This is a genomic window from Paenarthrobacter sp. Y-19, assembly GCF_029223985.1.
Classification (GTDB): Bacteria; Actinomycetota; Actinomycetes; order Actinomycetales; family Micrococcaceae; genus Arthrobacter; species Arthrobacter nicotinovorans.
Map to the genome: position 1 here is coordinate 1 of NZ_CP119414.1, position 112,309 is coordinate 112,309.

The window sequence follows — 112,309 nt, forward strand, 5'->3', positions numbered from 1 at the left end:
GCTTTTCAGGCGTGCTGGTGCGATTCGTGCTCGGAATGGCTGACGGGCTCCAGTTGGAACGTGCAGTGCTCGGTGTCGAAGTGCCGGCCAAGGCAGGAGCCCAGCTGGTCCAGGATGCTGTCCGCGCCAGTGGCATTGAGCACCTCGTCCTGCACCACCACGTGGGCGGAGAACACCGGTACGCCGGAAGTGATGGTCCAGATGTGGATGTCGTGTGCTTCCACCACACCGTCCACGGCCATGATGTGCTCGCGGATCATGTTCACGTCCACGCCCTTGGGGGTGGCTTCAAGAAGTACGTCCACCACGTCGCGGAGCAGATGCCATGCACGGGGAATGATCATCAGGGCGATGAGGACCGAGGCGATGGGGTCGGCAGCCGAGAATCCGGTGGTCATGATCACGATTGCTGCCACGATGACCGCGATGGAGCCCAGGAGGTCGCCCAGCACCTCAAGGTAGGCGCCGCGGACGTTGAGGCTTTCCTTTTGCGCTCCCTGCAGGATGAGGAGGGAAACCAGGTTGGCGACGGCGCCCAGGACTGCAGCCCACAGCATTACGCCGGTCTGGATTTCGGTGGCTTCGCCGAACCGACGGATCGCTTCGATCATGATCACTACGGCGATCACAATGAGGATCAGAGCGTTGGCCAAGGCAGCCAAAACCTCTGCGCGCTGGTATCCGTAGGTCCGCAGATCGCTGGCCGGGCGGGTGGCGATCCATGCGGCCATGAGCGCAATGAAGACACCTGCAGCGTCGGAGAGCATGTGCCCGGCATCCGCCAGCAGCGCCAGGGAACCGGAAACGACGGCGCCGACCACTTGGATGCCCACGACGCCCAAGGTGATGCCCAGGACGGCGATCAGGCGTTTGCGGTGCTTTCCGGTTGCGGTAACGCCGTGCGAGTGGTTGTGATCATGCCCCATGCATACAAGGCTAGCCCCAGCCGAGCTCGTGCAAGCGATCGTCATCTATCCCGAAGTGGTGTGCGATCTCGTGAACCACGGTGATGGCAACCTCATCGATGACTTCCTGGCGGCTGCCGCAGATATCCAGGATGGGCTGGCGGAAGATTGTGATGCGGTCCGGTAGGGAGCCCGCATCCCACCAGGAATCCCGTTCCGTCAGCGGCACGCCCTCGTACAGTCCCAACAACACTGTGTCCGGGTTTTCCCCCGGCTGCGGGGTGTAGTCGTCCTCAATGAAAATTGCCACGTTGTCCATGGCACGGGCGGCTTTGGCCGGAATCAGCTGCAGGGCGTCGCTGACGGCTTCTTCAAACTCCTCGGGGGACATTTGGAAGGGCGGCCTGTGCGGCGCGTTCCGCTCCGGCAGCGGCGAAGAGGGACGCTCGCCGTCGGGAACGATGGGAAGTCCGGGAGGAAGATTCGCGGGCATGACTCGACTTTAGTCCGCCACGGCTGTATTGGCGCCCCATGTCATGAGGGATACTGATCTCAGTCCCTTTCCGATAGACACAGGAACCGCATGACTTCCACCGCTTCCCCCATGTCTGAACCCCTCGACGTCGTCGTTGTGGGCGAGGCGCTGATCGACATCGTGCAGTCGCCCGACGGCCAGGCCGAATACCCCGGCGGTTCGCCGACCAACGTTGCTTACGGGTTGGGCCGGCTGGATGTGAAAGCCGGTCTTTTGACGGCGATCGGCCGGGACCCCCGGGGTGACGCCATCGCAGCGCACCTCCAGAGCGCGGGGTGGTGCTGCTGCCCGGGTCCCAGTCCATGGGAAAGACCGCGACGGCGACAGCCAGGATCGCTGCCGACGGTTCGGCCGCTTACACCTTCGACATTGAGTGGGCGCTGGCCCCTTTGGCACTGCCGTATGCGCCGCGCATCCTGCACACCGGTTCCATTGCTACGTTCCTTGAGCCCGGCGCCGGAGTGGTCCGGAGCTTGTTGGAGCAGGCGCAGGGAGGCTGCATGGTCACCTACGATCCCAACATCCGCACCGATCTCCTGGGCAGCCATCACGAAGCACTTGCCCTCTTTGAGGAAATTGTGCCGCTGACGGATGTCGTGAGGATGAGTGCCTCGGACGCCCACTGGCTCTACCCGGGCAAGGCACTGGAGGATATCGCGAGCCATCTTCTGACGCTGGGTACCACCCTGGCGGTCATGACTGAGGGTGCGAAGGGCTCGTTGATGGCCACGCGCCACTTTCAGCTCGGGTCCGCGCCGTGCCGTCCACCGTGGCGGACACCATTGGCGCGGGCGATTCCTACATGTCGGCGCTCATCATGGGCCTTTTGTTGCGTGGCAGCGACGGGCTGGCGCCAACCGTGCTGGAGCGGATCGGCAGCATCGCGTCGATGGCAGCCGCCATCACTGTCGGGCGTCCGGGGGCCAACCCGCCCACGCACCGTGAACTCCTGGCAGAGATGGCCCGCTAGCGGCAGGTTCAGCTGGTCCGACGCCGTGTGAGCCCAACGCCCACCAGGCACACCACTCCACCGATCAAACCCCAGATGGTTGGTACTTCCTGAAGGACGGCCCAAGAGATCAGGATCGTTGTTCCCGGCACCAGGTATGTCGTGGCAGCGAGTTTGCCGGCCGAGATCAGCGAGAGGGCGTACGCCCACGTGGTGAAGGCGATGGCGGTGGGGAAGATGCCCAAGTACACCAGGCCGAGCGTGGCCGGAAGAGGCGCTGCCTGGACTTCGGTCACCAACTGACCTGCCCACGGCAGGCAGCAAAGCGCTCCGACCATGATGCCGAACCACGTTGCCTGGCCTGCTGAGAATTTCCGGAGCACGGGCTTTTGCAGGATTGCGCTCACTGAGGCGAGCACAGCGGCGAGGAGGCACAACAGCACTCCGGCGACATCCGCCGTCGAACGTTGCCCCGAACCCAAGGCGATCATCGCCACACCGCAGAAAGCCACCCCGCTGCCGATCAGCAGCCACCGCGGGAAGCCCTCCTTGAGGAAGATTCCCGCCAGGATGGCGATGAGGATGGGCGAGACGTTGATCAGCATGGCGCTGGTGCCGGCGTCGAGCATGTGTTCCGCGGCGTTCAGGGCGACGTTGTAGCCGCCGAACCACATCACCCCGTAGGCCACGATCGGAAGCCACTCCCGGCCTTTCGGCCAGACCTTCAGCGTCGGCAGCACCACAATGCCAAGAACGACGGCGGCGACCGCCAAACGCCCGAGCGTCAACGACCCGGGGGAGAAGCTGGGGCCGACCGCCCGGATGCCCACGAACGCGGATGCCCACAGGACAACGGTAACGATGACCGCAGCGATGCCCAGTTTGCTGATGGCCGCTCCCGGCGCGGGGGTGGTGCGCGGGGGCAGGCTCGGGGATGGCTGGCCGGGTTCGGCCGGGGAAGTGGTTGTCATGTGCCAAATCTATCGGGGCATCGGCCGGGACGGCTGGCGGTTTTTGGACGCGTCAGGGCAAGATCCTGCCAATGTTCGCGGGCTTCCGTTCTCGGGTCCCGCGAGGGGTGACCTTTCGACTCTTAGGAAGCCCCCAAAGGGGTGGGATCCAACCCGTCGGCGCGCTCGCGAGCGGGGGCCCGGGATGGTCCTCCAACCTCGATTTGGGAATATCGGCATCTATGCTCTAAAGTTTTAGAGTCCAGTTCGGACGAGCGAGACACGGAAAGAACGCGTAAAGCGTCCCTTTTCTTTGCAAAATCCGAATTGAGTTCAGGCCCCCATCGTCTAGCGGCCTAGGACACCGCCCTTTCACGGCGGCGGCACGGGTTCGAATCCCGTTGGGGGTACGCAAGGAAGTGGTAAATCGGACTGAAAAAGTCTGGTAAGCTAGAAGCCTTGAAAAAAACGCGGTAGAGATACTGCAAACGCAAGGCCCTGTAGCGCAGTTGGTTAGCGCGCCGCCCTGTCACGGCGGAGGTCGCGGGTTCAAGTCCCGTCAGGGTCGCTCTGAGCGCCGAAGAAATTCGGTTCTCAAGGTGACATGTCACCTAGGCTCTGTAGCTCAGTTGGTAGAGCGTTCGACTGAAAATCGAAAGGTCACCGGATCGACGCCGGTCGGAGCCACCACTGGGAAGCATCAGTTCTTTGGAACTGGTGCTTTTCTTCTTTTAAGGCCCAGGATCTCCGTTGAAGACGCGGCTTCTCCGTCCCCGCGTACCGCCGCCACCCACTTTGACACTGTGAGGGATCCAATACACCGTGTTGGATGTGTTGCCGGGCTGTCCGCCCTCGAATTGGATGGTGGGGGTACAGGGGTTTCCGCAAGATTCGACGTCGGCACCTGGGTGGTGTGGCTTTGTGACCTTGTTTGAGGCCGTTGAGTGCGCTTTTCCCGCGGTTTCGAGCTGTTTCGGGTTCAAAACGGGTCAGGAAGCTACTGTTCCGAGGCCTTAATGCGTTGGTTCGGTGGTGGGGCAGCCCCAGGAGTTGGGGTTTTGTTGGCAGGTGTCGGCGACGAGTGCTCTTTGTGTTTTCCAGACGTGGATGGTTGTGGCTGGTGTGGTCAGGTCCAGGGTTCCGTTGATGGGTAGTGGTGGGCCGTTGTTGACGGAGTAGGTGCCGGTGAAGCTGGTGGTGATGGTGGCGGGGTAGTTGCCGGTTTGGGTGTAGCTGTGGCTGGTGCGGGTTTCGGTGGTGAGCCATTCGGCTTCGGGGATGGGGTAGCCGGCGGCGGGGGTGGGGCCCAGGGTGGTGCCGTCGCCGAAGGTGTAGGTGTGGTTGGCGGGGGTGGCGGTGAGGTGGATGGCTTGGCCGAGGATGGTGACGTCGAAGGTTTGTTCGGTGGCGGTGGTGTAGAAGTTGGTGGGTCCGCCTTTGAGGGTGTGGGGGAAGGGTTGGGCTTGTAGGTTTCCTGGGTTGATGGGGAGTTGGCGGAAGTCGTTGAGGATGCGGGCGGCGATGTCGGCCAGGACGTTTTTCGGCTCTGCGTCATAGAGGCAGGTGGGGCCGGTGATGGGGATCCAGTTGGTCCAGCCGGGGTTGGTGATGGCTTTGGGGGCTTCTTTCCAGATGACGGGGGTGCCTTCTGGGCCACCGGGTGTGGTGGCGGGGCAGTCGAGGGCGTCGCAGCCGGGGTCTTTGGTGTCGGGTCCGTCGGCACGGCAGTGGGTATCGGCCATGTACTGGTTGGGGTCCTCGGCGGTGGAGGAACTGGCGGGGCCGACATAAGGAATGAACTGGCCGGTAATCGGGTCTCGCGACCATTGAGTTCCCGTCAACTTCAAGCCGTTGTCAACATAGCCGATGTCAATTCTCGGGTCCTTCGCTACGGCTGATTGGCACGGGACGGCAAACAGGATGCAGCATGTTCCGGCGAGAAGTAGCGATATTCTCCCTAGCTTCGCCATGGGTTACCGGATCAAACCGAGATCGATCATGCTCCAGTGATTCTCCTCGAACCGAAGACTTGCCCGACTCGCTGAGTTCGTTGCCGCAGTAGGTTCTTGGTAGAGCGAACCGTCCGGCGTTCTTATCTCAATCGATTCTTGAATGACTTGAACTGCGGCTACCTGCGTGGACGCGGTTGAATTGAAGTCCGTTTCAACCGTTGCGGATCGGAGTGTTCCGCCTTTGATCCAGCGACCTTCTTGCCAACCTGCTTCGATGCCCTTCTCAAGAGAAGCGCAGAGAGTACACGCCGGGCTACTAAGGGACAGCAGTTGCTTAGTTTCGCCCGTCTCGTAGGCATAGCTCATCTGCGCGTACCAGTACCGAATAAACGCTTCCAGCCCCGCCTTGGAGTTCTCCTTCGCCAACTCGGGCATCACAGGCACCGGCACGTTCTGCGCCTTCCCGCTAGCATCCGCCGGCTTGTACGCACCCGACGAAGGCGGAGCAGCCGAAGCAACAGGCGACGAAACACTTGAGGTGGCGACGCCGTCGTCGTGTGTGTTTCCGAGTTGCCCGCAGTGGGTGACCCGCCCTGGCAGCCGCTGAGAAGCACCGCTGCGACAACGACGATTGCCGCCGTTCGCGCACGGAGAGGCAACAAAGCGGCATACGTAAGGCGTGGCATGGCGAAGCTCCCCAGCAGCTGTTTCAGGTGATGTGTCGGCCAGTCTAGGCAGGGTTTCCAGTCGCCTCCCAGTCTGGAAACGGGCCTTGTGGATAACTCGTCTCTGGCCTCGGGGCGATGGCCGAAGTATTCTTGGCCTGCCAGCTTGTCATCGCACGCATCTTTTTGGGGGAATTCATGGTCGCCATCGAACGTTCACGCCTGTCCTTTTCCGGCCGCCTGGCAGCTGCCGGTCTCGTCGCAATGCTGACGCTCAGCGCCTGCTCCTCACCATCGCCGGCAGCTCAAAACACCCCGGCGGCGGCGTCCGAAACCCCCGCCGCGGAAGTGGGTTCAAGCTCCGCTTCCGCCAGCGCGCCCAGCCCGGACGGCTCGGCAGGAACCGACGGTGTATACGGCCAATTCACCTCAATGTCAGAGGCTTGCCTGTCTGTCAGCGCCACCATGCTGAGCGTCACCATTCTCCCCCTGGCAGCCATGACCGGCGGAAATGCTGAGGACATCCAGAAGGCCAAGGATGAGTTGTCGAAAATGCAGGGCAAGGTGCCGGAAGAGCTGAAGCCGTCGTTCGAGAAACTGCGGGCCTTCACTGAGTCCGCGGGGTCGGATTTCAGCAAGTACGGCGATGGCCAGTTCGAGGAACTCATGAAGCCCATCCAGACGTGGACAGAGAAGAACTGCTCCTAGGGCACCGCCGCGCGCACCCCTTGTCTCCAAAGCGTCGTAGCTAGACGCTAGGGTGGTACTCAAGAGAAGGGGAGTGCTCCATGGAAGTCCAGAACGTGCAGCCGGATCCTGTGCCTGGGGGCGAGATTCCCGGTACCGGACGCACCATCATCTCCGAGGCCGCGGTGGCGAAGGTGGCAGGTATCGCTGCCCGCACAGTGCCCGGTGTCTACTCTCTTGGTTCAGGTCCTTCCCGCGCTCTTGGCGCGATCCGTGACGCTGTCGGCAGTTCAGACCACGCAGCGGGCGTCCGCGCCGAGGTGGGCGAAACCCAAGTGGCAGTGGACATCACCTTGGTTGCCCTCTACGGCCATCCTTTGCATGGCGTCGCCAATCAGGTCCGGGCGGCGGTGTACCGCGCTGTCGAAGAACTGGTTGGCCTTCAGGTAATCGAAGTAAACATAGAGATTACCGACGTTTTCATCGCGCCGCCGGCAAAACAGCCCGGGGCCAAGACCGTCGTGGTGGAAAGGGAGGCACTCCAGTGAGCATGACCGTAGTGGGAATCGCGATCGGAGCCTTCGTGGCGTTCATGTCGTTCTCGTTCGGGCTGTGGGGTTTCCTCATCTCACTGCTTTTCATGGGAATCGGAGCGTTGTTGGGGCGGGCCGCCGAAGGGAAACTGGATCTTAGAAGTGTCCTTGACGCCATTACGGGCCGGCGCTCTTCGTCATGAGCGTGGCTGAGGCTGTGGAGTACACCACCACCAGCCTGGCCGGCCATAACCGGATCAGTACCCAGGCTTTGACTTCCCTGGCCCGCGCCGCTGCCGCCGAGGCGCTCGGCGTTGAGGCCAGCGACATCCGCGCGGATTGGGCGGACGACGACGGCCTGCTGGCTTTGTCGATTGTCGCACCCATCAGCGTTCCGGCTTTGACGGAAGTACTCCGGGATCCCAGGCGTGTCCAGGGTTTCGGGGGCTCCATCTGGGATCGCACCGTAGCTGCCAAATCCAGAGTCCTCGAGACGGTGACCCGGCTCAGTGGTTCCCAGCTGAGCAGGGTGGATATCAGGATCAGTGGGGCCCAGGTCAGGGAGGGAGGCCGCGTTCAATGACACAGGACCAGGAAACCGGGAAGTTCATGGCCGTGGGCCTGGACAACGACGCCGCGCCGGTGGCGGGGGAGGACCCCGCGATGAGCCGTATCCTCCGTCGCGAGACCCATTCATCACGGGCCGGCGCCGCCGTCATTGCTGCGGTGCTCGTCATTATTCTCTGCGTATACGCGTTGCTGGAAGCCGGAGTCCGTGCGGTCGGCCAGCCTCCTTGGCTGGTTGATCCCACCACTGCTGCCGAACGCATCATCGCCCTACCTGAGGGCATTTCACCCCTCCTGCTGGGAGCGAGCGGTGCCGTGGTCGCCATGGTAGGGCTGTTCTTCCTGCTCCACGCAGTGCTGCCTGGCAGGCGGGCCCGCCATCTGCTCCGGGACCCGCGGACCGCCGTCGTGGTTGACGACGAAGTCCTGGCCTCCGCACTTGCCCGTCGTGCCCGGATGGCAGCGAATGTTACCCAGGAGCAGGTGATGGTGGTGGTTTCCAGACAGACAGTGGTGGTCAATGTGCGGCCAACATCCGGGAGCCGCGTGAGCCACGACGCCGTGCTCGCGGCTGTGCAGGCTGAACTTGAGGAGATGTCGCCGGTTCCCATGCCCACGGTCCGGGTCAACCTGGCGTCGTCGGGGGTGATTGGGGCGTGAACGGAACACCCCGGGCACTCAACCGCGTCTTGCTCTTCATCATCGGGATCAAACTCCTGGCGGTGGGTCTTCTGCTCCTGCTGCTGGCGACTGTCCCTGCAGTGGCCGCCTGGTGGCATGGATGGGCTGCCGGCGTCTGGGCCGGAGCTGAGAATGCCTTCCGGCAGACGCGGTTTCCCGGACGCGAAGAGAGCTGGCTGTGGATTGTGGCGGGTGTGGTCCTGGTGGCCCTCATCGTCGCCATGATTGCGTGGCTGTCACAGCAGGGCAAAGGACGGGCCAACCTCCTGGTCGCCAGTGATGATGACAGCAATGTCGACGGCGAAGTCAGGATTGGCGGTGGCGTCGCCGAACAGGCACTGAGGGCTGCGTTGACGGAAAGAACCGACCTTGCCGGGGTGTCAGTGGCAACCTATGAGTTCAAGGGTCAACCGGGTCTGCGGATACGCATCCAACCGCGCCAGGGCGTGGCACCCCACCTCCTGGCTGCGGAGGTCTCACAACTGGTCGAAGCACTGGACCTCGTCATCGGACAGAAGACACCGGTGCTGGTGCACATGGTTTCGGGGGCGCGCTCAAGATTCACGAAAGCCGAACGGGTGCGCTGACGTTGCGTAATTCCGCTGCTGCAAATAGTTTGAAGCCAGAGGGGGAAACCTCCTTTGATGCGCAAAGCCACAACCCGACAGAGGAGTTCGTCATGACTGAGGAAAACACTGGAGCCGACGCCGTGAATGACGGGGCATCGAACGCGAAGAACGCTACAGGCGACGCACTTGAAAATGCCAAGGAATTTGCTGGTGACGCTGTGGAGAATGTCAAGGAATTCGCTGGTGAAGCCGCAGAGAACGTGAAGGAGTTCTTCTCCGGTGACGTTGGAGAGAATGCCAAGGAATTGGCCGGTGACGTCGCGGAGAAGTCAAAGGAAATTGCCGGGGACGTAGCCGAAAACGTGAAGGACCTCGGCGCTAAGATTGCCGGACTGTTCAAGGACGGCACGCAGCAGTAGTTTCTGCCATCGGAGGACAGGAGACAGCAGTGGCAGGATCAATGGCGCCCGAATCTTCCCTGGACGCGGTCCTGGCGGAGCTTGCCGCCTTGGAGGATCCCCGGGCCCGCGAGGTCAATGAGAAGCACGGCGACGATCACGGGGTGAATCTCAGCAAGCTTCGTGCTGTAGCCAAGAGGCTCAAAATCCAGCAGGATCTGTCCCGCGAACTGTGGTCCACGGGCGACACCGCTGCGCGTCTTCTGTCACTTCTGATCTGCCGTCCCAGGGACTTCGGAAAGAACGAACTCGACGCCATGCTCCGGGAAGCCAAGCGACCCAAAGTACATGACTGGTTCGTCAATTACGTCATCAAGAAAAGCCCGTTTGCTGAGGATTTGAGGGTGGCATGGTTTGCCGACCCTGATCCTGTGGTGTCCAGTGCTGGCTGGGCACTGACCGCCGAACGTGTGGTCAAACGCCCCGAAGGCCTGGACCTCGGAAAACTGCTGGACATTATCGAAGCAGAAATGAAGGACGCCCCGGACCGCCTGCAGTGGGCAATGAATAACTGTCTGGCGCAAATTGGGATTGAACACCCGGAGTACCGTCCGCGTGCCCTGTACATCGGCGAGCGGTTGGAAGTGCTGAAGGACTATCCAACGCCACCCAACTGCACTTCTCCGTTCGCCCCGGCCTGGATCAATGAAATGGTCAGGCGCCAAGCCGGAAACTAATGCCCGGGCAGCTTCGGGTGCCTATGCCGCGGATGTCTTGTCCCTGCGCTTTTGGGCGATGTAGAGGACAAGGGCGGCGACAACCAGGATCGCGGCAGCAATGCCTACGGCCAGGGGAGCGTTGTCATCGTTGGGTTTGACCTGTTCCGGTGTGGTTTCAGTCGCCGGGGCAGGGGTGCTGGACGGCGAAGTCGCTTCGGGCGTCGGCGATGGTGTCGCGGTGCGGGCTTGGGCAGGGTTTTGGACGGTGGTGGTCTCCTTGGCCGGAAACATCGCTTCCGCGGCGGCGTGTGCCTGCGCCGGAGCTGCGGCGACCGCAGGGGAAAGGACGACGGCGGCAATCACCAAGCGGATGCGCAGGAGTCGCGTTGTAAAGAGTTTCATCGAAGTGTTCTGCAATTCTGCTGGTTGGCCAGGGACAGGTAGGCGCCTAAGCCGCTCCCGGGCGTCTGCCCGGGGCAGTCCGGGGCAATGATAACGGGCCGCTTGGCGGGTGGTCAGCTATTTCACGGCATCGGCTACGAGCTGACGGAATTGTGCCTCGGTGTCCAGGGTGAGCATCTCACCGTTGAGGAAGAACGTCGGTGTTCCTTTCACTCCCAGGGTTGTACCGTCCGCGATGTCCTTCTTGATCCGTTCCTTGGTCTTGTCGTCCGCCACAGCAGCGTCGTAGGCACTCAGATCGAGGCCCAGTTCCCCGGCGAATGTGCGGAACAGGGGTGCTTGGGACTCCGTCTTCTCGCCCCACTGCGCCTGGGTTTCGAACATTTTTGCGTACATTTGCTCATATTTGCCCTGCTGGGCGGCTGCTTCTACAGCGAGGGCTGCCGTGGCCGAATTGCGGTGTGCCGGCAATGGGAAGTAGCGGTGGACGAAGGTGACGCGGTCTCCGAATTCCTTCTTCAGTTCCTCGACCACCGACTGCGCGGCGAGGCAGGCTTCGCACTCGAAGTCCAGGAACTCCACCAGTTGTGCCTTTTCGACAGCCGGGGAGGTGACTCGATGGCTGTCGTCACGGACCACTTGGGCTTCAGCAGCAGGCGTAGGTTCTGTCGGAGCGGGTTTGTTCAGCGTAAATACGGTGTACCAGATCACTCCAACGGCGACGAGGACAGCCAGCAGGACCCAGATGAATACCCGGACCTTCTTTGCCTTGTCCATGGGCTGGGGCAGTGTTTTGCTGTGCGTCATCAGTGGTGGATGCTTTCCTGGTCGCGGTGGGATGCTGGTTCGATCTGGAAGGTGGAATGTTCGACGCTGATGTCGAAGTCCTGGGCGAGGCATGCCTGCAGCTGAGCGAGGATGCCGGCCGCGTGGCCGTCGGTCATGCAGCTGTCTTCCACTGCAACGTGCGCCGAGAGCACCGGAGTTCCGGAGGCCACAAGCGAAGCATGAAGGTCGTGAACATCGATGACGTGCGGGAGAGCCAGGATGTGGTCGCGCACCTTGGCCAGGTCCAGTCCTTCGGGAGTGGATTCCATCAGCACGTTCACGGTGTCGCGGAGCAGCTTCAGGGTCCGCGGGATGATCAGGACGCCGATGATCAAGGACACGACGGCGTCGGCCTGAAGCCAGCCGGTGACGGCTATGACGATGGCCGCCGTGATGACCGCTACCGATCCGAGGGCGTCGTTGAGGACCTCAAGAAAGGCGGCCTTCATGTTGAAGTTGTGGTTCCGGCCGGAGGCCAGAATTACCAGGCCTACGGCGTTGCCGGCCAGGCCAATGATGCCGAACCAGAGCATCGTGGACCCGCCGATTTCAGGTGGTTCGAAGAGCCTGCGGACGCCCTCGACGATGACGAAGCCGCCGACGGCGAGCAGCAATGCCGCCTGTCCGGCCGCGGCGATGATCTCGGCGCGCTTATAGCCCCAGGTCCGTTTCAGCGTGGCGGGCTTCATGGCCAGCGACGCGGCGACGAGCGCTATCAACAGCCCGGCGGAATCGGTGAACATGTGCCCGGCATCGGCCAACAGCGCCAGGCTCCCGGTAAGTGCGGAGCCGATGATTTCGGCAATCATCACGGTGAAGGTGATGGCGAAGACCGTGATGAGTTTGCTGCGCCGAACCGATGCTTCGGAAGCGTGATCGTGCCCGCTCATGCGCGGGCCTGCCGGATGGCGGGCAGGACAGCAGCACCGTCCGCCATCACAGCCGTCACGCCCGACGCGATCAGGAACGGCAGTCCCGGGGAAATGGCCGGGCTGCCTCCTGCAAGTGCGGCTTTCAAAGTCACGATGGCTCCTAGGTGCTGATCCCCGGCCCGGCTCCCTCAGCCCTTGGCCGGGAGGTGCCAGGCATTCCGGCACCACTCCAGAATATATGTAGAGTTGTTCAGACGTTAATTCGTGGCCACGCCAAGCACGGCCGGACTCTGTGTCCGTCATCCTTTCGACGGCCGCCTTAGGGCAAGACAAATGCGACGCATTCGCAGGTAGGGGTAGTCTTGATGGATGACTGGAACAGCACGGGCACGGCAGGCGACGCCCCGTCGGGCCGGCAGCGATTGCGCAGTCCGTGTGGTCGACGCCGACCGGGTCGAGGAGGTCAGGGCGCGGATGCCTGCCGAGTCGGACGTGAACGATCTGGCCGTGATCTTCGGGCTGCTTTCGGACCCGGGCCGGGTGCGGATCCTCATTGCCCTCCTCGATGGGGAAATGTGCGTGTGCGATCTTGCTGCCACCACCGGGCTGAGCGAATCAGGAGTCTCCCATGCGCTGCGGCTGCTGCGCGGACCGCGTGTAGTGCAGGTCCGTCGGGCCGGCCGGATGGCGTATTACTCCCTGGCGGATTCGCATGTGCGGATGTTGCTCGACCTCGGGCTCACGCACGTCGGACACGCGGGCCAGGACAGGCTCCAAGCGGTCAGCAACGGCTAGACAGCACCCCGGTACACGGCGCGTTCACCAAGTGGGCGTGCTGAGATGGGCGAGCCTGGAATCGAGGGCCCCGTCTGGCTTCCCTCGCTGCCACCCTCGCTGGGTGAGTACCTCGCGCCGAACCTTCAGCCGGTTCCGCTGATTCCAGCCATGACACTGCTGGCGGCGGTGTTCTACCTCGCCGGTGCCATCAGCCTCTGGCGCAAGGGCCGGCACTGGTCGCCGGTCAGGACGGCGTCGTTCCTGCTCGGCTGCGTGGCCATTATGGTTGTGATGGGCGCCGGGATCGAGGGCTACGGACTGCGGATGTTCTCCGTCTTCATGTTCCAACAGCTGACCCTGATGATGGCCGTGCCTCCGCTGCTGGTCATCGGCTCTCCGGGCACCTTGCTGTTGCGGGCAACCCCTCATGGCCGCTTCGGCCGGCCCGTCTTGAGGATGGCCATGTGGGGGCTGCGTTCACGCTGGGGCAGATTGGCCATCCACCCGGCTTTCATGGTGCCCCTGTTCCTGCTGAGCTTCTACGGCGTCTATTTTTCCGGCCTCGCGGACCTGCTGCTGCCGAATTGGTACGGGCACGTGGGGCTGGAACTGCTGTTCCTCGCTGCGGGCGTCCTGTTCACCGTGCCGCTGATCTCGGCAGACCCGCTGCCCACGCGGCAGACGCACTTCGGTCGTATGCTCGACATCTTTGCCGAGATGCCGCTGCACGCCTTTTTCGGCGTGGTCATCATGATGGCAACGGCTCCGATGGTCAAATTCTTCGCCACCCCACCGGCAAGTTGGAGCCTCGACCCCATGGCGGACCAGGGCATGGCCGGAGGCTTGGCCTGGTCATACGGGGAACTGCCGGGAGTGCTGCTGCTCATGTTCATTCTGGTGCGCTGGCAGCGGGACGAGGCCCGGGGATGGGCTGCGGCCGCCCATAAGTCCGCCGTGGCCGGCGACCCTGAGCTGGACGCCTACAACGAATATCTGCAGCAACTGGCCAACCGTCCGATGCGCCGGAACTGAAGGAGCGCCGGCGAAGAACAGGGCATTCAGCCCCTGTTGCGGTGCATCATCCGGTAGGTGAGCTCTGCGAGGAGTTCCTCGTCGGAAAGATGTGAGGCCCGGGCGACGGGTGCCGCGGGAACGGCAATGCGGGGTGGTCCTTGCCGTGAGTCGTCCCCGGAGCGCATGTCGTCCGGCGTGATCATGTCCGGTGCGAAGTTCGATTTGCCCTTGAGGACTTCGGACACCGATCCTGCACGCCAACCCAGGGCATGCTCGAGTTTGCGTTGGTTGATTTCCTGCGTGCGTCGCGTGCCCGACTCCAGTGTCCGCACTGTCTTGATGGCGGTTCCTGCTTGTTTGGCCAGCTGCACCTGACTGAGACCTTGCGCGAGACGCTCTTCCTTGATGAGCCGTCCAATGGTCTGCAGTGCTTCGAGTTCATCCACGCTTCCCACTGTTCCATAGGCAATAGTGGGCAATCAAATCGACTCAAGGCCGCGACCATCCCAAAACGCATCCATGTCGGCAGAAAGAGTCCCCGCTTCCAGGGTGGTGGGCGTGAATAATCAGGCTACTTTGTATCGTTGTGGTCACGACGCGTGTAAGCGCTTGCATTTTGCTTCCTCCCGTGACTATTGTGAGCCTCACCACATCAACCGCACCGCGGAAAAACCTGGTCCACTCACCGAGGAGTTCCCAGCATGAAATCCAAAAGTTCCTGCTTCCGGCAGCTGTAGCCGGAGTCCTGGCTCTGTCCCTGACCGCCTGTGGTGGCGGCGGGGGTGGCGGCGGCACCAGTTCCGGAGGTGCCAGCGGCGACGCAGCCAACAACCTTGACGGCCGCGGGCCGATCACCTACGTCCAGGGCAAGGACAACAGCAACGTTGTCCGGCCCCTCATCGAAAAGTGGAACGCCGCCCATCCGGACGAGAAAGTAACGTTCAAGGAGCAGTCGGACCAGGCCGACCAGCAGCACGATGACCTGGTCCAGAACTTCCAGGCCAAGAACGCCAACTACGACGTCATGAGCGTCGACCTCATCTGGGTTGCTGAGTTCGCTGCCAAGGGCTGGCTGCAGCCGCTCAAGGACAAGACCGCAATCTCCACGGACGGGATGCTCGAGTCCACCGTCAAGAGCGCCACCTACAACAACACCCTGTATGCAGCCCCCCAGAGCTCGGATGGCGGCATCCTCTACTACCGTGGTGACCTTGTTCCCAACCCGCCCAAGACCTGGGACGAGATGATGGGAATGTGCGAGATCGCCAAGCAGAACAACATCGGCTGCTACGCAGGCCAGTTCCAGAAGTATGAGGGCCTGACGGTCAACGCTGCTGAAGCCATCAACTCGGCAGGCGGCAAGATCGTTGATGATTCCGGCAAGGCTGCCGTGAACTCCAGCGAAGCCAAGGCCGGCCTCACCAACCTGGTGAACGCCTACAAGGATGGCAACATCCCCACCGAAGCAATCACCTTCCAGGAAGAGCAGGGACGTCAGGCCTTCGAAGCCGGCAAGCTGCTGTTCCACCGCAATTGGCCGTACGTGTACAACCTGGCCAAGACCGACGGTTCCTCCACTGTGAAGGACACGTTCAAGATGGCACCCCTCCCGGGCAAGGACGGCCCCGGCGCCTCCTCGCTTGGTGGCCACAACATCGCCATGAGCGTCTACTCCAAGAACAAGGCAACTGTTGCGGACTTCATCAAGTACATCACCAGCGAGGAAACCCAGCGCTTCTACGCTACCCAGGGTTCGCTGGCCCCGGTCCTGACCAAGCTGTATGACGATCAGGAACTCGTGACCAAGCTGCCGTACCTCCCTGTGCTGAAGACGTCCATCGAGAACGCGGTTCCGCGTCCCGTGACGCCGTTCTACCCCGCCGTCACCAAGGCTGTGCAGGACAATGCCTACGCTGCCCTCAAGGGAGAGAAGACCGTGGATGCGGCAATCTCCGACATGCAAGCGGCTATTGAGTCGGCCGGAGCTAAGTAACCACCCGGGCTACAGTCCGGCTGCCTGTCCCTGAGGGGCGGGCAGCCGGACTGCCGGCCACGGCCTTCTCCCTGACAGGAGTCTTGACATGTCAACAGAACTACAAAAACCAGACGCGACGGCGGCTTCCGGACACACGATGCCCAGTCGCGAAAGCGCCGACCGGAAGCAGCTTACGCAGGGCCGTTGGGCATACACCCTCCTGGCGCCGTCGCTCATCCTGCTGGCGATCGTCATCATCTACCCGGTGCTCAACGCCATCATCATGTCCTTCCAGAAGGACTCCGGCCTCGACCCGGCCACGGGGTTCTTCTCCGAGGGCGGCCCGGCCGGCTTTGAAAACTACACGCACTGGCTGCTGCAGCAATGCACGGCCCCCGGCGGCGGCTCGCTGGCCTGCCCTCCGGGCACACTCGGAGCCCAGTTCTGGGACTCCATGGGCACTACCTTCTTCTTCACGGTGGTTACCGTGGCCTTCGAGACCGTTCTTGGCTTCTGGATGGCAATCATCATGGCCCGCGCCTTCCGCGGACGCAGCCTGATCCGCGCAGCCGTCCTGGTTCCGTGGGCCATCCCAACGGCCGTTACCGCCAAGCTCTGGTTCTTCATCTTCGCCTTCGAAGGCATCGCCAACAAGCTGTTCGGTACCCAGATCCTGTGGACCGGCTCGGAATGGCCGGCCAAGTGGGCAATCATCATTGCCGACGTCTGGAAGACCACGCCGTTCATGGCCCTCCTGATCCTGGCGGGCCTGCAGCTGATTCCGGACGAAGTCTACGAAGCCGCCAAGGTTGACGGCGCGTCCACCTGGCAGCGGTTCCGCCTGATCACCCTGCCGCTGGTGAAGCCGGCGCTGATGGTGGCCATCCTGTTCCGTGTCCTCGACGCACTGCGCATGTACGATCTCCCCGCCATCATGACCCAGGGCGCGAACGGCACCACCACGCTGTCCATCCTTGTTGTCCAACAAATCAGGCAAGGGTTCAATACAGCGGCGGCGCTATCGACCATTACATTCCTGGTGATCTTCCTCGTGGCGTTTATCTTCGTCCGCTTCCTCGGGGCGAATGCCGTGGACGCGGCCACATCTTCCGGAAAGGCCAAGTGAGATGAGCACAGCCACAGCTTCGAAGACCTCCGCCGACTCCGTGGAACGGCCCAAACGGCCCTTCAACTGGGGGTCGCTGCGCACCTACATCAGCGCCGCCATCATCCTCGTCTGGTGCATGGCACCCTTCTACTGGATGCTGGTCACGGCCTTCCGCGACGTCGGATACACGTTCGACACCACGCCGTTCTTCACCCACTTCACGTGGGACAACTTCGCGACGGTGTTCGATGAGAGCCTTGGCAACCACTTCGGCCGCAACCTGTTGAACAGCCTGATCGTTGGCGCCGTGACGACAGTCGTAGCGTTGCTGGTCGGTGTGTTTGCGGCCTACGCCCTGGCCCGGTTGAATTTCCGGTTCAAGTTCGTGGTCCTCGGCTTCATCCTGGGCGCATCGATGTTCCCCGGCGTTGCCTTGGTTACCCCGCTGTTCCAGTTGTTCACCAACATCGGCTGGTTCGGCACCTACCAGGCGCTGATCATTCCGAACATTTCCTTCGTTCTCCCGCTCACGGTCTACACGCTGACCTCCTTCTTCCGCGAGATGCCGTGGGAGCTCGAAGAAGCCGCAAGGATCGATGGCTGCACGCAGGGACAGGCGTTCCGGAAAGTGATCCTTCCGCTGGCAGCCCCGGCAACGTTCACCACGGCGATCCTGGCGTTCATTGCCTCCTGGAACGAATTCCTCATCGCCAGCCAGTTGTCGAATGACGCCACCAAGACCGTCACGGTAGCCATCGCGTACTTTGCCGGTGCGCAGCCGCACCAGGAACCGTACACAGCCGTTATGGCCGCAGGTACCGTGGTGACCATTCCGCTGGTTGTCCTTGTGCTGATCTTCCAGCGCAAGATCGTGGCCGGCCTTACGGCAGGCGCTGTCAAGTGACAAGTTACGGAAATCGACGTCGGGAGTCCCCCGCAGCGAAGCCTGACCCGGGCACCAAACGGGTACGGTCCGCGGAGGACTTCGACATCATCATCGGGTTCCTCGCCTTCTGGGGCCTGGTGCTCCTGGTGGCCACCATCTCGATGGAGGTCACCGGCCAGCCCGCCCTCGGCTGGGCGTTGGGGCTCCTGGCCGTTGTCCTCGCCCTCTGGGGAATGCTCCGCTTGCGGCGCAAGCTACCGCGCCGGACGACACGGCGGATTGGTTGAGGCGGCCCATGGAGAACACCAGTACCTGACCGGCGTCGCAATAACTTGTGCGAAATCGGCGAACAGCAGGCAGGCGGAATAGGCTGGAAGGTGCCGTCCGGGAACGAGCCCTCGGCTTTCGGCATGCACCAAAAAAGGGGGCTTGAGTGGCAAAGACGAACGAGCGGTCCCAACGCGGCGGCCACACCGGCGTCAGCATCGAGGACGTTGCCGCAGCAGCGGGAGTCTCGACGGCGACCGTCTCCCGTGCAGTGCGGGGACTGCCGCGGGTGTCTCCCGCAACCCGCGAGAAGATCCTCGAAGTAGCAAGTTCATTGGGATATGTGGCGTCGTCGTCGGCCTCCGGGCTGGCGACGGGCCGCACCCGGACCATAGGCGTCCTGGCTCCTTTCGTCAGCCGGTGGTTCTTCTCGAAAGCCATCGAAGGCGCCGACCGTGAGCTGCACTCAAGGAAATACAACCTCTCCTTGTTCAACCTAGGCGGCCACGGCAGTAACCGTGAACGCCTCTTCAGTTCCACCATGGTGTACAAGCAGATCGACGCCCTGCTGGTGCTCTGCATGTCCTTGACTGAGGACGAACTGGAGCATCTTCACAAGATCGACATTCCGTTGGTGGTGGTGGGTGGCCACGTTGAGGACTGCCCCTACATCGGCATCAATGACTACGACGCCGCATCCACCGCCGTGAAGCACCTGCTGGATCTGGGACACAAGGACATTGCCCTGCTGCACGGCGATGACGAAACGGATCTGAACTTCGACGTCCCCCGGGTGCGGATCCAGGCGTTCCAGGAAGTCATGTCCGACGCCGGGCTGGAAGTCCGCCCTGAGTGGGACCAGTGGGGTGACTTCACCGTCGCCAGCGGGCAGCAGGCCTTCAACCGGCTGTGGAGCCAGCCCGGCCGGAAACCGACCGCGATCTTCTGTTCCTCCGATGAGATGGCGATGGGCGTGATTTTTGAAGCCGGCCGCCACGGGGTGCGGGTCCCGGAGGACCTCTCCGTGATCGGTATCGATGACCACGATTTCTCGTCCTCGCTGGGCCTGACCACTGTCGGCCAGCGCCCGGACAACCAAGCCGAACTTGCGACCAAGATGCTGTTGGACGAACTCGACGGCAACGTCGGAGCGGTGCACTCCGCCGTGGCTCCCCACCAGTTGATTGTCCGCGAGACTACAGCGCCGCCGAACGGGAAATTCACCAACAGCCCCAACTAAGGACGCAGGAGCCCGCACAAGCGGGAACCTGGAAACCGTGAAGCTACGAAGCGCGCGCCAACTGCCGGATGGGAATCCAGCGGGAAGCCAGGCGCCGGTACGCGGCCGCGGCGCCTGTCATGTCGCCTTCGGCCAGGCACTCGATGCCCAAGCGGACATCCATGGGGGAGTCGTCCGGGTACACCTTGTCTGCAACGGCGCCGTAATCGAGCTCCACCATCGACTGGACGTGGAACAGCTCAAGCCACTCAGTGAGCTGCGTCAGGTCATCCAGCATGTCCAGGTCCGGAGCGGCCAGCGCCAGATGGGCCACGGAAAACCGGGCCCTTTCCAAGGCTTCAGTCAGTGGGGTCCATACCCGCACCGTCAGGATGCGGCCGTCGGACTCGACGACGTCTTTGCGGTCCGATTCGGCAAACAGCGAGAACCAGCTGAACGGGATACCCCAGGTTGAGGCCCGGGTGTGGACGCGTTTGGCGTCTTCGCGGGCGTTGATCCGGTCGATCCGCATCTGGTGTTTGTCCCTTTGCGAAACCGGAATGAGCAGGTCGGCCAGCGGACTGTGGACTCCGTCCATGAGCGCGTTGGCCGCCAAGCCGGCCCGAATCACCAGTTGGCTGGGGCAGTAAAGCAGCCGTCCGGCGTCGTCCTCATCATTGCCGGGAGCGGCGTGCCGTCCCATGGGGACCCGCGTCATGCGGACCAGATCGGTGCGGCCGGTGGGGAACGGATCGCCGCCGGAGCGGGTGATGCGTCCCAGCGAGGCCTGGAGCTCCGCATTTTCGACGGCGGCCCGGGAACCTGCCTTGCTGCCCTCCGCCACAAGCTGGCGCTGCTGCTCGGGAGGGAACGCCTCAAGCGGCTCGTAAATGCGCAGCGACGAAGAGAACGGCAGTCCCGCCTGGCCCCGGTACAGACTACCCGCCATGTCCAGCCACCCCTTTCGTCAATGAGTCATCAGGTGCAGTGCTCAGTCGGTGAGCTCCACGATCACGGGAGCGTGATCCGAGGCGCCCTTCCCCTTGCGTTCCTCGCGGTCGATGGACGCACCCGTGACGCGGGAAGCCAGTGCCGGGGAGGCCAGACAGAAGTCGATCCGCATGCCCTCCTTCTTGGGGAACCGCAGCTGCGTGTAGTCCCAGTACGTGTAGACCCCCGGCCCCGGCGTATAGGGACGTGCGACGTCGGTAAATCCGGCGGTTTCGAACGCGTGGAACGCTGCGCGCTCGGGTTCGCTGACGTGCGTGTAGTTGTTGTCGCGGAAAAGCTGGATGTCCCAGACGTCGTCGTCGAACGGGGCGATGTTCCAGTCACCCATGAGGGCGATCTGCGCGTTGGGGTCGGCCTTGACCCATTCGGCGGCCTGGTCCCGCAGGACTTCGAGCCACTTGATCTTGTAGGGCATGTGTTCGTCGTCCAGGGAGCGGCCGTTCGGAACGTAGAGGCTCCAAACGCGGATTCCGCCGCAGGTGGCAGCGATCGCGCGGGCTTCCTGGGCGGGGTCCTTGCCGGCTTTGCCGAAGGCAGGCTGGTCCACGAAGGTGCGCTCAACGTCTTCCAGGCCCACGCGGGAGGCAATGGCCACGCCGTTCCACTGGTTCACGCCGAAGTGCGCTACCTCGTATCCCATGCGTTCAAAGAGTTCCCCAGGGAAGTTCTCGTCCTTGCACTTGGTCTCCTGGATGGCCAGGACATCGCAGTCGCTGCGCTCAAGCCACGCTTCAACACGGTCGGCTCGGGCACGGAGGGAGTTCACATTCCAGGTAGCTATCTTCACAGCCACTAACTTACCGAACTTGGGGCTGAGCGCATCCCCCTACGGCTTTTTACCGCGCCGAAGCTAGTGGCCATACAGCGGCTGGGTGTTGGCCAGCTTGCGGAGACCGATGCCCGAAGCGATCAGGAGCAGGCCGGTCACAATGGCGAAAGCTGCGAGCATTCCCATCAGGCCGAGGAGCCCGATGCCCGGATTGACCAGGACCACTATTCCGAACACCGTGGTGATGAGGCCGGTGAGCAGCCATAGTCCCCAGCTGCGGATGAAGCTGCGGGCGGCAAGGGCCAGGATGATCTGCGAGATCCCCAGTACCAGGGCCCACAAGCCGATGATCACGCCAATGACGGCAGCGGTAATGCCGGGCCAGGCGATGGCCAGTATGCCGGCGGCGATGGAGATGAATCCACCCACAACGCTCCAGCGTGAGCGGCCGGCGGGGTCGTAGAAGTAGTGGGCCACACTGGTGATGCCGTCGATGATGGCGAAGAAGCCGAACACCACCACCACTGCAAACGCCGTGGCGCTGGGCAAGACCAGGACCAGCAGTCCGAAAACGATGGCGAGGGCTCCCCGGACCAACAAAGCTGTCCCTGGAGTTGTGAACATTCTGCGACCCGTTGTGTCCGACATATGGTCAGCGTAACCAACCGTGTGCCTTTACCGCATCCCCTCGCGCCGGATGGCTGTTGCGATGGCTGCTGCACGCGTCTCGACACCGAGTTTGGCGTAGATGTGTGCCAGGTGTGTTTTGACCGTGGCCTCGGAGATGAAGAGGCGTTTTCCGAGGTCCCGGTTGCTGAGTCCCTCGGTCAGCAGGCTGAGCAGCTCGGCTTCCCTCGGAGTAAGGATGTCGTCCGGATTCCGCATTTGCTGGAACAGCCGTGAGGCGACCGGTGCGCTCATCACGCTCTTGCCCTGCACAGCACCACGGACGGCTGCGAAGATTTCCTCCGGCGCGGCATCCTTGAGCAGGTACCCCATGGCTCCGGCGTCCACGGCGCGGACGATGTCGGCGTCGGAGTCGTAGGTGGTGAACACGATCACCGCTTGCTGCGGGTTGCGTTGCCGGAGCTGCTTGATGGCTTCGATGCCGTCCATCCCGGCTCCCATGGCCAGATCCATCAGCACAACCGCCGGCGAGTGCACCCGGGCCGCTTCCAGAGCGTCTTCGCCGGAGGAGGCTTCACCGACGACGGCGAAGTCCGCCTGGGTGCCCAACAGCGCCTTGAGTCCGCTCCGGACCACGGTGTGGTCGTCAACGAGCAGAACGGAAATGGCGGTCACAGGCCCTCCTTGGACGACCGGGCAGGCTGGCTGAGCGGCAGCTGCGCCGCGATGATGGTGCCTTCACCCGGCGAGCTCTCCACTGACAATTCTCCACCCAGCTGCTCAACCCGTTGCCGCATGGCCCGCAGGCCGTACCCTCCGGTTTCCGACGGCGCAGGTACCGCTGCGGGATCAAAGCCGCGTCCGTCGTCGTACACGTCCAAGGTGACCGACTCCGGGAGGTACCCAAGCGTCACGCTGGAGTGGTCCGCGTGCGCGTGGAGCTTGATGTTGGCCGCTGCGCTTTGGGTCACCCGGATCAGGGCATGGCGGACCTCTGCGGGGAGCGGCCGTTCATCGCCGGTGACGTGGACCTGGATGGTATCCACATATTGGCTCGCGGCGTGCTGCAGGGCTTCCGGAAGCGGGCCTGATTCGAGACCCGGCGCGGAAAGTTCGTGCACCAGGCTGCGGGTGTCGGCGAGGTTCCGCCTCAACAGGCCGGACGCCTTGGCAACGTCCCGCTGGGCCGAACCATCCGGCCAGGAGCGCTGCGCCGCCTCCAGCAGAAGCAGGCTGCTTGCCAGGCCTTGGGTCACGGTGTCGTGGATTTCCCGGGAGACGCGCTCGCGTTCGGTGGCGATCCCGGCCTGCCGTTCGGTTGCGGCCAACTGCTCCTGGTCGCGTTCGATCTTGTCGTAGATCAAGGTCAGGAGGGCACCCGCGGCGAGCGGGCCAAGCAGCATGGCAACGTCCGTCCAGCCGCTCATCCGGAAGAGCCCGACGGCGGTGGCCGCTGCGGTCACGCTGCTGGCCGCGTATCCGGCCCAGCCGCGGAAAGCCCTGCGCGCAAGGAAGAAGATGGCGAACGAGCACCACGCAAAGCTCGGAGCCACGATCACCAGGGCGGCCCACGCTGCCACAAGGGCGATCATCCACGGGATCCAGTGGCTGCCCCGGGCCGGGCGTCGATGTGCCAGGAGGGCGGTGATGGCGTAGAGCCCGCACACTGCCGCCGCCAAAGCCACCGTCCACAGGTTGTCCGCGGGGGAGTGCCGCATGACGTACCGGACCCCGGAGGCCACCATCAGCACGGCGAAGCCCACATGCACCACGGCATCGATGCGGCCGTCGAAGCGGCTGCTTGGCCCTGGCTGTGGAGGAGCAGTTGGCATGGATGGTTCCCGGTTCCGTTCCTGGCTGTGGCGGCTTCTTGCTGTGGTGGGCGATCTTTCCATGCTAGGTCCCGGGCGGTTATTGGTCTCTCCACCTTTTGGCTGATACAGCGTGCGGAAAGGATGAGCCCGGGGCCTGCTTCGGGCCGATGTGGCAACGGGGCCGTCCGGGAAGCATGGATGTGTACTCGGAATGTCCATGCAGTCCCGAAGGAGAACCCCCCGTGAAGAAGTCCAACAAGATGATTGCCGCCGCTGCTGCCGGAGCGCTGTTGCTCACCGGCGGAATCACGGCTGTGGCCAACGCCGTGGCACCTGTCGCGGCACCTGAGGCCGCGCCTGCAAAGGTTGCCGCGGATGTGCAGCCCGCCCCCGAGAACGTCGTGGCGCAGAACCGCATCACCGTGGGCGCTTCCAGCAAAGCCGTGAATGCCGCACTGGCCAAGTGCCAGGCGGACAAGCTGCCATTCGTTACCGTCGCTTTGGTGGACCGCTTCGGCACCGTCCAGGCAGTCCTCCGCGGTGACAACGCCGCCGAACACACCATCGAAGCTGCCAAGCAGAAGGCCTACACGGCTGCCGCGTTCGGTGCTCCCACCAGCGAGCTGGCCAAGCGCATCAACGGCAACGGTCCCTCGATCGCCGACCTCCCCGGCACACTGTTCCTGGCCGGTGGAGTTCCGCTGAAGGTCAACGGCGTTTCTGTTGCCGGCATCGGTGTTGGCGGCGCTCCCGACGGTGCCCTCGACGAGGCCTGCGCCACCGCCGGCGCAGAAGCCTTGGCCGCAGCGGCGAAGTAGCCTCGACCCATGACCACCCGCGCCCGAGTTTTTGTACACGTGATGCCCTTATGGGAGCCCCTTAAGGGCGATATCTGGACAAAAACTCGGGTGGTGGGGGCGGGGTTGGTGCTGGTCGGGCTCGTGGCCGGGTGCGCGCCGTCGTCGCCCGGGCCGTCAACTACACAGAGCTCGACGGCGGCCGCCTCACCTTCCGCCGCCTCACCTTCCGACCAAACGCCGACACAGGCAGCCCCCACTTCAGCCGAACCATCGGGCGCGGGTCCCGGCCCGACGTCGTCGGCTGCCGTGCCGCCCACCCTGACACCGGAGGCCCAAATGGAAACCGACCGACTCCTGATCCTCGCCGCGAAGGCCAACGACGTTGCCAGGGTCCGGGAGCTGATAGCGGCCGGCGGAAACGTGAACGCCAAGGACGACATCCAAGACTCCGCGTTCCTCTACGCCGGCGCGGAGGGCTTCAACGAGGTCCTGGAGCTGACCTTGGCAGCAGGGGCGGACGTGCGCAGCACCAACCGCTACGGCGGCACCGCCCTGATCCCCGCGAGCGAACACGGACACACGGAGACAGTGAGGATCCTTATCGCCGCTGGTGTGCCCGTGGACCACGTCAACAACCTGGGCTGGACCGCTATGCAGGAAGCCATCCTGCTCAACAACGGCGGCCCCAAGCAGCAGGACGTGGTCCGGCAACTCCTCGCGGCCGGAGCCAACCCGGACATCCGCGATCCACAAGGCCGAACCGCCCTGCAAAATGCAGAGCGGCTCGGGTTTACGGAGATCGCGGCACTGATCAGGTCCCGCTGACGTAGATGGACTAGACGGCTTCCAGCACGCTCACATAGTTGGCGATGCCCACGCCGCCCATGTTCTGGACGGCTCCGCGACGGGCTTTGGGCAACTGCATGTCGCCGGCGGTTCCGCTGAGCTGCATCGCGGCGATGACATGCTGCGACACACCGGTGGCGCCCACCGGATGGCCCTTCGCTTTCAGGCCGCCGGAGACGTTGATGGGGAGCTTGCCGTCCTTGTAGACCCAACCCTCCGTGACGGCCCGGGATCCTTCACCGCGGGGAGCCAGGCCCATGGCCTCGTACATGATGAGTTCGGCGATGGTGAAGCAGTCGTGAACCTCGGCGAAGTCCAGCCCCTCAATGCCGACCCCGGCCATGGCGAAGGCGCGCTCCCACGACGCCCGGGTGGCGGCGAATTCGGTGGGATCGCGGCGTTCTGCGGGGAAGAAATCGTTCGCGTGGCCGAAACCGGCCAGGCGCACGGGGGCGGTTGCACCCACGGTCGCCGACGTTGACAGCACGACGGCGGCAGCTCCGTCCGAGACCGGCGAACAGTCGGTGCGGCGCAACGGTTCGGCCACCATGGGGTTCTTGTCCGAAATGGTCCGGCAGAATTCCTCGCCGAAGTCGCGGTGCATCTGGGCGTAAGGGTTGTCCATGCCGTTGCGGTGGTTCTTGGCGGCGATGGAACCCAGGACATCGCCGAGGCCTTGGACACCGGGACCGGTGATGCCTGCGCCGTAGCGCTTGTCATAATGCTTGGCGACCTCCGCGAAGAGGCCCGTGAATCCGGTGCTGGAGGCTTTACCAGCCATTTCGTAGGAAGCGCCGAGCAGCGCTGCCCCCACGACGTCGGCTCCGGCGTCGGTCATCTTTTCCGCACCGATCACCAGCACGTTCCGGGCAGTCCCGGCCAGCACGGCTTTGACGCCTTGCAGGAAGGCGGCGGACCCGGAAGCGCAGGCGTTCTCCGTCCGGGTCGCGGGGACGTTGGCCAGGTCCGCGGAGAGCTGGAGTGCCAGGGACGACGTGAAGCCCAGCGGCTGCATGCCGGAGTTGAACTGGCCGAGGTAGATCTCGTCGATGTCCTTGGGGTCCAGCCCGGAGTTGCTGATGGCCTCCCCGGCCACCTGGACGATCAGGGATTCCAGAGTCTCATCGGTCAGCTTCCCGAACTTGCTGTGGCCCCATCCCGTGAGCAGGATGTCTTTGCCGAACTGGTCTTTGAGGCTCATGCGTTGGCTCCTTCGAGGGTGTGTTCAACAGAGGCGAGCGCTACCGCGAACCCGGCCCCGGTCTTTTCGCGGAGCTCTTCCACGGTGACGCCCGGGGCGAGTCGGGTCAGCAGCAGGCGGGTGCCGCCGTCGTTCCCTTCCGTAACCGGCACGATGTCGAAAACGGCGAGGTCCGTGATGATCCGGTCCACGCAGCGGAGTCCCGTGAGGGGGAGGGTGCATTCGGTGACGATCTTGGCCGAACCGTCCTTGGCGTTGTGCTCGGTCAGGACCACGACGCGCGGTGTCCCGGCCACCAGGTCCATGGCACCGCCCATGCCCTTCACCATCTTGCCGGGGATGGTCCAGTTGGCGAGGTCGCCGCTGCCGGACACCTGCATGGCGCCAAGGATGGCTACCTTCACGTGCCCGCCACGGATCATGCCGAATGACGTTGCGGAGTCGAAGATGCTCCCGCCGGGGGTGATGGTGACTGTTTGCTTGCCTGCGTTGATAAGGTCGGCGTCTTCCTCGCCCTCATAAGGGAACGGACCCATGCCCAGTAGCCCGTTCTCGCTCTGGAGGACTACCCGCACGCCATCGGGCAGGTTGTTGGCCACCAGCGTGGGAATGCCGATGCCGAGGTTGACGTAGTCGCCGTCGTTCAGTTCTTCTGCCGCAATCGCGGCCATCTGGTCTCGTGTCCAAGCCATGGTTTGCTCCTTCTGCTTCAGACCGTGAGGGGTTCGGCGTGGTGCGCTTCAGCACGCTGGCGGACTGTGCGCTGTTCGATGTCCTTGACCCGGTTGCTTGCCTGGACAAGCCGTTGGACGTAGACGCCCGGGGTGACAATGTGGTTGGGGTCCAGCTCGCCCGGTTCCACGATGACCTCGGCCTCGGCAATGGTTACGGTGCCTGCCGTGGCCACCACCGGGTTGAAGTTCCGTGCGGTGTAGCGGTAAATCAGGTTGCCGTCCGTGTCCGCGGTGTGGGCGTGGACCAGTGCGACGTCGGCAGTGATGGCGCGCTCGCGGACGTACGTGACGCCGTCGAACTCTTCGAGCGGCTTGCCTTCGGCAACCAAGGTGCCCACGCCCGTCCGCGTGTAGAAAGCGGGAATGCCGGCGCCGCCGGCGCGAAGGCGCTCGGCCAGGGTGCCCTGCGGGGTGAACTCGACCTCCAGCTGGCCAGCCAAATACTGCTCAGCGAAGAGCTTGTTCTCGCCCACGTAGGAAGCAATGACCTTCCGGACCTGGCCCGCCTCGATCAGCACGCCCAGTCCCTTGCCGTCCACGCCCATGTTGTTGGAAACAATGGTCAGATCCGTGGCGCCCGACGCGCGAACGGCGTCGATCAGGTCGGCGGGGATGCCGCTGAGGCCAAAACCTCCGACGGCGATGGTCAGGCCGTCTGCCATCAGGTCATGGAGCGCTTGGGCTGCGCTCGCGTGGATCTTGGACATGGTGGACTCCTCGTTGAGTGATGTTGAGTGTTGCTGAGTGGCATCCACTTTGTGGACAATCCGGTCTTTCCTTGGAGCCTAGGTTTATTGGGGGGACGGGTCAATGCTCTCTCCCGTTGGCTACTCACCCTATGGACGCTATGGTGGAAGCTGTCCATATTGTGGATGAAATCTTCAGGAGGTCGTGGTGACGGTACAGGGAGCGCAAGTGGTGGGGCGCGTAGCGCTGCTGCTTCGGCTGGTGGGACGGAAACCCGAGGGCACCTCGTTGGCGGGTTTGGTTCGTGAATCCGGGCTGACTAGACCAACTGTGCACCGGCTACTGACCTCGCTGGCTGCGGAGGGCCTGCTGGAACACGATTCAAGCTCCGGTAAATGGGTGTTGGGGCCGGAAGTCTTTCTGTTGGGGTCGGTGGCGGCGGCCCGTTTTCCCATGGAAGACATTGCCCGCCCGTCATTGCGCCGCTTGGCAGCCGAAACCGGGGAGAGCGCGTTCTTCTCCATCCGCCGGGGCAATGAAACAGTGTGCGTGCTGCGTGAAGAAGGTTCGTTCCCTGTGAGGTCGTTCGTGCTGCACGAGGGCGTCCGCTTTCCTCTGGGCATCGCTTCGGCAGGAACGGCGATCATGGCTTTCCTGCCTCTTGAGGAGCAAGAGTCCCTGCTGGCGGATTGGCCGGCACATGCGGGAGACTTCGCTTCAGGACACCCCGCGGACGTGGTGCGGGACAACCTGGAGCAGACCCGTTTGACCGGCTACTCCGTGAATCCCGGACTGATTCTTGAAGGCAGCTGGGGCATGGGGGCTGCGGTGTTTGACCCGCAGGGCCGGCCGGCGTGGGCTTTGTCCCTGACGGGGATCGAGCCACGGTTCCGCCCTGACCGGCAGGAGTTCCTGGGCAAGCTGCTGCTCGAGGAAGCGCACCGGATGACGGCGCGGTTACACGGCGCCTAATTGGATGGTTTTCAGCGCAGGTCCAGGCGCATGAGCACCCGGGGGAAACCGTTGAGCACGGACGTCGTCTCGGCCACCTTCTTGAAGCCGGCCTTCTCGAAGAGCTTTCGCGTACCCACATAAGCCATGGTCAGGTCCACTTTGCCGCCCTGGTTGTCCACGGGATAGCCCTCAATGAACGGGGCGCCATGGCTCTTGGCGAATTCGATGGCTCCGCGCAGCAACTCGTGGGAGATGCCCTTGCCGCGATGCCCGGGCCGCACACGGATGCACCACACGGACCACACCTTGGCATCGTCCACCTGCGGGATCTTTCGGTTCGTCGCGAAACTGGTGTCCGCGCGCGGGTGCACCGCTGCCCACCCAACTACTTCGTCGCCGTCGTACGCCAACACCCCGGGAGGCGGGTCTTCGGCGACCAGCTTCTCGACGTACTTTCCGCGCTCCTGTCTTTGGAGGCTTTGGTTCAGCCTGGACGGGATCCTGTAACTCAGGCACCAGCACACGTTGGAATCGGGGCGCTTTGGACCGACCATGGTCTTCACGTCATCGAACACCGTCGCCGGTCTCACCTCGATAGCCATGCCGCCCATCCTGTCACCCGGGCCGGTGGTGGGCAACGGACGACGGCGGGTGGACGGGTTTTGGGGCGACGGCGGGAAATATGCCAGGACTGCCGCGACGCTCAGGTAGGCTTGCGGTCGTGATGACCGGATCGGGCTTCTGCCCTGCACGGATCGGCTACCCGGCCGACCTCTGACGCGCCAGCGTGCTCCGCCTTGTGGATCGATGACCCAGCAACCCATCGAAACGAACCCACATAAAAGGAGTCATGAATGCCAGCGCTTTTCAACCACACCATCATCGCGTCCCTTGACCGCGAAATTTCTGCCAGGTTCTACCGGTCCATCCTCGAAGCCGACGAAGCTCCCGGCTGGGGACCATTCTGCAACCTCACTTTGGCTGGAGGAGTGATGCTCCAGTTCGCTGAGCCGCCGGTGGAGATCCAGATGCAGCACTATGCGTTCCTCGTGGACGACGCACACTTCGACCGCGCCTATCAGCGGTTGCTGAGTGCCGGCGTCGAACATTGGGCCGATCCGCAGATGACCCGCCCGGGTGAGACGAACACCGAGCACGGCGGCCGGGGCGTCTACTTCAAAGACCCTTCGGGCCACGCGCTCGAACTCATCACGCGGCCGTACTTGTAAAAACGGGGTTCACTTATGGCCCGGCATGGCCTCACCGCGGGCCATAAGTGAACCCCGTTTCAAAGGGTTCGAAAAACTTTTTCAATCCGCACCCATCCACCCTGCCCCATCCTCCGAATAGTTGGTGAGACACAAACCGGAGGTACAGCAAAAGCGGTACCTGCAGCCCGTGTCCCACCACCCAATGGACCCAACGCCCTGGTTCCAAAAACAAGGAGAATGACATGTTGTCCACAAAGCGCCCCGCCCTCGCCTTCGTTGGCCTCACTGCAGCCACCCTTCTCGGGCTCACTGCCTGTGGTGGATCCAGCACCTCCAGCTCGCCCTCTTCTTCGTCACCCGCCCCGATGAGTTCCTCCGCGGCTCCGTCGTCGACGGCACCGTCGCCGTCGTCGTCCCCCATGAGCAGCGCCGCCATGGATCCCGCCGCCAACCTTGTAGGCCCCGGCTGCGCCGGCTACGCCGCACAGGTTCCGGACGGTGCCGGTTCGGTCTCAGGAATGGCCAAGGACCCGGTAGCAACCGCTGCTTCCAACAACCCGCTGCTCAAGACCCTCACCGCCGCCGTCTCGGGCAAGCTCAACCCCAAGGTTGACCTGGTCTCCACCCTGAACGGCAGCGAATTCACGGTCTTCGCACCGGTTGATGACGCTTTCGCCAAGATCGACCCGGCCACCATCGAAACGCTCAAGACCGATGACGCCCTGCTGAGCAAGATCCTCACCTACCACGTAGTCCCCGGCCAGCTGTCCCCGGACAAGATCGTAGGCACCCACAAGACTGTAGAGGGTGGCGAAGTGACTGTTGCAGGCACCAAGGACGCCCTCACCGTGAATGGCGCCAACGTCATCTGCGGTGGCGTCCAGACCGCCAACGCCACGGTGTACCTGGTTGACTCGGTGCTGATGCCCAAGTAGGCCCAGGCCCCACAGCAGTACAAACAGCCCCACAGCAGTACAAACAGCCAACAGCAGTACAAACAAAAGCAGGCGCCGGAAGAATCCGGCGCCTGCTTTGCTGTTAAGTTGCGGTGCTAGTTGTTCAAGTCGCTGTCGACGTAGGAACCGGGGCGGCTGTGTTCCGAGCCGCAGGGACAACGGTCAACCTCGATGCGCAGCGTCATGGGCTTGGAGGCGTCCAAGGTGAGGGTCACGTCGTTTGCCTGGTGGCTGAGCCGGAGGGTTCCGTCGGTGGTTGAGATGTAAGACATGCGGGCCCTAACTATGTGGGATGAACTGTGCAGGTAAAGAACTGTGCAGGTGAAGTGCTTGGGGCGGAGCCGGTCACTTGTCTTCGGAGTTCAGCTGGGGTTTGCCGACGAGCGGTATGGTCCCTGTGGCCGTTCCTCCGGGGCAATCGGACTCGTTACATTTCCCGGCGCACTCATGCTTGGTGACGAGGTCGAACTGGACGCCGCCGTGTTGCTCGACACCGGTCCGGATGGCTCGTTCAACCACCGAGGTGGCAAGTCGCTTATGCAGCGACAGGGGATCGCGCCGCAGGTCCTTGGTCAGGGCGAAACAGAGCAGCAGCATGACGATCACGAACGGCAGCGCCGCCACGATGGTGACTCTTTGCAATCCGGCCAGGGCTTCGGATGGTTCATCACCACCAGCCAGCAGCATGACCGCTGCAACAGCACCGGTGAGGCTTCCCCAGAAGATGACCACGGCACGGCGGGGGTGCTCAGCACCGTTGGAGCTGAGTGAGCCCATGACGATGGAGGCCGCGTCGGCACCGGTGATGAAGAAGATCGCCACGAGCACCATGGCCAGGACAATGACAGCGGCCGTGGCCCAGCCGGGCATTCCAAGGTTCTTGACGAGGTCGAAGAGTGCGCCGTCGAAGTTGACTGAAGGGACCCCGTTGGTCGTGGTCACCAGGCCGGGCGTACCGGCCTTGTCCGCTTCCTGCTGGACGTGGAATGCGGCTCCGCCGAAGATGCCGAACCAGATCACGCTGACAACGCTGGGGACCAGAAGCACGCCGGTAACGAATTGGCGGATGGTGCGGCCTCGGCTGATGCGCGCGATAAAGAGGCCAACGAAGGGCGTCCAGGAGATCCACCAGGCCCAGTAGAAGATGGTCCAGCTGGTCATCCAGCTGCGCAACGCGTCATCGCCCACGGCTTCTGTCCTGGACGACATCTCCGCGAGGTCGCGGGCGTAGTCGCCGATGGCCGAGGGGATCAGGTTGAGGATGAACAGGGTGGGGCCGGCAACGAAGACGATGAGTGCAAGCACCACGGCCAGGACCATGTTGATGTTGGACAGCCACTGGATTCCGCGGCTGATGCCGGAAACCGCTGATGCTACGAAGCAGAACGTCAGGACGGCCACGATGACCACCAGCACGGGAGTGCCGATCTCACCCACCCAGCCGTTGGACGTCATGCCGCTGCCGATTTGCAGGGCGCCGAGGCCCAGGGAAGCAGCGGTTCCGAAGAGGGTGGCAAAGATGGCAAGGATGTTGATGAACTTTCCGATCGGCCCTTCGACCATCCGGATGCCGAACAGCGAAGTGAACGCTGCGGAGACCAGCTGTTTGCGGCCGAGGCGGTAGGTCCCGTAGGCCATGGCGATGCCAACCACTGCGTACATGGCCCACGGGTGGAGGGTCCAGTGGAAGATCGAGGTGGCCATGGCGGTCTGGATGGCGGCGGGCGTGCGGCCGTCCACGGTTCCTGGCGGGGGCGAGATGTAGTGGTAGAGAGGCTCAGCCACGCCGTAGAACATGAGGCCGATGCCCATGCCCGCGGCGAACATCATGGCCACCCAGGAGACGGTGCGGAATTCGGGCTTCTCGCCGTCCTTGCCCAGCGGGATGTTGCCGAATTTGCCCAGGGCCAGCCACAGGACAAAGACGACGAACAAGGAGGCGAGGACCATGAAGAGCCAGCCTGTGTATTCCATGACCCAGTTCAGGGCCCCTTTGGATGTTTCCGAAAGGCTGTCGCGTCCGACAAAGCCCCAGACCACGAAGGCGACGGCGATGGCGCCCGTGATCCCGAAGGTGACTTTGTCGAGGGTAAGTTTCTGGTTCCGGCGGGCGGAGACGGCCTGCTCGGTCTTGGCGTTGCGCAGTTCCACCAGGATCTGATCGTATTCTTCAGAATCGGGGAGAGTCTCTGCGCCTCCATCCTCGTCGTTGAGGGCTGCCGGGTTTGTTGCATCGGGGGAGCTGCTGATGACTTCTTCAGGGAGCTCCACGTGGGCGGGTCGGGTTGCTGGACTGCCTGCCGGACGATCGTCGGCAGGCAACTCCTCAGGTGTTAACGGTTTTATGTCACTGTTTGTAGCCATGAGCGGGTCCTTTGCTCGGCGAGTCATGGGTTTTGCGTTGATACACGGCCTTGGGCTGTGCGTTCGGAGAAGGTTAGGAACGTTCCGCATGAATCAACAACATTCGCGCTAAGCAACAGAGTGCGCCCCGTCACACATCAAAGTCAAGGCTTTTCCCGTCTTTGACGGCCACTTGATATATCAATTGGCCTTGACGTGGGGTGTTGCCTATCATGATGACCGTTGCGCCAAGAGCGCCGCGGGGGAAGAGCTGGTTACGGGTCCGGACTAACGGGGCCTGTAGCCCATCCTGGCGCTGATACTCAGCCCGGCCTCGCGCAGTCCATCGATGAGGCCCGGCTGCTCTTCTGGCGAAAAACGGAACGCCGGACCGGAGATGCTCACGGCGGCAATGACACTGCCGGTGTGGTTGAAAATGGGCACAGCCACGGCGGTGAGGCCGATCTCAAACTCTTCGTGGACCGTGGCGTATCCGTTGCGGGCCACGTCCAGCAGTTGCTTCTCCAGCTCTCCGCGGTTCGTCACCGTGCGGGGCGTTCGTGCAGGCAGCCCGACCGCCTTGAAAACCTGGGTTCTTTCGTCTGCCGTCAGTGCTGCCAGGAGAACCTTGCCGCTCGACGTGGCATGCAACGGCGTCAGGCTCCCCACCCAGTCATAGGTGGCCAACGTCGACGGTCCCATCGCCTGGTCCACGTTGACCGCATAGTTGGACCTCAGGACAGCCAGATTGACCGTCTCCTTGTACTCGTGAGCCAGGGCCTCCAGCACTTCCCGTGCCTCGTGGACAACACTCAGCCTGCCGGGGATGGATGACGCCAGGCGGAGGATGCCGAAGCCCAACTGGTACTTGCCACGTTCGCTGTTTTGCCGGACGAGGTCGCGGCCAACCAGGGAGCCCACAAGCCGGGACACGGTGGATTTGTGGACGCCCATCTCCTCGGCGATTTCGCTCACTCCGGCGTCGCCTTCCCGGGCCAGGATTTCCAGGATCTGGAGGGCGCGGTCCACTGACTGGACGCCTCCGCCCTGGGCGTCCGCGTCCTTTTCGAAGTCCGGGTTGTTGCGTGCGGCCATGCTGCCTCGTGTCGTTGTCCAGGCAGGCGGCCCTGGGCCTGGTAGCCCTGAACGGCCTGCACCCTCGTCTTTCCTCATCCTAGACGGAGTTTTACACGGACTCTTTCACATCATGGGGCACTCGTAACTTATGCGCTGACGGCCACCTCCGGGACGTTGGCCCGTGAATCGATGAGTCGTTCCCTTCCTGCATAGACGTTCAGGCTGTGGCCACGGCTGAAGCCCACCAGGGTCAGGCCGGTCCCCACTGCAAGATCGGCCGCCAGGCTCGAGGGTGCGCTGACCGCTGACAAGACCGGTATTCCGGCCAGCGCGGCCTTCTGGACGAGTTCGAACGATGCCCTGCCGGAGACCTGCAGGACCAGGCCCGTCAGCGGCAACAGGTCCTGGCGGAGTGCCCACCCCACCACCTTGTCGACGGCGTTGTGGCGCCCCACGTCCTCGCGAAGGCACAGGAGCTCCGGCTCGGAACCATCCACCCTGAAGAGTCCCGCAGCATGGACACCGCCGGTCCTGTCGAAAACGGCCTGGGCCTCACGGAGGCGGTCCGGCAGCCCGGCCAGGAGATCAACGGGAACCCGCAGCCCATCCAGGGACGCATCGTAGTGGATGGTCTTGCGCACGGCGTCGATCGAGTCGGTTCCGCAGATGCCGCAAGAGCTGGACGTGTAGACGTGGCGTTTGGTGTCCGGCAGGGGCACGTCCGGGCGCAGCTGGGCGTCGACGACATTGAAGGTCTGTGTCCCGTCCTTTTCGCCGGCACAGAACCGCAGGGAGAGCAGTTCCGATGGGTTCCGGATGATGCCCTCGGACACCAGGAACCCGGCCACAAGATCGAAGTCGTCCCCGGGTGTCCGCATTGTCACTGCGAAGGAGGTCCCACCGATCCTGATTTCCAGTGGCTCCTCGGCAGCCAGGACGTCCTCTTTGTGACGAACAGGGTGCTCGCCGCCCGTCCCATCGAGCTGGAAACGGTGGATTTTCCTGCGCTGCGTCATGCGGGCCATACGGTGGGCCTTCCTGGCTGGTTCTGGCCCGGGTTACCGATGGGCGCTGTCCATGGCAGGGGCAGCACGGGAACCGGCTCGCCGGCCACTGCTCCTTCCGGAGGCACCGCCATATACGCGTCGGCCCACGCGAGCCCGCGCATCATCCCGGGACCAGCGTGGGCGGCCGGGAACACCAGCCCGCGGATGAGCCGGCAGGGTATGAGGCGCGTCTTTCCCTGAACGGGTTCGATGTCGGCGCCGGAAAGCAGCGGAGTGGCCTCCTGGAAGGGGCGGTTTCCCAGGGCGGCGAGCAGGGGTTCGCCCAGGGTCATGAGGGCCAGCATGGCTGCCAGCGGATTGCCCGGCAGCCCGATGATGAAGTGACCGTCCGGCAGTTCGGCCATGACGGCGGGATGTCCGGGGCGCATGGCTACCCCGTCCAGCAGGAGCCGCCCGCCGAGCGCCCCAACGGCGGCACGGAAGTGGTCTGTACCGGATTTTCCGGTGCCTCCGGTGGTGATCGTCACCTCGGGACGCCGCCCGCCACCGGCGCCGTCCAGTGCCGCCAGCCACTCTCCGTACGAGTCGCCGATCCGTAGCTGCCCATCCGGCACTCCGCCCAATTGCGGGATGACGGCATTGAGCTGCGGACCAAAAGCATCGCGCACCTGTCCGGGCGCGGGGTCACCTGAGGTGACCACTTCAGAACCGGTCATGACGACGGCGACCCTCGGCTTGCGCTGTACCTGCAGCTGATCGTGGCCGGCCACCGCGGCCAGGGCAAGGTGTGCCGGATTGAGGAGGGTGCCGGCGGGTATGAGGACGTCGCCTGCGGTGGCTTCTTCGCCGGCCGGGCGGATGTGGCGGCCGGGAAGTGTTTCGCCCGGTTTCACCTCCGGCCCCAAGGTGAGGTGCCCGTCGTCGGACAGCTGTCCGCTTTCCTTGCGGAGCACGGTGGTGGCTCCGGCAGGAATAAGGCCTCCGGTGGCAATGACACTGGCTTCTCCGGCAGAAAGGCGCCGCCCGGGCCCGGTGAGTGCCCAGGGCCCTTCACCGCTGATGGCCCAGCCGTCCATGGCTGATGACGCGTAATGGGGAAGGTCCTGCCGGGCAACAACATCGCGGGCCAAAGTGCAGCCGATCGCCGCGTCGAGGTTTGTTGGTGCGGAGGGGAGGGGAGCTGCGCAGTGGTACGCCAGTTGCCGGGCTTCGGCCCACGTCATGGCATGGTTCCGCTGGAGGCCGGCTGTTAACTCCTCTTGTGCAAGCATGGATGTCCGTTTCCTGGGTGGTGCTTCCGGTGTGGAAGGCACCGGGGACTGCACGGCCTTCCCGTAATTACTGCCGCGCAGTCCCCGGTAGCTGTTGTCAGGCCTTCACGTAACCGTTGGGGTTCAGTACGAACTTGGTTGCGGCTCCGGCGTCGAATTCGGCGTAGCCGCGGGGGGCGTCTTCGAGCGGGATGGCCTGGGCGTTGACCGCCTTGGCGATCTGGACCTTGTCGTGGAGGATGGCCATCATCAATTGGCGGTTGTACTTCATCACGGGGCATTGACCGGTGGTGAAGGACAAGGACTTGGCCCAGCCCGTCCCCAACGACAGGGAGAGCGAACCGTGCTTGGCGGCGTCGTCGATTCCGCCCGGATCGCCGGTCACGTAGAGGCCCGGGATGCCCAGGGCGCCGCCGGCCGCGGTGATATCCATGAGTGAGTTCAGCACGGTGGCCGGGGCTTCGTGCGAGGCGTCCTTTCCGTGTCCCCGGGCTTCGAAGCCCACAGCGTCAACGCCGCAGTCCACTTCCGGAACGCCCAGGATCTGCTCGATCTGATCCTTGGGATCGCCTTGGGAGACGTTGACGGTTTCGCAGCCGAAGGATCGGGCCTGGGCCAGGCGGTCCTCGTACATGTCGCCCACAATCACGACGGCGGCCCCCAGCAGTTGGGCGCCGACCGCGGCAGCGATGCCCACGGGACCGGCACCGGCAACGTACACGGTGGACCCGACGCCGACACCGGCTGTGACTGCGCCGTGGAAGCCGGTGGGGAAAATGTCCGAGAGCATGGTCAGGTCCATGATCTTCTCCAGGGCCTGGTCCCGGTCCGGGAAGCGCAGGAGGTTCCAGTCCGCGTACGGGACCAGGACATACTCCGCCTGTCCGCCGACCCAGCCCCCCATGTCCACGTAGCCGTAGGCGCTGCCGGGGCGGTCGGGGTTGACGTTGAGGCAGATGCCGGTCTTCTGTTCCTTGCAGTTCCGGCAGCGGCCACAGGAGATGTTGAACGGAACCGAGACGATGTCACCTACCTTGATGAATTCGACGTCGGGTCCCACCTCCACCACTTCACCGGTGATTTCGTGGCCAAGGACAAGGTTCTGCGGTGCGGTGGTGCGTCCGCGGACCATGTGCTGGTCCGAACCGCAGATGTTGGTGGTCACTGTCCGCAGGATGGCCCCATGCGGGACCTTCCTGCCGACGTTGGCCGGGTTGACGCCCGGTCCGTCCTTGAGTTCAAACGTTGGGTAGTCGGTGTCGATGATTTCGACGACACCGGGTTCCTTGTAGGCGACTGCTCTGTTTCCTGACATGGTTACTCCCTGTTCCTTGCTGTTGTTGAACTGAGCTGTCCAACGGTCCGAAAGCGGTGCTTCGATGAGGAATACCTCCCCAGGTTTCAGGCCACCGAAGCACCATTCACGGACAGTTGGACATATCGATAAACGGACAAATGGACAGTTGTGGTGCGGCTAGGCCTTTTCCAGCCGGATGATCACGGACTTCGAGGTCGGGGTGCCGCTGGTGTCGGCGACGGAATCCAGCGGCACCAGGACGTTGGTTTCGGGGTAGTACGCGGCGGCGCAGCCTTTCGGCGTCGAATAGGAAACGATGCGGAAGTTTTCGGCCCGTCGCTCTGTCCCGTGGAACTCTGAGACCAGGTGGACCATGTCCCCATCGGCAAAGCCGAGCTCGCTGATGTCCCCTGCGTTGATCAGCACCACCCGACGCCCGCCGTGGATGCCGCGGTACCGGTCGTCCTTGCCGTAAATGGTGGTGTTGTACTGGTCGTGGGAGCGCAGGGTTTGGAGGACCAGCTTGCCCGGCGGGACTTTGATGAACTCCAGTTCATTGCCCGTGAAGTGCGCTTTCCCGGAGGCTGTGTCGAACTTCCTGGCGTCGCGGGGCGGGTGGGGCAGCACGAAGCCGCCGGGATGCTGGATCCGGGCTTCGAAGTCTTCGAAACCGTCGAAGACCGCCTCGATGTGTTTCCTGATCAGGGTGTAGTCGTCCCTCATGGCGAGCCAGGAAGCCCTGGGGGCGTTGGGCAAGCGTTGGTACCCGTCGGTGAAAAGCTTTTCCGCGAGGTTGCAGACGATCGCGACTTCGGAGTGGAGGTGCTCGCTTGCAGGCTTCAGGCGGCCACGTGAGGCGTGGACAGCACTCATGGAATCTTCCACGGTGACCCGCTGGTCACCGGTTCGCTGGGTGTCCTTTTCGGTGCGGCCGAGGGTCGGCAGGATCAGTGCCCGCCGGCCGGTGGACAGGTGCGAGTGGTTCAGCTTGGTGGAGATCTGGACGGTCAACCGGGTGTTGGCCAAGGCGTGCTCGGTGACCTCCGAGTCGGGGGCGGCCCGCACGAAATTGCCGCCCATTCCCATGAAGAAACGGACTTTCCCGTCCCGCATGGCACGGATGGCCGCAACAGTGTCATAGCCGTGGTCCCGGGGCGAACGGAATTCGAATTCCTGGTCCAGTCGGTCGTGGAATGCTTCCGGCATCTTCTCAAAGATGCCCATGGTGCGGTCGCCCTGGACATTCGAGTGGCCACGCACAGGGCAGACGCCGGCGCCGGGCTTGCCGATGTTTCCTTGGAGCAGCAAGACGTTCACAACGTCGCGGAGCGTGGGCACGGAGTGCTTGTGCTGCGTGAGGCCCATGGCCCAGCAGACAATGGTGGCGCTGGAAGCCAGAAGCCGTTCACCGGTGGCGTGGATCTGTTCCAGGGTGAGCCCCGTTGCCTCCACGATGTCATCCCATTCCACCTTCTCCAGGAAACGGAGATAGTCGTCGATGCCCACGGTGTGGTCATTGATGAACGCATGGTCAAGAACGGTTTCCAGGCCCGGGGTCTTGCGGCCCTCGGCTTCGGCTTCCAGGAGGTATTTACCCAGGCCCTGGAAGAGAGCCTGGTCGCCACCGGCACGGATCTGCAGGAAATCGTCCGTCAGCTGCGTTCCTTGGATCATTCCTGCCACATGCTGCGGGTTTTCGAAGTGCAGGAGTCCGGCTTCGGGAAGTGGATTGACGGACACGATGACCGCACCGTTCTTCTTGGCCTTCTCCAGCGCACTGAGCATGCGAGGGTGGTTGGTTCCGGGATTTTGCCCGGCGACGAAGATCAGCGACGCCGTTTCCAGATCGGTGAGGCTGACGGAGCCTTTACCGATACCGATCGTTTCCACCAAGGCGGAACCGGAGGATTCGTGGCACATGTTGGAACAGTCGGGCAGGTTGTTCGTGCCGATTCCGCGGACCAGGAGCTGATATACGAAAGCTGCTTCGTTGGACGTCCGGCCCGAGGTGTAGAACACCGCTTGGTCCGGGCTTTCCAGCTCCCTGAGTTCCCGGGCCATCAGCTCGTAAGCGTCGTCCCAGTCGATCGGGGTGTAGTGGGTGGCTCCTTCTTCAAGGACCATGGGATGCGTCAGGCGCCCCTGTTGGCCCAGCCAGTAGTCGTCGCGGGTCTTCAGTTCTTCCACTGAGTACTTGGCGAAGAATTCGGGAGTGACGCGCCGGCGGGTGGCTTCCTCAGCAACGGCTTTGGCGCCGTTCTCGCAGAACTCCGCCGCGTTCCGCTTTTCATGTTCGGGCCAGGCACAGCCCATGCAGTCGAAACCGTCCAGCTGGTTTACGGCGAGCAGGGTCTGGACGCTGCGCACCGGACCCATCTGTTCCAGCGAGATTTTCAACGCGTTGGCGACGGCCGGGATGCCCACCGCCTTGGTTTTGGGTTTGGTGACGGTCAGCTTTGACTCATCAATGTTTCCGTCGGGGGCTTTGGTAGCCATGAGGTTTCCCTTCAGATCCGGGCGGAGGAGGTGGCGGTGGCCAATTGGGCCGGCTCCTGCTGCCGTGCGGCTTCAACCGTGTGCAGGAGCAACAGGGCTGTGGTGACTGAGCCTACGCCGCCGGGCACCGGGGTCAACCCGGCCGCGACACCGGTGACGCTCGCCTCGTCAACGTCCCCCACCAGTGAGCCGTCGGGCAGGACGTTGGTTCCGACGTCGACCACTACCGTCTCCGGCGAGATGTGGCCGCCTTTAAGCAGGCCCGTCCTGCCGGCGGCAACAACCACGACGTCGGCCGGCCGGGTATAGCGCTCCAGCGGCCCCGACCTGGAATGGCAGATGGTGACAGTCGCGTCCCGCTCCAGGAGGAGCAAGGCCAGCGGCTTGCCCACTACTGCGGATCGTCCGACGACGGCCACGTTGCGTCCCGCGACGGGCACGTCGAAGTGGTCCAGCAGTTCCACCACGGCTTGCGCTGTTGCGGGGGCGAAGGCGGGTTGGCCTACAGCCAAGCGGCCGAGGCTGAGGGGATTGGCGCCGTCGATGTCCTTTTCCGGGGCGATGAGGCCCACCAGCGAATCAGCCTTTACGCCCACCGGCAACGGCGTCTGCAGGATGATTCCGTTGACCGAAGGTTCAGTGCTGAGATCCCCGAGGACGCTTGCCAGTACCTGCTCGGTGGCCTCGGGTCCCAGGTCCACGATCCTGCAACCGATGCCCAGCCGTTCGGCTGCACGTTCGATGGAGCGGACGTACCAAAGCGTCGACTCGTCATCGGTGGCAACCACCACGGCCAGGACGGGATGGCGCCCGCTGTTCTCCAGGGCGCGGACTTCTTCCCCGGCGCGCTGTTGAATGAGGGTTGCCAGTTGCTTGCCGGAAAGCACTTGGGTGTTCACGAGAGGATCCTTTCGCGGACGCGCTTGACCAGGGAATCGGCTGCGAGGACCACTTTGTCCTCAAGTCCGTCCGTCTGCCCCGCCAGGCGGCTGCGGGCGGCGCTGTCCTTGATGGCCACGACATTGATGTCGATGTTCACGCGCGCTGTCGTGGCGGCAGCGCGGGCGGCATCTGCAGCCGCGGCGACATCGCTGATGACGTTGGGGTTTGCCGCATCCAGGAGATCGGTGGCGAGGCTGACGACCTCGCCGGCGACCCGGATGAGTTGCGCGGGAGTTTGGGCTGCCTGGACCAGGGCATCCTGGATGGCTGCGCTGCGGGCACTCTTGAGTTCGTCCGTGTCCGACGGGAGTTTGTAGGAGTCAATGACGGTCTGGAAGGCGTGCTCATCGGCGTCGGCCAGGCGCAAGGCTTCCACTACAAGGTGGTCGGCGGCGCTGGTGATCCGGGCTACGAGCGCGGCATGCTGCTCAAACTTCGCGCCTGTGGTGTACCGGGCCACCATGGCAACCAACGCGGCTCCTTGTGCCGCGTGGAGCGCAGCGGCAGCACCGCCGCCCGGTGTGGGCTGGCGGGAGGCCAGCCTGGAGAGGTAGTCATTGATGGTTTCAGAGCTGATCATGTGCCGTCCTGGCTGAACTGGGTAAGAAAGGCTGAACTGGATGTGAAGGCCGGAAACAGCGGCCCGGACCCTGGTCTGTCGGGAGAGGGGAAGGGCCCGGGCCGCATGTCCTGGCTGCGGGTCGTTGACGGACCCGCAGTGCGCGGGGTCAGCCGCGTAGCCGGCTCATGGTGGGGTCGTACAGCGGATCCTCGGTGACCGTTGCCTGGATGCGGCGGCCGAAGTACTCGATCTCTACGGAGTCTCCCAGCGAGACGGCTGCCGGCAGGTAGGCGTAAGCGATCGGCTTGCGGACGGTGTAGCCGTAGGCTGCGCTGGTGACGTAACCCACCGCCTGGTCCTTGTAGAACACCGGTTCCTTGCCCAGCACGAGGCTCCTGCCGTCGTCGACGGTCAAGCAGCGCAGGCGGCGGGCGGAACCTTCCTCGGTGCGTCCTTCCAGGGCGGCCTTGCCAATGAAGTTCTCCTTGGCCATCTTCACGGCGAAACCGAGGCCGGCTTCGTAGGGGTCGTGTTCGGTGGTCATGTCCGTGCCCCAGGAGCGGTAGCCCTTTTCGAGGCGCAGCGAGCTGAAGGCAGCGCGACCGGCTGCGATGACGCCGAACGGCTGGCCGGCCTTCCACAGGGCATCCCAAAGGCGCTGGCCGTTGTCTGCGCTGGTGTAGAGCTCCCAACCGAGTTCGCCGACGTAGGACAAGCGCATCGCGGTCACCGTGACCCCGCCGATGGTGACCTTCTTGGCGCGGAAGTACTTCAGGCCATCGTTGCTGAAGTCGTCGTTGCTGACGGTGCTGATGAGGTCGCGGGCAAGAGGGCCCCACAAGCCGATGCAGCAGGTGCCGCCGGTGGTGTCGCGGACTTGGACCCAGTCGCCTGCGCTGCCGTTTTCGGTCTGGTGGCGGGCCGCGCGCTCAAAGTAGGCGGTGTCGATGTTGCCGTTGGCGCCCAGCTGGAAGGTGTCTTCGCTCAGGCGTGCCACCGTGATGTCGCTTCGGATTCCGCCGGCTTCGTCCAGGAGCAGGGTGTAGGTAACGGCGCCGGGCTTCTTGGCGAGATCGCCGGTGGTCAGTTCCTGCAGGAGCTTCAAGGCGCCGGGGCCGGAAACTTCCAGGCGCTTCAGCGGCGTCATGTCGTACATGGCAACTGCCGTGCGGGTCTTCCACGCCTCCGCCGCAGCGATGGGGGAGCTGAACATCCCGGACCAGGCGTCGCGGGCCGGCGGCTGCCATTCGTCCGGCATTTCCTTGAGCAACTCGGCGTTCGCTTCGAACCAGTAGGGGCGTTCCCAACCGGCACCTTCCAGGAAGTAGCCGCCCAGCTGCTTGTGGCGGGCGTGGAAGGGGCTGACGCGAAGGTTGCGCGGGGACAGCTTGGGCTGGAGCGGGTGCAGGACGTCGTAGATCTCCACGAAGTTCTGCTGGGACGTTTCGCTGACGTATTCCGGGGTCAGCTGGACCTCTTCGAAGCGGTGGATGTCGCAGTCGCCAAGGTCGATCTTCGACTTTCCGTCCACCAGCAGCTCTGCCACGGCGCGGGCGATGCCGGCGGAGTGGGTAACCCACACGGCCTCGGCTACGAAGAAGCCATCCACTTCCTTGGACTCGCCCACCAGGGAGCCGCCGTCCGGGGTGAAGGAGAAGATGCCGTTGAAGCCGTCCTCGATCTCGCTTTCACGCAGTGCCGGGAGGATCTGCTTGGTAGCTTCCCACGCGGGAAGGAAGTCTTCCAGGGTGAAGTCCAGGCGGGAAGGCATGTTGTGTTCGCTGATGCTGCTGGGCTCGTAGCTGCCCAGTTCGTCCAGGTCCACGGGCATGGGGCGGTGCGCGTAGGAGCCGATGCCGTAGCGTTCGCCGTGCTCGCGGTAGTAAAGGTCCTGGTCCTGGTGGCGCAGGATGGGCAGCTGTGCGCCGTTGGGCAGTTCGTTCTTGCCCTTCTGTGCAGGGACCGGTGTGGTCTTGACGTACTGGTGGGCCAGGGGCAGGAGCGGGACGGACATCCCGATCAGCTCGCCTACCTTGGCGCCCCAGAAGCCGGCGCAGGAAACCACGATGTCCGCGGGGATCACGCCGTCGGCGGTCTCGACGCCGGTGACGCGGCGGTTGGACTGCTCGATCCCGGTCACCTCGGTGTTGCCGATGTACTTGACGCCGGCGGCCTCGGTGCGCTTGATGAGCAGCTGGACCGCGCGGGCGGCCAGGGCCAGACCATCCGTGGGAACATGCAGGCCTCCGAGGATGTCTTCCTCGTTGATGAGGGGGTACAGCGCCTTGCACTCTTCGCGGGAGAGGATCTTGCCGTCGATGCCCCACGACTGCGCGTAACCCAGCTTGCGCTTGAGGTCCGCCAAGCGGGTTTCCGTGGTGGCTACTTCAAGGCCGCCCACCTGGTTGAAGCAGCTTTGGCCGTCCTCGGTCAGCGAGAGGAGCTTTTCCACCGTGTACTTGGCGAACAACGCCATGGACTTTGAAGGGTTGGTCTGGAACACCAGTCCCGGTGCATGCGAGGTGGAACCGCCGGGCATGTTCAGGGGGCCCTGGTCCAGGACGGTGATGTTGTTCCAGCCACGGGTGACCAGTTCGTCGGCGAGATTGGTGCCGACGATCCCGGCTCCGATGATGACAATGCGAGGCGTGGATGCCATGAAAATTCTCCTGCGGAAGTTCGTGTGGGGCGGGCTTGGACGGGCTGGTTAGCGGAAGACGACCGTGCTGGTCCGGTCCAGGAGGACGCGGTGTTCGCAGTGCCAGCGGACGGCACGGGAAAGTGCCAGTGCTTCAGCGTCCTGGCCCACAGTGGAAAGTGCGTTGGGGCCGTAGCTGTGGTCCACGCGGATGACTTCCTGCTCGATGATCGGGCCCTCGTCCAGGTCGGCGGTGACGTAGTGGGCGGTAGCACCCACCTGCTTCACGCCGCGGTCGTAGGCCTGGTGGTAGGGGCGGGCACCCTTGAAGCCGGGGAGGAAGGAATGGTGGATGTTGATCGCGCGTCCTTCCAGCTTGCGGCACAGGTCGTTCGAAAGGACCTGCATGTAGCGGGCCAGGACCACGAGGTCGGCCTTGTATTCGTCCACAAGTTCCAGGAGCTTTTGCTCCGCCTCGGCCTTGGTGTCCGGGGTTACGGGGATGTGGATGAAGGGCAGCCCGGCTGCCTCGGCCATGGCGCGGTGGGTCTCATGGTTGGAGACGACGGCGACGAGCTCGCCGCCGAGGCTGCCTCCGCGCCAGCGGAAGATGAGGTCGTTGAGGCAGTGGCCAAACTTGGAGACCATCACCAGGACGCGTTGCTTGGTCTGGTCGTGGAAGCTGAATTTCATATCGAAGCGGTCAGCGATGGAACGGAACTCATCCTCCAGCTGATCCGGTGAGTAAGTCTGGCCGCCGGAGAAGGCAGTGCGCAGGTGCAATGTCTGGCGCAGGCTGTCATCGAACTGCTGGTGCTCTTCGATGTTGAAGCCGCGCTCGAAGAGGAAAGTGGTGACTGCCTGCACGATGCCCGGCTGTTCGACGCACGACAGTGTGAGTACGAACTTCTGCGCCTGCTCGTCCTTGAGCTGGCCGCGTTCTGCCGGAAGGGTGCTGAGGTGTGAGTCTGAAGCCACGAGGGTCATGTGTCCTCCTTAGGTGTTTGCCTAGATATATTCCTGAAATACGAACTGATATATTAGGATTGGAAATCAGCGTATACTGGTGTCCGGGGCAGGTCAATAGATTTCCCGGTTTTGAAGAAGGAGCTCACGCTGTGGCTACTGGAACTCTCGCAAGCATTGGCGACGCCACCAGGAAATCACTGGCCGACGTGGCCTACGAACGGCTGCGCGACCGCTTGTTGATGCTTGAAATCAAGCCAGGGGACATCCTTAATGACGAACAGCTCGCCAAGGAGCTGGAAGTGGGGCGGACTCCCGTCCGTGAAGCTTTGAAACGGCTGGAGCTGGATCGGCTGGTGATTACCTACCCCCGGCGCGGAACGTTCGCCACCCGTGTGGAGGTAACCGACCTCGCCTTCATCTCCGAAATCCGCGCCCAGCTTGAACCGCTTGCCGCGGCCCGCGCAGCGCGGGTGGCTTCAGCTGCCACCAGGGAACATCTGCGGAACGTGATGCGGGCCGTGGAGGACTTCGATGTCAGCGCGGCGTCCGTGGTGGAAACCCTGCGTCTTGACGCGAGCGTGCATCAGGGCATCTATTCGGCTGCAGCGAATCCGCACCTGGAGGACGTGCTGATCCGCTATGACAATCTGGCCACGCGGATCTGGTGCATGGTACTTGACAGGCTTCCGGACCTCGAGCACCACGTGCGCGAGCACCTGGATCTTCTGCGGGCTGTAATTGACGGCAACGAAGAAGAGGCCGCCGAACTCGCCCGCGTCCATGTCAGCGGATTTGAGCAAGCTGTTCGTCAGGCGCTGTTCGCCGCCTAAGGGCGTCCGCCGCCAAAGTGGTTGACTCGGCGACGGGTCACTTGCATACTGGACTTCTTACTAATATATCACACGGATATTAGGCGCGGCCTACACCTGGCCCATCCTGGTCCTGTGCTCGTGATGCAATCACGGCCCCCACGTCCCTGGAGTACCACGTGACTACACGACACCCTCTTTTCGAACACATTCCGCTCACGGGCAGCAGCCGCGTTAAGCGGGGCATGGCTGAGATGCTCAAGGGCGGCGTCATCATGGACGTCGTTAACGTCGAGCAGGCCCGCATCGCCGAGGATGCCGGTGCCGTGGCTGTCATGGCGCTTGAGCGTGTCCCGGCTGACATCCGCGCCCAGGGTGGCGTGTCCCGCATGTCGGATCCGGACATGATCGATGCGATCATCGCTGCCGTGTCCATCCCGGTGATGGCCAAGGCCCGCATCGGCCACTTCGTCGAAGCCCAGGTCCTGCAGTCCCTCGGTGTTGACTACATCGATGAGTCCGAGGTCCTGACCCCGGCGGACTACATCAACCACATCGACAAGTGGAACTTCACCGTCCCATTCGTCTGTGGTGCCACCAACCTCGGCGAGGCGTTGCGCCGCATCAACGAGGGCGCGGCGATGATCCGTTCCAAGGGTGAAGCCGGTACCGGCGATGTTTCCAACGCCACCGGTCACATGCGCAAGATCCGTGCCGAGATCGCCAAGCTCGCTGCCCTGCCCGAGGATGAGCTGTATGTTGCGGCCAAGGAGCTGCAGGCCCCGTACGAACTGGTCAAGGAAATTGCCGCTACGGGCAAGCTTCCGGTGGTGTTGTTCACTGCCGGTGGCATCGCGACCCCGGCTGATGCTGCGATGATGATGCAGCTCGGCGCCGATGGCGTGTTCGTCGGTTCCGGTATCTTCAAGTCCGGCAACCCGGCAGAGCGTGCCGCCGCCGTCGTGAACGCTACTGCCTACTACGACGATCCTGACGTTATTGCCAAGGTCTCCCGCGGCCTGGGCGAAGCGATGGTCGGCATCAACGTCGACGACATCCCGCAGCCCCACCGCCTCGCAGAACGCGGCTGGTAGGCCGGGGTGCTGGACGTGAGGCCGGTGAGGACGGCGGACGGCCGGGGACTGCGGATGGATTGGGCCAAGCTGACCGGCCACACCGTGGAGGTGTGGCTTTTCGACGACCACGTCATGACGGGCGTGGTGGAGCAGGCGGCGGATGACGACTCCGTCTTGTGGATCGCCGCCGCGGGAGCCGACACCCGGCGGCTCTTTGACAAGTCCACCGGCTACCAGGTCTGGGCTTAGTCGGAGCGCTGTTGCCGGCCGGGCCGGTTTTGTTGCCGTGGGGCTCAGAGATCGTCTTCGGGCCGCGCCGCCAGAATCCGTTTGGCGCTGGCCTGCAGGATGCCCAGTGACTCCTGGATCAGGGGCGAGGCGATGCTGCCCCTGCGGACCGCTGCGACAATGCGGCGCGCAGGTCTCCCCTTGCCCGTAATGCGCAGCCGCACTACGTTCTCCGCGCTGTGCAGTGGCGCCAGCCGGGGCAGCAGGCCTACGCCAAGCCCGGCCCCTACGAATGCGATCTGGGTCTCCCATTCAACTGCCTCATGCGCGATCCGCGGCGTCACTCCCACTGCCGTAAATGCTGCGGTGAACAAGGAATGGTAGGTGGACCCCGCTGCCTCCGTGATCCACGGCTCCGACGCCAGTTCCTCGAGCGTCACCGTCTGCCGTGAAGCCAGGGGATGGTCCGCGGGAATGATGACGTCCAGTGGATCGTCCAGCAGGACCGTCTGCTCGAAGCGGGGATCGTCCTCGCCGTAGGTGTCGGACTGCATCGCCACAATGACGGCGAGGTCGATGCGTTCAGCCACAAGCAGGTCGAAGCAACGTGATGGATTTGCCTCCAGCACCTGCACCTCCAGCAGGGGCCGCGTGGAGCGCAGCGTTGCGGCCAGTGGCGCGAGAAGCTGCGCGGCCGCCGTCGAGAATCCGCCCAGGCCGAAATGTGACTGCACCTGGTCGCCGGCCTCCATTGCCGCGGCTCTCAGGCTCTCCCATTCGGCGATAAGGCTGTCCGAACCCGCCACGAGGAAGCGTCCTGTGGCGGTCAGCCGCACGCCCCGGCCGTCCTTGGTCAGCAGTTGCATGCCGAGGACGCGCTGGAGCTCGCGCAGCTGCGCCGAGACGGCGGAAGGGGAATATCCCGTGAGCTCGGCCGTCGCCCCCACGGTGCCACATCGGGCAAACACCCGAAGTGTTATCAGCCTCTGATCGATCATGGACCAATCATGCACCCATTGCGCATGGTTATCTCCTAAATATTGCGCTTTTGTTGCAGTGCATTCGTCCCTAATCTCGTACTACGAAGACTTCGATAACGCCGCTTGCGACGATGCACCCGCGGCCCCCAAGATCCCCCAACTTACCCAGCCTCCCGGGAGGAAACCCATGACTGCTCAAGTGAACGTGCCCCTGAATTCACGCGGAAAACTCGCCTCAACATTGCCTGCCGAGCAGCTGGCCGAGATCAGTGCCCTGTTCGAGTTCCGGCGCACCGGCTACTCCTTGGACGCCCCCTTCTACACCGATCCCACGATCTTCAAGATCGACATGGAAGCCATCTTCGGTGCGCACTGGATCTTTGCCGGAAGCGTCGCCGAACTGCCGGAACCGGGTGACTACATCACGGTGGACTACGGCCCGTACTCCCTGATCGTCCTGCGCAACGACGACGGCGACGTCAACGTCCTGCACAACGTCTGCCGCCACCGCGGTGCCCGGGTGCTGACCGAAGCCGCAGGCTCCACCGGAAACCTGGTGTGCGGCTACCACTCCTGGACCTACTCGCCCGAGGGCAACCTGATCCACGCCTCGGCCCCGGGGGAGACGAAGTTCGACAAGAACTGCTTCGCCCTCAAGCGCGCCCACAGCCGTGTGGTGGCAGGGCTCATTTTCGTCTGCATCGCGAGCGAGCCGCCGGCCGATTTCGATGAAACCTCAAAGATCTTCGAGCCCTACCTCGCGCCCCACGATCTGGCGAAGACAAAAATCGCCTACCAGCAGAACATCATCGAAGAGGGCAACTGGAAGCTCGTCATGGAGAACAACCGTGAGTGCTACCACTGCGATGGGCACCCGGAACTCGCCTGCTCCCTCTTCCCCACGTGGGGACTCACCGAGGGCCTGATTCCGGCCCACCTTGAGGAAGTCTGGGACCGCAACAAGGAAGCCCAGTCCTCCCTCGAGGAGCGCTGCCGCCGCTATGGCCTCCCCTACGAGGTAGTGGAGGAACTCGACACGCGCATCGCCGGCATCCGCATCTCCCGCGAATCCCTGGACGGTGAAGGCGAATCGTTCTCGCCCGACGGGCGCAGGCTTTCCAAGAAGCTCCTGGGCGATCTGCGCGACTTCCGCCTCGGCCGCTGCTCCATGCACCTGCAGCCCAACAGCTGGTTCCACTTCCAGAGCGACCACGTCATCACGTTCGGCGTCTTCCCCATCAACGAACACCAGTCGCTGGTCCGCACCACCTGGCTGGTGGCTGACGACGCCGTGGAAGGCGTCGACTACGACCTGGAAAAACTCACCTACACCTGGAAGCAGACGAACCTGCAGGACAAGGCGTTCGTCGAGCTGTGCCAGACGGGTGCCGGCAGCCCCGCCTACGAGCCCGGCCCCTACATGAAGAGCGAATACCAGGTGGAGGCATTCATCAACTGGTACGTCCAGCGCGTGCAGGAGCACTTGGCATGATCGAACTCCTCACTGAAACGGCAATCCGGGAGCCGCAGCGCATCCGGGGTCTTGAGATGCCGTGGAACCGGGTGATGGGCAGCAGCGAGGCACCCGCGCGTGCCGCACGTGCCCTGGGTCCCTGGCATCCGCAGGAGTTCATGGCCGAATGTGTCGAGACTGTTCCCGAGGCCGGCGGAATGATGACCTTCGTCTTCCGTCGTTGCGACGGGGCGCCCCTGGCGTTCCGTGCCGGCCAGTATGTCAACATCGCATTTCCGGTAAACGGCGAGGACCAGGACCCGGTGGACCGCAGCTACTCGCTGTCCAGTTCGCCCACGGAGCCCTGGACCTTCAACATCACTGTCAAGAGCGATCCCACTGGCCTTGTGTCGCCATGGGTTCATGAGAACGTCAAGCCCGGCACTGTGCTGGACATGCTCGGACCGGTGGGGGCTTTCCACCTGCCCGACGCCGACCGGCGCGCCAGGTACCTCCTGTTGGCCGCCGGTGCCGGCATCACCCCCATCATGTCGATGGTGCGGACCATCCACTCCCTGCCCGGCCATGCCGACGTCGTGGTGCTGTACCACGGAGCGGAGGCCGGCGGCTTCGCGTTCCACCGGGAGCTGGCATACATCGCCTCCGTGGACTCACGCGTGAAGGTCTTCTACTCCCTGGGCGACCGCAGCAAACCGGAAGGATGGGAAGGGTTCAGCGGACGGCTCACAGCGGCCATGCTCGAAGAGGTGGCCCCTGACGCCAACGGCAGGCAGGTCTATGCCTGCGGCCCGGAAGGCTACCTGAACACGGCCACTGAGCTGCTGAAAAAGGTAGGCGTTGACGACACCTCCATCTACATGGAGTTCTTCACCGGTGACCGCCAGACCCTCCTCGAATACCAGGCAGAGCTCGCGCTCGCGGCAGATATTGCGGAGGAAATCGCCGAGGAAATCGCCGATTCCGCCGAGGACTACTACGAAAGCCAACCGGCAGCGTTCGGGCTCTACGAGCCGGGTTACGACGCCGACGGGACTTTGGAAGCCACGGGACTCCCGCTGGAAACCTCCGACCCGGACGCCTCAGGTCAGCAAGCTTCCGACGGCGGTCCAAGCCAGGCGCCCGAGGCTGCAACGCCTGATGCCTCGAGCTTCGAGACCGTCGGAACGGGAAGCCTCACCCTGTCCTTCCTGCGCACCGGCGTCAATGTCCGCATTGACCCCGATGAGCACATCCTGGGCGTGGCCCAGCGGGCCGGTGTCAGGATCGGTGCCAACTGCAAAGAGGGTATGTGCGGTTCCTGCAAGGTGGTCAAGCTTTCCGGCGAGGTGGAAATGAACCACCAGGGCGGAATCCGCTCGCGGGAAATCGACGCCGGCAAGTTCCTGCCCTGCTGCTCCACGGCGCGCACCGATATGGTGATCGACGCCTAGCTGTTACCGGAGTCCCGCACTGTGGGCCAGCGCAATGGCCTCAGTGCGGGACCGGACGTCCAGCTTCCGGAACAGGTTCCGCAGATGGAATTTGACCGTGTTTTCACTGATGTTCAGCTCTGCGGCGATTGCCCGGTTGCGTTGCCCGGCGGCCAATGCCTGAAGAACTTCCAATTCCCTGGTGGCCAGGCCCCACGCCGCGACATCCCCCACGGGCGCTACCGGCGGGTCCAAGGGAAGCGCCACTGAGATGTCTGCTCCCCACCCGTGCATGACGTCGACGCTCATTTTGCCGTCAAGGGCCTGCACCTTCTGGCGAAGCCGTTCCATGTTCGGGGCATCCGGGGACAGTTCCCCGCGTCCGTCATCCCTGACATTGATCAGCAGGTTTTCCCCGTCGCAGTCCCATTGGGCGCGTACGCGGTGCACATCGGGTTGCTCGGCGATCGCCAGGACCAGGCCCCGGACGACGGCCCTGGCAGCGTGGGCTACCTCTCCGGGCAGGGCACGTCCGTTGGCGGGTGGCTCGATGAACTGGATGTCGATGTTGCTGAAGTGCATCAATGGACGGAGGTCCTCCCGGAGCCTTTGGAAGGCGGTGCTCACAGGTTCTTCCACGAGATCGCTGGTGCGGTCGTTCAGGGTCCTGAGGCCGATCAGTGCCTTGACGGCGAGGTCGGTCACGGAGATCCGGGCCGCGCGATCGTCCAAGGAGTTGGACCGCAGTGCGGCCAGCAGGGTTTCGAGGGTAGTGGAGTGCTGGTCCACCAGCTCCGCGGTTACGCGGATCCGTTCAGCTGATGCTGCCCGGGACTCCAAAAGATACGACGGCGGCGCGTCACTGACCTTCTCCTGGATACGGGCCGCTGTGAGTCCCCAAAGGTAGGAGGCGAGGCGCAGTGGTTCATCGTCTTCCGGCAACTCCGGGTCGGTGAGGACCAGGAGGGCGTTGCTGGGCGGGTAGGTGAAGGCCAGAATGTCGCGCTCCTGCCCCGCAATCCACGCTCGCGTCCGCCACGGCCCTTTCGCCTCCATGGATGCCCGGATCCCATCAAGCTCGGGGATGGAAACGCGGCTGACAATGCCCTCGGCACCAGCCTTTTTCTGGGGCCGGCCCGTGCAGTCTTCCGTGAAAATCACCAAGGCGCTGGAGGGGACCAACGGCGAGAGGGCCGTCCGCAGGCTCTCCGCGATACGCGCGAGGGGCGCTTGGGCGATGTCTTCAATGGCTTTGAGGAGCTGCCAGGGCACGGACGGTTGCTGGGGCATATCCCCAGCGTAGACGAGCAGCTACGTTCTTGCCTACCCGAACGGGTGGCCAGGACTGTCCTTTTTCGGCGTTTCAGCCACCTCTACCAGCCGGAAGAATAGTTACAAGGTCGGAAACCGCTATCAACCACCCACGAACGGAGTGAACCGTGAACGTCTTTGCAGACACCGCGACAGCCACAGCTGAAGACGTAGCCGGCAACGCCTCCCTGATCCTCGCAGAGCTTGGGGGCATTGCTTCCGAACTGGACTACGGCCAGGTTGCCCGCCTTGCAGAGGAAGTTGGCGCAGCGGAGCGCGTCTTCCTGGGCGGAGCCGGCCGGAGCGGGCTGGTGCTCCGCATGGCCGCGATGCGCTTGATGCATCTGGGCCTGACGGTCCACGTAGCCGGCGACACCACAACACCGGCCATCACTGCCGGCGATTTGTTGCTGGTGGCATCCGGTTCCGGGACCACCTCCGGCGTGGTCAAAGCAGCCCAGACAGCACTGGCCGCGGGGGCGCGGGTGGCAGCAGTAACCACCAACCCCTCGTCCGCTGTTGCGGGCTTCGCCGACGCGCTGGTGGTCATTCCCGCCGCGCGGAAGACTGACCACGGCTCCGACCTGTCCCGGCAATACTCGGGCAGCCTCTTTGAACAATCCCTTTTCCTGGTGACGGAGTCGGTTTTCCAAACTCTGTGGGAAGCCACTGCAGAGCCCGCCGAGAAGCTCTGGCTGCGTCACGCAAACCTCGAATAGACCGCAAACCCGTCCTCCAAAGCCACCCCAAACAAAAGAAAGCGATACACCATGAAACTGCAAGTCGCCCTTGACCTCCTCACCATCGAAGATGCCCTGGAACTCGCCGGCAAAGTTGCCGAGCACGTGGACATCATCGAGCTCGGTACTCCGCTGATCAAGGCTGAGGGTCTCGCCGCCGTGACGGCCATCAAGGAAGCCCACCCCAACAAGATCGTGTTTGCCGACATGAAGACCATGGACGCCGGTGAACTCGAAGCGCACATCGCTTTCAAGGCGGGTGCCGATCTCGTGTCCGTCCTGGGAACTGCGGATGACTCCACCATCGCCGGTGCCGTCAAGGCCGCTCAGTCCCACAACAAGGGCATCGTGGTGGATCTCATTGGCGTGGCCGACAAGGTCTCCCGCGCCAAGCAAGCCCGCTCCCTCGGAGCCAGGTTCATCGAATTCCACGCGGGCCTCGACGAGCAGGCACAGCCGGGCTATGACCTGCGCGGACTCCTCAATGCCGGAGAAGAAGCCCGTGTGCCGTTCTCCGTGGCCGGCGGCGTCAACGCATCCACCATTGCGGCCGTGCAGTTGGCAGGTGCCGACGTAGCAGTGGCCGGAAGTGCCATCTACAGTGCCGCTGATCCTGAACTGGCTGCGAAGGAACTCAAAGCAGCCATCCAGTAACAGGCTCCGTGCCTAGGTTTTGTCGGGAGTCCGGTGGTGCGCCCGCTCAACAAGTTCGGACATCCACGGCCGTTGCCCGTGATGGACCGTGAGGCCGTCGGGGATGCCCTGAACCGTCGCTTCCGTGCCGGAAGCGTCAATGGTGATCCGCCCGCCGCCCATGGGCGCATTGCGGATGTGCAGGTCCCCGAACGACGGCGGCAGCACCGGATCCAGCCAGATGCCGCCCAAGGAGATGTGCGTGTCGTAGCGCAACAGGCTCATGACCAGGTGGATGGGCGTCGTGGCGGCCCACGCCTGGGGTGAGCAAGCCGTGGGATAAGGGACGGGTTCCCGGAATTGCGTGCGGTCGAACCCGCAGAAGAGTTCGGGCAAACGGTCGCCAGAGATCTCGGCGGCTTCAAGCATTGCGGTTGCTATCCGTTGGGCTTCCTCCACGAAGCCATAGCGGAGGAGTCCGGACACGATCAGCGCATTGTCATGGGGCCACACGGAGCCGTTGTGATAGCTGGCCGGGTTGTAGGCGCCCATGTTCCTGGCCAGCGTCCGGACACCCCATCCACTGAACATTTCGGGGGACATCAGCCGCTCCACCACCGCAGGGGCCTTGTCTTCGTCAATCAGACCAAACCACAGGCAATGGCCCATGTTGGAAGCACAAGCGTCCACGGGCCGCTTGTTGCGGTCCAGCGCCACAGCGTAGTAGCCCTTGTCCGGCATCCAGAACTGTTCGTTGAACCGCTTCTTCAGGTCCTCGGCACGTTCCCGCAGGCTTTCCGCCAAGGTGAGGTCGCCGTCGTCGTACGCCATCCAGGCGCGCGCCACATAGGCGCCGTGCACGTACGCCTGGACCTCGCACAGCGCCAGGGGCGGTTCAGCGAGGGTGCCGTCCGCAAAATTGATGCCGTCCCAGGAGTCTTTCCAGCCCTGGTTGATGAGTCCGTGCTCGTTGGGCCGCCCGTACTCCACGAAACCGTCGCCGTCACGGTCGCCGTAGGTCCGGATCCATTCCAAGGCGCGGTCCGCGTGGGGGAGCAGGCCCGAGATCGCGTCTTTGCCGAAACCCCAGCGGCTCACCGAGCCAAGGACCACCACAAACAGCGGGGTGGCGTCCACGCTTCCGTAATAAGCGGACTTTCCGCCCAACGCCAGGCCGCCGGAGACGCCCAGCCGGACCTCATGCAGGATCTTCCCGGGTTCTTCTTCGGTGGCGGGATCCACCACCGTGCCCTGGCGGTCGGCCAGCGTTCGCAGGGTGCCCAGGGCCAGGGAGGGGTCCACGGGAAGGGCCATTTCGGACGCCCACAGGGAATCCCGGCCGAACAGCGTCATGAACCACGGGGCGCCGGCGGCCACCACCACCCTTTCGGGGTGGTCCGGATCCTGGATGCGGAGCGCGCCAAGGTCCTCGTAGCTGCGGCGGAGGGTGTCTTCGATTGACCGGTTGCTGAGCTGCACAACGGGGATCCGGGCTACCCAATCCTGCCTGCGCTGATCGCTGGGTGAGAGCCCGACCGGATCTTGGTGGGTGAAAGCGGCCCCGGCACTTGGTTGCTTTGGCACCACGCTGGCCCGCGTACTCCAGCTCCCGAACGCGGGAATTTTGGCCGTGAAACCCAATGCCCTGGCACCTGCACCGGCGCCGTCGGCCCGTATCAGGACGCTTTTCCGAATGTCCTCCCATTTTCCGCGGATTTCCAGGGAATCACCATCCGGCAGGTGGGTTTCGGTCCATTGCCGCGTGATCCGTGCTTCCTTGACTTCGAAAAGATCAGCGAAATCCGATTCGGCAGAAAGCAGGATGCGGCATTGTGTTGCCTGGTTTGAATAATTCCGAACGGTGATTTCTTCGCGGATTCCGTTTCCTACCTCCCGAAGCCGCTCCACCAACAAGGGGCTGTCGGCGTACCCATCCGGGCGGGGAACCCTGCCGACGAATGACGCCCGGTACGGTTCCCTGGTTTCTGCTGCCAAGGGTTCGATGACTTGTCCGTTGACAGTGAGCTCCCATTTGGAGAGGATCCGGGTGTCCAGATGGAAGACGCCCTGGGGCAATTCGGGGTGGATGTCTCCGTTGGCGGAGGAGATGCAGAAGGATGAGCCTTCCACCAGGGTCACTGTCCCGGCACCAAGGGGTCCGGCTGCTGTATCAGCGTTCCATCCAGCCACGAGACGCTCCTTATCGATCCGCTTGAGCTGCAGCCGATGCCGCCTGTCCGGCCGCTTGTGGAGATGAAGTCGACGCTACGCCGACGGAAGGATCGGCGCCAGATCCCGGCCGCTCTCCACACCCTCCATATGACTTCCCGGCGCAAGGAAGTGCCGGCCCGTCATCCAGAGTTAATCTCATTTCATCGTCCGGGAAACCAGAAGGGGTCTATAGTGAGAGAACAGGACATTCGCTGATGCAGCCCGGCGGCCCGCTTTTTCTTCCGACGCCGGAGGCCCCGTAATGACCGACACCCAAATTAGTAGCTTTATCCGCGACTGTGTGGTGTTTGAGGACGACACTGAGAACGGCTTGGAATTTGACACTTTCTACGGCCTGTACATCAGCTGGTGCGTTCTCGGACGAAAAATCCCCATCCCCGACTCCGCCTTCAAGACCGCCCTTGAGCGGGAGGGCCTCAAAACCATCAAGCTGAATGGCCAGCGGATCTACCCTGGCATGAGCATGGTCGGCCCGGCCGCAAGGGACTACGTAGTCAACAGCGTTCCCATGTGGAACGACTCCGCAGCCAGCGCCTATGCACTTTCCGAGGCTGTGGAGGATGCGGTTCCGTCCATCGCCTGATATCACGTCGCTTCTACAGCCCATGCACCTAGGATTTGATAGGGGCATGGGCTGTTTCCATGTCCGGGCTGTCTTCTGAAGGGAAATACGTGAAGCCTTCCATCGTGTGGTTCCGGGATGACCTCAGGGTTGCCGACAACCCGGCCTTGCGGGCCGCCGTCGACGACGGTGCTGCGGTGGCCCTGTACGTCCTTGACGAGGAATCGGAAGGCCTCAGACCTCACGGTGGCGCTTCCCGCTGGTGGCTGCATCATTCGCTGGTGTCCCTTCGCGACGACCTCGCGGCCCTTGGCATCCCCCTGCTTCTGCGGCGCGGCGACGCTGCCTCCGTTGTCCAAAAAACCACGACGGCGCTCGGTGCCGGCGGTTTGTACTGGAACCGGCGCTATGGTGCGGCCGAGCGCACCGTCGACGCCGGGATCAAGGCCTGGGCGGGTGAGGCCGGCCTGCATGTTGCCAGCTTCCAGGCCTCCCTCCTTCATGAACCCTGGGAGGTCACCACCAAGTCCGGTGGCCAGTACAAGGTCTTCACGCCTTTCTGGCGGACGGTGTCCGCGCAGGACTTCCGGGAGCCGTTGGCCGTACCGGAAAAAGGCCACGGATTCACCGGCAAGCTTCCGGCTTATGACGAGCTGGATTCCTGGAACCTCCTGCCCGGCAAGCCTGACTGGTCGGGCGGGCTGGCGGAGATGTGGACTCCTGGTGCTGCCGCAGGGCACAAGCGGTTGGCCGCTTTCGTGGCTGACGGTCTCTCCAACTACAGCGAGGGCCGAAACCGTCCGGACACCGATGGCAGCAGCTGCCTCTCGCCCTACCTGCGCTGGGGTGAGCTCAGCCCGTTCGAGGTGTGGCACGCGCTGGGGTCCAAGCGCTCCGAAAGTGCGGGGATTTTCGCCTCGGAGCTGGGGTGGCGGGAGTTTTGCTGGCACCAGTACTTTCACAATCCGAACTTGGCCACAGTCAACCTTCGTCCCGAGTTTGACCGTTTCCCCTGGGCGTGGCCGGGCAGCAATAACGGCAATGGCAAACATCCCGGCCATGAGTCGGCACCCGAGGAGTTCCGCGCCTGGCAGCAGGGCCGCACCGGCTTCCCCATGGTGGACGCGGGCCAGCGCCAGCTGTGGCACTCAGGCTGGATGCACAACCGTGTCCGCATGGTCGCTGCCAGCTTCCTGGTGAAGAACCTTGGCATCCATTGGCAGCTCGGTGAGCAGTGGTTCTGGGACACCCTGGTGGACGCCGATCCGGCGTCGAACCCCGCCAACTGGCAGTGGGTGGCAGGGTCCGGGGCTGACGCCTCGCCGTTCTTCAGGATTTTCAACCCGGAGGCCCAACGCGTGAAGTTCGATCCCCAGGGGAAGTACATTGCCCATTGGATTCCCGAGTTCGGCACTCCCGAATATCCGGAGGAGATCGTTGATCTGAAGACCACCCGCGCCGAAGCGCTGGAGGCTTACAAGGAGATGAGGGAAGTCCACTAAGGGGGTCCCGCAGGTCCCGCAGGCCCGGCGATAGGCTGGGTCCATGTCGACGGAGTCCATCCTGAAGGTCCTCATCATGGCGTTCGCGGCCATGTTCATCGCTGCGGTTGCCTGGTGGGCCCGTAAGCATCCCAACCGGTCCAAGGAGTACCCGGAGCGGGTTCGCATGCCAAAGGTTGTGCCGGGAGTTGGTTGGCTTTTCCTTGTTGTGGGCCTCCTGATGGGACTCGTCGCCTTCACTTCCGACCATGCACGGGACCCTCTGGCCTTCCGTATCGCTTCGGTGGCGATCGTGGTGGGTGGAGTGGTATTCGTACTCATGTACCGCAACTTCTATGTGGCACCCCGCGAGTTTGAGGTGGCTTTCCGCAGTGTTCTCGGCAAAGAGCACATTCTTCACTACAGCGACATTGCGCACTACAGCTTCCAGACCTTGAAGGGGCAGCCGTACCTGACGGTCAAGTCGGTAAACGGCGTCAAGCTCAGCCTGAATATCAGGGCCTACGACATGACACCGCTCTTGCGCGCCATCGACTTTCATCAGGTCACCGGGCACTGGCCCGCCCGGACGGAGGCGGTGGGCGGCGCTGCCGGATCCGAAAAACAGCCCTCTGGAAATTAGTAGGAAGTCCGAGTATATTCGGATTCAGAGATGACCTGGATCACAGTTGGTCACGTGTTCCCGCCGTGTTCCCAGCACTGAGCGGCACGGTAGTCATTCACGATGCAAAGGAGCATTCCACTATGGTGCGCGAGCTTTCACACTACGTAGACGGCCAGAGGGTTGACGGCACATCGGGCCGGTTCAGCGACGTCTACGATCCCTGCACGGGCGAAGTCCAGGCCAGGCTGCCGCTGGCCAGCGCCGACGAGGTTCGCAACGCCGTCGCAAATGCCGAAAAGGGCCAGCTCGAATGGGCAGCCATGAACCCGCAGCGCCGGGGACGCATCCTGCTCAAGTTCGTGGACCTCGTCAACGAGAACATGGACGAGCTCGCCAGGCTCCTGTCCTCCGAACACGGCAAAACCTTTGCCGATGCCAAAGGAGACATCCAGCGCGGCATCGAAGTCGTTGAATTCTCCGCGGGTGCCCCGCATCTGCTCAAGGGCGAGTTCTCGGACAACGCCGGACAGGGCATCGACGTCCATTCGCTGCGCCAGCCGCTGGGCGTCGTTGCAGGGATCACGCCGTTCAACTTCCCGGCCATGATCCCGTTGTGGAAGTCCGGCCCGGCGCTCGCAGCAGGCAACGCCTTCATCCTGAAGCCTTCGGAGCGGGACCCCTCGGTTCCGCTGCGCCTCGCCGAGCTGTACAGCGAAGCCGGCGTGCCGAACGGCGTCTTCAACGTCATCAACGGTGACAAGGAAGCCGTGGACGCACTGCTGGAGGACCCTCGGGTGAAGGCGATCGGCTTTGTTGGCTCCACGCCGATTGCCCAGTACATCTATGCCACGGCCGCCGCCCACGGCAAGCGTGCGCAGTGCTTCGGCGGGGCGAAGAACCACATGGTGATCATGCCCGACGCCGACCTCGACATGGCTGCCGACGCCCTGATTGGTGCCGGGTACGGTTCCGCGGGCGAACGCTGCATGGCCATCTCCGTGGCGGTGCCCGTTGGCCAGGAAACCGCCGACGCGTTGGTGGCCAAGCTGACCGAGCGCGTGAAGGACCTGAAGGTGGGCCACAGCCTGGACAAGGACTCCGACTTCGGGCCCGTGGTGGCAGCCACCGCGAAGGAACGGATCGAGGGCTACATCCAGTCCGGCGTGGATGAAGGCGCAACGTTGGTCACTGATGGTCGCGGCCTCACCGTGGAAGGCTACGACGGCGGGTTCTGGGTTGGCCCCACACTCTTCGACAACGTCACCAAGGACATGAAGATCTACAAGGAAGAGATCTTCGGCCCCGTCCTCAGCGTGCTGCGGGCAGCTGACTACGACGAAGCGCTGAGGCTCTGCAGCGAGCACGAGTTTGGCAACGGCGTCGCAATCTTCACCCGCGACGGCGACTCCGCACGCGACTTCGCCAGCCGCGTCGAGGCGGGCATGGTGGGGATCAATGTGCCGATTCCCGTCCCGATTGCCTACTACACCTTCGGTGGCTGGAAGGCCTCCGGGTTCGGCGACCTGAACCAGCACGGCGCCGACGCTTTCCGCTTCTACACCAAGACCAAGACCGTCACCTCGCGGTGGCCCTCCGGCATCCGCCAGGGCGCCAGCTTCGTGATGCCGGCAGGCAGCTGATGGGAGATCTGCAGGAGGAAGACGAAGTCCTGTTTGAGCGTCGCGGGCACTTGGGGGTTGTCACGCTCAACCGTCCCAAAGCGGTCAACGCCCTGAATCACGGCATGGTCAAAGCCATGCTTCGACAACTGGTTGCCTGGGCTGATGACGATTCGGTGCAAACTGTCTTGGTGCGCGGTGCCGGAGACCGTGGGCTGTGCGCCGGCGGCGACATCGTGGCCATCTACAAGGACATGCTGCACGGCGGCACGGAAACGGCTGCGTTCTGGGCTGACGAGTACCGGCTGAACCTGCTCATTTCGCAATACCCCAAGCCCTATGTGGCTTTCATGGATGGGCTGGTTTTGGGCGGGGGCGTTGGCGTTTCGGCCCATGGCTCGGTCCGTGTGGTCACCGAACGGACCCGCACCGGGATGCCGGAAACCACCATCGGTTTCGTGCCCGACGTCGGTGGCACGCTCTTGCTGTCCCGCGCACCTGGTGAAGCGGGCACCCACGCTGCACTCACCGGCGCCCACCTGTCCGGTGGGGATGCTCTGTTCCTTGGGCTCGCGGATCACTTTGTGCCGTCCGACAGCCTTCCCGCGCTGGCAGAAGCGCTGGAAAGCTCGACGGCGGAGGCCGCCGTCGAGCGCTTTGCGCAAGCCGCGCCGGACTCGGCGCTTGCGGCACAGCGGGGGTGGATCGATCCCGCCTACGCGTATGACGACGCGGAGGAAATCGTGCGGAGCCTGCGCGAAGCTGGGGGAGAGGCAGCGTCCGCGGCGGACACGATCGAGGCAAAATCGCCCACGTCCGTGAAGGTGGCCTTGGAGTCCTTGCGCCGCGTCCGGGGAGTGACGCTGGAGGAAGCGCTGGACCAGGAATACCGTGTGGGGCTGCGTTGCCTGGCCGGGCCCGATTTCCGGGAGGGCATCCGGGCCCAGGTGGTGGACAAGGACCGCAATCCGCAATGGAAGCCGGCAAACCTCGCGGACGTCCAGGCATCCGACGTCGAGGGCTACTTTGCGCCGCTCGGCGAACGGGAGTTGGGCCTCGCCGCTTTGGGCGCGAAAACCACATGACCTGCAGTCAGCAGCTATTCAGCAGCCAGTCGAAGGAGACGACATGACAGAGAACGCAGCATCCGCAACGGGACTCATCGCTTTCCTCGGCCTGGGTCATATGGGCGGACCCATGGCCGCCAACCTGATCAAGGCCGGCCACCAGGTGATTGGCTATGACCCCGTCCCCGCGGCCGTTGAGGCTGCGGAAGCGCACGGGATTCCCATGGCCGCCTCGGCACACGAGGCTGCAGCTGCAGCCGCGGTGGTGTTGACCATGCTGCCCAGCGGCAAGCATGTGCTGGATGCGTACCGGGGTGTGGACGGGCCGGGACTGCTTTCCGTCGCCAAGCCGGACACCTTGTTCCTGGATTGTTCCACCATCAACGTTGACGAGGCCCGGCAGGCCGCCGTCATTGCCTTGGAGGCAGGCCACCGGTCCGTGGACGCGCCGGTTTCCGGTGGTGTGGTGGGGGCCGAGGCAGGCACGCTGACCTTCATGGTGGGTGCTTTGCCGGAGGACTTCGAAACCGTAAAACCGATCCTTGAACTGATGGGGAAGAGGATTGTCCATTGCGGTGACCACGGTGCCGGGCAGGCCGCAAAGGTGTGCAACAACATGATCCTGGGGGTGTCCATGATCGCAGTTGCGGAAGCCTTCGTACTCGGCGAGAAGCTGGGCCTCACGCACCAGGCGCTGTTCGACGTCGCCTCCAATGCCTCCGGCCAGTGCTGGGCACTGACCACCAACTGCCCGGTCCCCGGGCCGGTTCCCACCAGCCCCGCCAACCGTGACTACCAGCCCGGGTTCGCCGGCGCTTTGATGGCCAAGGACCTGCGGCTGGCCGTGAACGCCTTGGAAAGCACAGGCGTTGCCGCCGAGATGGGTCCGCTGGCCTCCCGGATCTACGACGCTTTCGCGGCAGGCGAGGGCGCGGGGAGGGACTTCTCCGGAATCATCACCGAGATCCGGGACAAATCCGTGTGAGAGTTTGAGCTGTGTCCATGAGGGTTTTGACGAGAGGGAGAGTATGACGGAGCAGTACCAGAACATTGTGGTGGAACGGCGGGGCAGGGTTGGCTTGGTGACGTTGGACCGGCCGTCGGCGCTGAACGCGCTGAACACCGCTCTCATGAACGAACTCGTGGAAGCCGTGTCCGCCATGGACACCGATCCCGATGTTGGGGCGGTAGTGATCACGGGATCCGCCAAGGCCTTCGCGGCCGGCGCCGACATCAAGGAAATGTCTTCCAACAGCTATATGGAAATGTACGCGGCGGACTGGTTCCGGCACTGGGAGGACCTCACCCGATTGAGGATCCCCGTCATCGCGGCCGTTTCCGGTTTTGCCCTGGGTGGAGGGTGCGAGCTCGCCATGATGGCTGACTTCATCATCGCCGGTGACAACGCACGGTTCGGCCAGCCCGAAATCAACCTGGGCGTCATTCCGGGCATGGGCGGTTCGCAGCGGCTGACACGCGCCGTCGGCAAGGCCAAAGCGATGGACATGGTGCTGACCGGACGGTACATGGATGCTGAAGAGGCTGAGCGTTCCGGGCTGGTGTCCCGGGTGGTGCCGGCTGCGGAGGTCATTGAGGAAGCCGTCAAAGCGGCCGAAGTCATCGCATCCAAGTCCAAGCCCGTGGCGATGATGGCAAAGGAAGCCGTCAACGCGGCCTTCGAAACCGGGCTGGCCCAAGGGGTACTTTTCGAGCGCAGGATCTTCCACTCGCTCTTCGCCACCGAAGACCAGAAGGAAGGCATGGCCGCGTTCAGCGGAAAACGGGAGCCGGAGTTCAGGCACAGGTAGGAGTTCGCTCAAACCGGGCCGGCCGACACGCAGCGGCTGTTCTCCGCGTTTACTTCCGCAATGCAGCGGGGCCCGGCTCACGTTCCATCCCCCGGACCTCCGCCGGGACCAGCGCCGCGTCAAAGAACGCGCGCTCCAGCCGCACGGCTTCGGCGAAGGTGGTTGCCACGCGCCCCCGGGCTGCGGCGTCTTTAGGCTCGACGGCGTCGAACTCGTCGCTTAGCCAGGTCACCCATGCGTTGTACTCCGGGTTGTTGTGGAGACGGATCCACTCGGCGTGCTTTGCCGAGGTGGGCCACTGAGCGGGGTCGCCGGCGCGGGCTGCCCAATCGCCGTACAGCCACTCTGCCACCAGAAGGACCGCCAGGACCTCGGGGTAGGAGCGAGTGCCGAGGGCGCTGCGCATGAGGGCATCGAAGTCGCGGGTCACCCTGTGGAGTGCGGGTGCCGCGCGATCTGCCTCGGGAACGTCGAGCTCGGCAAAGCAATCCTGGAAGTAGGTGTTCTCATCGGAGGCAAAGGCTCCCAGTACACCGGCGAAGACCAACCGGGAGGGCAACGACGGCGCTGAGGCCACCGCTTGGCCCAGCAGGGCTGTGAAGGCATCACAGAACTGATAGTCCTGCACGAGGTAGTGGCGCAGGTTTTCATCGGGGAGGGAACCGTCCAACAACTGGTCCACGAACGGATGGTTGACGGCGGCGTCCCAGTCCTCGGCGTGCTGGTTCCTGAGTTCATTGGCAAAGCTCACGCTGTTTCCTCCTGAGTTGTCGGCCCTCGGAGCTTAGCAGCGGGGCTCTGCCCCCTCCGCTATGGAGGTCCAAGGCCCCTGCGACTTCCTTCGTTATATTGTCGGTGCCTGCTGCCAGAGTCGGGACATGGGGCTGATTGGGGAGAGTGGACCGGGCGCAGCAGTGGCGCTTGGGCGTGGTCGCTCCGCGCCGGATGCTGGTCAACCGGGCTTGCTTCCGCCCGGTGTCGGCGTACTTCCGGCCAGCACCGTCAGCGCGGACTTGATCGAGCAGTTGCGTGTCCTGGAGGAGATGAAGTCAGCCATCTGCGGATTGCAGGCGCGGGTTGCTGTGGCCTTTGACCTTGCCCAGCGCGCCGAACAAGCCGAGGCCAACGTCCCCGCATCGAAGCGTGGCCAAGGAGTAGGTGCCCAGGTTGCGTTGGCCCGGCGGGAGTCACCGAACCGTGGTTCCCGGCTGCTTGGTTTGGCGAAAGCCCTCGTTATGGAGATGCCGCGGACTTTGGCAGCGCTGCAGTCCGGGCAGCTGAATGAGTGGCGGGCCACACTGCTGGTGAAGGAGACTGCGTGTCTGTCTGTTGAGGATCGGTGCGCAGTGGATGAGGAACTCGCGCCCGATACCGGGACCTTTGCGGGCAAGGGCGACCGGGCGATCATTGCAGCTGCGAAGGCGGCGGCGTATCGACGGGATCCGAGGTCGGTGGTCGGGCGTGCCAGCCGTGCCGCGGCCGAACGAACCGTGAGCCTGCGTCCTGCGCCGGACACCATGACGTACCTGACCGCGCTGCTTCCCGTCGCCCAAGGAGTGGCGGTCTACGCAGCCCTGACCAGGGCTGCTGATTCGGCCCGCTGCCACAGTGAACTGGCTGGTGGGGATGCCGTATCTGCCGGGGTCGTCCCGACACGCGGCCAGCTCATGGCCGATACTCTGGTTGAGCGCGTCACTGGTACCCCGGGCGGAATCTCCGGGATCAATCTGGACCTCGTCATGACCGACCGGACCCTTTTTCAGGGCGATAGCGAACCAGCACGCCTCAACGGCTACGGAATCGTCTCTGCCGAGTGGGCCAGATCAATGGTCGCCGAGGGCCAAGTTGAGCAGGATCAACCTGATCAGAACCATGCCAACGAGCTCACTGTCTGGCTTCGCCGGCTATACACCGCGCCGGCCACGGGAGAGCTGCTTGCCACCGATTCCAAAGCGCGGCTCTTTACTGGTCGACTTCGGCGATTCATCGGAACCCGCGACGATACCTGCCGGACACCGTACTGCGATGCACCCATCCGGCATATCGACCACATTGTGCCTTGGCGTTCCGGAGGCGAGACCAACCTCGCCAACGGCGCAGGACTGTGCGAAGCCTGCAATCACACCAAGGAAAACCCCGGCTGGTCCGCCAGTGCCATCCACGGAGGCGTGCATACGCTCGAAATCAGTACCCCCACAGGACACAGCTACCGGTCAAAGGCCCCGCCACTACCTGGATACCGACCCTCCAGAACGTAGGGCCCTCATTGCCCTCGGCGTTGATGTGGGCGTTATTCTTCCGTGAAGTCTCCGGCATCCCTGCGGAAGGCGCCGAGTACGCGGATGAGGTGGTCGACGTCGTCGTCCCCGAAACCCGACTTGCCAAACACCTCCGAGTTGAGAGCCGCCGTCGCCTTTTTTGCGAGGGTGCGGCCCTCTGCAGTCAGCTCAATGAGCGTGGTGCGGCCGTCAGTGGGGTGCGGTGAACGCGCCACCAGGGCGGCCTTTTCCAAGCGGTCGACGGCGTTGGTCACCGAGGTGGGGTGCACTTGCAGGAGCGCACTGGCTTTGTTCATGGGCAGCGCGCCGCTGCGGGCGAAACTCAGCAGCGCCAGGAGCTCGTACCTTGCGAACGTCAGCCCGAACGGTTTGAGAACGGTTTCGATCCGCGCGAGCAGGATCTGTTGCGTGCGCATGATCGCGGTGATGGCTGCCATGGGCGCGGCGACGTCGCCCCAACCATGCCGTTCCCAGTTGCGCTGGGCATCGGCGATGGGATCGCGGGGGAGTGGGGTGCCCATGGGCCTCCTTGGTTGCTCGGGTGCTTAGTCTTTCAGATTCGGGAACTCTTCTTCGGTGTATTCCACCCCTAAACCTGTGGGAAGCGGACCGTCTCCATGCCGGGCAACTTCCGTTCCCCGGAGCTCCACCCGCCGGATCTTGCCTGAAATCGTTTTGGGCAATTCGCCGAACTCTAGGCGCCTGATCCGCTTGAAGGGTGCAAGTTGTTCCCTGCAGTATTTAAGGATGTCCTCCGCCACGGCAGGGCCGGGCTCGTAGCCCGCGGCCAGCACCACAAAAGCTTTCGGCACCGACAATTTCACGGCATCAGGCGAAGGCACGACGGCGGCCTCCGCCACTGCGGGATGCTCGATCAGGACGCTTTCGAGCTCGAAGGGGGACAACCGGTAGTCGGAGGACTTGAAGACGTCGTCATCCCGGCCGACGTAGGTGATCACCCCGTCGGCGTCCCGGCTGGCCATATCGCCAGTGTGGTAATAACCGTTGCGGAAGGCATCGGCCGTCTTGGCTGCATCGCCGAAGTAGCCTTTCATCAGCCCCACGGGCCTGGGGTCCAAGCGCAGGCAAAGTTCGCCGTCGTCGGCTTCCTCTCCGGTGACCGGGTCGACAAGGACGACGTCGTACCCGGGCAGCGGCCGGCCCATGGAGCCGATCTTGACCGGCTGGGCGGGGGTGTTGGCGATCTGGACTGTCGATTCGGTTTGGCCGAAGCCGTCGCGGATGGTGACGCCCCAGGCTTGCTCCACCTGGCCGATGACCTCCGCGTTGAGCGGTTCGCCTGCCGAGACTACCTTCCGTGGCGGGGTGGCCAGCTGGGTGAGGTCGGCCTGGATGAGCATGCGCCACACGGTGGGCGGGGCGCAGAAACTGGTGACGCCCTCCCGGCCCATCTGTTCCATGAGGGCTGCTGCGTCGAAGCGTTCGTAGTTGTAGATGAAGACCGTGGCCTCGGCGATCCATGGTGTGAAGACGTTGGACCAGGCGTGCTTTGCCCAGCCCGGGGAAGCGACGTTCAGGTGCACGTCGCCCGGTTCCAGGCCGATCCAGTACATGGTGGACAGGTGGCCCACGGGGTAGGAAGTGTGGGTGTGCTCCACCAGCTTGGCGCGGGACGTGGTGCCGGAGGTGAAGTACAGCAGAAGGGTTTCGTCGGCGCGGGTGGGGGCGTCGGGCGTGAAGTCCGTGCCGGCGTCGTACGAATCCGCGTACTGTTTGGCGTCCGGGTTGGTGCGCTCCGCGCCAACCTCAATGAGTTGGTAGTTGCCCTCGACGTCGGCGAACTTGCCGATGTTGGCACTGCCGACCGCCACCCAGGCTGCGCCGCCCCGCTCGACACGGTCCTGGAGATCCCTGGCTCCCATGAGCGTGGTGGTGGGGATCATGACGATGCCCAGCTTGATGCCCGCCAGCATGAGTTCCCAGAGCTCCACCTGGTTGCCGAGCATGATGATCATGTGGTCGCCGCGCCGTACCCCCTGGCCACGGAGCCAAGTGGCGAGCTGTGACGACCTGTCCGACAGTTCCTTGAACGTGCGCCGCGTGGAGCTGCCGTCCTGCTCCACGATGATGAGCGCGGGCTTGTTGCCCCGTTCCCCGTCCGCTGCGAGTTGGTCGAACCAATCCAAGGCGAAATTGAACTCATCGAAGCGGGGCCACTGGAATTCTGCGTGCGCGGTCGCGTAGTCCTCGCGCAATGCCAGCAGCCGGTCGCGGGCCGCACGGAAGTCTTCTGTGACTGTCATAGTCCGCCTTTCGCTGTGGGATTGCCAGGGCACCCTTGCCCGGCATCCCGCCTAGTGATCCACATCACCTTGCAATATACTAGGACATCCAAGGGTTTGGAAGAGCCTTCCGGGACATGACGAAGGGGTCTAATGCTCGAGCAAAAAGCTGCCGGCACCGTTACCAGCGGTCCAGCTTCAGAACGCGTCCTCCCTCCTTACCCGGAGGCGGACCTCATGCACGTGGTCGACCTGCTCCCCGACGGGGAACGGGAGCGGTACGTGCAGATCAGGGAGTTCCTACAGTCACACATCCGTGCAGCCAGTATCGACTACTGGAACCGGGAAGAATTTCCCTTCGGACTGCTCGCGGAGATGGCGGGGTTCGGGCTGGGCGGGCTGCAAACGGACGGCTCCTCGCAGCTGTTCAAGGGGCTCATGTACACCGAAGTTGCACGCGCCGACGTGTCCCTTTCCGCGTTGGTGGGCATCCACAATGAACTCATCGTCGGCATGATCAACGAGCTCGGCTCACCGGAGCAGAAGCGCAAGTGGCTGCCCGGCCTGCAGGCTTTCACCCAGCTGGGCGCCTTCGCGTTGACGGAACCGGACCACGGTTCGGATATCGCCGGCGGACTCTCGACGACGGCGCGGCGCGACGGCGGCGAATGGGTCATCAGCGGTGCCAAGCGCTGGATCGGGGCCGGCACCATCGCCGACTTCGCTTTGGTCTGGGCGCGTGATGTTTCCGACGGCCACGTCAAGGGCTTCATTGTTGAAACGGACCGGCCCGGCTACTCCGCGACGAAAATCTCCAACAAAATCGGCCTCCGCATCATGCAGAATGCCGATATTGTCCTGGAGGAGGTCCGGATCCCGGCGTCGAACCTCCTGCCGGGCGCAACAGAGTTCTCCCGCGCGAACGATCTCCTGCGGGATTCCCGTGCATGGGTGGGCTGGCAGGCTGCGGGCATCCAGTTGGCCGCTTTTGATATTGCGCGGTCCTACGCCTTGGAGCGGAAGCAGTTCGGCAAGGAACTCGCCCGCTTCCAGCTGGTGCAACAGCAGCTCGCCGACATCCTGGGCAACGCCAATGCTTCCCTGTCCATGATGGTTGAACTGGCGCGGATCCAGCAGGCGGGAAAGCTCCAGATGGTGCAGGCCGCCATGTGCAAGGCCACCACCACACGTCTGGCGCGTTCATCGGTGGCGATGGGCCGGTCCCTCCTGGGCGGGAACGGAATCACCACCGATTACGAGATGGGAAAGCTGTTCGGTGACGCCGAAATCCTCTACACCTACGAGGGCAGCTACGAGATCAACTCGATGATCGTGGCCCGCGCGGTGACGGGGAAATCGGCGTTCGTCTAAAAGTGGAAAGGGCATCCCTTTCGCTGGTGCGGAACCAGCGAAGGGATGCCCTTGTCGTGCTTGTTATGGGGTGTGATTGCCAGCGGTGTGCTTGCTAGGAATTGCGGGCCGCGGCGAGGGAGGGGTCGGCCTTTGCCGGGTCTGCCTGGTCTTCCGGCGCGGCAGCCGGCACGGCAGCGTGTTCGGCCAGGACCCCTGTCTTGTGCCTGATGCGGAGGCGGTAGAGGAGGGCTCCGCCCACCACCACTGCGGCAACGAACATCACACCGCCCCATTGCAGGTACCACTCGAAGGGCGGGACTGAGTTGTAGATCTCCGGTCGCGGCCACACCAGGTTCAGCGTCATCGCGCCGCCCCACAGGACTGCCAGGATGTTCACGGGCAGCCCCCACTTGCCGAGGCTGAATCCGGGTTCTGATCCGTCGTCCTTCAGTGGCCACTTTTTGAGGAACCGGCGCCGCAGCATCGGCACGGTGACCAGCAGGTAGGAGAGGTAGATCAGGACGATGCTGATGCTGGAGAGAATGGTGAAGATTGCAGGCTGCGAGATGTTGACGATCAGCGGGATCACTGCCACGACGCCGATGACGATGGCGGCCACCGTGGGGGTTTTCCGGGTGGGATGCACTTTGCTGAGCTGGCGGCTGAAGGGAAGGTTGTTGTCCCTCGCCATGGCGAACATCATCCGGATGGCGGCTGCGTGGACGGCCAGGGTGCAGACGACGACGGCCACGACGATGCAGACAAGGAAGGCCTTGCCGAAGGGGCCGCCCAGCACCGAAAGTACGATGTACTGCAAGCCGCCATCGGCCGCTCCGATTTTGGGATCGGAAAGATCCGGGGCTGCCAGGATTCCGCCCAGGAGGAGCAGCCCGCCCAGCAGGAAGGATGCTGTGACGGCACGCAGGATCGCTTTGGGGGCCGTGCGCTTGGGGTCCTTGGTTTCTTCACCGAGTGAACTGGCGGTATCGAATCCGTACATGACGTAGCCGGAAGCCATTGCGGCGATGAGGAACACGCCGAAGAAGCCTAAGGGGTGTTCCTCGCCGAACCCGGCGGTGTCCAGGAGAACTTCCGGTCCGCGCACGGAGTGCCAGATGAGGGCCACGATGAGCAGGACGGCCGCCACCAGTTCCACGAACACGCCCACGCTGTTGATCATGGTCATGAGCTTTACGCCGAACGCATTGATGAGCGTGGAGATGCCGATCATGATGCTGGCAAGGATGACCCCGTTGACGGCGAAGTCGTACGGGCCGGTACCGTCGCCGACCAGTTGGAAACCGCTCCAGATCTGCGGCAAGGTGATTTGAAGGGCCAGGGCAACAGATCCCAGCGCCATGATGGACGAGAGCAGCAGCAGCCATCCGGCCAGCCACGCCCATGTTCCTGTTGAGAGCCGCTTGGCCCAGTTGTAGACCGAGCCGGCCACGGGGTAGCGTCCGGCCAATTCCGCAAAGCAGAGGGCAACCATGAGTTGGCCGACGAACACGATGGGCCATGACCACGCGTACGCGGGACCGGCCGTGGAGAAGCCGAAGTAGAACAGTTGGAAAACGCCGGTGAGGATGGAGATGTAACTGACGCCGGCTGCGAAGCTGGCAAACTTTCCGATGCTGCGGTCCAGGGTTTGGGCATAGCCAAACTCGTCCATACCGCTTGCATCGCTCTTGCAGGGTCCTAATTTGCTGGGTTCTGACATTCGAACTCCTAACTCAGACATGCACGAATGGTGATGACCTGCGGCCGCCATTGGTCGCAGTCGAAATCAAAAGGCCGGGCACATCTGCGTGCCTCAGGCTGTTTCCCCCGTTGATGTTGCGTGGCTGGCCGGGACGTTCGAGGTGGTCGATGTCCGGGCCGGTCCGCCAAGCCACTTCCGTTTAAGTGTGGCGTGGGTCATAAGAAGCAGGTTAGTTCAGTTTGAACATGCGTTCAAGACTTGTGAATGAACAAATGTTCAAGAATAATGCGCGCGCCTTTCCGTTCACCACCGCGCCCCTGGAGGGTGCGCGGAAGCGCCGGTGAAGGCGCGCCCGCTTCACCGCTGGTTTCGGATGATGTCCCGTGCCCGCTCAGGCAAGGGACAAGCTGAAGTCCGCCTCCGCCGTCGTCGTTTCGCCCGACCGGCCGGCGCGGATGAGGTCTGCGCACCGCTCGCCAATCATCATCACGGTGATGTTGGGGTTTACCGTGACGTGCTCGGGCATAACGGAGGCGTCGGCCACGCGAAGGCCCGTTACGCCCTTGACGCGCAGCTCGGGATCCAGGGGCGACCTGTCGTCGCTCACCGGGCCCATGCGGACTGTCCCGACGGGATGGTAGACGGTGTTGTGCGTCTTGCGGATGTAATCCTGCAGTTCCTCGTCGGTCTGCGCTTCGATGCCGGGGGAGAGCTCCCGGCCGGCCCATTCGGCCATGGCCGGCTGGGCCGCGATTTCCCGGGCTTTGCGGATGCCGGCCACCATGACGCGCATGTCGTGGCCTTCCGGATCGGTGAAGTACCGGGGATCCACCATGGGCTTGTCGCGGAAGTCCCGGCTGCGGAGCCGCACAGTCCCGCGGGAACGGGCATGGGTGACGTTCGGGGTGAGGCTGAAGCCGTTCTCCGTGGTGGGGTAGCCGTAGCGCAGGGTGTTCATGTCGAAGGGGACCGAGCCGTAGTGCATCATCAGGTCCGGACGGTCCAAGCCCTCCTCGGTGGGGGTGAAGATGCCGATTTCCCACCATTGGGTGGAGGTCTGCACCATCGGCTGCTTGGCTTCGAACTGGACGACGCCTTCCGGGTGGTCCTGCAGGTGCTCGCCCACGCCGGGCGAATCCACCAGCACCTCGATGCCATGGGCCGCCAGGTGGTCAGCGGGGCCGATGCCGGAGAGCATGAGGAGCTTCGGGGAATCAATGGCGCCGGTGGAGAGGATCACCTCGCGATGTGCCGAGAGGCGGTGGGTGCGGCCGAAGGCTGAATCAACCACGTCGACGCCGGTGCAGCGCTTGTCCGCGTCGAACACCAGTTGGCGGGCCCGGAGGCCCGTGAGGAGCGTGAAGTTGGGGCGGTCAATGATCGGGTGGATGTAGGACACCGAGCTGGACGAACGGGTTCCGTCCGAGCGGCGGTTGATCTGGAAGAAATTGGCTCCGTTCACAACAGTGGTGCCCGTATTGAACTTGGCCCGGGGGATCCCTGTCTGCTCGCAGGCGTCCAGCAGGGCCACTCCGGCCGGGTCTGCCGGGGGAACATTCATCAAGTGGACCGGGCCGGAATCGCCGTGGTGGGGAGCGTCCGGGCCGGCGTCCTCGTTCGTTTCGAGCCTTTTGTACAGCGGCCAGGCGGCGTCGGCGTTCCATCCCGTGGCCCCGTACTTGGATTCCCATTCGTCCAGGTCCTCGCGGGGAGCCCAGAAAGCTATGCAGGAGTTGTGACTGGAGCAGCCGCCCATGACCTTGGCGCGGGCGTGACGCATGAAGGAGTTGCCGTTCTCCTGTGGTTCCACCGGGTAGTCCCAGTCGTACCCCGACTCCAGCAGTTCCATCCAGCGGTCCAGCTGCAGGATTTCGGGCAGGTTGCGGTCATCCGGACCGGCTTCAACGAGGGCCACCGTCACGTCCGGATCCTCGCTCAACCGGGCAGCAACCGCGGCCCCTGCGGACCCGCCGCCGATGACGACATAGTCGAACGCGCGCTCGCCGAGGGTTTCGATGTTGTCGCTGTGCATCTAGTTCTCCTTGCCGTGGTCAGCGAACCAGCCGGTCACCTGGGGGCTGGTGTTCTGGTAGATGTGCTTGGCTTCCTGGTACTCAGCCAGGCCGGTGGGGCCGAGCTCGCGGCCCACTCCCGATTGGCCAAAGCCGCCCCACTCCGCCTGGGGGAGGTAGGGGTGGTAGTCGTTGATCCAGATGGTGCCGTGGCGCAACCGGCCGGCCACGCGCTGTGCCTTGCCGGCGTCCTGCGTCCAGACGGCTCCAGCCAGTCCGTAGATGGTGTCGTTGGCGATGCCCACGGCTTCGTCCTCGGTCCGGAAGGTCTCCACGGTTACTACCGGGCCGAACGCCTCGTCGACCACCACAGACATTCCCCGGGTGACGCGGTCCAGGATGGTCGGCTGGTAGTAGAACCCGGCGTCGTACTTCTGTCCTTCAGGCGCCGAGCCGCCGGTCCGCAGCCGGGCGCCTTCCGCGATGCCGCGCTGGACGTACTCGTGGACTTTGTCGCGGTGTTCGGCGGAGATCAGGGGGCCGGTTTCGGCGTCCTCATCGAACGGCCCGCCCAGGCGGATGGTTTCGGCGCGGCGGACAAGCTCGTCGACAAAACGCTCTGCGATGGACTCCTCCACCACCAGGCGGGCACCTGCGGAGCAAACCTGCCCGGAGTGGACGAAGGCTCCGTTGAGGGCGTTGTCGACGGCGGCATCGAAGTCGGCGTCGGCGAAGACAACGTTGGGGTTCTTGCCACCGAGTTCCAGCGCCACCTTCTTGACGGTGGCGGCTGCGGCCGCGGCGATGCTCTTGCCGGTTTCCAGGCCGCCGGTGAAGGAAACGAGGTCGACGTCGGGATGTTCCGTCAGCGGTGCGCCCACCTTGCGGCCGGGTCCGGTGAGAAGGTTCGCGACGCCGTCGGGCAGGCCAAGATCCTTCAGCAGCTGCATGGTGAGAATGGCGGTGGACGGCGTCAGCTCGGCGGGCTTGAGGACGAAAGAGCAGCCGGCGGCCAGCGCCGGGGCGATCTTCCAGGCTGCTTGCAGCAGGGGGTAGTTCCACGGTGTGATCAGGCCGCAGACGCCTACGGGTTCGTAGACGATCCGGCTGACGACGTCGGGGTTTCCGGCGTCCACAACGCGGCCCGGCTGTTGGCCCGCGAGCCTGCCGAAGTATTCGAAGCAGGCCGCGATGTCGTCCATGTCGATCCGGCTCTCGATAATGCGCTTGCCGGTGTCCAGGGATTCTGCGCGGGCGAACTTCTCGCGGCGTTCGCGCAGTTCCGCGGCGACTTTGAGCAGGAACGCGCCCCGCTCGGGTGCCGGGACGGAGGACCAGACTCCGGAGTCGAAGGCCGCGCGGGCTGCGGCAATAGCGCGCTCGGCGTCTTCGCGGCCGCCCTCGGATACCGTGGCGACCAACTCGCCGTCGGCTGGGTTGTGAATGTCGCGGACCGCGCCGGATGCAGCCGGCTCCCACGATCCGTTGATGAAAAGAGTGGATGCGGAATCAGAAAATGTGGCTTGGGTCATACGAAGCAGGTTAGTTCACTTTGAACATCTGTTCAAGGAAAATCATGAACAGATGTTCAAAGTGGTAGCTGTCTCGTCCTTCCGGTGACGCGACATTCGTCAACCCATCCAAGCCCCGGGCCGCTACGAATCAGTTGCATGAAAAAGCTTGGATCCCGGACCAGAGGTACCGACAGCATGGCGGCGCTGGCAGGCGTGGTGTCGGCCGGCGTCGTTCTCGCCGTAGCGGAACTGATCGGCGCATTCTTCACTGCCAGGGCAACCCCGGTGTTTGCACTGGGATCCACCTTCATCGACTTCACGCCGCCCTGGATGAAGGACTTTGCGATCGCCACGTTCGGCACCAACGACAAGGCCGCCCTGTTCGTGGGCATGGGCGTAACCATCGCCGTGCTTGCCTGCGTACTGGGTGTGGTGGCCTACCGTAAGTGGGCCCTCGGCGTCCTGGGCGTGCTGTTCATGGGCGCAGTGATCGTGGCCTGCGTCCTGACCCGTGCAGGGGTGGGTTTCGCCGACGCCATCCCCTCGATCCTGGGAACCATCGCCGGGCTTCTGGTCCTGCGGCGCCTCATGGTGCCGTTGTGGGGGATGAAGGCGTGGCCGGAAGCTCCTGCGGACATGGCGGCCGACGCCGAAGTCCGCAACGGCAGTGCCGGCGTTGGCACCGCCGGGACCAGCCGCCGTCGTTTCTTTGCCGCTGCCGGAATCACCGCGGTGGCTGCCGGCATCGCCGCAACCGGTGGGCGGTTGCTCGGAGCCGCGCGCAACAACATAGCCGAGGCCCGGAACGCGCTGAAGCTCCCCGCGCCGGTCAAGGCCGCGCCTCCCGTGCCGGCCGGCGTCCAGTCCCCGGTTGAGGGAGTCTTTCCATGGCTGACACCCAACAGCGAGTTCTACCGTATTGATACCGCCCTGAGCGTCCCGGAAATCAACGTTGATGACTGGCAGTTGCGGGTGCACGGAATGGTCGAGGAAGAGGTCACCCTCAGTTTCCAGGACCTGCTCGATGCCGAACTGATCGAATCGCATGTAACGCTGACCTGCGTGTCCAACCCTGTGGGCGGAAAGCTGGCAGGCAACGCCAAGTGGCTGGGTCTTCCCATCCGCGAGGTCCTGGCCAGGGCCAAACCCAAGGAAGGCGCGGACATGGTGCTTTCGAAATCCATCGACGGCTTCAGTGCTTCCACCCCGCTCGAGGTCCTCCAGGATGACCGCGATGCCATGCTGGCGATCGGCATGAACGGGGAGCCGCTTCCGGTGGAGCACGGATACCCTGTGCGGATGGTGGTTCCGGGGCTGTACGGGTTCGTTTCAGCCACTAAATGGGTGGTGGACCTGGAAGTCACCCGCTTCGCGGACAGTAAGGCGTACTGGACTGAGCGTGGCTGGTCGGAGCGCGGCCCCATCAAGACCATGGCACGTGTGGACGTACCCAAGTCCTTTGCGAAGTTCCCGGCAGGCAAGGTCGCCGTGGGTGGTAGTGCATGGGCGCAGACGCGGGGAATCACGAAGGTGGAAGTGCAGATCGACGACGGCGAGTGGGTCGAAGCAACCCTCTCCGACGAGGCATCCACCATTACTTGGCGCCAGTGGTCTTATGAGTGGGACGCCACACCGGGCATCCACTACGTGAAGGCCCGCGCCACCGACGGTACCGGAGAAGTCCAAACGGAAAAGCGCGCAGATCCTGTACCTGACGGCGCCTCGGGCTGGCCGTCGGTGATGGTGACGGTGGAGTAGGTGTTCGGGTGCGGACCAAATAGCCGATAGCGACGGTCGGCCCCATCGACCCTCAGGGTCAAGCGGTGAAGGCCCCGGGGGTAGTACCCAAAACACGCCTGAAATGCCTGGTGAGGTGTGACTGGTCATGGAAGCCGGCCTCCACCGCTGCTTCAGATGCCGGGATGCCGTCCAGTAACAGTCGCCTGGCCCTGTCTACTCTTCGACCGGTGACGTAGCGGTAGGGGGCGATCCCGTACGCCTGAGAGAAAGCGCGCACCAAATGGCTCGGATGGGCACCCAGCAGCCGGGCGGCCTCGGCGATGGTGAACGACTCGAACAGGCGATCATCCAGCATCTCCCGCAATCGACGTGCCAGAGGTGCGTCGCGTGACCGCGTCGGGGGCGTGCCGAGGTGGGAAAGGACGGACTCGTGGAGGGCGAGGACACCACCTTCCGCGGCCATCGCATCTCCCTGGGATGACAGAGCTGCGTGGATGCCGACCACGGTTGAGACGATCTGCGGATCCAACAGCAGCGGGTGAGCCGCCGCAACGTCCGCGGCCCTTGAGGGCAGCCAGTCCTCGCTCAGGTAAAGGACACGCTTGCGAAAGGCTTTGCCTTCGACGGCGGAACGTCCGTCGTGCGGAACATGTGGCGGTAACAGTGTGATGGAGGCCGGAACGGCCTGATGTTTGGTGTGGTCCAGGTCGTACGCCACCGCGCCCTGGTCTATCAACAGGACGGTCCAGTCCTCGTGGGTGTGCGACGGATAGCTGTGGCGCTCAAACGTCGCATGGAGTACTTCCCGCACGTAGGGCACTGCCGGGTGCCACGCCCGCAGAGAATCACCCATGCAAGAAATGTACAAGACCGCCAGCGGGGCCAGCGACCAAGCTTGGTTCCATGCAGGAAAACCAAACAGCCATTATTGATTCCCCGTCCCCGGCATCCGGCCGATTCGATACGAAAGTGGTGGTGGTTCTCAATGAGGACCTGCTGCCTTGGCAAGAGCTCAACGTCACAGCTTTCCTCATGAGTGCCATCGCTACCAGCGCTCCCGGGCTGACAGGGGAAAGCTACAGGGATCGGGACGGAAACGAATACCTGGCAATGCTTCGCCAGCCTGTGCTGGTCCTTTCTGCTGGGCCCGACCTCTTGGCCAAGGCCCGCGAGCGGGCCCTCGCACGGGACATACCCACGGCTGTCTATACACGTGAGCTGTTCTCCACCGGTCACGACGACGCGAACCGGGCGGCAGTCGCGTCGGTCCCCGCCCGGGACCTTGACCTTGTTGGGATCGCCCTCCGCGGTCCTCGGAACGTCATTGATCGGATCGTCAAGGGTGCACGGATGCACAAATAGGAATGCTGAATCTCGAACCGGGCATCAAAAGACACATGACTTCCAGAGAAAGCACTGACCGCAAATGAAACATCCAGTACACAACCTCGATACCGCCTTTGAATCAATCTCCGGGTACTGGAAGCCGCACCGGGTGACCAGTATCAATGACTACGATGTGAAAGCGGTCAAGATCGAGGGCGAATTCGTGTGGCACTCCCATCCTGACACCGACGAAATGTTCATGGTCATCAGCGGGGAACTGACCATTCAGTTTCGGGACGGCAATGTTGTGCTCGGACCGAACGATATTTATGTTGTCCCGAAGGGGATTGAGCATTGCCCAAAGGCTGAATCCGAAGTGCACGTTCTGCTCTTCGAACCAAAAGGCACCGCCAACACCGGTGACGCCGGAGGGGAGAGAACTGAGCGACTCCGGGAACTATAGTTCGAGGAACCCTTATTGGTGCCGCGTAGGGGCGAAGGCAATCTCTTCCGTGCGCGCAATTCCCCTTTCGATGGCCGCCTTGTCGATGCCCAGAAGCGTGGTGAGCCACATGCCGTTTTGCACGACGACGACGTCATCCGCCCGGGCCTTGCATTCATCGGCGGAGAGCCCGGGAACTGCGTTTCCGATCAGTGCAGCCAGCCCCTGCAGGTACCGGTCAAAGGCTGCGGCGTTGATTTGTGCGAACTCCTGATCGGCCTGGGCGAGGGCCCACAAGTGAAGGCGAAGGGACAAATACCTCGTTGTCAGGAGTCCGGGGTCGGCAACGCGCCGAAGAGCCTCCCGCAGCTGCTCCTCGGGATTTGAAGCCGGTTCAGGCTCCACCAACAGAAGGTCGTGTTCCTCAATCTGGTGCAGCACCGCACGGATCAGGCTCGACTTGTCCTCGTAGTAGTAGTTCACAAGCCCCAGGGCGACGCCGGCTTCGCGCGCCACCGCACGCATGTTGATGCCCGAAATGCCGTGGCGGGACAGCAACTCCAGGGCTGCTTCGAGGATGCGTGTCTGCCTGTCAGCCTGTTCGCCGGTTTTTACGGTGCTTGTACCCATTCGGCCAGACTATTGCCAAACCCGGATCAGCGCATCCCGACCGCCTAGAGGTTTCTTTCCGCGTAGATACGCAGGGCATCCCGTACGAAAGCGGCCCCTGATTCCCCGCCGTAATTGGTGGCAAAACGCGGATCTGCCACATACATTTCGCCCAGGCCCGTGACGTAACCTTTGACGTCTCCGCCAGGTGCCGCCGTCGGGGTTCCCGGGATGCCGCGCAACCACTCGACGTGCCGTTTCGCGAGGTCCTGCGCTTCAGCGCTGTCCGGTGCGACGCCGGATTCGGCGGCCGCAATCCAGTCTGAGCCGAGCTTCCGGACGTTGTCCTTCCATTGCTGCTTTTCTTCGGCGCTCATGCCGCGCCACCAGGAATCGCCGGCGGCGTAGGCATCCTTGCCCCAGCGTTCCTCGACTTCGTCCTTGTACTGTGTGTGGTCGAAGCCATCAAACATGTCCTGTGCCATGTACTTTCCATCCCCTTGCATCGTGTCGATTGTTTGCCGGACTGAGGCGATTTGCCGGGCAAGCCGGTCCCGCTCCTGGCCAAGCCATTCCAGATGGCTGCTCAGTGCTTTGACCGTGTCCGTCTCGCGATGGAGCACTTCGGCGATGGCCGGCAGGCCGAGCCCCAGTTCCCGGAGCAGGAGGATGCGCTGGAGCTGGACCAAGGCCGGACCGTCATAGTAGCGGTAGCCGTTATGGCCGGTCCGGCTTGGCTTGAGCAGCCCGATGTCGTCGTAGTGACGCAGTGCGCGGCTGGTAGTCCCTGCGATCCTTGCGATTTCCTGGATTGACCAGTCCATCTGTCCTCCGTCTCCTCCTTGTTCTTCGACATTAGAGGTTGACGTTACGTCAAGGTCAAGGGGATTGTGCCTGCCACTAGTCGGCCAGGATCAGGTAGAGCGCCCGGCGGGTTTCGTCCAGCTTCTCGATTGCGGCCCGGCGCTGTTCCTCCGTGGCCGCGCCGCGGAACTGGTGGATGACCCCCATCAGCTTGCCGATGCTCTGGTGGAATTCCTGCATGTTTCCGTCGGCCTCGGTATTCCAAGCGTTGGCGAGTTCTTCCTCATGCTCGGCAACGTAGGCGCGGCCGTCATCGGTGAGGGTGAATTCCGTCCGGCGACCCTCGCCCACTGCCGTGATGAGCTCTTCATCAACCAGCTGCTGGAGGGTGGGGTAGACGGAGCCGGGGCTCGGGCGCCACGCTCCGGACGTCTTCTCGGCAATGGTCTTGATCAGGCCGTAGCCGTTGGACGGAGCCTCAGCGAGCAGGGAGAGGATTGCCGCGCGGACATCGCCGCGGTTACGGCGGGGGCCGCCCGGGCCGAACCCTCTCGGCCCGAATCCGCCGGGACCGAATCCGCCGGGGCCGAATCCCGGGCCAAAGCCTGGTCCGCGCCCTGGCCCAAAGCCGCCTCCGCCGTGCCCGCCCGGACCGCGACGGCCCTTGCTGCGGTTGAAGCGGTTGCGGCCGTGGGGACCTTCGCCGTGTTCCGGGAAAGAGTTTTCTTCGTGATTGTGGATGCCTTTCATAACAGCATCGTCCTTTCGATAGTTGTCACCGAAGGAGTATCGGCGATAGTTAACGATATATCGGTAGCTATCGCAGTGTCAATGGAGGTGAGGAAGGGTTTGGTTGAAGGGTGCGGGAGGTGAGGGAGGGTTCAAGCACGACGGCGGGTGCGGACTTATCGCTAAGTCCGCACCCGCCGTCGTGGATGTCTTTAGTGGCGTCCCTGGAAGGCTGCGCCTACTTCCACCAGGTATCGAAGATCGTGACCGGCACAGTCCGCTTGTGGCGGGTCCGGAGATATTTCTGCTCGATCAGTTCCGCTGACGCCTGGTCGATGTCGCGGCCTTCAAGGTAGTCGTCGATCTGGTCGTAGGTAATGCCAAGCTCGTCCTCATCGGTGCGGCCGGGCTTGTTATCCAGGAGGTCGGCCGTGGGGACCTTCTCCCAGACGCGCGACGGAGCTCCGAGCTCGGCAAGGAGTGCGCGGTTCTGGCGTTTGTTGAGGCCGAACAGCGGCAGGATGTCCGCGCCGCCGTCGCCGAATTTAGTGAAGAAGCCCGTCACGGACTCGGCGCCGTGGTCGGTTCCGATCACCAGGTAGTTGTGTTCGCCGGCCAGTGCGTACTGGGCGATCATCCGTGCGCGCGCCTTGGTGTTGCCCTTGTGGAAGTCGGAGATCGGAGCGCCGGTGGTTTTCTCGAACTCGTCCTCGAAACCGTCAACGGCCCGGGAAATGTTGTAGGTCCATTCGGTCTTGGCCTTGATGAAGTCCAGTGCTGCCTGGGCGTCGTCCTCGTCGTGCTGCACGCCGTAGGGAAGGCGGACAGCCACGAAGTTTGCATCGACACCTTCGGCCTCCAGTTCCTCCACTGCGAGCTGGGCGAGGCGGCCGGCCAACGACGAATCAATGCCGCCCGAAATGCCCAGGACAAAGCCTTTGGTTCCTGTTGCCTTCAAATAATCCTTCAGGAAGGTGACCCGCTTGCGGATCTCCTCCGCAGGATCGATCCGGGGCTGGACGCCCATTTCCTCAATGATCTTGGCCTGGAGTTCGCGCATGTGTTCCACACTAGTCAGCATGGCTGCGGACGCTCAACCATATTGCACACATCCAGCCCACGTGTCAGCTAGTTGGGGGACACCGGCCCCGTTGACCCCCGCACGGTGAGATGGGTGGGCATGACCGCAAGGCGCCGGCTGGAGCCTGCGTGCAGGGGGTCGAGTTGCGCCAGGAGCATCGAAACAGCCACCCGCCCTGCCTGTTCAATCGGTGAAGCCATGGTGGTGAGCGGCGGATTGCAGAAGTCGGCGCCAAAGATGTCGTCGCAACCCACAATGCTCATGTCTTCCGGCACGCGGATCCCGCGTTCCCTGAGGCGCTGCAACATGCCGATGGCCAGCAGGTCGTTGAACACGATGCACGCTGTTGCCCCGGTGCGCGCCGCAGCGTCGGCTGCTGCTGCCCCGGAGGTCGTCTTAGGCGTGAAGGGCCCGACGCGGGACGTCGTCAGTCCCCTGTCGCGGCTTTCGTCTTCGAAGGTCTTCCAACGCTTGGCGTTCGACCATGACGACGCCGGGCCGCCGACGTAGCAGATCCTGGTGTGGCCCAGTGATGTCAGGTGTTCAAGCGCCTGGACGACGGCGCCCGGGGTATCGATGACGACCGTGGGGGCATTGGCTGATGACCGGTTGATGGTGACGATTGCCTGCGACGTTGCCGCTTCGAGTATCTGGGCATCGGTGAGGCGGGAGGCGGCCAGGATGAACCCGTCAGCTGTCCGCTGCATCTTCTGGAGCGTATCGGCCTCCATTTCCGCAGACTCTTCGGTGTCAACCAGCAACTGCGTGTAACCCGCTGCCTTGAGCTGGTTCTGGGTGCCCCGGATGATGTCGAAGTAGAACGGGTTGGTGACGTCGGGAACAAGGAGCGCGATTGCGTTGGTGCGCCCCGAGCTGAGTCCACGGGCTTGTGAACTGGGGACGTAGTTGAGCTCGGCAGCCACCTTTTCGATGCGTTCGCGGGTGGCCCTGTTGACGCGGTCGGGGTTGGACAGGGCCCGGGAGACAGTGGACGTGGCCACTCCCGCCAAAGCGGCGACGTCCCGGATGGTGGGTGCGGATCCCCGCGCGTTTGTCTCAGCCATAGGAAGATTGCACCATTCATGGCAACTTTTGGCAACCGCTTGCCGCATCATTGCCGGACTCATAGACTCGATGCCGAAGCCCCTGTGACGTAGACCACTAACGGGCTGTGTATCCAAGGAGGAAACAATGAGGTTTGCACCATCAGCCAAACTTGCCGCCGTCGCTCTGACGGCGGCCCTGGCACTGACAGCGTGTGGGGGGAGCGACAACAGCAGCACGTCCAACAGCTCCGGGGGCGCCGTTGACGGAACGGGCAAGAAACTGAATGTCCTGACCGGCGTCAACAACCAGTACCCCGAGCAGCAGAAGGAATGGTTCAAGGACATCGCCGCAAAGTTCAAGGCGAAGACCGGAGCCGACGTCGAGTTCGAGACCTTTGCTTCAGCCAACGATGAGCTGACCCGCATCCAGACTTCCGTTGTTTCCGGCCAGGGCCCGGACGTCTACAGCCTGGGCACCACCTTCACGCCCACCGCCTACGCCACCAAGGCCTTCGTGACGTTGTCGGAGGATGACTGGAAGAAGGTCGGCGGTAAGGACCGCTTCAACCCGGCCGCACTGGGCATTTCAGGTCCTGACTCCGAGCACCAGGCCGGCATCCCCTTCGTCAGCCGCCCGTTTGTCATGGCGTACAACAAGGACCTCCTCGCCGCCGCAGGAATCGAAAAGCCCGCAACCACTTGGGATGAGCTTGCCGAACAGGCCAAGAAGATGACCAACGCAGGCACCGGAACCTATGGCCTGGCAACCGGGTACAAGGACAACTTCGATCCGTGGAAGTTCATCTGGGCCATGTCCGTGCAGGCAGGAAACCCCCTGGTGGACGGCGACAAGCTGAAGATGGATGACCCCACCGTCAAGAAAGCGTACGAGACCTACTTCGGCTGGCTCACCAAGGACAAGGTAGTGGATCCGGCAGCCATCGGTTGGAGCAACAGCAACGCCGTAGCGGCCTTCGCGTCCGGCAAGGCCGGATACCTGATGATGACCACATCCAGTTCGATCCCCACCCTGGACAAGTCGGCCATCGCCGGCAAGTACGCCTACTCCATCATGCCCACTACGGCTCCCGGGGAATCTTCCCCCAAGGGCGACGGCGACAAGGCCGCGAGCATCCTCTCCGGCGACAACGTAGTGGTTGCCGACTACTCCCAGCAGAAGGACCTGGCGTTCGCCTACATCGAGCTGATCACCTCCAAGGAAGAGCAGCTGAACTACCAGAAGATCTTCGGTGAGCTCCCTGCGAATGCCGAGGCACTCGCGTCCCTGACTGATCCCAAACTGCAGCCCATCGCCGATGCCGCAAGCAAGTCGAAGGCAACCCCCTTCACAGGCGCCTGGGGCGATATCCAGCTGGGACTCCTGAACGTCACCGTCCAGTCCATTCCGGACCTGGCCAAGGGCTCTGTAGACAACGGCGCACTGGAGACACGGCTAAAGGATGCACAGTCCAAGGGCCAGGCCTCCCTCGACCGGGCCGCGAAGTCCTAGGCAGGGTTTCCCATGTCCACTGATTCCTTCAGGGAAATGAAAACCGTGGCTGGTCCGGCTGCCCGCGGGCAGCTGGCCCGGTCCGGGCCGACAGAACCAGCGCTCGACGCCGGTGCCTCACCAAACGCAGGCGCAGGAGCCACCCAGCCGGCCGGCAATGGCCGGAAACCCGCCCGTCGCAAGGGCTTGAGTGAGCGCAACCGTCCACTGTGGATGCTGATCCCCGGCGGCGTCCTGATGTTCGTCATCATCGTGGTCCCGCTGTTCCTGGGCATCTACATGTCGGCGCTCAACCTTGACCAATACTCACTGCGCAAATGGGTCAGCGCACCGTTCATTGGTGTCGACAACTTTGTGGAGGCCCTGACTGATTCACCGCTGCTCCACTCGGTGTGGTTGAGCGTCAGTTACTCCCTGATCGCCATGGTGGTCACGTTGCCGTTGGGGATCGCCGCGGCTGTAGCCACGCAGAATGCCTTCAAGGGCCGCGCGCTGGTCCGTTCGATCTTCCTGATCCCGTACGTGTTGCCCTCCTTCGTGGTGGCAACGGTGTGGCGGACCATGTTCCAGCCGGACGGAGTGGTCAACTCGGCGCTGGGTGTCTTAGGCATGGACGGTGGATTGTGGCTCAACGGACCGCAAACGTATTGGACGCTGATCCTGGTCCAGATCTGGGCTTCCTGGCCGTTCATCTACCTGCTGGCCCTTTCCGGCCTGCAATCCGTGGACCACGAGGTACACGAGGCCTCCGCCTTGGACGGAGCGCTGTGGTGGAAGAAGCTGCGGTACGTCATCTTCCCCTATCTCAAGGGGCCGCTGGCACTCGCCTTCCTGATCGGCATGCTCCATCACATCAACAACTTCACGCTCCCGTTCGTGCTGTTCGGGGTCCCGGCGCCGTCCGACGTCGAAGTGCTTCCGATCCTCACCTACGTCACCAGCTTCCAGAGCTTCCGCTTCGGCCTCAGCGCCGCCATGGCGTTCGTGTCCTTGGTGCTGATCGCCATTCCGCTGTTCATCTACCTGCGCGCCGTCAAACTGGACGACGCCGAGACGCCGGGAGGCAAGAAGTGAGCGCATCAACCACCTCGGTCCGCGGCACGTCGCGCGGAGTCCCGGCCGGAACCACGTTCCGCCCCGGTTCCAGGCGGCAGCACGAAGTAACCCGTCTCCTGCCCGGCCCCATGCTGGCTATCATCCTGACAGTCCTAAGCGCCATCGTCCTGATCCCCGTGGCCTATATCTTCCTGGCCTCGGTCAACTCTGACATCGGCGTGGCAAATGGTGAGTTCTGGCCTTCCACGTTCTCCCTGGAGAACTACACCAAGATCTGGTCCAGTGTGGGCCTGGCGAAGGGCCTCGGCAACAGTGTCCTGGTCGCGGGAGCCACTGCGGTGGTTTCGGCTGCGATGTCCGTCTCCATTGCCTATGTCCTGGTCCGCTACCAGTTCCGTGGCCGGCTCTCCATCCTCCGCGGACTTCTTGCCCTGCAGTCGGTCCCGGGAACCCTGATGGTCCTTCCGGTCTTCGTGCTCTTTTCCTCGGCCGCCAGCTACCTTGGCGTCCAGGTGATCGGTACGCAGTGGGGACTGTTCATCACCTACCTGACGTTCGCGATGCCTTTCTCCACCTGGGTGATGGTCACCTATCTGCGTGGCCTGCCACGCGAACTGGAAGAGGCTGCACGGATCGACGGCGCCAGCAACCTGGGCGTCCTGGTCCGGATCATCCTTCCACTCAGCTGGCCCGGAATTGTGGTCTCGGGGATCTTTGCCTTCCTGCTCGGCTGGAACGATGTCCTGTTCGCCTCGGTGATGACCCGGCCCGACAGCCAGACGGCGGCAGTGGCCCTCCAGGTCTTCGGAGCCTCGCAAGAGGGTGGAGCCATTCCCCTGTACGGGCAAATGATGGCGGCCTCGCTCGTTTGTGCGGCGCCCGTCGTGATTCTCTACCTGATTTTCCAACGTTACCTAGTGGGCGGTCTCACCGCCGGAGGAGTTAAGTAGCAATGACCGGTCCAGCAACAGTCCAGTGGACGCTTTCGGGCTTCGGAGACGAGATCGACGACGACCCGGTCCTGCAGATCGCGGTGCTCCAGGCTTTGGGCGCGAACCACATCGAAGTCCGCAGTGCATGGGGGACCAACATCGTGGACCTTGATCCCGAACAGTTGGCGGAACTAAAGAGGCTCCTGGATGCGGCAGGCATGGGAGTCTCGGCGATTGCTTCCCCCATCGGCAAGGTGGACGTGACGCTGCCGGTGGAACACGAGGTTGAACGCCTTCGCCGTGCAGCCAACGCAGCGCAAGTTCTCGGCTCCCGCTACATCCGCATCTTCTCCTTCTACTACGGAGAAGGCGTGGACGTGGACAGCATCCGGGACGATGTCATCGAGCGGATGCGTACTCTGGCGGACGTCGCTGAACACTCCGGAGTGGTACTCCTGCACGAGAACGAGAAGGACATTTTCGGAGACACCCCCGATCGTGTGCTCGACATTATCGAGTCCGTGAACTCGCCGGCATTGAAAATCGCGTGGGATCCGGCCAACTTCGTCCAGGTGGGCGTCAAGCCCTTCGACGAGGGCTATGCCAAACTCCGCCCCCACCTCGAGTACCTGCAGGTCAAGGACGCACGGTTCGCGGACGGCGTCGTGGTTCCTGCCGGTGAGGGCGACGGCGATCTGCTCCGCACCGTGGAGGCGTTGAAAGCTGACGGCTTCGAAGGATTCGCGAGCCTTGAACCACATCTGGCCGGAGCCCATGGCCTGGGCGGTTTTTCGGGACCGACCGCTTTCGGGATGGCCGCCCGGGCCTTTGCCAAAGTCGTTAACGAAGCAGGAGTGGAAACCAAGTGAGCACCGAAACGTCCAACCCTATCCTCAACGTCGCCATTGCCGGCTGCGGCACTATCGGGCGCACCCATGCGGCATCCGTCGCCGAAATCGGTGATCTGCAGGTCACGGCCCTGGTGGATGAGATCGCGGAAGCTGCAGACGCGCTGGCCCAGCACATAGAAGACCAGGGGGCGGCACGGCCGGCCACGTTCCGGAGTCTGGACGAAGCTTTCGCAGGTGCCGACGTCGATCTTGTCATCATTGCTACCCCCAGCGGACTGCACATCGAGCAGGCTCTGGAGGTACTCAACGCCGGCAAGCACGTGGTGATCGAAAAGCCCCTGGACGTGAACCTCAACCGCGCCGACGAAATCCTCGCTGCAGCGAAAGCAGCGGAAGAGAAGGGACTTGTAGCCAGCGTCATCAGCCAGCACCGCTTTGATCCCGCGAGCATCGTGGTGGACGAAGCCAATCGTGCGGGGCGCTTCGGCCGGCTGACATCGGCCATCGCCTCCGTGAGCTGGTACCGCAGCCAGGGCTACTACGACTCCGGTGCCTGGCGTGGCACCTGGGCCATGGACGGGGGAGGTGCAGTGATGAACCAGGGCGTCCACACCGTCGATCTCCTGCTGTGGTTCCTGGGCACCCCGGTCGAAATCAGTGCCAAAACGGCCCTCCTGGCACACACCGGCGTTGAAGTCGAGGACACCGCGGTGGCCACCGTGACCTTTGAATCGGGTGCCCTCGCAGTACTTCACGCCACCACCGCCGCCTACCCGGGGCTGAGCGTCAGGCTGCAGGTCATGGGCAGCATGGGATCAGCCGTCATCGACAGCGACAACCTCCAGTTCTTCCACACTGCGGCCTCAGAAGAAGAGACACAGAGTGGACCGATGGGGATGCCCGGCGCCAGCAACCAGGCTGAGGCGGAACTGGCCAGGTTCGCGGACCCCGCACCGCAGGCAAAGCTGGACCCAACCCTCTATCCCGCCGGCCACATCCGCCAATACCGGGACGTGGTGGACGCCATCAGGAACGGCCGGCCGGCAGGCGTCACCATCCAGGATGCCGTCACGGCATTGGCCACGGTACGCGCGCTGTACGTTTCGGCCACGCTTGGCCGCCCCGTGCTCATCGCCGACGTGGTTGCAGGCAAGTACAACGACGTTGAGGTTCGGACCGGCAACGGCCACTTTGAGGAGGTCACGGCATGAAATTCTCGGTCTTCACGGCCTCCACACCGGAATGGTCACCGCAGGAAGCTGCGACGGAGCTGGCGGCCCAGGGCTGGCACGGCATCGAATGGCGGGTCACCGACCAGGCTGATTCGCCCGAACCCGGCTTCTGGGCAGGGAACATGGCCACCTGGCCCATGACCGGCCTTGAGGATTCGCTGCCGGAGATTGCCCGGATCACCACGGATGCCGGCTTGGAGTACTCCGGCCTGGGCGGTTACGCCCGCTGCGACAATCACGACGGCGTGGAGCGCGTTCTTGCCGCCACCGCCGCTTTGGGCGCACGCCAGGTCCGGGTCAACGTCCTGCCGCTCGGGAACTCCACCATGGGGGGCGGCGAGCCCAGCGGCCTGTCCTACCCTGAGCTGTTTGCGGCCACCCGGGAACACTACGAGTGGGTGGCCGAACGCGCCGCGCACCATGGCGTCAAGGCACTCGTGGAACTGCACCACGGCACGGTGACGGCCTCGGCATCATCGGCCCGCAGGCTCCTGGAAGGCCTGGACCCGCAGCACGTTGGAGTCATTCATGACCTGGGCAACCTGTTGATCGAAGGCTGGGAATCACCTTTGCCCGCCCTGCAGTTGCTCGGCCCGTATCTTGCCCACATCCACGTCAAGAATGCCCGGTGGATCCGTACGGAGGCACGTGACGAAGCCGGAGCTGCTGTTTGGGTGAATGAGTGGGCGCCGCTGGCCGAGGGGCAGGGGAGCGTCCTTGGCTACTTCAAAGCCTTGGCCGAGGTGGGCTACGACGAATGGGTAACAGTAGAGGACTTCTCCACGGATGTCCCGCTCACTGAACGCGCCGCCGGAAACCTGCAGTACCTGCGCCGGGTAGCAGACCTTGCCGGACTGTCAGTTCCTGCCAGCGCCGATCTCTCCGCCGGTTCCATCCCGAAAGGCTGACCATGTCCCATTCCCTTGCCACCCATCCCGACCGCCTCCTTCCAGCGGATCCGGGGACGCGCAGCATCGCGCGTTCCTTGCTGGGGCGTGTCCAGGACCTGCCCATCATTTCCCCGCATGGCCACGTGGACGCGGCAGTGATCGAACTGAACACGCCGTTCCCGGATCCTGCGGCATTGCTGGTCACCCCGGACCACTACGTGACGCGACTGATTCATGCTTCCGGTGTTCCGCTGGAAAAGCTGCAGCCGCAGGCAGGGGCGCGCAGCATCTGGCGGTCCTTCTGCGAGGCATGGCCCTTGTTCGATGGCACCGCCTCCGGGTACTGGCTGCGGACGCAGTTCGAGTCGGTTTTTGGGTGGCAGGGGGAGTTGTCCGCGGAGACCGCGGACGCGAGCTTCGATGCCATTTCAACCAAGCTGGCGGAGCCCGGGTTCCGTCCCCGGGAATTGTTCAAGGACTTCAATATTGAGGTCCTCGCCACCACCGATGATCCCCTCGACTCGTTGGACAGCCATGCCGCCTTGGCCGCTGATCCGTCCTTCCACGGCCGCGTGCTGCCGACTTTCCGCCCGGACGCGTATATCAACATCGCGCACCCGGCGTGGACGGCCAACGTCGATCGGCTCATTGCCGAAGCGTCCGACGGCGGCACAGGCTACCGGGGATACCTCACCGCCCTGGAGAATCGCCGTCAATATTTCGTGGATCACGGGGCAGTGTCCGCAGATCATGGCGTGAGGACACCGGCAACCCTGAAACTGGACGAGGCCGAAGCGGAGGCCCTGTTCGACAAGGCCCGTGCCGGCCTCGCCACGGCCTTGGACCGTGATGCCTTCGAAGCCCACATGATGTACCAGATGGCAAGGATGTCGGTGGAGGACGGGCTGGTGATGACCATCCATCCAGGCTCCTTCCGGAACCACCACCAGCCCACGTTCGAAGCCTTCGGCGCCGACACGGGCCACGACATCCCGTTCGCCGTCAATTACACCGAAGCGGTCCGGCCGTTGCTGCAGGACTTCGGCACTGCCAAGGACTTCCATTTGGTGTTGTTCACGCTCGATGAGACCGTCTTCTCCCGCGAACTCGCACCACTGGCAGGCTTTTACCCCTCGGTCTACATCGGGGCGCCCTGGTGGTTCCTTGACGCCCCGGATGCCATGCTCCGGTTCCGCTCAGCCGTCACGGAAACCGCAGGTTTCTCCAGGTCATCCGGGTTCATCGATGACACCCGCGCCTTCTGCTCCATCCCCGCCCGGCACGACGCCTCACGACGGATCGAGGCCTCGTTCCTGGCACGGCTGGTTGCCGAGCACCGCATCAGTGAGGACCGCGCACACGAGCTGATTGTCGACGTCGTCGATTCTTCCCCGCGAAGGGTCTTCAAACTGTGAGTGCCCAGACGACCCCCCGGCTCAGCCGCGCCAGCGCGTTTCCGGGGCAAGCCACACCGCCGGTCCGGATAGTGCACCTTGGCCTGGGGGCGTTTCACCGCTCCCACCAGGCCTGGTACACCCATCACGCCGGCGATGCCGCTGACTGGGGCATCGCGGCCTTCACCGGACGCAGGCCCGATGCGGCTGACCTGCTGGCCGGGCAGGACGGTGTATTCACTGTGGTGGAGCGCTCGGGCGCGGGCGACACCTTCGAGGTCATCGGCAGCATTGTGGAAGCCGTGGATGGTTCCGACGTCGGGCGGCTGGCCGGGCTTCTGGCCGCACCCGCCACGGTTGTGGTCACGCTGACCATCACGGAAGCGGCGTATGCGGCGGTTGGCGCGGAAACGCCGCTGGCCCGTCTGGTCACGGCGCTCGCTGCCCGCAAGGACGCCGACGCCGGGCCGATCGCCGTGGTCAGCTGCGACAACCTTGCGGAAAACGGCCTGGTTGCCGGGAAGGCGGTGCGGGCCCTCGCAGAGGCGACTGACCCGGCCCTGGGCGAATGGATCAATGCCAACGTGAGCTTTGTCGGTACCTCCGTGGACCGGATCACGCCGCGCACCACTCCGGAGGACCTTGCGGAAGTGGCCGAACAGTGCGGCTACCGGGATGAGGCCGCCGTGGTGGCTGAACCCTTCCACAACTGGATCCTCAGCGGTGACTTTCCGGGCGGCCGTCCCCGGTGGGAGGATGCCGGCGCGGTTTTCGTGGACGACATTGAGCCCTACGAAAACCGTAAGCTCTGGCTCCTCAACGGAGCGCACTCCATCCTTGCCTATGCTGGCTTGGTCCGGGGCCACACAACCGTGGCAGAAGCGCTGTCCGACGGGACCTGCAGGGCCGCCGTGGAGGCATTTTGGGATGAAGCATCCCGCCATCTGCCCGGCGAAGGCCTGGATATTCCCGGATACCGCAGGGCCCTCCTGGACCGCTTTGGCAACTCGCGGATTGCCCATCATCTGGCGCAGATTGCCATGGACGGAACCACCAAATTGCGTATGCGCGCCCTGCCTGTCCTGGCCGCTGAACGTGCCCTTGGCCGTTCAGGAGACGGCGCTGCCCGCATGATCGCGGCCTGGGCCGCGTACTTGTCCGCGGCTGAAGACTTCCAGGACCCCCTGGCAGACGACATCAAAACCGCAAAGACGCTCGACGGCGAACAACGCACCGCTGCGCTGCTGGCACTCCTCAGCCCAGGGCTGGCCGGGGACAGTGCCTTGGTTTCCCATGTTCACCGGCAGCAAGACGCCATCGCCGCTGCCCGCACCCACGCATAGCCACTGGAAGGAATGCCACACCATGAAAATCGTTGCCGCTGAAGTCTTCGTGACCAGCCCGTCCCGCAACTTCGTCACCCTGCGCATCACCACCGAGGACGGTGTGACGGGCATCGGGGACGCGACGCTCAACGGCCGTGAACTCGCCGTTGCCGCGTACCTGAAGGAACACGTCGCACAGCTGCTGATCGGCAAGGACCCGCACCGGATCGAGGACACCTGGCAGTTCCTGTACCGCAGCTCCTACTGGCGCCGTGGCCCCGTCACCATGGCGGCGATTGCCGCCGTCGACATGGCTCTGTGGGACATCAAGGGCAAGGTGGCCGGGATGCCGGTCTACCAGCTGCTGGGCGGGGCTTCCCGCAATGGGCTGCGCGCTTACGGCCACGCCTCGGGTGCAGATATTCCTTCCCTGTTCGACTCCGTCCGGGAGCACCTGGAGTTGGGCTACAAGTCCATCCGTATCCAGACCGCGATTCCCGGTATCAAGGCCGTCTACGGTGTGGCCGCGCAGGCGCAAGCCTCTGGCGAGCGTTACGACTACGAGCCCGCCGGACGCGGTGCCTTCCCGCAGGAAGAGGACTGGGACACCCGCGCGTACCTCCGCCACCTGCCCACCGTTTTTGAAGCAGTGCGCAACGAGTTCGGTCCGGAAATCCCGCTGCTGCACGACGGCCACCACCGCATGACCCCCATCCAGGCCGCCAAACTCGGCAAGGCCCTGGAGCCTTACGACCTTTTCTGGCTGGAGGACTGCACTCCTGCCGAGAACCAGGAAGGCCTGCGTCTGGTCCGCCAGCACACCACCACCCCGCTGGCCATTGGCGAAATCTTCAATACCGTGTGGGACTACCAGACCCTCATCAAGGAACAGCTGATCGACTACGTGCGGGCGGCCTCCACCCACTTCGGTGGCATCTCACCGCTGAAGAAGGTCATGGACTTCGCTGCGCAGTACCAGATCAAGTCCGGCTTCCACGGCCCCACGGACATTTCCCCGGTGGGCTTCGCCGCGCAGCTGCATGTGGGCCTGGCCATCCACAACTACGGCATCCAGGAATACATGCAGCACTCGGACAAGACCAACGAGGTCTTCCAGCAGTCCATGACCTTCAAGGACGGCTACCTGCACCCGGGCGACAACCCCGGCATCGGCGTCGAATTCAACGAGGAGGCCGCTGCCGCATTCCCGTACCAGCAGGCCTACCTGCCCTACAACCGCCTCGTGGACGGCACCGTTCATGACTGGTAAACCTCTGTCCGGTGCGAGCGCCCATCACCACATCGTGGTGATGGGCGTCGCAGGCTGCGGAAAGAGCACCGTGGGTGCGGCCCTCGCCGAACGCCTCGGCGCTGGATTCCTCGACGGCGATTCGCTGCACCCGCAGGCGAACATCGACAAGATGGCAGCGGGTACCCCGCTGAACGACGACGACCGCGCACCATGGCTGGCCGAGATCGGAAGGCGGTTCCCGGCGTCGGAATCTTCTCTTGTCATCGCGTGCAGCGCGCTTAAGCGCTCCTATAGGGACATCATCCGCGACGCCGACTCGTCCGTCGTGTTCGTGCACCTGCAAGGGACGCGCGAACTGCTGGACGCACGCATGAAGGCGCGGCCCGGGCACTTCATGCCGCCTTCGTTGCTGGACCCCCAACTTGCCACACTGGAAATCTTGCAGAATGACGAAGCCGGGGTAGTGGTGGACATCGCACAGCCCGTCGCGGACATCGTGAATGAGGTGGGCTCAGCGCTGGCTGGCCTGGATACCCCAACAACGGAGCGCGTCTGAAGCGCCATTGTCCTTTTCCGCCATCACGGAGCAACACCTCAAACCCGGCATCGCCCACCAGGCGGTGCCGGGTTTTGTTGTTCCGGAGAGTGACGCGGGTCATTGTGAACGCTAACAACGTTGTAAATCAAGACTTTGGCGAAGGGGCACTGCCTGCAACCAATTCGTGATCTACAGCACTTGACCCCGGGTATTGTTAGCGTTCACAATGGCATTCGCAATACCTTTTCAATGGCTTGTGCAGCCCCCAGCACGCAGGCCACATCCAGCTTCACCGTGCCGGACGCGCAGATGCTCCGGCTGCATCAGAGTTCGCGGCACTGCTGCCGCGGAAGGAGAGCATCGTGAGATTGAAAAAACTCCTGGGCGCCGTAGCGGTCGTCCTAACCTTGACCGTCGGAGCCACAGGCTGCGGCAGCCGTGGAGGCGCGGCGGAGTCTTCCAGCACCGCAAAGCCCAGCGATTCGCTGGTAGGCATTTCGATGCCGACGCAGACATCGGAGCGTTGGATCGCAGACGGTGCCAATGTTGAGAAATCCCTGAAGGACCTCGGCTACAAGACGGACCTGCAGTTCGCCAACGATGACATCCCCACGCAGGTTTCCCAGATCGAGAACATGCTGACCAAGGGTGCGAAGGCACTCATCATCGCCGCCATCGATGGCACCACGCTGACGGACGTCCTGGCCAAGGCCAAGGAACAGAACGTCAAGGTCATCGCTTACGACCGCCTCATCAACGGAACGCCGAACGTGGACTACTACACCACGTTCGACAACTACACCGTGGGCGTCCAGCAGGCCACGTCGTTGCTGACGGGTCTGGGACTCGTTGATGCCAGCGGCAAGAAGGTAGAGGGCAAGGGCCCGTTCAACGTCGAATTGTTCGCGGGCAGCCCGGATGACAACAACGCCAACTTCTTCTGGACCGGCGCAATGGATACCCTCAAGCCGTACCTGGATGCAGGCACCTTGAAGGTCCCCAGCGGCCAGACCAAGTTCGAGCAGGCAGCCATCCTCCGCTGGCAGGCACCCGTTGCCCAGAAGCGCATGGAAGACATCCTCACCTCCGCCTACAGCTCCGGCACCAAGCTCGACGGCGTGCTGTCCCCGTATGACGGCCTGTCCATCGGCATCATTTCCGCTCTGACCAGCACCGGCGGTTACTCCACCGGAAAGCTCCCGGTCGTGACCGGCCAGGACGCTGAAAAGGGTTCCGTGAAGTCCATCATCGCGGGCGAGCAGTACTCCACCATCTTCAAGGACACCCGCCAGCTCGGCGCCCAGGCCGTGAAAATGGTAGACGCCGTACTCAAGGGCAGTGAGCCCGAAACCAACGACACCAAGACCTACAACAACAAGGTCAAGGTTGTTCCGGCATACCTTCTGAAGTCCGTCATCATCACCAAGGACAACTACAAGAAGGAACTCATCGACTCGGGCTACTACACCGAAGCCGACGTCAAGTAACCACCTCCCCAATCTGTGGCCCCACCGCCCTGTGTTGCAGCGCGCAGCGGTGGGGCCACAGCATCCCAGTGCCTGTCGAGTCCTCGACCCGGCCCAGTTTCAACCAGTCAGCGGGAATTGACGATGAACGTACCCATTCTTCAAATGCGAGGAATCACCAAGACCTTCCCCGGTGTAAAAGCCCTTCAGGACGTCACCCTGGACGTCAACCGAGGTGAGGTTCACGCCATTTGTGGTGAGAACGGAGCCGGGAAATCCACCCTCATGAAAGTGTTGTCCGGCGTTTACGCGCACAACACCTTCGACGGCGACATCCTGTTCGAGAACGAACCCTGCGAATTTTCCAGCATCACGGACAGCGAGAAGCGCGGCATCGTGATCATCCACCAGGAACTGGCCCTGAGCCCGTATCTGTCGATCGCCGAGAACATCTACCTGGGCAATGAGCTTGCGAAGAACGGCTGGGTGGACTGGCGGAAGACCAACCTGGAGGCCGCCAAACTGCTGGCCCGGGTGGGCCTCAGCGAGAATCCCGTAACGCCCATCCAGCACATCAGCGTGGGTAAGCAGCAGTTGGTGGAGATCGCGAAGGCGCTCTCCAAGGAGGTGAAGCTGCTCATCCTCGATGAGCCCACGGCGGCGCTGAACGACGAAGACTCGGACCACCTGCTGGACCTCATCCTGCACCTCAAAGGCCAGGGCGTCACCAGCATCATCATCAGCCACAAACTCAACGAGATCCGCAAAGTGGCCGACGCCGTCACCATCATCCGCGATGGCAAATCCATCGAGACACTGCGCCTGGACCAGGGACAGATCACCCAGGAACGCATCATCCGGGGCATGGTGGGACGCGATCTCGAAAGCCTGTATCCGGACCGGACCCCAAACATCGGTGAAGAAGTCCTCCGCATCGAGGATTGGACGGTCCAGCATCCACAGGACCACTCGCGGATGGTGGTCAGCAACGCCAACCTGACGGTCCGTAAGGGTGAGGTTGTTGGGTTGGCCGGCCTCATGGGTGCGGGCAGGACCGAGCTCGCAATGAGCGTTTTCGGCCGCACCTACGGCCGTGCGGTCTCCGGCAAGGTTTACAAGTACGGCCAGGAGATCAACACGTCCACGGTTTCGGATGCAATCGAGCACGGAATTGCGTACGCCACCGAGGACCGGAAGCACTACGGCCTGAACCTGATTGAAGACATCAAGCGGAACATCTCCATGGCTGCCCTGAACAAGCTGGCCAAACGCGGTTGGGTGGACGGCAACCAGGAAACCACGGTGGCCAACCATTACCGCAAGAGCATGAACATCAAAGCGCCTTCGGTCGCTGCGATCACGGGCAAGCTCTCCGGCGGGAACCAGCAAAAAGTGGTGCTCAGCAAGTGGATGTTCTCCGACCCCGACGTCCTCATCCTGGACGAACCCACGCGTGGGATCGATGTGGGCGCCAAGTTTGAGATCTACACGATCATCGCCGAGCTGGCGGCCTCGGGGAAAGCGGTCATTGTGATCTCCTCCGAACTGCCGGAACTCCTGGGCATCTGCGACAGGATCTACACGCTCTCAGCGGGCCGCATCACCGGCGAGGTCCCCATCGCCGAAGCCACCCAGGAAACCCTCATGCACTACATGACTCAAGAGAAGGAATAGCCACCATGTCCGCCCTACGAGAATCCCTTGGCTTCCTCACAAGCCGCCTCCGCCAGGTTGGCATCTTCGTCGCCCTGATCCTGATTGTCATCCTCTTCCAGGTCCTCACCGACGGCATCCTCCTTCAGCCCCAGAACGTCACCAACCTGGTGGTCCAGAACAGCTATATCCTGATCCTTGCCATCGGCATGGTGATGGTCATTATTGCCGGTCATATCGACCTCTCCGTCGGCTCGATTGCCGGCTTCATCGGCGCCGTGGCCGGTGTGATGATCGTGCACTGGGGCTGGGCCTGGTGGCTCGCCATCCCGGCGTGCCTCCTGGTGGGAGCCCTTGTGGGTGCCTGGCAGGGTTACTGGATTGCCTACGTTGGTATCCCCGCATTCATCGTCACCCTTGCCGGCATGCTGATCTTCCGCGGCCTGACCCTGATTACCCTCAAGAACCAGCAGATCACCCCGTTCCCGAACGAATTGCGCGCCCTGGGCGGCGGCTTCCTGCCGGACATCTCCGGTGGCACGTCCGTCCTTGAGTGGCTGACCGTGATCCTGGGTGTCGGCGGTACGGCAGCCATCCTTTTCCAGGCTTTGAAGGAACGCCGGGTGCGCCGCAAGTTCAACCTGGAGAACGAACCGATGGCGTGGTTCGCCGTCAAGAACGGTTTCATCGCGCTCCTGATGCTCATCATCACCTTCCTGCTGGCCAGCTACCGCGGAACCCCGATTGTCCTGGTTGTCCTGGCAGTCCTTGTGATCCTGTACTCGGCGCTGATGAGCAACAGCATCTTTGGCCGCCACACCTATGCCATTGGCGGCAACCTCCACGCCGCCGAGCTGTCCGGCATCAAGACCAAGAAGGTCACCTTCCGGCTCTTCGTCAACATGGGCGTCCTGGCCGCGCTGGCGGGCCTGGTCTTCACGGCCCGCCTGAACTCGGCACAGCCTGCCGGCGGTACCGGGTTCGAGCTGGACTCCATCGCTGCAGCGTTCATCGGCGGCGCAGCTGTCCAAGGCGGCATCGGCACCGTGGCAGGAGCCATGATCGGTGGCCTGATCATGGGCGTCCTGAACAACGGCATGTCCATTCTCGGCCTGGGCACTGATTACCAGCAGCTCATCAAGGGCCTGGTGCTCCTGCTGGCTGTCGGCTTCGACATCTTCAACAAGAACCGGACCGGTGCCGGCGGAGGTTCCTCCATGGGCCGCCGGTTCAAGTGGAAGACCACGCCTCCAGCTGCCGAAGCGGCACCCGCTTCCACGGCGGAGCCTGTGGGCGTCGACGCGAAGTAGCATCTGATGCCACGCGGTGAGCAACCGCCAACACTGCGGCCCCGGGTTTTGCCCGGGGCCGCCCCCGACTCACCGAGCCGGCCCCCGGTAATGGGGGATGTGGCGAAGATGGCCGGGGTTTCCCACCAAACGGTTTCCCGTGTCCTGAACAACCACCCGAACGTCAGCCATAACACAAGGCAACGGGTGGAAGCGGCAATAGCCCGCCTCGGCTATCGCCGGAACACCGCAGCACGGAGCCTGGTGACGCGTCGGTCGCGGACCATTGGTGTCCTTGCCTGCGAAACGGGGCAGTTCGGGCCGGCGAACACGTTGCTTGGAGTCGAGCAGGCGGGCAGGGAAGCCGGATACTTCGTCAGCATCGCGAATCTTCGCGAAGTGACCAGTCACAGTATCAACGACGCCATGGGCCACTTCCGCAGCCAATCCGTGGACGGCATCGTCATCCTGGTTCCGCATCCCGATGTCCTTGCGGCCCTGCATGACGTTTCAGTCCCTGTGCCGATCGTGGCCGTAGGCGCCGGTGCGGGAAACCAGCTCACCGGAGCGTCCCTCAACCAGCGTTTGGGAGCCAGGCTGGCCGTGGAACACCTGATCGGGCTGGGGCATCGCAGCATCGCCCACATTTCCGGGCCCACGCACTGGATCGACGCGGCGGAGCGCATTGAGGGCTGGCGGGAGGCGATGGACACGGCCGGACTCGAGGCGAGCGTCCTGCTCCAGGGTGCCTGGGATGCCGCATCCGGATACCAGGCCGGACGGGAACTCATCGACCACGACTCCGTAACCGCTGTATTCGTAGCGAATGACCAGATGGCCGTCGGCGTCCTCCGCGCCCTCCAGGAAGCCGGCCGCCACGTACCAGGCGATATCAGCGTGGTGGGCTACGACGACCAGCCGGAGGCCGGGTTCTTCATGCCTCCCTTGACCACCATCAAGCAGGACTTCGAGGAACTCGGGCGAAAAACCATGGAAGAGATGCTGCACCAGCTGGAGGGGAAAGCAGGAACCCGGGACCAGATCGTGGATCCGCGACTGGTCATCAGGGCAACCACGGCTGCACCGGCACACTAAACTAGGAGCCATGACTTCCACCAGTTTCCCTGCAGTCGACACTGCTGCTGCCCGTGCCCGCCTTCTTGAACTCATCAAAGAGCTGGCGGTGGTCCGCGGCAAGGTTATCCTCTCCAGCGGCAAGGAAGCGGACTACTACATCGACCTGCGCCGCATCACCTTGCACCACGAGGCCTCCAAGCTGGTAGGCCAGGTAATGCTGGCAATGATCGACGACGCCGGCGTTGCGGTTGAGTGCGCAGGCGGACTCACCATGGGTGCCGACCCTGTCGGTACCGCTGTCATGCACGCTGCTGCCGATGCCGGCCGTGCCGTGGACGCCTTCGTCGTCCGCAAAGCCCAGAAGTCCTACGGCATGGGCCGCCAGGTGGAAGGTCCCTCAGTCGAAGGCCGCAACGTGGTGGTCCTCGAGGACACGTCCACCACCGGCGGGTCCGCGCTGACCGCCGTCGAAGGTGTCCGCAAGGCGGGCGGCAACGTGGTGGCCGTGGCTGTAATCGTGGACCGCAACACCGGTGCCAAAGAGAAGATCGAAGCCGAAACCGGCGTTCCGTACCTCTTCGCTTTCGGCAAGGACGAACTGGGCCTGGACTAAACAGATTCCGTCCGGTTCCTGATTGCAAGAGCACATCCTAAGGGCACCGACTGTGCACAAACTGCGGGGATGTAAGGCAGTGCCGCCGAAGCCTATGCTTGCTGCGTGGACGTTCAAGTAGGGAAGCTCCCGGCGCCGCCGGAGGTGACTGAAAACCCTCCCGCGCCGGTAACTCCGGAACCTGAAACGGCGGGGGATCCGGGCTCCTGGGCCCGGATCCTGCCTTACGCTGCCCGGCTCAAGAAGACGTCCCGCCGTAATTTCCTGACCTACGCCGGCATTTCCGCAGCCCTGGCCGGGGACATGCTATTCACCAGGCGCGTCCAGGCGGAGCGCCGGGCCACCAAAATCCTTCGGGTCCCGGACCCGTACTCGGACCTGTACTTTCCCAAAGCCAGTTGGATCCTCTTTCCCGGGTACAAAACCAGTTGGGAAGAAGCACAGTGGATCCTCAACTCGCTGCGTCCTGCACTGCACCAACGCGGCCGCCTGGCCGCCGTCGGATATTCCAATCTGGGCCTGGACGTCGATGAAGTAGTCCGCGCAATCATCCTGCATGTCCGCGAGCTGGAACTGGAGAAGCTGTACTTCTACGGTCACAGCTTTGGCGGAATGCTCGCGACCCAGGTTGCTGCACGCCTGCTGGAACTCCATGGCGTGGAAACGCAGGTGATCGTCCTGGATTCGAGTCCGTTCAGCCGCGCAGACGCCCTGGACCAGAGCTGGTTCGACGGCGTTGTGTTCCTTTATGAGAACGGCTTCCGCATTCCTTCGGTGCTGCGCGGGGGCTATGAGCTGGGGGAGCGCGTGGTTCACAAGGACGAGCGCACGTGGCGGCAGATCCTCGATCAGACGATGGAACAGCTTTCGCCCATCGCGCCTTCCAGTGTCCTGATCCAGACAGAGTCGGCCTACATCTACCACTTTGACGGGCTGCGGTTCGCGGGCAAGATCGGTGGCGCCAAGATGGCGTTCATGGGCAACTCCAAGGACGGCACCGTGGACTACGAATCGGCGCGTGCGGGATGGAGCAAGGTTTTCGGCGCCAACATGGCCCTGCCCACCCTGAGTACCGAGGGCGCACGGCCGGCGCACGCGAGTCCGCAGTGGAACGCCGGCGTATACCGGCCATTGCTGGAAAAGGTACAGGATGAGCTCCTGCCCCTGCCGCCCGAACCGGAGGAACCGTCGTACCAGGAGCCCAATGGGAAGATCATCAGGCCTGCGTAAGGTGGCTGGAGCGTTCAGCGCAACGCTTCAACCTCGACGGCGGTGAGGCCCGCTTCACGCAGGAAGCCGCCGACATCGCCGAATTCCTTGGAGAATCCGGCCAGGAAGTGCCGCATGGCAGCTTCCGGGCTCTGCAGGATCATGAGGTCGGGGCTGAAATACTCTGCCGCAGTTGATGGGACTCTGAGCCGCCATGTTTCGGCCATTACCTCCAGGACGTCCGGCAGGTTGGCGGTGGTCGCCACATAGTCGGCTACTACGTCGTCCTCGGTCCCGCCTGCTGCCAGGAGCCCGACCGCGGAAACCACGCCGGTCCGGTCCTTGCCCAGTGAGCAATGCACCAGCGTGCGTTTGCCACGCGCCACGGGTCGCAGGGCCTCAGCCACCCATTCGGGCCGCAGCCGGATCCAGCCGAGGTACAGCTCGCCCAGGTCCTCGGCCGTCTCCACGGCTTGGAGCGACCCCGCGATGGCGTTGGGGTCCAGTGGGTTATGGATGAGTTCGACGGCGGGTGGGGCTGCAGCGGCCGGCCCGCCGCCGCCGTCGTGAACCAACCACGGAACGAGCGAGCGCTCCAGCTCGCTGCGCAGGTCAACGATGGCTTGGATGCCGTGTTCCACCAGGAACCCTGACGTTGCCGCGGCATCCAAGCCGAACGGCTGGCTCCCCCTGAGAATCCGTCCCCCCGCCAGGGGACGCAGATTGAGCACAGCCATGGTGGTTCCTTCTTAGATCTGGCTCTTCAGGTCGGCCACTGAATTCAGGATCTGGTTGGGCCGGAAGGGGAAGGACACGATTTCCTCGCGCTGCGTGATTCCGCTGAGCACCAGGACCGTGTGCAGGCCCGCTTCCATGCCGGCCACGATGTCCGTGTCCATGCGGTCGCCGATCATGGCCGTGGTCTCCGAGTGGGCATCGATCTGGTTCATGGCGGAGCGGAACATCATGGGGTTCGGCTTGCCCACGATGTACGGTTCGCGGCCCGTGGCCTTGGTGATCATGGCCGCGATGGCACCTGTAGCGGGCATGGGACCGTCCTTGGAAGGGCCGGTGGCGTCCGGGTTGGTGGCGATGAAGCGGGCGCCGGCCAGGATGTGGCGGACGGCCATGGTGATCGCTTCGAAGGAATAGGTGCGGGTTTCGCCGAGGACCACGAAATCGGGGTCGGTGTCCGTGAGGATGAATCCGGCTTCGTGCAGGGCGGTGGTGAGGCCGGCCTCGCCGATGGTGTACGCGCGGTTGCCCGAATCGGAGGACTGCACCTGGTCCTTGAGGAACTGGGCTGTGGCGAGTGCGGAGGTCCAGATGTTCTCTTCGGGGACTTCCAAGCCGGACGCACGAAGGCGGGCTGCGAGGTCGCGCGGGGTGAAGATGGAGTTATTGGTCAGCACCAGGAAGCGCTTGGACGTATCCACCCAGCGCTGGATGAGCTCGGCTGCGCCGGGGATGGCCTGGTTTTCGTGGACGAGGACGCCGTCCATGTCCGTGAGCCAGCATTCGATCTCGTGGCCATTACGGTAAACCGACGTGGACGGGTGGGGCGTGGTTTCTTCTGCCATATTTGCCTCCGGCTGGGGTTGTTCATGCACTGCTTCCCAGTCTTTCATCATTCGGGCTGCCGGACATCACGTAGCGGTGCTGGTGTTTAACTATAAACTGAGTGTATAGATGGAGTCGTGAACAACTCACTTACCCTCCTTGGCCTCTTGAGCCGCGAAGCCAGTTACGGCTACGACCTCAAGCACTCCTATGACCGATACTTCGGGGCCGGAAAAGCCCTGGCGTTCGGGCAGGTGTATTCAACTCTGGCGCGCATGGTCCGCGACGAACTGATCCGCGCACTGGGAGAAGAGACCGGGGGCGGTCCCGACCGCAAAAAGTACGAAATCACACTGGCCGGTGAGGCCAAGGTCCGCGAATGGCTGTTCACCCCGGACGTCCCCTCGGAATCACTGCAAAGCAACCTGTTCGCCAAGACAGTGATCGCCCTGCTCCTTCACGACGATGCTGAGCGGCTCCTTGACCTGCAGCGCAGCGAGCACATGGCCCGGATGCGTGAACTGACCAGGCTCAAGAAGGACGCGGACTTGCTGCAGGTCCTGATGTGTGACCACGGGTTGTTCCATATCGAAGCGGACCTGCGGTGGATGGACCTTACCAGTGCCCGTCTGACCCAACTCACGAAGGAGCTGATGGGCGTATGACCACAGACAACACAGCCCCCATCCTCAGTGCCCGCGGTCTCCGCCACTCCTTCGGCCCAACGGAGGCACTGAGAGGCATCGACCTCGATGTCCACCCGGGAGAAGTTCTTGCCGTCATGGGCCCTTCCGGATCCGGAAAGTCCACCCTGCTGCACTGCCTGGCAGGCGTCCTGACGCCCGACGCCGGTTCCGTCACCTACAGCCCTTCCGGACGAACCCCCAGCGATATCAGTTCCTTGCGCGAGCCCCAACGCTCGCGCCTGAGATTGACGGAGTTTGGGTTCGTATTCCAGTTTGGGCAGCTCCTGCCGGAGCTCTCGGCCGCCGACAATGTCAGCCTTCCGTTGCTCCTGGACGGGATCAACCGCCAGGAGGCCCTCCGTAGATCTTCGGACCTCCTGGAGCAGCTCGGGCTGGGCGGCCTGAGTGCCAAGTTGCCTGGTGAACTGTCCGGTGGCCAGGCCCAGCGTGTGGCGGTTGCCCGTGCGCTGGTGACCTCCCCTGCCTTGTTGTTTGCGGACGAGCCTACCGGTGCCCTCGACTCACTGGCCTCGGAAGCTGTCCTGACCCTGATGCTGGAACTTGTGCGTCAGGCGGGAACCACGGTAGTGATGATTACCCATGATGCCCGCACCGCTGCTTACGCCGACCGGGAAGTCATCGTCCGCGACGGCGTCCTGGGTGCCGGCTACCGGGTGTCCCCGTGAATGCCGGAAAGATGCGACTGAACACAGGCTTGTTGCGCCTTGCGGTGCTTGGAAGCCGGTCCGCCTACGGCAGGCTTGCCGGAATCGCGGGAGGCGTCGCCGTCGGGGTTTGCCTGTTGTTATTGCTATGGGGTGGAGCAAACGGGCTGCAAGCCCGGGACGATCGCGGCGCGTGGCTCCGCGAATCGGGTAGTCCCTCCGTCTCCGGGACCCTCGACGCTTCAGGGAGCGCAGCCCCCATACCTTTGACGCCGGATAGCGCGCTGATGCGTACCAGGGGCGCAGAGGTCTTCCGGGACAAACTCATCGAGCGGCGCGACTTCGCGGCCCTGCCGTCCACCACCATGGAAATTCCCGGGATCGGCAGGCCGCCTGAACCAGGAAGCTACTACGCATCGCCGGCCCTGCAGCGCCTTATTGAATCCACGCCCGGGGACCAGCTGGGTGACCGCTTCGGTAAATTCGCCGGCATCATCGATGACTCGGCACTCCCGGGCCCGGACTCGCTGATGGTCATCACGGGTGGGCAGGAAGCTGAGCTTCGCCGAGGCGGTAGCGCCGCCATCGTGTCGGACTTCACCAGCAACCCCTACGGGGGCAGCGCGGCCAGCTACGTCACAGTATTGATGATCGGCGCCCTCGCGGTGTTCTTTCCGGTGCTGCTGTTGATCAGCATCGTCACTGGGCTGGGTGCCGCGCAGCGTCGGGAACGCTTTGCCACACTGAGGCTCATCGGAGCGTCAACACGCACGGTCTCACGGATAGCCGCCGCTGAGGTTATGATTCCCGGCCTTATCGGCGCGGTCGTGGGTGCGGGTTTGGCCGTCGTCTTGACCCCGTTGGCGGCGGAGGTACCGGTCAACGGCAGCAGGATGTTCGCCACGGACCTGCACACCGGGTGGACTGCTGCAGTGATGGTGGTGGCCATGGTGGTGGGGGCCTCAGCGCTGGTTGCCGCTTTAAGGACCGCCCGTGCCGACGTGGGGCCCTTGGGCGTGAACAGGACCGTGCACGACAAAGTCCCCACGGCCTGGCGCGCATTGCCGCTGCTTCTTGGCTTGCTCTTCATGGGATCGGCTGTGGTTATCATCCGTGTCCTGAAAATCCGGCTTCCCTGGCTTGAGTCGCCCTTGTTGGTAGTTGGCTTCATGGCCGTGTTGGCGGGGATCGTGGTGATCGGCCCCTGGATGACCAGGACCGTGAGCCGTGCCGGGTTGCGATACGCCGGGAGTGCAGCCGCGGTCATCGCGGCCAGCCGCATCCAGAGGACCCCGGTGGCGACTTTCCGTTCGGTCTCCGGTTTGGTTGTCGCCGTCTTCGTCGTGTCCGTGTTTGCCGGGGCATCCAGTATTGTCCAGTCGGACGAGGGTCCCGTGGCGCGGCCCGGTCTCCTTCAGCCCACGAGTCTGCAGGCGACGGTCCGTTCCGGGGATACAGAACGGCCGGGGGAGCTGCAGGCCTCTGTGGCGCGGACCGTCTCGGAGGCCACATCAAAGCCCGGCATCCGGAGCGCTGTTATCGGATACGGCCCCGCCGCGTTGTCTGAAGCCGGCGCTGGGTCCGAGCTCGTCTTCACCAGCAAGGACGCCTTGGAGTTGGGGTTCAAAGACATCCCTTCCTCCGGGGTCGTCGCTGTGGACGGGACCTTCCTCTACTTTTGGACCACGCAACCGCTGTCGCTGAGACCGGCGCCGGCCGGAAGCCTCGAGGGTCTGGTCCCCGTGGTGGTGGTGCTCGGGACGGACGGCACGCCTGAGGCCATGGACCGCGCCCGGACAGTATTGGACAGCTCGGCCGCAACGGCCACACCAGCGAGTGCCACCCCCGATGTCCAACTGCAATCGTCCCGCCGCCTGATCCAGGGTTTGGCTGCGTTGGCATATCTGGGCATGTTCGTCGCGGTTGCCATCGCCGGGTTGTCCCTGGCTGTCGGGACCGCTGCGGCCATCATGGACCGCAAACGCGTCTTCGGCCTCATGCGGCTCATGGGGATGCCCGCTTCTGTGCTTCGGGGGATCATCACCCGTGAAGCTGTCGTCCCCCTTCTTAGTGTTTTGCTGCTCTCCGTGAGCCTCGGCTTCCTGACCGCTTGGCTCATGGTGACGGCCATCAACGACAACTATCAAGTGGCCTGGCCGGAACCCGGCTACTTCGTTGCTCTGGCGGTGAGCCTTGCCCTTTCCTGTTGCGCCGTAGCGGGAACCTTCGGCCTCATCCGTGGAAATGCGGCCATGACAGCCACCCGTTTTGAGTGATGCGCTTCCCGTTGGGCCCCGGCATTTCGACGGCGTGACTTGCGTTGGGCGCGCCGGCCTGGTCTACGCTTGTTCCGGCGCCGGCCTGGATGCGGCGCTGGACTGATTGCGGCGTGCTCGCGCGCCGGCACCGTGGGTCGGGGGATCGACACGGTGAGCACCACGCCGTCCGCTTCAGCAGGTCCCTCGTTCCGGATAGACCACCGGTTGTGTCCGCAAGGATGTTCCGGTGCCCACAGCATGTGAAAGGGCCTTGCCATGAGCAACAACAACGGCGTACCCCAGCCTCCCTACAATCCGGACGGCGTACCGCAGCCACGCTACGACACGGGCAAAGAGCAGTACCGCCAGTACCAGCCCGGGCAAGCGCAGCCCATGTACCAGCCGGAAGCCCAGCAGCAAGGCCAGCCGCAGCCGGAGGGCCAGCAACGGTCGGAAGGCCAGCAACCGATCCAGCCGCAGCCAGCCCAGCCGCAGGACGCGCCGACGCAGGCTTTTCCGACGCAGGCTTTTCCTGCACAGCACGACCCCACCCAGGCCTTCCCCGTGCAGCAGGGCCATCCCGGTAACCCCAACCAGCTGGGCTACCCGGGCCACCCTGGCAACCCCAACCAGCCCGGTTTCCCACCGCCCGGCGGCCCCTACCCGGGCCAGCCAACGGGACCCGGCCAGAACCCGGGTGACCACAACAGGAAGTCCCTGTTCCTGATCCTCGGCGGTGTCGCCGTCGTCGTGATCATTGCCCTGGTAGTTGCGTTCACCTGGTTGATTCCGTCCCTGACCAAGCCGACTGCCGTTGACTCGCCGTCGCCTTCGGTCACGTCCTCGGACGAGGCGTCGGATGCGGCCGCTGAGCCGTCTGCGGATCCGTCCGCCGAGGCTGAGCCTTCCGGTGACGCGTCGGCGTCCACCGACATCCCGGCCGGGGCCATCCCGCTGCCGTCAGCATGGGAGAACTTCGCGGGCCCCAGCAACGTTCCAGCGGACGGCGACCCGTTGTTCAGCAAATGGGTCACGGGCGAATCGTCCTTCCAGTACTTGGCCGAGTGGACCCACGACGAATCATTCGGCATCACCAAGGACCCCACCACGGGCGAAGAGATCCAGAAGAAGGCCCAAGGCACGGTGGAGACCGACGGCGACGGGATCGCGCTCGCCTATGCCTTCTTCGCTGAATCCGAGGAAGGCAAGTTCGGCAAGGATCCGGCGGAAATCAAGAAGGCCCTGGAAGATATCGAGGCCCGGTACAAGGGCATGACAGCCACTGAACTGCCGCAGAACCTGGTAGGCCACAAGTGCGCCTCGGACTTCAAGACCTCCATGCCGGAGATCCGTGAGTTCCGTCGTGGTGCGGCTGTTGTTGTCGGGTTCACCTGCACCAACGCCCGCGGCGAGGCCATCCAGGCAGTGAACCTGTTCTCCGTTACGCCATGGGGCACTCCGCAGATGCTCGGTGTCAGCGGACACAAGACCTACTGGGACGCGCACCCGGGTCTCTTCGAGCAGCTGGCCAACTCGTACCGCATCAACAAGTGGAAGATGGGCTAGGAACCCGCGCTCCAACGGGCCACGGGCTCAATCGGGGCACGGGCTCAAGCGGGGAAACGGCAGGGCTAAAGTTGAGGGGTGACTGACCTTCCCCCCAACACAGCCCTGCCCGCACCTGCCGCGTCCCCGGAGGGGACCACCGCAGAAGGCGAGGCCGAAGCGAAGGCGGAGGTCGGCGTCGGGCCCTGGGAAGGCGAGTGGCCGGTTGGCGAGCACTGGGATCCGGACCTCCTGCGTGACGGCGACCGGCGCAACGTGGTTGACCAGTACCGCTATTGGAAGCACGAAGCTATTGTCGCCGACCTCGATTCGAAGCGGCACGATTTCCACATCGCCATTGAGAACTGGCAGCATGACCTCAACATCGGCACCGTGGTGCGGACCGCCAACGCCTTCCTCGCCAAGGAGGTCCACATCATTGGCCGACGGCGGTGGAACCGTCGCGGGGCCATGGTCACCGACCGCTACCAGCACGTCCGCCACCACCCCACGGTTGAGGACTTCGTCCAGTGGGCCGAGGGGGAGGGGCTTGCCGTGATCGGCATCGACATCTTCCCGGATTCCGTACCGCTTGAAACGTACGATCTCCCGAAGAACTGCGTCCTGGTGTTCGGGCAGGAAGGTCCCGGTCTCACGCCTGAGGTGCACGATGCCGCCGTCGCAACCCTGTCCATGGAGCAGTTCGGCTCCACCCGGTCCATGAATGCGGCCTCCGCGGCGGCCATCGCCATGCACGCGTGGGTGCGCCGCCACGTGTTCCAACAGCCGGTCTCGTAGCTTCCCCGAGGTGGCACTTAATGACAGTCCCGGTGCGGCGTCTTCAGGTGGCTAGTGCAACACCCCTGTAGTTGGAGGGGTGTCATGGTCAAGAAGTTGCCGTGGTCGGTTCGTGCGTGTGCGTATGAGCACTTGCTGGCGGGTGAGGACACGGGACGAAGTGCTGCCGCGGCTGGGGTGTCCCGGCAAGCGGTGTCGCAATGGGCGAAACTAGCGGGCATGGAACTTATCTCCGGCCCTGGTGGTGGCGTGCGTCTTCCGATGGCTTCGGAGGTGCTTTCGCGGGATAAGGAGCGAAGGTACCGGCGGCTGACTTTGGAGGACCGGGCTTATATCAAGGCCTGTCTGGGCTTGCCGGAGCCGCGTTCCATGCGACAGATCGCCAAGGAGTTGGGCGTGCATCCATCAACGGTGTCCCGGGAGATCCGCCGACACAGTATCGAGCATTGGGCCCGGCGCTATTACGACGCCGGGGTTGCCCAACACCGGGCACTGGTCCGCCGTAGACGGAACCGGCCCGTGAAGCTCTCTGCGGGAACGGCGGTGTGGAAGGAGGTCGTGGCACGCTTGAACCAGCGTTTCTCACCTCAACAGAGCGCTGCGGACCTGAAGAAGACGTTCCCCGAGCAGCCGGAGATGCACGTGTCCCACGAGTCAATTTACCAAGCCCTTTACGTGCAGGGCCGGGGTGCCTTGCGGCATGAACTTGCCGTGGAGAAGGCCCTACGTTCGGGCCGGACCGGTCGTAAGCCCCAATCAAAGCTGCCTGCCAGGAACGTAAGGCCCTGGCTTGAAGGGGCCCGGCTGAGCGACCGGCCCGCCGAAGTCCAGGACCGGGCCGTGCCCGGCCATTGGGAAGGTGATTTGGTCGTGGGTCCCGGTAACTCCGGGATCGTCACCTTGGTCGAGCGCTCCTCACGGTTCACTTTGCTGGGCCGGCTGCCGGGAGCCAGGGACAGCGCGACGGTCATCGAGGTCATGCAGAAAATGATCCACACCCTGCCCCAGGCGATCCTTAAAACGATCACCTGGGACCAAGGCACGGAAATGGCTCAACACGCCAAGTTCACAGTAGCGACCGGCTGCCAGCTGTTCTTCTGTGACCCGCACTCACCCTGGCAACGCGGCACGAACGAGAACACCAACGGACTGGTCCGCGATATCCACCCCAAAGGCACGAACTTCAACCAGGTCAGCGACGAAGAACTCGCCCACACCCAGCACCTGCTCAACATCCGACCGCGTCAAACACTCCAATGGGACACCCCAACTGAAAGACTGACCAAACTAATCGATGGTGTTGCACTAGCAAGCTGAAACCGCCTGCTCGGGATTGTCATTAAATGCCACCTCGGCGGGGCGCGTGCGGCGAAGGCTGTGGATAACCCGATGCGCACCCGGCGGACCAGCAAGAATGGGGCATGCGCAGGGCACCACTTCCGGATCATCTGGCCACGGGTTCCTTCTCTGTGCACGCATCGGACAAGGCCGGGGTAACCCGGTCACGGACACGTGCCAAGGACTTGGTGCTGGTTTCCAGGGGAATTCGTGTCCCGGCTGCGTCCGATGCTTCCGGAGCCGCCGCCTTGCGCGCCTACACGGACCTGGATGACTCCTCCATCCTCGTCTCGCTGTCGGCGGCGCGGCTCTGGGGTATTCCAGTGCCTGCCCGGCTCAGCGGGGATTGGCGCATCCACCTTGCACGACGCCGGGGATTCAGTTTTCCCCGCAGGGTCAACGTGGCGGGACACCTCCTCACGCTCCTTCCGGAGGAAACGGTGGAGTACGACGGCGTCCGAGTCACCTCGCCTGCGCGGACGTGGCTGGACTTGGCCGCGTTGTCCACCGTGGAGGACCTGGTTGCAGCCGGCGACTACCTCGTGTCCTCTCATGGCCCCGATTTCCCGGTGCCCAAAGAAGCGTTGTGCAGTATCGCAGAGTTGCAAGATGCCGTGGGAAGCCATCCGGGCATGCGGGGAGTGCGGACTGCTCGGGCGGCACTGGAACTCATCCGTGTCGGCGCCGACTCCGCCCCCGAATCGCGGATGCGTCTGGCCCTGGTCAACGCCAACCTGCCCGAACCCGTGCTCAACCACGCGATCCGCAATCAGTTCGGCCAGGCCGTGCTGTGGCCGGACGCCGCCTACCTTGAGTACCTGGTCTCCCTCCAATACGACGGCCAACACCATGGCGGCGCGGAGCAACACTTGCGGGATATCGAGCGCCAAGAGAAGTCGCTCGCCCTTGGCTGGCTGGAAGTCCGGATTTCCAAGCATGACCTCGAAGGTGAGCGGCCCGCCGTCGTCCATAAAGTCCGCCGTGCCCTCCAGAGCCGCGGCTGGCGCGCGAGGTGACATCTAATGACAATCGCAGCGCGGCGGTTTCAGCTTGCTAGTGCAACACCATCGATTAGTTTGGTCAGTCTTTCAGTTGGGGTGTCCCATTGGAGTGTTTGACGCGGTCGGATGTTGAGCAGGTGCTGGGTGTGGGCGAGTTCTTCGTCGCTGACCTGGTTGAAGTTCGTGCCTTTGGGGTGGATATCGCGGACCAGTCCGTTGGTGTTCTCGTTCGTGCCGCGTTGCCAGGGTGAGTGCGGGTCACAGAAGAACAGCTGGCAGCCGGTCGCTACTGTGAACTTGGCGTGTTGAGCCATTTCCGTGCCTTGGTCCCAGGTGATCGTTTTAAGGATCGCCTGGGGCAGGGTGTGGATCATTTTCTGCATGACCTCGATGACCGTCGCGCTGTCCCTGGCTCCCGGCAGCCGGCCCAGCAAAGTGAACCGTGAGGAGCGCTCGACCAAGGTGACGATCCCGGAGTTACCGGGACCCACGACCAAATCACCTTCCCAATGGCCGGGCACGGCCCGGTCCTGGACTTCGGCGGGCCGGTCGCTCAGCCGGGCCCCTTCAAGCCAGGGCCTTACGTTCCTGGCAGGCAGCTTTGATTGGGGCTTACGACCGGTCCGGCCCGAACGTAGGGCCTTCTCCACGGCAAGTTCATGCCGCAAGGCACCCCGGCCCTGCACGTAAAGGGCTTGGTAAATTGACTCGTGGGACACGTGCATCTCCGGCTGCTCGGGGAACGTCTTCTTCAGGTCCGCAGCGCTCTGTTGAGGTGAGAAACGCTGGTTCAAGCGTGCCACGACCTCCTTCCACACCGCCGTTCCCGCAGAGAGCTTCACGGGCCGGTTCCGTCTACGGCGGACCAGTGCCCGGTGTTGGGCAACCCCGGCGTCGTAATAGCGCCGGGCCCAATGCTCGATACTGTGTCGGCGGATCTCCCGGGACACCGTTGATGGATGCACGCCCAACTCCTTGGCGATCTGTCGCATGGAACGCGGCTCCGGCAAGCCCAGACAGGCCTTGATATAAGCCCGGTCCTCCAAAGTCAGCCGCCGGTACCTTCGCTCCTTATCCCGCGAAAGCACCTCCGAAGCCATCGGAAGACGCACGCCACCACCAGGGCCGGAGATAAGTTCCATGCCCGCTAGTTTCGCCCATTGCGACACCGCTTGCCGGGACACCCCAGCCGCGGCAGCACTTCGTCCCGTGTCCTCACCCGCCAGCAAGTGCTCATACGCACACGCACGAACCGACCACGGCAACTTCTTGACCATGACACCCCTCCAACTACAGGGGTGTTGCACTAGCCACCTGAAGACGCCCGCGCGGGATTGTCATTAAATGCCAACTCGGCGGAAGTGTTAAGAGCCCCAGTGACCCGAAACACGGCGCCCCCGCGGATATCGCTAGGATGGGTGCTAGCCGTAAGCGGTCTACTCCAGGGTTACCAACCCACAGACGAATTCAGCATAGGAGTCACCATGCCCATTGCAACCCCAGAGATTTACTCCGAGATGATCGACCGCGCAAAGGCTGGCGGATTCGCTTTCCCTGCGGTCAACGT

Annotated in this window: 111 protein-coding genes, 3 tRNA genes and 1 pseudogene (1 of these 115 cut by a window edge); 67 read left to right on the forward strand and 48 right to left on the reverse strand. The window is 63.5% G+C overall.

The window, feature by feature from the left end:
- Positions 1-5: 5 nt before the first annotated feature.
- Together PYR64_RS00005 and PYR64_RS00010 are read right to left on the reverse strand one after the other, a co-directional pair.
- Positions 6-926, reverse strand: a complete 921-nt coding sequence (locus PYR64_RS00005) for a cation diffusion facilitator family transporter (RefSeq protein WP_018780272.1) — start codon at positions 924-926, stop codon at positions 6-8.
- Between the two features lie 10 nt (positions 927-936).
- A complete protein-coding gene (locus tag PYR64_RS00010; RefSeq protein WP_193590754.1) occupies positions 937-1,398 on the reverse strand; it encodes a metallopeptidase family protein in 462 nt (153 codons plus the stop codon).
- A gap of 90 nt (positions 1,399-1,488) precedes the next feature.
- Between PYR64_RS00010 and PYR64_RS00015 the strand changes: the two are divergent.
- Positions 1,489-2,410, forward strand: a pseudogene (locus PYR64_RS00015) (carbohydrate kinase).
- Between the two features lie 8 nt (positions 2,411-2,418).
- Here PYR64_RS00015 and PYR64_RS00020 read toward each other — a convergent pair.
- Positions 2,419-3,360 carry a DMT family transporter gene (locus PYR64_RS00020; RefSeq protein WP_039239386.1) on the reverse strand — a complete coding sequence of 314 codons (942 nt, stop codon included), beginning with the start codon at positions 3,358-3,360 and terminating at the stop codon, positions 2,419-2,421.
- A gap of 316 nt (positions 3,361-3,676) precedes the next feature.
- Between PYR64_RS00020 and PYR64_RS00025 the strand changes: the two genes are divergently transcribed.
- From PYR64_RS00025 to PYR64_RS00035, 3 genes are all read left to right on the forward strand, one after another.
- Positions 3,677-3,749: transfer RNA gene (locus PYR64_RS00025), tRNA-Glu, on the forward strand.
- 84 nt (positions 3,750-3,833) lie between these two features.
- Positions 3,834-3,907 (forward strand) — tRNA-Asp (locus tag PYR64_RS00030).
- Between the two features lie 46 nt (positions 3,908-3,953).
- A tRNA-Phe gene (locus PYR64_RS00035) sits at positions 3,954-4,029 on the forward strand.
- A gap of 323 nt (positions 4,030-4,352) precedes the next feature.
- On the opposite strand, the gene PYR64_RS00040 is transcribed toward PYR64_RS00035, so the two are convergent.
- Both PYR64_RS00040 and PYR64_RS00045 read right to left on the reverse strand, forming a co-directional pair.
- Positions 4,353-5,180, reverse strand: coding sequence for a hypothetical protein (locus PYR64_RS00040; protein WP_275777577.1), 828 nt, complete (start codon positions 5,178-5,180; stop codon positions 4,353-4,355).
- Between the two features lie 132 nt (positions 5,181-5,312).
- Positions 5,313-6,107 (reverse strand): DUF6318 family protein, encoded by a 795-nt coding sequence (locus PYR64_RS00045; protein WP_345799349.1) that lies wholly within the window; start codon positions 6,105-6,107, stop codon positions 5,313-5,315.
- Between PYR64_RS00045 and PYR64_RS00050 the strand changes: the two genes are divergently transcribed.
- The 8 genes from PYR64_RS00050 (at position 6,095) to PYR64_RS00085 (ending at position 10,128) form a co-directional block, all read left to right on the forward strand.
- The gene (locus tag PYR64_RS00050) at positions 6,095-6,664 is read left to right on the forward strand and encodes a hypothetical protein (protein WP_275777621.1); all 570 of its coding nucleotides are present in this window, start codon (positions 6,095-6,097) and stop codon (positions 6,662-6,664) included. The two genes, PYR64_RS00045 and PYR64_RS00050, sit on opposite strands and share 13 nt — an antisense overlap.
- Positions 6,665-6,744: 80 nt before the next feature.
- Positions 6,745-7,191, forward strand: a complete 447-nt coding sequence (locus tag PYR64_RS00055) for an Asp23/Gls24 family envelope stress response protein (protein ID WP_018779542.1) — start codon at positions 6,745-6,747, stop codon at positions 7,189-7,191.
- Positions 7,188-7,379 carry a hypothetical protein gene (locus tag PYR64_RS00060; RefSeq protein WP_018779541.1) on the forward strand — a complete coding sequence of 64 codons (192 nt, stop codon included), beginning with the start codon at positions 7,188-7,190 and terminating at the stop codon, positions 7,377-7,379. The genes PYR64_RS00055 and PYR64_RS00060 overlap by 4 nt, the downstream gene beginning before the upstream one ends.
- Positions 7,376-7,759: a hypothetical protein gene (locus PYR64_RS00065; RefSeq protein ID WP_018779540.1), complete on the forward strand. Its 384-nt coding sequence runs from the start codon at positions 7,376-7,378 to the stop codon at positions 7,757-7,759. Before PYR64_RS00060 ends, PYR64_RS00065 begins: the two co-directional genes overlap by 4 nt.
- Entirely contained in the window at positions 7,756-8,403 is a 648-nt protein-coding gene (locus PYR64_RS00070) for a DUF6286 domain-containing protein (RefSeq protein ID WP_018779539.1), read from the forward strand. Before PYR64_RS00065 ends, PYR64_RS00070 begins: the two co-directional genes overlap by 4 nt.
- Positions 8,400-9,011, forward strand: a complete 612-nt coding sequence (locus PYR64_RS00075; RefSeq protein ID WP_018779538.1) for a hypothetical protein — start codon at positions 8,400-8,402, stop codon at positions 9,009-9,011. Before PYR64_RS00070 ends, PYR64_RS00075 begins: the two co-directional genes overlap by 4 nt.
- Before the next feature lie 92 nt (positions 9,012-9,103).
- Positions 9,104-9,412 (forward strand): hypothetical protein, encoded by a 309-nt coding sequence (locus tag PYR64_RS00080; RefSeq protein WP_275777584.1) that lies wholly within the window; start codon positions 9,104-9,106, stop codon positions 9,410-9,412.
- 41 nt (positions 9,413-9,453) lie between these two features.
- Positions 9,454-10,128 (forward strand): DNA alkylation repair protein, encoded by a 675-nt coding sequence (locus tag PYR64_RS00085; protein ID WP_275780032.1) that lies wholly within the window; start codon positions 9,454-9,456, stop codon positions 10,126-10,128.
- 21 nt (positions 10,129-10,149) lie between these two features.
- Here the strand turns inward: PYR64_RS00085 and PYR64_RS00090 are convergent, their stop codons facing one another.
- The 4 genes from PYR64_RS00090 to PYR64_RS00105 form a co-directional block, all read right to left on the reverse strand.
- Positions 10,150-10,512 carry a hypothetical protein gene (locus PYR64_RS00090; RefSeq protein WP_275777586.1) on the reverse strand — a complete coding sequence of 121 codons (363 nt, stop codon included), beginning with the start codon at positions 10,510-10,512 and terminating at the stop codon, positions 10,150-10,152.
- Positions 10,513-10,629: 117 nt separating this feature from the next.
- Positions 10,630-11,319 carry a thioredoxin domain-containing protein gene (locus PYR64_RS00095; protein WP_275777588.1) on the reverse strand — a complete coding sequence of 230 codons (690 nt, stop codon included), beginning with the start codon at positions 11,317-11,319 and terminating at the stop codon, positions 10,630-10,632.
- The gene (locus PYR64_RS00100; RefSeq protein ID WP_275777590.1) at positions 11,319-12,230 is read right to left on the reverse strand and encodes a cation diffusion facilitator family transporter; all 912 of its coding nucleotides are present in this window, start codon (positions 12,228-12,230) and stop codon (positions 11,319-11,321) included. Before PYR64_RS00100 ends, PYR64_RS00095 begins: the two co-directional genes overlap by 1 nt.
- Positions 12,227-12,364: a hypothetical protein gene (locus PYR64_RS00105; RefSeq protein WP_275777592.1), complete on the reverse strand. Its 138-nt coding sequence runs from the start codon at positions 12,362-12,364 to the stop codon at positions 12,227-12,229. Before PYR64_RS00105 ends, PYR64_RS00100 begins: the two co-directional genes overlap by 4 nt.
- 217 nt (positions 12,365-12,581) lie before the next feature.
- Here PYR64_RS00105 and PYR64_RS00110 point away from each other — a divergent pair, with 217 nt between their 5' ends.
- Both PYR64_RS00110 and PYR64_RS00115 read left to right on the forward strand, forming a co-directional pair.
- Positions 12,582-13,007 (forward strand): metalloregulator ArsR/SmtB family transcription factor, encoded by a 426-nt coding sequence (locus PYR64_RS00110; RefSeq protein ID WP_035734213.1) that lies wholly within the window; start codon positions 12,582-12,584, stop codon positions 13,005-13,007.
- A gap of 45 nt (positions 13,008-13,052) precedes the next feature.
- Positions 13,053-14,021 carry a cytochrome c oxidase assembly protein gene (locus tag PYR64_RS00115; protein ID WP_275777594.1) on the forward strand — a complete coding sequence of 323 codons (969 nt, stop codon included), beginning with the start codon at positions 13,053-13,055 and terminating at the stop codon, positions 14,019-14,021.
- Positions 14,022-14,047: 26 nt separating this feature from the next.
- Here PYR64_RS00115 and PYR64_RS00120 read toward each other — a convergent pair whose 3' ends face one another.
- A complete protein-coding gene (locus PYR64_RS00120; RefSeq protein WP_026267420.1) occupies positions 14,048-14,449 on the reverse strand; it encodes a helix-turn-helix transcriptional regulator in 402 nt (133 codons plus the stop codon).
- Between the two features lie 260 nt (positions 14,450-14,709).
- Here PYR64_RS00120 and PYR64_RS00125 point away from each other — a divergent pair, with 260 nt between their 5' ends.
- From PYR64_RS00125 to PYR64_RS00145, 5 genes are all read left to right on the forward strand, one after another.
- Positions 14,710-15,996 (forward strand): ABC transporter substrate-binding protein, encoded by a 1,287-nt coding sequence (locus tag PYR64_RS00125; RefSeq protein ID WP_275780038.1) that lies wholly within the window; start codon positions 14,710-14,712, stop codon positions 15,994-15,996.
- 139 nt (positions 15,997-16,135) lie between these two features.
- Positions 16,136-17,104 (forward strand): sugar ABC transporter permease, encoded by a 969-nt coding sequence (locus tag PYR64_RS00130; RefSeq protein WP_018779527.1) that lies wholly within the window; start codon positions 16,136-16,138, stop codon positions 17,102-17,104.
- 1 nt (position 17,105) lies between these two features.
- Positions 17,106-17,990 carry a carbohydrate ABC transporter permease gene (locus tag PYR64_RS00135; RefSeq protein WP_018779526.1) on the forward strand — a complete coding sequence of 295 codons (885 nt, stop codon included), beginning with the start codon at positions 17,106-17,108 and terminating at the stop codon, positions 17,988-17,990.
- Complete coding sequence (locus tag PYR64_RS00140; protein ID WP_018779525.1) at positions 17,987-18,259, forward strand: hypothetical protein; 273 nt, start codon at positions 17,987-17,989, stop codon at positions 18,257-18,259. The genes PYR64_RS00135 and PYR64_RS00140 overlap by 4 nt, the downstream gene beginning before the upstream one ends.
- A 146-nt stretch (positions 18,260-18,405) precedes the next feature.
- Entirely contained in the window at positions 18,406-19,479 is a 1,074-nt protein-coding gene (locus PYR64_RS00145) for a LacI family DNA-binding transcriptional regulator (protein WP_018779524.1), read from the forward strand.
- Between the two features lie 43 nt (positions 19,480-19,522).
- Here the strand turns inward: PYR64_RS00145 and PYR64_RS00150 are convergent, their stop codons facing one another.
- From PYR64_RS00150 to PYR64_RS00170, 5 genes are all read right to left on the reverse strand, one after another.
- Positions 19,523-20,407, reverse strand: coding sequence for a hypothetical protein (locus tag PYR64_RS00150; protein WP_018779523.1), 885 nt, complete (start codon positions 20,405-20,407; stop codon positions 19,523-19,525).
- Between the two features lie 42 nt (positions 20,408-20,449).
- Positions 20,450-21,256, reverse strand: coding sequence for an exodeoxyribonuclease III (locus PYR64_RS00155; RefSeq protein ID WP_275777623.1), 807 nt, complete (start codon positions 21,254-21,256; stop codon positions 20,450-20,452).
- Positions 21,257-21,319: 63 nt separating this feature from the next.
- Positions 21,320-21,886 carry a DUF308 domain-containing protein gene (locus tag PYR64_RS00160; protein ID WP_026267417.1) on the reverse strand — a complete coding sequence of 189 codons (567 nt, stop codon included), beginning with the start codon at positions 21,884-21,886 and terminating at the stop codon, positions 21,320-21,322.
- 27 nt (positions 21,887-21,913) lie between these two features.
- Entirely contained in the window at positions 21,914-22,540 is a 627-nt protein-coding gene (locus PYR64_RS00165; protein WP_275777599.1) for a response regulator transcription factor, read from the reverse strand.
- Positions 22,537-23,697 carry a sensor histidine kinase gene (locus PYR64_RS00170; RefSeq protein ID WP_275777601.1) on the reverse strand — a complete coding sequence of 387 codons (1,161 nt, stop codon included), beginning with the start codon at positions 23,695-23,697 and terminating at the stop codon, positions 22,537-22,539. The genes PYR64_RS00165 and PYR64_RS00170 overlap by 4 nt, the downstream gene beginning before the upstream one ends.
- Positions 23,698-23,921: 224 nt before the next feature.
- On the opposite strand from PYR64_RS00170, the gene PYR64_RS00175 reads away from it, so the two are divergent.
- Together PYR64_RS00175 and PYR64_RS00180 are read left to right on the forward strand one after the other, a co-directional pair.
- A complete protein-coding gene (locus PYR64_RS00175) occupies positions 23,922-24,497 on the forward strand; it encodes a heme-binding protein (protein WP_179128474.1) in 576 nt (191 codons plus the stop codon).
- A gap of 42 nt (positions 24,498-24,539) precedes the next feature.
- Positions 24,540-25,304, forward strand: a complete 765-nt coding sequence (locus PYR64_RS00180) for an ankyrin repeat domain-containing protein (RefSeq protein ID WP_275780034.1) — start codon at positions 24,540-24,542, stop codon at positions 25,302-25,304.
- 10 nt (positions 25,305-25,314) lie between these two features.
- Here the strand turns inward: PYR64_RS00180 and PYR64_RS00185 are convergent, their stop codons facing one another.
- Genes PYR64_RS00185 through PYR64_RS00195 form a run of 3 tightly spaced genes read right to left on the reverse strand, consistent with a single transcriptional unit; the run spans position 25,315 to position 27,967 of the window.
- Positions 25,315-26,526, reverse strand: coding sequence for an acetyl-CoA acetyltransferase (locus PYR64_RS00185; RefSeq protein WP_275777625.1), 1,212 nt, complete (start codon positions 26,524-26,526; stop codon positions 25,315-25,317).
- A complete protein-coding gene (locus tag PYR64_RS00190) occupies positions 26,523-27,218 on the reverse strand; it encodes a CoA transferase subunit B (RefSeq protein WP_275777605.1) in 696 nt (231 codons plus the stop codon). Before PYR64_RS00190 ends, PYR64_RS00185 begins: the two co-directional genes overlap by 4 nt.
- A 17-nt stretch (positions 27,219-27,235) precedes the next feature.
- Positions 27,236-27,967, reverse strand: coding sequence for a CoA transferase subunit A (locus PYR64_RS00195; RefSeq protein WP_055973938.1), 732 nt, complete (start codon positions 27,965-27,967; stop codon positions 27,236-27,238).
- A 187-nt stretch (positions 27,968-28,154) separates the two neighbouring features.
- Here PYR64_RS00195 and PYR64_RS00200 point away from each other — a divergent pair, with 187 nt between their 5' ends.
- The gene (locus PYR64_RS00200; RefSeq protein ID WP_275777607.1) at positions 28,155-28,919 is read left to right on the forward strand and encodes an IclR family transcriptional regulator; all 765 of its coding nucleotides are present in this window, start codon (positions 28,155-28,157) and stop codon (positions 28,917-28,919) included.
- A gap of 11 nt (positions 28,920-28,930) precedes the next feature.
- Here PYR64_RS00200 and PYR64_RS00205 read toward each other — a convergent pair whose 3' ends face one another.
- Positions 28,931-29,503, reverse strand: a complete 573-nt coding sequence (locus PYR64_RS00205) for a GNAT family N-acetyltransferase (protein WP_018779512.1) — start codon at positions 29,501-29,503, stop codon at positions 28,931-28,933.
- 252 nt (positions 29,504-29,755) lie between these two features.
- Between PYR64_RS00205 and PYR64_RS00210 the strand changes: the two genes are divergently transcribed.
- Both PYR64_RS00210 and PYR64_RS00215 read left to right on the forward strand, forming a co-directional pair.
- Complete coding sequence (locus tag PYR64_RS00210) at positions 29,756-30,130, forward strand: VOC family protein (protein ID WP_275777609.1); 375 nt, start codon at positions 29,756-29,758, stop codon at positions 30,128-30,130.
- A gap of 224 nt (positions 30,131-30,354) precedes the next feature.
- Positions 30,355-31,047, forward strand: coding sequence for a fasciclin domain-containing protein (locus PYR64_RS00215; RefSeq protein WP_275777611.1), 693 nt, complete (start codon positions 30,355-30,357; stop codon positions 31,045-31,047).
- Between the two features lie 116 nt (positions 31,048-31,163).
- On the opposite strand, the gene PYR64_RS00220 is transcribed toward PYR64_RS00215, so the two are convergent.
- The 11 genes from PYR64_RS00220 to purU form a co-directional block, all read right to left on the reverse strand.
- The gene (locus PYR64_RS00220) at positions 31,164-31,340 is read right to left on the reverse strand and encodes a hypothetical protein (protein WP_018779508.1); all 177 of its coding nucleotides are present in this window, start codon (positions 31,338-31,340) and stop codon (positions 31,164-31,166) included.
- Between the two features lie 73 nt (positions 31,341-31,413).
- Entirely contained in the window at positions 31,414-33,432 is a 2,019-nt protein-coding gene (locus tag PYR64_RS00225) for a BCCT family transporter (RefSeq protein ID WP_235338864.1), read from the reverse strand.
- A gap of 267 nt (positions 33,433-33,699) precedes the next feature.
- Positions 33,700-34,506, reverse strand: coding sequence for an IclR family transcriptional regulator (locus PYR64_RS00230; RefSeq protein WP_275777617.1), 807 nt, complete (start codon positions 34,504-34,506; stop codon positions 33,700-33,702).
- A 128-nt stretch (positions 34,507-34,634) separates the two neighbouring features.
- A complete protein-coding gene (gene fdhD, locus PYR64_RS00235; RefSeq protein WP_275777619.1) occupies positions 34,635-35,513 on the reverse strand; it encodes a formate dehydrogenase accessory sulfurtransferase FdhD in 879 nt (292 codons plus the stop codon).
- Complete coding sequence (locus tag PYR64_RS00240; RefSeq protein ID WP_275777627.1) at positions 35,501-36,766, reverse strand: molybdopterin molybdotransferase MoeA; 1,266 nt, start codon at positions 36,764-36,766, stop codon at positions 35,501-35,503. The genes fdhD and PYR64_RS00240 overlap by 13 nt, the downstream gene beginning before the upstream one ends.
- A 97-nt stretch (positions 36,767-36,863) precedes the next feature.
- Positions 36,864-38,081 (reverse strand): formaldehyde dehydrogenase, glutathione-independent, encoded by a 1,218-nt coding sequence (gene fdhA / locus PYR64_RS00245; protein ID WP_275777629.1) that lies wholly within the window; start codon positions 38,079-38,081, stop codon positions 36,864-36,866.
- A gap of 159 nt (positions 38,082-38,240) precedes the next feature.
- On the reverse strand, positions 38,241-40,559 hold the full coding sequence (locus tag PYR64_RS00250) for an FdhF/YdeP family oxidoreductase (RefSeq protein WP_275777631.1): 2,319 nt from the start codon (positions 40,557-40,559) through the stop codon (positions 38,241-38,243).
- Between the two features lie 11 nt (positions 40,560-40,570).
- Positions 40,571-41,458: a bifunctional 5,10-methylenetetrahydrofolate dehydrogenase/5,10-methenyltetrahydrofolate cyclohydrolase gene (locus PYR64_RS00255; RefSeq protein WP_275777633.1), complete on the reverse strand. Its 888-nt coding sequence runs from the start codon at positions 41,456-41,458 to the stop codon at positions 40,571-40,573.
- Positions 41,455-42,081 carry a cyclodeaminase/cyclohydrolase family protein gene (locus PYR64_RS00260; protein ID WP_055973839.1) on the reverse strand — a complete coding sequence of 209 codons (627 nt, stop codon included), beginning with the start codon at positions 42,079-42,081 and terminating at the stop codon, positions 41,455-41,457. The genes PYR64_RS00255 and PYR64_RS00260 overlap by 4 nt, the downstream gene beginning before the upstream one ends.
- Positions 42,082-42,229: 148 nt before the next feature.
- Positions 42,230-44,722 carry an FAD-dependent oxidoreductase gene (locus PYR64_RS00265; RefSeq protein ID WP_055973836.1) on the reverse strand — a complete coding sequence of 831 codons (2,493 nt, stop codon included), beginning with the start codon at positions 44,720-44,722 and terminating at the stop codon, positions 42,230-42,232.
- A 48-nt stretch (positions 44,723-44,770) separates the two neighbouring features.
- Positions 44,771-45,688, reverse strand: coding sequence for a formyltetrahydrofolate deformylase (gene purU, locus PYR64_RS00270; RefSeq protein WP_039239422.1), 918 nt, complete (start codon positions 45,686-45,688; stop codon positions 44,771-44,773).
- A gap of 131 nt (positions 45,689-45,819) precedes the next feature.
- Between purU and PYR64_RS00275 the strand changes: the two genes are divergently transcribed.
- The 3 genes from PYR64_RS00275 to PYR64_RS00285 all read left to right on the forward strand — a co-directional run bounded on the left by PYR64_RS00275 (position 45,820) and on the right by PYR64_RS00285 (position 47,804).
- On the forward strand, positions 45,820-46,500 hold the full coding sequence (locus PYR64_RS00275) for a GntR family transcriptional regulator (RefSeq protein ID WP_055973833.1): 681 nt from the start codon (positions 45,820-45,822) through the stop codon (positions 46,498-46,500).
- 158 nt (positions 46,501-46,658) lie between these two features.
- The gene (pdxS, locus tag PYR64_RS00280; protein ID WP_275777638.1) at positions 46,659-47,573 is read left to right on the forward strand and encodes a pyridoxal 5'-phosphate synthase lyase subunit PdxS; all 915 of its coding nucleotides are present in this window, start codon (positions 46,659-46,661) and stop codon (positions 47,571-47,573) included.
- A gap of 15 nt (positions 47,574-47,588) precedes the next feature.
- Positions 47,589-47,804, forward strand: a complete 216-nt coding sequence (locus PYR64_RS00285) for a hypothetical protein (RefSeq protein ID WP_229778699.1) — start codon at positions 47,589-47,591, stop codon at positions 47,802-47,804.
- 44 nt (positions 47,805-47,848) lie between these two features.
- Here PYR64_RS00285 and PYR64_RS00290 read toward each other — a convergent pair whose 3' ends face one another.
- Positions 47,849-48,781, reverse strand: coding sequence for a LysR family transcriptional regulator (locus PYR64_RS00290; protein ID WP_064723497.1), 933 nt, complete (start codon positions 48,779-48,781; stop codon positions 47,849-47,851).
- Between the two features lie 169 nt (positions 48,782-48,950).
- Here PYR64_RS00290 and PYR64_RS00295 point away from each other — a divergent pair, with 169 nt between their 5' ends.
- Both PYR64_RS00295 and PYR64_RS00300 read left to right on the forward strand, forming a co-directional pair.
- On the forward strand, positions 48,951-50,255 hold the full coding sequence (locus PYR64_RS00295; RefSeq protein ID WP_018779493.1) for an aromatic ring-hydroxylating dioxygenase subunit alpha: 1,305 nt from the start codon (positions 48,951-48,953) through the stop codon (positions 50,253-50,255).
- On the forward strand, positions 50,252-51,667 hold the full coding sequence (locus tag PYR64_RS00300; RefSeq protein WP_055973828.1) for a ferredoxin reductase: 1,416 nt from the start codon (positions 50,252-50,254) through the stop codon (positions 51,665-51,667). Before PYR64_RS00295 ends, PYR64_RS00300 begins: the two co-directional genes overlap by 4 nt.
- Positions 51,668-51,670: 3 nt before the next feature.
- On the opposite strand, the gene PYR64_RS00305 is transcribed toward PYR64_RS00300, so the two are convergent.
- The gene (locus PYR64_RS00305) at positions 51,671-52,936 is read right to left on the reverse strand and encodes a helix-turn-helix transcriptional regulator (protein ID WP_275777642.1); all 1,266 of its coding nucleotides are present in this window, start codon (positions 52,934-52,936) and stop codon (positions 51,671-51,673) included.
- Between the two features lie 149 nt (positions 52,937-53,085).
- Here PYR64_RS00305 and hxlB point away from each other — a divergent pair, with 149 nt between their 5' ends.
- Together hxlB and hxlA are read left to right on the forward strand one after the other, a co-directional pair.
- Entirely contained in the window at positions 53,086-53,676 is a 591-nt protein-coding gene (gene hxlB / locus PYR64_RS00310) for a 6-phospho-3-hexuloisomerase (RefSeq protein ID WP_275777644.1), read from the forward strand.
- A gap of 51 nt (positions 53,677-53,727) precedes the next feature.
- Positions 53,728-54,351, forward strand: coding sequence for a 3-hexulose-6-phosphate synthase (gene hxlA, locus PYR64_RS00315; RefSeq protein WP_275777646.1), 624 nt, complete (start codon positions 53,728-53,730; stop codon positions 54,349-54,351).
- Between the two features lie 12 nt (positions 54,352-54,363).
- On the opposite strand, the gene PYR64_RS00320 is transcribed toward hxlA, so the two are convergent.
- Positions 54,364-56,520: a glycogen debranching N-terminal domain-containing protein gene (locus tag PYR64_RS00320; RefSeq protein WP_018779488.1), complete on the reverse strand. Its 2,157-nt coding sequence runs from the start codon at positions 56,518-56,520 to the stop codon at positions 54,364-54,366.
- A gap of 283 nt (positions 56,521-56,803) precedes the next feature.
- On the opposite strand from PYR64_RS00320, the gene PYR64_RS00325 reads away from it, so the two are divergent.
- The 7 genes from PYR64_RS00325 (at position 56,804) to PYR64_RS00355 (ending at position 63,724) form a co-directional block, all read left to right on the forward strand.
- Positions 56,804-57,145: a hypothetical protein gene (locus PYR64_RS00325; protein ID WP_026267411.1), complete on the forward strand. Its 342-nt coding sequence runs from the start codon at positions 56,804-56,806 to the stop codon at positions 57,143-57,145.
- Between the two features lie 89 nt (positions 57,146-57,234).
- A complete protein-coding gene (locus tag PYR64_RS00330) occupies positions 57,235-58,626 on the forward strand; it encodes a deoxyribodipyrimidine photo-lyase (RefSeq protein ID WP_275777649.1) in 1,392 nt (463 codons plus the stop codon).
- A gap of 43 nt (positions 58,627-58,669) precedes the next feature.
- Positions 58,670-59,248, forward strand: a complete 579-nt coding sequence (locus PYR64_RS00335; RefSeq protein WP_229778698.1) for a hypothetical protein — start codon at positions 58,670-58,672, stop codon at positions 59,246-59,248.
- A 122-nt stretch (positions 59,249-59,370) separates the two neighbouring features.
- Entirely contained in the window at positions 59,371-60,870 is a 1,500-nt protein-coding gene (locus PYR64_RS00340; RefSeq protein WP_275777651.1) for a CoA-acylating methylmalonate-semialdehyde dehydrogenase, read from the forward strand.
- The gene (locus PYR64_RS00345; protein ID WP_275777653.1) at positions 60,870-61,934 is read left to right on the forward strand and encodes an enoyl-CoA hydratase/isomerase family protein; all 1,065 of its coding nucleotides are present in this window, start codon (positions 60,870-60,872) and stop codon (positions 61,932-61,934) included. The genes PYR64_RS00340 and PYR64_RS00345 overlap by 1 nt, the downstream gene beginning before the upstream one ends.
- Before the next feature lie 43 nt (positions 61,935-61,977).
- Entirely contained in the window at positions 61,978-62,901 is a 924-nt protein-coding gene (gene mmsB / locus PYR64_RS00350) for a 3-hydroxyisobutyrate dehydrogenase (RefSeq protein ID WP_275777655.1), read from the forward strand.
- Positions 62,902-62,944: 43 nt separating this feature from the next.
- A complete protein-coding gene (locus PYR64_RS00355; RefSeq protein ID WP_275777657.1) occupies positions 62,945-63,724 on the forward strand; it encodes an enoyl-CoA hydratase in 780 nt (259 codons plus the stop codon).
- A gap of 49 nt (positions 63,725-63,773) precedes the next feature.
- Here PYR64_RS00355 and PYR64_RS00360 read toward each other — a convergent pair whose 3' ends face one another.
- The gene (locus PYR64_RS00360; protein ID WP_275777659.1) at positions 63,774-64,475 is read right to left on the reverse strand and encodes a TenA family protein; all 702 of its coding nucleotides are present in this window, start codon (positions 64,473-64,475) and stop codon (positions 63,774-63,776) included.
- 127 nt (positions 64,476-64,602) lie between these two features.
- On the opposite strand from PYR64_RS00360, the gene PYR64_RS00365 reads away from it, so the two are divergent.
- On the forward strand, positions 64,603-65,982 hold the full coding sequence (locus PYR64_RS00365; RefSeq protein ID WP_275777661.1) for a DUF222 domain-containing protein: 1,380 nt from the start codon (positions 64,603-64,605) through the stop codon (positions 65,980-65,982).
- A gap of 32 nt (positions 65,983-66,014) precedes the next feature.
- Here the strand turns inward: PYR64_RS00365 and PYR64_RS00370 are convergent, their stop codons facing one another.
- Positions 66,015-66,524 (reverse strand): MarR family transcriptional regulator, encoded by a 510-nt coding sequence (locus tag PYR64_RS00370; protein WP_018779478.1) that lies wholly within the window; start codon positions 66,522-66,524, stop codon positions 66,015-66,017.
- Between the two features lie 24 nt (positions 66,525-66,548).
- Positions 66,549-68,267 carry an AMP-binding protein gene (locus PYR64_RS00375; RefSeq protein WP_275777663.1) on the reverse strand — a complete coding sequence of 573 codons (1,719 nt, stop codon included), beginning with the start codon at positions 68,265-68,267 and terminating at the stop codon, positions 66,549-66,551.
- A 132-nt stretch (positions 68,268-68,399) separates the two neighbouring features.
- Here PYR64_RS00375 and PYR64_RS00380 point away from each other — a divergent pair, with 132 nt between their 5' ends.
- Positions 68,400-69,617 (forward strand): acyl-CoA dehydrogenase family protein, encoded by a 1,218-nt coding sequence (locus PYR64_RS00380; protein WP_018779476.1) that lies wholly within the window; start codon positions 68,400-68,402, stop codon positions 69,615-69,617.
- A 94-nt stretch (positions 69,618-69,711) separates the two neighbouring features.
- On the opposite strand, the gene PYR64_RS00385 is transcribed toward PYR64_RS00380, so the two are convergent.
- The 3 genes from PYR64_RS00385 to PYR64_RS00395 form a co-directional block, all read right to left on the reverse strand.
- The gene (locus PYR64_RS00385; protein WP_052247096.1) at positions 69,712-71,319 is read right to left on the reverse strand and encodes an APC family permease; all 1,608 of its coding nucleotides are present in this window, start codon (positions 71,317-71,319) and stop codon (positions 69,712-69,714) included.
- A gap of 373 nt (positions 71,320-71,692) precedes the next feature.
- Complete coding sequence (locus PYR64_RS00390) at positions 71,693-73,333, reverse strand: GMC oxidoreductase (protein WP_275777668.1); 1,641 nt, start codon at positions 73,331-73,333, stop codon at positions 71,693-71,695.
- Positions 73,334-74,845 (reverse strand): aldehyde dehydrogenase family protein, encoded by a 1,512-nt coding sequence (locus PYR64_RS00395; RefSeq protein WP_275777671.1) that lies wholly within the window; start codon positions 74,843-74,845, stop codon positions 73,334-73,336.
- A gap of 138 nt (positions 74,846-74,983) precedes the next feature.
- Here PYR64_RS00395 and PYR64_RS00400 point away from each other — a divergent pair, with 138 nt between their 5' ends.
- A complete protein-coding gene (locus PYR64_RS00400) occupies positions 74,984-76,585 on the forward strand; it encodes a molybdopterin-dependent oxidoreductase (RefSeq protein ID WP_026267410.1) in 1,602 nt (533 codons plus the stop codon).
- A gap of 58 nt (positions 76,586-76,643) precedes the next feature.
- Here PYR64_RS00400 and PYR64_RS00405 read toward each other — a convergent pair whose 3' ends face one another.
- A complete protein-coding gene (locus PYR64_RS00405; protein WP_181423334.1) occupies positions 76,644-77,420 on the reverse strand; it encodes an AraC family transcriptional regulator in 777 nt (258 codons plus the stop codon).
- A 50-nt stretch (positions 77,421-77,470) separates the two neighbouring features.
- On the opposite strand from PYR64_RS00405, the gene PYR64_RS00410 reads away from it, so the two are divergent.
- Complete coding sequence (locus tag PYR64_RS00410) at positions 77,471-77,929, forward strand: DUF2000 domain-containing protein (RefSeq protein ID WP_275777674.1); 459 nt, start codon at positions 77,471-77,473, stop codon at positions 77,927-77,929.
- Positions 77,930-78,062: 133 nt separating this feature from the next.
- On the forward strand, positions 78,063-78,356 hold the full coding sequence (locus PYR64_RS00415; RefSeq protein WP_275777676.1) for a cupin domain-containing protein: 294 nt from the start codon (positions 78,063-78,065) through the stop codon (positions 78,354-78,356).
- Positions 78,357-78,368: 12 nt separating this feature from the next.
- Here the strand turns inward: PYR64_RS00415 and PYR64_RS00420 are convergent, their stop codons facing one another.
- The 5 genes from PYR64_RS00420 to PYR64_RS00440 all read right to left on the reverse strand — a co-directional run bounded on the left by PYR64_RS00420 (position 78,369) and on the right by PYR64_RS00440 (position 82,622).
- Positions 78,369-78,965: a TetR/AcrR family transcriptional regulator gene (locus PYR64_RS00420; protein WP_275777678.1), complete on the reverse strand. Its 597-nt coding sequence runs from the start codon at positions 78,963-78,965 to the stop codon at positions 78,369-78,371.
- Between the two features lie 44 nt (positions 78,966-79,009).
- Positions 79,010-79,768 (reverse strand): MerR family transcriptional regulator, encoded by a 759-nt coding sequence (locus tag PYR64_RS00425; protein WP_275777680.1) that lies wholly within the window; start codon positions 79,766-79,768, stop codon positions 79,010-79,012.
- Between the two features lie 76 nt (positions 79,769-79,844).
- Complete coding sequence (locus PYR64_RS00430; protein ID WP_275777682.1) at positions 79,845-80,498, reverse strand: PadR family transcriptional regulator; 654 nt, start codon at positions 80,496-80,498, stop codon at positions 79,845-79,847.
- A gap of 217 nt (positions 80,499-80,715) precedes the next feature.
- Complete coding sequence (gene nadE / locus PYR64_RS00435; protein ID WP_079582483.1) at positions 80,716-81,537, reverse strand: ammonia-dependent NAD(+) synthetase; 822 nt, start codon at positions 81,535-81,537, stop codon at positions 80,716-80,718.
- 68 nt (positions 81,538-81,605) lie between these two features.
- Positions 81,606-82,622 (reverse strand): LacI family DNA-binding transcriptional regulator, encoded by a 1,017-nt coding sequence (locus PYR64_RS00440; RefSeq protein WP_018779466.1) that lies wholly within the window; start codon positions 82,620-82,622, stop codon positions 81,606-81,608.
- 127 nt (positions 82,623-82,749) lie between these two features.
- Between PYR64_RS00440 and PYR64_RS00445 the strand changes: the two genes are divergently transcribed.
- The 16 genes from PYR64_RS00445 (at position 82,750) to PYR64_RS00520 (ending at position 100,912) form a co-directional block, all read left to right on the forward strand.
- A complete protein-coding gene (locus tag PYR64_RS00445; protein ID WP_018779465.1) occupies positions 82,750-84,114 on the forward strand; it encodes an extracellular solute-binding protein in 1,365 nt (454 codons plus the stop codon).
- A 12-nt stretch (positions 84,115-84,126) separates the two neighbouring features.
- Positions 84,127-85,188, forward strand: coding sequence for a sugar ABC transporter permease (locus tag PYR64_RS00450; RefSeq protein ID WP_275777683.1), 1,062 nt, complete (start codon positions 84,127-84,129; stop codon positions 85,186-85,188).
- On the forward strand, positions 85,185-86,120 hold the full coding sequence (locus PYR64_RS00455; protein ID WP_018779463.1) for a carbohydrate ABC transporter permease: 936 nt from the start codon (positions 85,185-85,187) through the stop codon (positions 86,118-86,120). The genes PYR64_RS00450 and PYR64_RS00455 overlap by 4 nt, the downstream gene beginning before the upstream one ends.
- A gap of 2 nt (positions 86,121-86,122) precedes the next feature.
- Positions 86,123-86,971, forward strand: coding sequence for a sugar phosphate isomerase/epimerase family protein (locus PYR64_RS00460; protein WP_275777685.1), 849 nt, complete (start codon positions 86,123-86,125; stop codon positions 86,969-86,971).
- Positions 86,968-88,164: a Gfo/Idh/MocA family oxidoreductase gene (locus tag PYR64_RS00465; RefSeq protein WP_018779461.1), complete on the forward strand. Its 1,197-nt coding sequence runs from the start codon at positions 86,968-86,970 to the stop codon at positions 88,162-88,164. Before PYR64_RS00460 ends, PYR64_RS00465 begins: the two co-directional genes overlap by 4 nt.
- A complete protein-coding gene (locus PYR64_RS00470) occupies positions 88,161-89,093 on the forward strand; it encodes a sugar phosphate isomerase/epimerase (protein WP_275777687.1) in 933 nt (310 codons plus the stop codon). Before PYR64_RS00465 ends, PYR64_RS00470 begins: the two co-directional genes overlap by 4 nt.
- Before the next feature lie 2 nt (positions 89,094-89,095).
- Positions 89,096-90,490, forward strand: a complete 1,395-nt coding sequence (gene uxaC / locus PYR64_RS00475; RefSeq protein WP_275777688.1) for a glucuronate isomerase — start codon at positions 89,096-89,098, stop codon at positions 90,488-90,490.
- On the forward strand, positions 90,487-91,812 hold the full coding sequence (locus PYR64_RS00480) for a mannitol dehydrogenase family protein (RefSeq protein WP_039239480.1): 1,326 nt from the start codon (positions 90,487-90,489) through the stop codon (positions 91,810-91,812). Before uxaC ends, PYR64_RS00480 begins: the two co-directional genes overlap by 4 nt.
- A 22-nt stretch (positions 91,813-91,834) precedes the next feature.
- Positions 91,835-93,064 carry a D-mannonate dehydratase ManD gene (gene manD, locus PYR64_RS00485; RefSeq protein WP_039239482.1) on the forward strand — a complete coding sequence of 410 codons (1,230 nt, stop codon included), beginning with the start codon at positions 91,835-91,837 and terminating at the stop codon, positions 93,062-93,064.
- Complete coding sequence (locus PYR64_RS00490) at positions 93,054-93,602, forward strand: gluconokinase (protein ID WP_275777692.1); 549 nt, start codon at positions 93,054-93,056, stop codon at positions 93,600-93,602. The genes manD and PYR64_RS00490 overlap by 11 nt, the downstream gene beginning before the upstream one ends.
- A gap of 344 nt (positions 93,603-93,946) precedes the next feature.
- Complete coding sequence (gene chvE, locus PYR64_RS00495; protein ID WP_026267409.1) at positions 93,947-95,071, forward strand: multiple monosaccharide ABC transporter substrate-binding protein; 1,125 nt, start codon at positions 93,947-93,949, stop codon at positions 95,069-95,071.
- Between the two features lie 123 nt (positions 95,072-95,194).
- Positions 95,195-96,724, forward strand: a complete 1,530-nt coding sequence (gene mmsA / locus PYR64_RS00500; protein WP_020608553.1) for a multiple monosaccharide ABC transporter ATP-binding protein — start codon at positions 95,195-95,197, stop codon at positions 96,722-96,724.
- A 5-nt stretch (positions 96,725-96,729) separates the two neighbouring features.
- Entirely contained in the window at positions 96,730-98,013 is a 1,284-nt protein-coding gene (gene mmsB / locus PYR64_RS00505; RefSeq protein WP_018779453.1) for a multiple monosaccharide ABC transporter permease, read from the forward strand.
- A 90-nt stretch (positions 98,014-98,103) separates the two neighbouring features.
- Positions 98,104-99,087, forward strand: a complete 984-nt coding sequence (locus PYR64_RS00510) for a LacI family DNA-binding transcriptional regulator (RefSeq protein ID WP_275777696.1) — start codon at positions 98,104-98,106, stop codon at positions 99,085-99,087.
- A gap of 10 nt (positions 99,088-99,097) precedes the next feature.
- On the forward strand, positions 99,098-99,682 hold the full coding sequence (pyrE, locus tag PYR64_RS00515; RefSeq protein WP_018779451.1) for an orotate phosphoribosyltransferase: 585 nt from the start codon (positions 99,098-99,100) through the stop codon (positions 99,680-99,682).
- A 105-nt stretch (positions 99,683-99,787) separates the two neighbouring features.
- The gene (locus tag PYR64_RS00520) at positions 99,788-100,912 is read left to right on the forward strand and encodes a thioesterase domain-containing protein (RefSeq protein WP_275777698.1); all 1,125 of its coding nucleotides are present in this window, start codon (positions 99,788-99,790) and stop codon (positions 100,910-100,912) included.
- Between the two features lie 14 nt (positions 100,913-100,926).
- Here PYR64_RS00520 and PYR64_RS00525 read toward each other — a convergent pair whose 3' ends face one another.
- Both PYR64_RS00525 and PYR64_RS00530 read right to left on the reverse strand, forming a co-directional pair.
- A complete protein-coding gene (locus PYR64_RS00525; protein ID WP_275777700.1) occupies positions 100,927-101,628 on the reverse strand; it encodes a tyrosine-protein phosphatase in 702 nt (233 codons plus the stop codon).
- 12 nt (positions 101,629-101,640) lie between these two features.
- Entirely contained in the window at positions 101,641-102,471 is an 831-nt protein-coding gene (locus PYR64_RS00530; RefSeq protein ID WP_110505386.1) for an HAD-IIA family hydrolase, read from the reverse strand.
- Between the two features lie 117 nt (positions 102,472-102,588).
- Here PYR64_RS00530 and PYR64_RS00535 point away from each other — a divergent pair, with 117 nt between their 5' ends.
- The 7 genes from PYR64_RS00535 (at position 102,589) to PYR64_RS00565 (ending at position 110,757) form a co-directional block, all read left to right on the forward strand.
- Complete coding sequence (locus PYR64_RS00535; RefSeq protein WP_275777703.1) at positions 102,589-103,116, forward strand: PadR family transcriptional regulator; 528 nt, start codon at positions 102,589-102,591, stop codon at positions 103,114-103,116.
- The gene (locus PYR64_RS00540; RefSeq protein ID WP_018779446.1) at positions 103,113-103,823 is read left to right on the forward strand and encodes an ABC transporter ATP-binding protein; all 711 of its coding nucleotides are present in this window, start codon (positions 103,113-103,115) and stop codon (positions 103,821-103,823) included. Before PYR64_RS00535 ends, PYR64_RS00540 begins: the two co-directional genes overlap by 4 nt.
- An 11-nt stretch (positions 103,824-103,834) precedes the next feature.
- On the forward strand, positions 103,835-106,078 hold the full coding sequence (locus PYR64_RS00545) for an FtsX-like permease family protein (protein WP_275777705.1): 2,244 nt from the start codon (positions 103,835-103,837) through the stop codon (positions 106,076-106,078).
- A 258-nt stretch (positions 106,079-106,336) separates the two neighbouring features.
- On the forward strand, positions 106,337-107,626 hold the full coding sequence (locus PYR64_RS00550) for a hypothetical protein (protein ID WP_275777707.1): 1,290 nt from the start codon (positions 106,337-106,339) through the stop codon (positions 107,624-107,626).
- 105 nt (positions 107,627-107,731) lie between these two features.
- Positions 107,732-108,403, forward strand: coding sequence for a TrmH family RNA methyltransferase (locus tag PYR64_RS00555; protein WP_275780040.1), 672 nt, complete (start codon positions 107,732-107,734; stop codon positions 108,401-108,403).
- A gap of 261 nt (positions 108,404-108,664) precedes the next feature.
- Positions 108,665-109,720 carry an IS30 family transposase gene (locus PYR64_RS00560; RefSeq protein ID WP_227453710.1) on the forward strand — a complete coding sequence of 352 codons (1,056 nt, stop codon included), beginning with the start codon at positions 108,665-108,667 and terminating at the stop codon, positions 109,718-109,720.
- Positions 109,721-109,824: 104 nt separating this feature from the next.
- On the forward strand, positions 109,825-110,757 hold the full coding sequence (locus tag PYR64_RS00565) for a hypothetical protein (protein ID WP_210078490.1): 933 nt from the start codon (positions 109,825-109,827) through the stop codon (positions 110,755-110,757).
- A 29-nt stretch (positions 110,758-110,786) separates the two neighbouring features.
- Here the strand turns inward: PYR64_RS00565 and PYR64_RS00570 are convergent, their stop codons facing one another.
- Entirely contained in the window at positions 110,787-112,019 is a 1,233-nt protein-coding gene (locus PYR64_RS00570) for an IS30 family transposase (protein ID WP_307730309.1), read from the reverse strand.
- Positions 112,020-112,226: 207 nt separating this feature from the next.
- Between PYR64_RS00570 and fbaA the strand changes: the two genes are divergently transcribed.
- On the forward strand, positions 112,227-112,309 hold the 5' end (the start) of the coding sequence (gene fbaA / locus PYR64_RS00575; RefSeq protein WP_018780061.1) for a class II fructose-bisphosphate aldolase. 937 nt of this gene lie beyond the right edge of the window; the window shows 83 of its 1,020 coding nt (coding positions 1-83); its start codon is at positions 112,227-112,229; its stop codon lies beyond the right edge, outside the window.

Coding starts and splice junctions, on each gene's coding strand:
- PYR64_RS00005 (WP_018780272.1), bottom strand. CDS start 926: ATGGGGCATGATCACAACCACTCGCACGGCGTTACCGCAACCGGAAAG.
- PYR64_RS00010 (WP_193590754.1), bottom strand. CDS start 1,398: ATGCCCGCGAATCTTCCTCCCGGACTTCCCATCGTTCCCGACGGCGAG.
- PYR64_RS00020 (WP_039239386.1), bottom strand. CDS start 3,360: ATGACAACCACTTCCCCGGCCGAACCCGGCCAGCCATCCCCGAGCCTG.
- PYR64_RS00050 (WP_275777621.1), top strand. CDS start 6,095: ATGGCCGAAGTATTCTTGGCCTGCCAGCTTGTCATCGCACGCATCTTT.
- PYR64_RS00055 (WP_018779542.1), top strand. CDS start 6,745: ATGGAAGTCCAGAACGTGCAGCCGGATCCTGTGCCTGGGGGCGAGATT.
- PYR64_RS00065 (WP_018779540.1), top strand. CDS start 7,376: ATGAGCGTGGCTGAGGCTGTGGAGTACACCACCACCAGCCTGGCCGGC.
- PYR64_RS00070 (WP_018779539.1), top strand. CDS start 7,756: ATGACACAGGACCAGGAAACCGGGAAGTTCATGGCCGTGGGCCTGGAC.
- PYR64_RS00080 (WP_275777584.1), top strand. CDS start 9,104: ATGACTGAGGAAAACACTGGAGCCGACGCCGTGAATGACGGGGCATCG.
- PYR64_RS00085 (WP_275780032.1), top strand. CDS start 9,454: ATGGCGCCCGAATCTTCCCTGGACGCGGTCCTGGCGGAGCTTGCCGCC.
- PYR64_RS00090 (WP_275777586.1), bottom strand. CDS start 10,512: ATGAAACTCTTTACAACGCGACTCCTGCGCATCCGCTTGGTGATTGCC.
- PYR64_RS00095 (WP_275777588.1), bottom strand. CDS start 11,319: ATGACGCACAGCAAAACACTGCCCCAGCCCATGGACAAGGCAAAGAAG.
- PYR64_RS00100 (WP_275777590.1), bottom strand. CDS start 12,230: ATGAGCGGGCACGATCACGCTTCCGAAGCATCGGTTCGGCGCAGCAAA.
- PYR64_RS00110 (WP_035734213.1), top strand. CDS start 12,582: ATGACTGGAACAGCACGGGCACGGCAGGCGACGCCCCGTCGGGCCGGC.
- PYR64_RS00115 (WP_275777594.1), top strand. CDS start 13,053: ATGGGCGAGCCTGGAATCGAGGGCCCCGTCTGGCTTCCCTCGCTGCCA.
- PYR64_RS00130 (WP_018779527.1), top strand. CDS start 16,136: ATGCCCAGTCGCGAAAGCGCCGACCGGAAGCAGCTTACGCAGGGCCGT.
- PYR64_RS00135 (WP_018779526.1), top strand. CDS start 17,106: ATGAGCACAGCCACAGCTTCGAAGACCTCCGCCGACTCCGTGGAACGG.
- PYR64_RS00150 (WP_018779523.1), bottom strand. CDS start 20,407: ATGGCGGGTAGTCTGTACCGGGGCCAGGCGGGACTGCCGTTCTCTTCG.
- PYR64_RS00160 (WP_026267417.1), bottom strand. CDS start 21,886: ATGTCGGACACAACGGGTCGCAGAATGTTCACAACTCCAGGGACAGCT.
- PYR64_RS00170 (WP_275777601.1), bottom strand. CDS start 23,697: ATGCCAACTGCTCCTCCACAGCCAGGGCCAAGCAGCCGCTTCGACGGC.
- PYR64_RS00180 (WP_275780034.1), top strand. CDS start 24,540: ATGCCCTTATGGGAGCCCCTTAAGGGCGATATCTGGACAAAAACTCGG.
- PYR64_RS00185 (WP_275777625.1), bottom strand. CDS start 26,526: ATGAGCCTCAAAGACCAGTTCGGCAAAGACATCCTGCTCACGGGATGG.
- PYR64_RS00190 (WP_275777605.1), bottom strand. CDS start 27,218: ATGGCTTGGACACGAGACCAGATGGCCGCGATTGCGGCAGAAGAACTG.
- PYR64_RS00195 (WP_055973938.1), bottom strand. CDS start 27,967: ATGTCCAAGATCCACGCGAGCGCAGCCCAAGCGCTCCATGACCTGATG.
- PYR64_RS00205 (WP_018779512.1), bottom strand. CDS start 29,503: ATGGCTATCGAGGTGAGACCGGCGACGGTGTTCGATGACGTGAAGACC.
- PYR64_RS00210 (WP_275777609.1), top strand. CDS start 29,756: ATGCCAGCGCTTTTCAACCACACCATCATCGCGTCCCTTGACCGCGAA.
- PYR64_RS00215 (WP_275777611.1), top strand. CDS start 30,355: ATGTTGTCCACAAAGCGCCCCGCCCTCGCCTTCGTTGGCCTCACTGCA.
- PYR64_RS00220 (WP_018779508.1), bottom strand. CDS start 31,340: ATGTCTTACATCTCAACCACCGACGGAACCCTCCGGCTCAGCCACCAG.
- PYR64_RS00225 (WP_235338864.1), bottom strand. CDS start 33,432: ATGGCTACAAACAGTGACATAAAACCGTTAACACCTGAGGAGTTGCCT.
- PYR64_RS00230 (WP_275777617.1), bottom strand. CDS start 34,506: ATGGCCGCACGCAACAACCCGGACTTCGAAAAGGACGCGGACGCCCAG.
- fdhD (WP_275777619.1), bottom strand. CDS start 35,513: ATGGCCCGCATGACGCAGCGCAGGAAAATCCACCGTTTCCAGCTCGAT.
- PYR64_RS00240 (WP_275777627.1), bottom strand. CDS start 36,766: ATGCTTGCACAAGAGGAGTTAACAGCCGGCCTCCAGCGGAACCATGCC.
- fdhA (WP_275777629.1), bottom strand. CDS start 38,081: ATGTCAGGAAACAGAGCAGTCGCCTACAAGGAACCCGGTGTCGTCGAA.
- PYR64_RS00250 (WP_275777631.1), bottom strand. CDS start 40,559: ATGGCTACCAAAGCCCCCGACGGAAACATTGATGAGTCAAAGCTGACC.
- PYR64_RS00260 (WP_055973839.1), bottom strand. CDS start 42,081: ATGATCAGCTCTGAAACCATCAATGACTACCTCTCCAGGCTGGCCTCC.
- PYR64_RS00265 (WP_055973836.1), bottom strand. CDS start 44,722: ATGGCATCCACGCCTCGCATTGTCATCATCGGAGCCGGGATCGTCGGC.
- purU (WP_039239422.1), bottom strand. CDS start 45,688: ATGACCCTCGTGGCTTCAGACTCACACCTCAGCACCCTTCCGGCAGAA.
- PYR64_RS00290 (WP_064723497.1), bottom strand. CDS start 48,781: ATGATCGATCAGAGGCTGATAACACTTCGGGTGTTTGCCCGATGTGGC.
- PYR64_RS00295 (WP_018779493.1), top strand. CDS start 48,951: ATGACTGCTCAAGTGAACGTGCCCCTGAATTCACGCGGAAAACTCGCC.
- PYR64_RS00300 (WP_055973828.1), top strand. CDS start 50,252: ATGATCGAACTCCTCACTGAAACGGCAATCCGGGAGCCGCAGCGCATC.
- PYR64_RS00305 (WP_275777642.1), bottom strand. CDS start 52,936: ATGCCCCAGCAACCGTCCGTGCCCTGGCAGCTCCTCAAAGCCATTGAA.
- hxlA (WP_275777646.1), top strand. CDS start 53,728: ATGAAACTGCAAGTCGCCCTTGACCTCCTCACCATCGAAGATGCCCTG.
- PYR64_RS00325 (WP_026267411.1), top strand. CDS start 56,804: ATGACCGACACCCAAATTAGTAGCTTTATCCGCGACTGTGTGGTGTTT.
- PYR64_RS00335 (WP_229778698.1), top strand. CDS start 58,670: ATGTCGACGGAGTCCATCCTGAAGGTCCTCATCATGGCGTTCGCGGCC.
- PYR64_RS00340 (WP_275777651.1), top strand. CDS start 59,371: ATGGTGCGCGAGCTTTCACACTACGTAGACGGCCAGAGGGTTGACGGC.
- PYR64_RS00345 (WP_275777653.1), top strand. CDS start 60,870: ATGGGAGATCTGCAGGAGGAAGACGAAGTCCTGTTTGAGCGTCGCGGG.
- mmsB (WP_275777655.1), top strand. CDS start 61,978: ATGACAGAGAACGCAGCATCCGCAACGGGACTCATCGCTTTCCTCGGC.
- PYR64_RS00355 (WP_275777657.1), top strand. CDS start 62,945: ATGACGGAGCAGTACCAGAACATTGTGGTGGAACGGCGGGGCAGGGTT.
- PYR64_RS00365 (WP_275777661.1), top strand. CDS start 64,603: ATGGGGCTGATTGGGGAGAGTGGACCGGGCGCAGCAGTGGCGCTTGGG.
- PYR64_RS00370 (WP_018779478.1), bottom strand. CDS start 66,524: ATGGGCACCCCACTCCCCCGCGATCCCATCGCCGATGCCCAGCGCAAC.
- PYR64_RS00375 (WP_275777663.1), bottom strand. CDS start 68,267: ATGACAGTCACAGAAGACTTCCGTGCGGCCCGCGACCGGCTGCTGGCA.
- PYR64_RS00380 (WP_018779476.1), top strand. CDS start 68,400: ATGCTCGAGCAAAAAGCTGCCGGCACCGTTACCAGCGGTCCAGCTTCA.
- PYR64_RS00385 (WP_052247096.1), bottom strand. CDS start 71,319: ATGTCAGAACCCAGCAAATTAGGACCCTGCAAGAGCGATGCAAGCGGT.
- PYR64_RS00390 (WP_275777668.1), bottom strand. CDS start 73,333: ATGCACAGCGACAACATCGAAACCCTCGGCGAGCGCGCGTTCGACTAT.
- PYR64_RS00395 (WP_275777671.1), bottom strand. CDS start 74,845: ATGACCCAAGCCACATTTTCTGATTCCGCATCCACTCTTTTCATCAAC.
- PYR64_RS00400 (WP_026267410.1), top strand. CDS start 74,984: ATGAAAAAGCTTGGATCCCGGACCAGAGGTACCGACAGCATGGCGGCG.
- PYR64_RS00405 (WP_181423334.1), bottom strand. CDS start 77,420: ATGGGTGATTCTCTGCGGGCGTGGCACCCGGCAGTGCCCTACGTGCGG.
- PYR64_RS00410 (WP_275777674.1), top strand. CDS start 77,471: ATGCAGGAAAACCAAACAGCCATTATTGATTCCCCGTCCCCGGCATCC.
- PYR64_RS00420 (WP_275777678.1), bottom strand. CDS start 78,965: ATGGGTACAAGCACCGTAAAAACCGGCGAACAGGCTGACAGGCAGACA.
- PYR64_RS00425 (WP_275777680.1), bottom strand. CDS start 79,768: ATGGACTGGTCAATCCAGGAAATCGCAAGGATCGCAGGGACTACCAGC.
- PYR64_RS00430 (WP_275777682.1), bottom strand. CDS start 80,498: ATGAAAGGCATCCACAATCACGAAGAAAACTCTTTCCCGGAACACGGC.
- nadE (WP_079582483.1), bottom strand. CDS start 81,537: ATGCGCGAACTCCAGGCCAAGATCATTGAGGAAATGGGCGTCCAGCCC.
- PYR64_RS00440 (WP_018779466.1), bottom strand. CDS start 82,622: ATGGCTGAGACAAACGCGCGGGGATCCGCACCCACCATCCGGGACGTC.
- PYR64_RS00445 (WP_018779465.1), top strand. CDS start 82,750: ATGAGGTTTGCACCATCAGCCAAACTTGCCGCCGTCGCTCTGACGGCG.
- PYR64_RS00450 (WP_275777683.1), top strand. CDS start 84,127: ATGTCCACTGATTCCTTCAGGGAAATGAAAACCGTGGCTGGTCCGGCT.
- PYR64_RS00460 (WP_275777685.1), top strand. CDS start 86,123: ATGACCGGTCCAGCAACAGTCCAGTGGACGCTTTCGGGCTTCGGAGAC.
- PYR64_RS00470 (WP_275777687.1), top strand. CDS start 88,161: ATGAAATTCTCGGTCTTCACGGCCTCCACACCGGAATGGTCACCGCAG.
- uxaC (WP_275777688.1), top strand. CDS start 89,096: ATGTCCCATTCCCTTGCCACCCATCCCGACCGCCTCCTTCCAGCGGAT.
- manD (WP_039239482.1), top strand. CDS start 91,835: ATGAAAATCGTTGCCGCTGAAGTCTTCGTGACCAGCCCGTCCCGCAAC.
- PYR64_RS00490 (WP_275777692.1), top strand. CDS start 93,054: ATGACTGGTAAACCTCTGTCCGGTGCGAGCGCCCATCACCACATCGTG.
- mmsA (WP_020608553.1), top strand. CDS start 95,195: ATGAACGTACCCATTCTTCAAATGCGAGGAATCACCAAGACCTTCCCC.
- mmsB (WP_018779453.1), top strand. CDS start 96,730: ATGTCCGCCCTACGAGAATCCCTTGGCTTCCTCACAAGCCGCCTCCGC.
- PYR64_RS00510 (WP_275777696.1), top strand. CDS start 98,104: ATGGGGGATGTGGCGAAGATGGCCGGGGTTTCCCACCAAACGGTTTCC.
- pyrE (WP_018779451.1), top strand. CDS start 99,098: ATGACTTCCACCAGTTTCCCTGCAGTCGACACTGCTGCTGCCCGTGCC.
- PYR64_RS00525 (WP_275777700.1), bottom strand. CDS start 101,628: ATGGCTGTGCTCAATCTGCGTCCCCTGGCGGGGGGACGGATTCTCAGG.
- PYR64_RS00530 (WP_110505386.1), bottom strand. CDS start 102,471: ATGGCAGAAGAAACCACGCCCCACCCGTCCACGTCGGTTTACCGTAAT.
- PYR64_RS00540 (WP_018779446.1), top strand. CDS start 103,113: ATGACCACAGACAACACAGCCCCCATCCTCAGTGCCCGCGGTCTCCGC.
- PYR64_RS00545 (WP_275777705.1), top strand. CDS start 103,835: ATGCGACTGAACACAGGCTTGTTGCGCCTTGCGGTGCTTGGAAGCCGG.
- PYR64_RS00550 (WP_275777707.1), top strand. CDS start 106,337: ATGAGCAACAACAACGGCGTACCCCAGCCTCCCTACAATCCGGACGGC.
- PYR64_RS00560 (WP_227453710.1), top strand. CDS start 108,665: ATGGCTTCGGAGGTGCTTTCGCGGGATAAGGAGCGAAGGTACCGGCGG.
- PYR64_RS00565 (WP_210078490.1), top strand. CDS start 109,825: ATGCGCAGGGCACCACTTCCGGATCATCTGGCCACGGGTTCCTTCTCT.
- PYR64_RS00570 (WP_307730309.1), bottom strand. CDS start 112,019: ATGGTCAAGAAGTTGCCGTGGTCGGTTCGTGCGTGTGCGTATGAGCAC.